This window comes from Variovorax sp. ZS18.2.2 (assembly GCF_024701975.1).
Classification (GTDB): domain Bacteria; phylum Pseudomonadota; class Gammaproteobacteria; order Burkholderiales; family Burkholderiaceae_C; genus Variovorax.
In genome coordinates this window covers 837,138-951,434 of the sequence record NZ_JANLNM010000001.1, presented here as the reverse complement: position 1 = coordinate 951,434, position 114,297 = coordinate 837,138, and the positions used below count along the sequence as shown (strand labels likewise).

Genomic DNA, 114,297 nt, shown 5'->3' with positions numbered 1-114,297 from the left:
CACCTGCGGCAGCACCGCGAAGCGCATCACCTTGAGCTTGTTCGCGCCGATGGCGCGCAGCGCTTCCTGCGGCTTGTCGTCGGCGGTCTCGATGTCTTCCGCGTAGAACTTGCCGAGAAAACCCGCCGAGTGCAGCGCGAGGGCCAGCACGCCGGCAATGGGGCCGAAGCCGTAGGCCAGCACCAGGAAGAGCGCGCTCACCAGCTCGGGCACCGCGCGGAACATGCCCACCACGCTGCGCGCCAGCGTGTAGACGGCGCGGTTGGGCGTGTAGTTCTTCGCGCTGCACCAGGCCAGCGGCGCACTCAGCACGATGGCCAGCAGCGTGGCCCAGATGGCGATCTCGAAGGTCTCGAGCATCTTCACCGCCACATGCCAGAGATAGCCGAAGGGTTCGACGAGCACCTCGCGCTGGTCGACCACCTCCTCCATCTGCAGCGTCTGCGGGTTGAGCTTGGGCTGGCGCGATTCCTCGGTTTCGACATGCGAGAACCAGGGCAGCTGGTTGCGGTCGAAGCCTTCGATGCGCGCGACCTCGGTGCGCTCGGAGACCTGCGGCGGAAAGAGCGAGCGAGCGATGGTGCCCAGGCCCGAGAGCACTTGTGACTGGTCGCGCAGGCCCACGGCGGCGAGCACGCCTTCGCCGGTGAGCGAGAGCATGCGGCCCATCTCCACGCGCTGGCCGGCGAAGAAGCCGACGACGATCACGAGAAACAGCACGACGAGGCTGCGGGTGCCGAAGGGGCGCGGCAGTTCCCAGGCGGAGGAAGGACGGTCAGGACGTGTCATTGCGCCATCTCCAGCAAACCCGCATGGCCGGTGTGCAGCGGCAGCACCGCTTCGGGTTCGGTCAGCGGACCTTGTGGTTGCGAAGCAGTCGTGGGCCGGCCATAGATCGCATCGAAGACCTTGGGATCGAAAGCTTCAGGTGCCCCGTCGAACACCACCACGCCATGGCGCAGCGCCACGATGCGGTCGGCGAACTCGCAGGCCAGCTCGATCTGGTGCAGGCTGCACAACACCGTGGTGCCGCGCTCGCGCGCCTCGCGCCGCAGCAGCGAGAGCACGTCGTGGCTGGTCTGCGGGTCGAGGCTCGCCACCGGCTCGTCGGCGAGCACCAACGGCGGATCGAGCATGAAGGCGCGCGCGATGCCCACGCGCTGCTGCTGGCCGCCCGAGAGCTCGCTCACGCGGCGCAGCAGGTGCTGCTCCTGCAGCCCGACCGATTCGATCAGCGCGCAGGCCTTGCTGCGCTGCGCATCGGTGAACAGGCCCAGCAGCGCGCGCCACGTCGGCATCGCGGGCAGCGCGCCGGCCAGCACGTTCTCGGCCACCGTGGAGCGCAGCACGAGGTTGAACTGCTGGTGGATCATGCCGATGCGCGGCCGGATACGGGCGAGCGCGGCGGCCACGATCGGCACGCCCTCGACCTGCACCGCGCCTTCGGTCGGCCGCACCAGCCCGTTCGCCATGCGCAGCAGCGTCGACTTGCCCGCGCCCGAGGAGCCCAGCACCACGCAGAACTGGCCGGCCGGCACCTGCAGCGAGACGCCGTCGAGCGCGCGCGTGCCGTCGGCATAGCGCATGGCGACCGAATCGAAGTTCAGCATGGCCGTGCTCAACGCTCCGCGGCCTTGGCGAGGATGCGGCCCTTGAGTTCGTCGGTCAGCAGGCCGAGCTTTTCGGCAGCGACGTTGAACTCGTCTTCCGAGAACTTGGTGTCGTAGCCGTCGATCTTGCCGCCGCCGTAGCCGCGGATCATGTCGGGCGTGATGCCGGGGGCCTTGTTGACCGTCTGGAAGGCGTCCTTCAGCTTGGTCTTCAGCGGCTCGGGCAGCTTGGAGTTGAGCGCGAGCGGCGGATACGGAATGGCAATGCTCCTGGCGATGACCTTCATGGTCTTCGGATCGACCGCGCCCTGCTTCACGGCCTTCTCGTAGGAGTCGAACGAGAGCGAGGCCACGTCGACCTGGTCCTGCACCAGCGCGGCCAGGCTGCTGGCGTGGCTGCCAGTCATGCGGATGGCCGAGAGGTCCTTGGCGGGGTCCATGCCCGCGTCCATCAGCATCGCGACCTGGAAGGTGAAGCTCGAGGCCGAGTTCACGTCACCGAAGGCCACGCGCTTGCCCTTCACGTCCTTGATGGCGGCGATGGGCGCATTGGCCTTGGCGAACATGCCGGCGTAGTACACCGAGGCGCCCTTCTCCACGCCCACGGCCAGCAGTTGCGCGCAGCCGCGCTTGTGCGCCTGCACATAGGAGACCGGGCCGAAGAAGGCGATGTCGGCAAGCTGGTTGCACATGCCCTCGACCACGGCACCGTACGACTGGCCGACCTTCAGGTCGAAGTTCAGGCCGGTGGTGCGGGTGATGGCGTTGAAGACGGGCGCGTAGTCGGCCTTGGTGCCCGACTCGGTGCCGCCGTCGGCGGGAATCAGCAGCACGCGCAGCGGGTGCTCGCGCGAGCCGTCGGCCACGGATTGCGCATGCACCGGAAGGGAAAGCGCTGCGGACAGCGAGAGTGCGGCGGCCGCGACGGCCAGGAGCTTGTTCATGATCGGTTCCTTGGTTTCGGATCGGGGTGGCGAGCGGGTTCAGCGCTCGGATGCCGGTGAGCTTAGAAACCAAAGATGACAAGAAAATGAAATTAGCTCAATACAAAATCACAAATCAGTTGAGCAATGTTCAATACAATCCGCCGCCATGGCCGAGATACCGGTCGGCCGACACCGGAGATCCATGAGCACGAATTTCAAGACAGCGACAGTGAATGGCAGCAGCAACCCAGGCGGCAGCACCGCGGCGAACGGCGAATGGCTCACCCAGGCCCGCCACCTGCTCGTCGACCTCGACGGCACGCTGGTGCGCCAGCAGGAGGCGATCGACGGCGCGGCCGAACTGCTCGCGCACTTTCACGACCGCTACGCCATCGTTTCGAACAACTCCACGCACACTGCGCAGGGCCTCGCGCTGCGGCTGCGCCGGCTGGGGCTGCGCGTGCCGCCCGGGCGCATCGTGCTGGCCGGCGAACTGGCGGTGCGGCAGCTGGCACAGCAGCACCCCGGCGCGCGCGTGCTGCTGATCGGGAGCAACGCGCTGCAGCGCTTTGCGCGGGCCGAAGGCTGCGACCTGGTGCAGGCAAATGCCGACTTCGTGCTGCTCGCGCTCGACATGCATTTCAGCCACGCACGGCTCGCGCTCGCCGCGAACGAGCTCTTGCGCGGCGCCAAGCTGATGGTGACCAATGCCGACGCCACGCACCCGGGCCCGCAAGGCCGCGTGGTGCCCGAGACCGGCTCGCTGCTCGCGGCCGTGATCGCCGCGAGCGGCGTGCAGCCGTGGCGCGTGATCGGCAAGCCCGCGCCGTTGCTGTTCGAGGAAGGATTGCGCCGGCTGGGCGCGGAGCCCGCAAGCACCGTGGTCGTCGGCGACAACCCGCTCACCGACGCCGAGGGCGCCGCGCGGCTCGGGATGGCGTGCCTGCTGGTGGGCCATGCACCCGGTGCAGTCGCACTCACGGTGGCCGGGCTGCTGCAGCCTCCAGCGCCCGCGACCGAAGAAGCGCCTCAGTACCGCTTGAGCGAGAGCACGTCGAAGGTCTGGCGCAATGTGCGCACCGAGGTATCGTAGTCCGAGAGCGCGAGGCAGGCGATCAGCACGTCGATGATCGCCAGCTGCGCGAGCCGGCTGGTCATCGCCTCGGTGCGAAAGCTGGTCTCGCGCGCCATGGTGAACAGCACCACGTCGGCAAAGGACTGGATCGGCGACTTGCCGAAGTTGGTGATGCACACCGTCGAGGCGCCCGCCTCCTTGGCCAGCCGCGTGGCCAGCACCGTCTCGTGCGTGCTGCCCGAGTGCGAGATGGTGAGCACCGCCACCTTCGGATCGGTGAGCGAGGCGCTGATGGCCTGCACGTGCGAATCGACCACCACCTTCGCGTTCAGGCCGATGCGCAGCATGCGGTAGTGGGCGTCTTCCGCAATCGTTGCCGAGCTGCCGATGCCGTAGATCTCGATGCGCCCGGCGGCGCGGAAGAGCTTGACCGCGCGCTCCATCGCCTTCGCGTCGAGCGTGGCCTGCGTGTCGCGCAGCGTCTGCACATTGCTCTGGAAGATCTTGCGGATCACCGCCTCGGCCTTGTCCTGTGGATCGAGGTCTTCATGGATGAACTGCACCGGCTGCACGATCTCCTGCGCGAGTGCGATCTTGATCTGCTGGAAGCCGGTGGCGCCCAGGTTCTTGCACAGGCCCACGATGCTGCCTTCGCTGGAGCCGGTGCGCTCGGCCACCTCGCTCACCGACATGTGGACCACCTCGCGCGGGTTCTTCACGATGAAGTCGGCGATGCGCTGGCCCACCGGGCCGAGCGACGACCACAGCGTCTCGATGCGTGCCAGCACCGCCGAGACCTGGCCGTCCGGCAACACGGGCGGCGGCATGCCGGTGGCTTTGGGGCTGGCAGATCGGGGGGTGCTGTTGCTGCTGTTGCGCTTCATGGGCCGCGAGCTTACCCGGCCCCGATGGCGGTTTCATGCGCTGGCGAGGCCGGCGCGCATACTGGGCCTCCTTTGCTGCTTCGAGGCCTCGCCCGCGAGGCCCCGCACCCCTTCCGATGCCGGGCTACCGAATCAAGCTGGAACGCATCGCCATCGCGGGTGCCGATGACCTGGTCATCCGGTCGCTGTTCGACCGCCAGCAGTACGCCGACCCGCAGGGCGACGCGGCCGCGCAAGGCATCTCTTCGGCGGCGTGGCCGATGTTCGGGCTGCTCTGGCCCTCGGGCGCGCAACTGGCCGCGCGCATGGCCACGCACGCCGTGGTGAGCGGCGCGCGCGTGCTGGAGATCGGCTGCGGCCTCGCGCTCGCAAGCCTGGTCGGCCACCGCCGCGGCAACGACATGACCGCGAGCGACTGCCATCCGCTGACGGCAGGCTTCCTGCTGGAGAACCTGCGGCTGAACGCGCTGCCGCCGATGAAGTACCGGCGCGGCCACTGGGGCATGCGCGAGACCGGCGCCGAGGGCGACGTGCAGGGTGCGTTCGACCTCATCATCGGCAGCGACCTGCTGTACGAGCGCGATGCCGGTGGCCTGCTGGCCGCCTTCATCGGACGCCACGCGAGCCCGGCCGCGCAGGTGTGGATCGTGGACCCCGACCGCGGCAACCGCCCCGCCTTCAACCGGCAGATGGCCGATGAGGGCTTCGGCATGTGCGAGGAGCGGCTCGATCAGCGCGCCTCGCAGAACCGCGTGGCGTATCGGGGCCGGCTGCTGACTTACAGACGAGTGAACAGCTGAAACGGTGACATCCTGCGCGCCGAGTGCGACGGAACACCCAAGATATTCAGGATCGAGTAACGAGGCGGCAGCAGAAACACAAACGAAAAAACGGGTCCGAGGACCCGTTCTTCATGGTGCCGATCAAAACGATCGGATCAGAGGCCGGCTTGGCGCGTGAACGACACGCTGGGCTTCTTGTAGGCCTGCGGCACTTCGTCGCGGTAGAAGGCGCGGCGATCGAGGCTCGCGAACGGATCGTGGGCCTTGGCAACGGCTTCGGCCTGGATGGTCGCGCGGTTCGCGGTCGAGGTGAAGGGTTGCGCACCGGCGGTGGCACCGTCGCCGTATTCGTTGCCGGCGCGAGCGGCGACAACGGCTTGCGAAGCGACTTCTGCACGCGACACCGACGAGTTCACGGTGTGCACGCCGTCATAGGTTTCTGCTTGCGCACCGGCGGCAGCCAGGAGCGAGAGAGCAGCAGCAGCGAGGATCTTCGAGGCATTCATTTCAATCTCCTTCAAACGGTTGGTTGGTGAGGAGAAGTTTGATCCTGAAGGCCTTCAAAAAACCGCCGCAAAATGAATCGCGGCGTTCACAAGATTGAAACAATCGTGAATTGCTCCAACTTGGCTACACGACCGCGACCTGGCGTGCAGCATCAATGCGAAATCATCCACGGCCGCTTCGATGGCGCTGCCTTCGCGCCATTCGGTGCGGTCACCGTCGCGCTGCGCCGGGACGACCCCGAGCAGCACCCGCAGCCTGCCGGATGCTTGAAGCGCGCGTAGTCCCGCGAGCTGCCCGGCTCGTGCCGCGCGCGCTCGTTGGTTTCCATGGCACTGCGTGTGCCCGAAGCCATCAACGCGAGCCGCGGTGCGGCCGAAAGTACACGCGGCGAGGCGCATCCGCAGTCGGGGCACGCAGCCGGTTCATCACGCTGGCCCGAAGGCCGCAGCGCATCGAAACCGCCGCACTGCCCGCAGGCGTAGTCGTAGGTCGGCATGTCTTTTTTTCTTCAGCGCAGGTCGTGCGACAGCGGCATGTCGATGCTGCCGTCGATCATCTTCACCGGGCCCGAGGCGTTCGGGTTGATGTCGAAGTCGAAGATGCCCGTGGGCAGCCACAGCGTGGCGCACGAGTTCGGCACGTCGACCACACCGCTGATGTGGCCTTGCACGGGCGCCGTACCGAGGATCGAATAAGCCTGCGCGCCCGAGTAGCCGAACTTCTTCAGGTACTCGATGGCGTTGAGGCAGGCCTGGCGATAAGCCACGTTCACGTCGAGGTAATGCTGCTTGCCGCTCTCGTCGACCGAGATGCCTTCGAAGATCAGGTAGTCGTTGTACTGCGGGGTGATCGGGCTGGGCTTGAAGATCGGGTTCTTGATGCCGTACTTGGCCATGCCGCCCTTGATGAGCGTGACCTTCATGTGTACCCAGCCCGCCATCTCGATGGCGCCGCAGAAAGTGATTTCGCCGTCGCCCTGGCTGAAGTGCAGGTCGCCCACGCTCAGGCCCGCGCCATCGACGTACACGGGGAAAAACACCTTCGAGCCGCGCGACAAGTCCTTGATGTCGCAGTTGCCGCCGTGCTCGCGCGGCGGCACGGTGCGCGCGCCCTCGGCGGCGGCCTTGGCGCGTGCTTCGCCGGTCATCTTGCCCATGTGGGCGGTGCCGGCGAACGGCGGGTTCGCCAGGCCCGGCACGCGGTCCGGGTCGGTGGCGATGAGCTTGCCCTCGCGCTCGTTCCACATGTCGAGCATCGGCTTGTCGGGCAGGCAGCCGATCAGGCCCGGGTGGATCAGCCCGGCGAAGTTGACGCCCGGAATGTGGCGCGAACTCGTGAACATGCCCTTGAAGTCCCAGATCGATTTCTGTGCTTCGGGAAAGTGATCGGTGAGGAAGCCACCGCCGTTCTTCTTCGAGAAGAAACCGTTGAAGCCCCAGAGGCTGTCCTGCTTCGCGCCGATGTCCAGCAGGTCGACCACCAAGAGGTCGCCGGGCTCCGCACCCTTCACACCCACCGGGCCCGAGAGGTAGTGCACCGTGCTCAGGTCGATGTCGCGCACGTCGTCGGCGCTGTCGTTGTTCTTGATGAAGCCGCCGGTCCAGTCGAAGGTCTCGAGGATGAAGTCGTCGCCCGGGTTGACCCAGCAGGCCATCGGAATGTCCGGGTGCCAGCGGTTGTGGATGTTCTCGTTCTCCGTGGGCGACTTGGTCAGATCGACCTTGATCAGCGTGTCCGTCATTTGCAGTGGCTCCTGGTTGGTTGGTGGTTAAACGGAAAGGTCAAACGGAGAGATAAGCCTTGATGTGGTCCACATCGGTCTTGTCGCGCGCGGTCTCGTGCACGAGGCGGCCGCCTTCGATGACGAAGAGCCGGTCGGCCACGTCCATCGCGAAACTCAGCACCTGCTCGGACACGACGATGGTGATGCCGCGCAGCTTCCTGATCTCGTTGAGCGCCTTGGCGATGTCCTTGATGATCGAAGGCTGTATGCCTTCGGTGGGCTCGTCGAGCAGCAGCACCTTGGGGTCGGTGACGAGCGCACGTGCAATCGCAAGCTGCTGCTGCTGGCCGCCCGAGAGGTTGCCGCCCTTGCGGCGCTTCATGTCCCACAGCACGGGGAACAGCGCATAGATCTCCTCGGGAATGCGTCTGGTCTTCGAGTTCTCCAGGCCCGTCTGGATGTTCTCTTCCACCGTCAGCGTCGGGAAGATCATCCGGCCCTGGGGCACGTAGGCGATGCCCTTGGCCACGCGCCTGAAGCTCTCGTCGCGCGATACGTCCTGTCCCGCCACCTCGATGCGCCCGCTCTTGATCGGCAGCACGCCCATCAGGCTCTTGAACAGCGTGGTCTTGCCCATGCCGTTGCGGCCCATGATCGCGACGGTTTCGTTGGCATGGCCCACGAACGAAATGCCATGCAGTGCCTCGCTCTGGCCGTAGGCGGTGTGCAGGTCGTCGACCTTCAGCATGATGTTGCTCATGGTTCAGTGCCCCAGGTAGACGTCGATGACCTTCGGGTCGGCCTGCACCTTCTCCATCGGCCCTTCGGCGAGGATCTTTCCCTGGTGCATCACGGTGACCTTGTGCGCGATCTGTTTGACGAAGGCCATGTCGTGCTCGATGACGATCACCGCGCGGTTCTGGCAGATGCGCTTGAGCAGGTCGGCGGTGAGTTCGCGTTCGCGCGCGCTCATGCCGGCGATGGGCTCGTCGAGCATCAGGAGCTCGGGCTCCTGCATCAGCAGCATGCCAATCTCCAGCCACTGCTTCTGGCCGTGGCTCAAAAGGCCTGCCTCGGTGCGCAGCTTGTCCGCGAGGCCGATGTCTTCGGCCACCGCCTGCACCTTGGCCTTGACCTCGTCGTCGCACTTGAACGCCAGCGCGCCGAACACCGAGCGCCCTTTCGGAAAGGACACCTCCAGGTTCTGGAACACGCTCAGGTTCTCGTAGATCGACGGCGTCTGGAACTTGCGGCCGATGCCCAGCCGCACGCGCTTGTGCTCGGCCATCTTCGTGAGCTCGGTGTTCTTGAACTTGATGCTGCCGGCGCTGGCCTTGGTCTTGCCGCAGATCAGGTCGAGCAACGTGGTCTTGCCGGCGCCGTTGGGGCCGATGATCACGCGCAGCTCGTTCTTGTCGATGTAGAGCGTCAGGTCGTCGATGGCCTTGAAGCCGTCGAAGGAGACGGTGAGGTCTTCCACGGCGAGCGCGAAGTCGGTGTTGCTCATGAAGGTGTTCCAGGTTCAGGCGCGTTGGCTGCCGACACCTTCGGGCAGATGGGGTTCGGGTGATGCGGTCGATGCAGCCTGGGCCGGCGGCGTCATCGGCATGGCGGGCGGCGGCTGTACCGCGGCCTGGCGCAGCGCCTCGCGGCGACCCTTCCACCAGGGGCGGATCTTTTCGTCCCACAGGCCCGCGAGCCCCATCGGGAAGGCCATGGTCACGCCGATGAAAAGCCCCGCCATCAGGAATAGCCACAGGTCCGGAAAGCTCTCCGAGAACAGCGTCTTGCCCGCATTCACCAGCAGCGCGCCATACACCGCGCCCACCAGGCTCATGCGTCCGCCGACCGCGCAGAAAATCACCATCTCGATGGAAGGAACGATGCCCACGAAGCTCGGCGACATGAAGCCCACCTGCAGCGCGAACATCGCGCCGCCGATGCCCGAGAGACCGGCCGCGAGGCAGAAGATGAAGACCTTGAAGTTCGACACGTCGTAGCCCGAGAAACGCACCCGGTCTTCCTTGTCGCGCATCGCGAGCAGCAGCGTGCCGAGCTTGCTGGTCTGGATGAAGCGGCACAGGAGGATGCTCGCGACCAGGAGACCGACGCAGACGTAGTACAGGATGTACTTGGCGCCATCCGTGCGCGTGTCCCAGCCCAGCATGGTCTTGAGGTCGGTCATGCCATTCACGCCGCCCGTGTAGCCCTGCTGGCCGATGATGAGCACCGTGCAGATCAGCGCCACCGCCTGCGTGATGATCGCGAAGTACACACCGCCCACGCGGCGCTTGAACATCGCGAAGCTCACGAGCCAGGCCAGCGCCATCGGTGCGAGCACCACCAGCGCGAGGCTCAGCGGCAGGCTCTTGAACGGCAGCCACAGCGTGGGCAGCTCGGTGATCTGGTTCCAGTCCATGAAGTCCGGGATGCCGGGCGTCGACTGGATCTTGGTGGTGATCGGGTCGGAGGCTTCGAGCTTCAGGAACATCGCCATCGCATAGCCACCGATGCCGAAGAACACGCCCTGCCCCAAGCTCAGCACGCCGCCGTAGCCCCACACCATCACGAGCCCCACCGCGACGAAGGCGTAGGTGAGGTACTTGCCCACGAGGTTGAGGCGGAAGATGTCGAGCGAGAGCGGCAGCACGACCGCCAGCAGCAGCACCAGCAGCAAGAGGCTGCCCAGCTGGTAGCGCAGGATCGAGGCCTTGATGAAATTCATCGATGACTCCAAAGCAAAAAGAGGGAGTTGAAGGCGCGCAGGAACCGTAGCGAGCGGCCCGAGGTCGCATCGAGGACCGCAGCCGCACTCTCGTGCGGCGAGGACCGCAGATGCGAGATCGGGTCGCGCAGTAGGTTCATGCGTGCCTTCAACGGCGGACCTTGACTGCGAAGAGGCCTTGCGGCCGCATCATCAAAATCAGCACGATCAGCGAAAGCGTCAGCACCTTGGCCATCGAGCCGGTCATGAAGAACTCGGAGATCGACTGCGTCTGCGCAATGCCGAAGGCCGAGACCACGGTGCCCAGCAGGCTCGCGGCGCCGCCGAAGGTCACGACCAGGAAGGCGTCGACGATGTAGAGCGAGCCCGAGGTCGGCCCGGTCGAGCCGATGGTGGTGAAGGCCGCGCCCGCCATGCCGGCGATGCCGCAGCCGATGGCGAAGGTCAGGCGGTCGGTCTTCATGGTGTCGATGCCGGTCGCGTTGGCCATCGTTCGGTTGGCCACGGTGGCACGCACTCGCAGGCCCCAGCGGCTCTTGTGCAGCGCGATGAGCACGCCTGCCGTGACCAACCCGGTGAGCGCAAGCACGAAGAGGCCGTTGATCGGAATATCGAGGCCTTCATGCGGCGTCCATGAGCCCATGATCCATTCGGGCAGCGTGGGGCTCACTTCCTTCGGGCCGATGAAGGTGCGAAAGATCTGCTGCAGCCCCAGGCTCACGCCCCAGGTGGCCAGCAGCGTGTCGAGCGGGCGCTTGTAGAGGTGGCGAATCAACACCCACTCCACGATCCAGCCGACGATGAAGGCGAACACGAAGGCCAGGCCGATGGCGATCGGAAAGTAATACGGCATGAACGCGGGCGCCATGCTTTCGGTGACCCGCGCGGCCAGGTAGATCGAGTAGGCGCCGATGGTCATGAACTCGCCATGCGCCATGTTGATGACGCCCATCTGGCCGAAGATGATCGCGAGGCCCAAGCCCATGAGCAGCAGCACCGCGAAGAGGCTCAGCCCCGCGAAGCCCTGCATGAGGCCGATGTTCATCATGTCCGACAGAGTCATGGCAACGATTCCGGTGTTTGGGTGTTGGCCCCTTCCCCCTCTGGGGGAAGGTTGGGATGGGGGCAGGCAGAGCCTGCCCAGTGGTGACGCTGCTTGCCCCCACCCCGCCCTCCCCCAGAGGGGGAGGGAGAAAGGCAAGACTTACTGGTAGCCCTTGGGGAACGGATCAGGCTTGATCAATTCGGCCGACTCGGCGACGACCTTGAACGTGCCGTCCAACTGCCCCTGCCCGATGCGCGCCTTGCTCCACAGATGATGGTTTGCATCCAGCTTCACGTAGCCCTCGGGCGCCGTCTTCAACTCGATGCCCGGCGAACCCGCCACGACCTTGTCCACGTCGAAGCTGCCGGCCTTCTCCACCGCCGCCTTCCACAGCCACGGGCCGAGGTAGCCCGCCTGCGTCACGTCGCCGATCACCGCGTCCTTGCCGTACTTGGCCTTGAAGGCGGCCACGAACTTCTTGTTGTTCTCGTTGTCGAGCGACTGGAAGTACTTCATCGACGAATAGAAGCCCGCGAAGTTCTCGCCGCCCACGCCGGTCATCTCATCCTCGGTCACGGCCAGCGTCAAGAGGAACTGCTTGTCGCCCGTGATGCCCGCGGCCTTGAGCTGCTTGTAGAAGGCCACGTTCGAACCACCCACCACGGCCGCGAAGATGCAGTCGGGCTTGGCCACCTTGATCTTGTTGATCAGCGAGTTGAAGTTGGTGTGGCCCAGCGGGTAGTACTCCTCGCCCTTGACCGACCCCTTCTGGAAATTCTCGATGTGCTTGCGCGCGATCTTCATCGAGGTGCGCGGCCAGATGTAGTCGGAGCCAACGAGGAAGAAGGTCTTGGCCTTCTTCTCCTTCGCGCCCCAGTCCAGGCCCCAGATGATCTGCTGCGTGGCCTCTTGCCCCGTGTAGATCACGTTCTTGCTCTGCTCCAGGCCTTCGTAGAAGGTCGGGTAGTACAAGAGGCCGTTCTCCTTCTCGAACACCGGCAGCACGGCCTTGCGCGAGGCGCTGGTCCAGCAGCCGAAGACGGCGGCGCAGTGGTCGTTGACCAGGAGCTTCTTCGACTTCTCGGCGAAGGTGGGCCAGTCGGAGGCGCCGTCTTCCTTGATGACCTTGATCTTGCGGCCGAGGATGCCGCCCATCGCGTTGATCTGGTCGATGGCGAGCTGCTCGGCCTGGATGGAGCCGGTCTCCGAGATGGCCATGGTGCCGGTGGACGAATGCAGCTGGCCGACCGTGACTTCGGTGTCGGTCACCGCGAGCTTGGTGGTGTTGACCTTGGCGGTGGGAAATTGCGACTGGCCGAAGCTCAGGCCGCTCAAACCCATCACGGGCAAGGCGGCGGCGCCCTGCAGAAGGCGGCGGCGGCGCAATGCCAGGGCATCGAGAGAAAGATCGGAATCACGCGACATCAGGAACTCCAGGCAGGTTGAAAGAAGAGTGAGCCGCGCACCATCGCAGTGCATCGGACGGTGCCCCGAGCACCATGGCTGGTACTTTAGAAATCAGTTCCATTCCCGCGAATACGTCATTCAACGTAGCGGCGAGCACCCGCCCTGCCCGCAGACTCCCGAGCCAGACATCGGTGGAACACAGCGCAGGGAGCGCTTCTTGCTGTACCTGCTTCATGCCACCGCCGCCGCCGCGAGAACCCGCCATGCAATCCGTCTCCGGACAGAAGATCTTTCGCATCCGCCGCGACTACAACGCCTGGGTCGCGAACGAAACGCTGGAGGACTACGCACTGCGCTACACGCCGCGCAGCTTTCGCAAGTGGTCGGAGTTCCGGGTGGCCAACGCGGCGTTCGGCGCCACCTCGTTCCTGGCGCTGGAGGCCATCGGTGGCGCCATCGCGCTGAGCTACGGCTTCTCGAACGCGCTGTGGGCCATCCTGGTGGTGGGGCTCATCACCTTCCTCACCGGCCTGCCGATCTCGTACTACGCGGCCCGGCACGGCGTGGACATGGACCTGCTCACGCGCGGCGCAGGCTTCGGCTACCTTGGCTCCACGCTCACCTCGCTGATCTACGCGAGCTTCACCTTCATCTTCTTCGCGCTGGAGGCGGCCATCCTCGCGCTGGCGCTGCAGATGTACCTGGACTGGCCGCTGTGGCTGCTGTACCTGGTGTCGTCCATCGTGATCATTCCGCTGGTGGCGCGCGGCATCACGCTCATCTCGGGGCTGCAGCTGTGGACGCAGCCGATCTGGATCGTGCTTTTCATCTGCCCTTTCACCGCCGTGCTGCTGAAGAAGCCCGAGCTGTACGCCGACTTCACCGGCCTCGTGGGCCGCACCTCCGACAGCAGCGGCTTCGATCCGCTGATGTTCGGCGCGGCGGCCACGGTGGCCTTCTCGCTCGTGGTGCAGATCGGCGAGCAGGTCGACTACCTGCGCTTCCTGCCCGAGAAGACTGCTGCCAACCGAGGCCGCTGGTGGACCGCGGTGCTGGTCGCAGGGCCGGGCTGGATCGTGCCGGGCATGCTCAAGATGATGGGCGGCGCGTTTCTCGCGTTCCTCGCGCTGCAGCACGAGATACCGGCCGCGCATGCGATCGAGCCGACGCAGATGTACCTCACGGGCTTCTCTTACGTGCTGCGCGATCCGGCATGGATCCTCGGCGTGACGGTGCTCTTTGTCGTCGTCTCGCAGATGAAGATCAACCTCACGAACGCCTATGCGGGGTCGCTCGCATGGTCGAACTTCTTCGCGCGGCTCACGCACAGCCATCCGGGGCGCGTGGTCTGGCTGGTGTTCAATGTGGCCATCGCGATCCTGCTGATGGCGCTCGGCGTCTTCGCCGCGCTGGAGCATGTGCTGGGCTTCTACAGCAACATCGCCATTGCCTGGGTCGGCGCGCTGGTGGCCGACCTCGTCATCAACAAGCCGCTGGGCTGGAGCCCGAAGACCATCGAGTTCAAGCGGGCGCACCTGTACGACATCAACCCCGTGGGCCTCGTCGCGATGCTGGTGGCCGCGGCGCTCGCGATGCTCGCGTACTCGGGCGCGATGGGCCAGTGGGCCAAGGCGTTCTCGCCGTTCATCGCGCTGGCCACGGCCATGGCGGTTTCCCCGCTGCTCGCGTGGAAGACGCGTGGCCGCTACTACCTCGCGCGCACCGACATCGACCGATGGGCGCCCGGCCAGAGCGTGATGTGCTCGGTGTGCGACAACAGCTTCGAGTCGGAAGACATGGCGCACTGCCCGGCCTACAGCGCGCCGATCTGCTCGCTGTGCTGCACGCTCGAATCGCGCTGCCACGACCGCTGCAAGACCGACTCGCGCGCCGCCGAGCAGATGAGCGGCTGGCTGCAGGCGCTGCTGCCGCCGGCGCTGTCGGCGCGGCTCAACTTCCGCGTGGCGCACTACCTGCTGATCGCCACCTCGCTGATCGCGCTGCTGGCCACGGTGGTCGGCGTGGTCTACGCGCAGGAGGCCATCGCGGGCACCAGCGACCCGACCCTGGCCACGGCCTTCCTGAAAGTGTTCGCGCTGCTCTCGGTCGTGGCCGCGGTGGCCGCCTGGTGGGTGGTACTGGGCAGCGAGAGCCGGCAGATGGCGCAAGAGGAATCGAACCGCCACAACAACCTGCTCGCACTCGAGATCGAAGCCCACCGCCGCACCGACGCCGCGCTGCAGACCGCCAAGGAAGCCGCCGAGTCCGCCAACCAGGCCAAGACGCGCTACGTCGCCGGCATGACCCACGAGCTGCGCACGCCGCTCAACAGCATCCTGGGCTACTCGCAGATCCTGCTCAAGGGCGATGCCGTCGCACCGCCGCGCGAAGCCGTGCAGACCATCCACCGCAGCGGCGAGCACATGCTCGGGCTGATCGATGGCCTGCTCGACCTCGCCCGCATCGAGGCCGGCCGCCTGCAGCTGGAGCCGGCGCCGCTCGCGCTGCCCGCCTTTCTCGACCAGCTCGTGCACATGGTGCGCCCGCAGGCGGAGAGCAAGGGCCTGGCGTTCGTCTACACGCACGCGGGGCAACTGCCGTCCTGGGTGCATGCCGATGCCAAGTGGCTGCGGCAGATCCTCATCAACCTGCTGACGAACGCGGTGCGCTTCACCGACAGCGGCACCGTCACGCTGCATGTGGACGCGCGGCGCGAGGTGCTGCGCTTCGACGTGGTCGACACCGGCATCGGCGTCGCGCCGCAGGACCACCTGCGCATCTTCGAGCCCTTCGAGCGCGGGGCCGCCGGGCGCCGGCGCGGCGAGCCGGGCACGGGGCTGGGCCTCACGATCACCGCGCTGCTGACCTCGCTGATGGGCGGCGAGCTTGTGCTGGCGCAGACCTCGCCCGCGGGCAGCACCTTCAGCGTGCGCGTGTACCTGCGCGAAGTGGCCGACCCCGGCCCCCAAGCCAAGGGTGGTGCCTTGCGCCAGCCGGTGTCGGGCTACATCGGCGCGCGCCGCACGCTGCTGGTGGTGGACGACCAGCCCGTGCAGCGCCAGATGCTCGCCGGCATGCTGATGCCGCTGGGCTTCGAGGTGCGCGAGGCCGCGAGCGGCACCGAGTGCCTGGACAGCCTGCGCGAAGAGCTGCCCTCGGCCATCCTGCTCGACCTGACGATGGACGACATGGACGGCTGGCAAACCGCCACCTCGGTGCGCGCCGCGGGCTTCAGCGACGTTCCGATCATCATCGTCTCGGCCAACATGTTCGAGAACCAGGCCGAGCGCCTGCACGCCGCGGGGTGCCAGGCCTTTGTCGGCAAGCCGGTGATCGAGTCGGTGCTCATCGCCACGCTGGAGCGGCACCTGGGCCTCGAATGGCTGACGGCCAGCGACGCGATGCCGCCTGCGAGCGAAGATGAAAGCGCGCTGCGCCCGCCGCAGCTCGTGCTCTCGGAAGACGACCGCGCCGAGCTGATGCGCCTCGTGCAGATGGGCCATGTGCGCGGCCTGCAGACCGCGCTCGACCGGTTGGCGGCCGCGTCGCCCGCCGCGGCCGCCACCTGCACCTGGCTGCGCGGCATGGTCACCCGATTCGAACTCGACAACCTCCGCAACGCACTGGCAGAAGATGCAGACACTCCCCTCGCCCAGCCATGAGTCCGAACGCCCCGTGGTGCTGGTGGTGGACGACGCCCCCAGCAGCCTCGGCATGCTGTGCGACACGCTGGAGGCCAGTGGCTACACCGTGCTCGTGGCGGCCGACGGCGAGGCCGCGCTGCAGCGGCTCGAACTCGTGGTGCCCGATGCGATATTGCTCGACGGCCTGATGCCCGGCCTCTCGGGCTTCGAGACCTGCAGGCGCATCAAGGCCAACCCGGCGTGGGCGCACATTCCTGTGCTGTTCATGACGGGCCTTTCGGAAACCTCGCATGTCGTCGAAGGCTTCGAATGCGGCGGCGTTGACTACGTGGTGAAGCCGATCCGTGCACAAGAGGTTCTGGCGCGCCTGCACACGCACGCGCGCAATGCGCGCATCACCCGCATGGCGCGCGATGCGGTGGACGTGGCCGGCATGGGCGTGGTGTTCGTCGACACGCGCGGGCGCATCGCGTGGCGTTCGCCGCAAGCGGCGCTGTGGCTGCACGCGCTCGAAGACCCGGTGGCGCCGGGGCTGCTGCCGCAGTCGCTCGAGGCGGCGCTCGTGCCTGGCGCTGCGATCGTCATCGGCACGGCGACGGGCATGCGCCTGTCGGTACGCAACCTGGGCGCGGCGGCGCTCGGAGAGACGATGCTGCTGTTCGCGATGCAGCGCGACGGCGTTGGCGGTGCTGGGGGCGCTTCGTCAGCACGGCTGGCTGAAGCGGCCCTCACGCCGCGCGAGACCGAGGTGCTGTCGTGGCTCGCCAAGGGCAAGACCAACCGCGACATCGGCGAGATCCTGGGCACCAGCCCGCGCACGGTGAACAAGCACCTGGAGCACATCTTCGAGAAGCTGGGGGTGGAAACGCGCGCGGCGGCGGCGGCACTGGCGAGCGGTCAACTCGCCTGATCGTTCGGTCGGGCGCCCCCTGCCGACACGAAAACCGTATCGATACACTGTTGCGGTTTCCATGTTCAGGGAGTTAAAAAAATGCCCATTGCCAGCAGACGCCTGGTATGTCTCGCCGCGCTTTGTCTCGTGGGATCCTGCACCGTCTTTGCAGCCGAGCCGCCAGACTCACCACCACCACCACCACCACCACCACCACCACCCTCCGCAGCAATTCCCCTGCAGGCCTTCGCGGAACTGCCCGCCATCGCGATGCTGCGCATGTCCCCCGACGGACGCGGCGCCGCCATGGTCCAGAACGTGGACGGCAAGAGCTACGTGGTGGTGAGCGGTTTCGGCAACAAGCCGAAGGTCATCCTTCAGACCGACAACGACAAATACATCTTCTCGTCGCTGCGCTGGGCCGGCAGCAAGCGCCTGCTGGTCGGCGCCTTCTTTCCCGACCACCGGCGCGGCGTGGCCACGGGCGAGACCCGACTGATCGCTGTCGATCCCGACGGTGGCAATCTGAAGGCGGACCTCGCCAGCGCGCTGCAGAACGGCAGCTTCTTCGAACGGCAACGGAACGTGCCGCAGTACCAGGACCGCATCATCGGCGCCCTGCGCGACGAGCCGGAAACCGTGCTGATCGCCTTCGACGCGCAATCGGCCGGACAGCCCGACGTCTATCGCCTCGACACGCGCACCGGGCGATCGCGCCTGCTGCAACGCAACCTCGGCGGCACCTACCACTGGATGACCGACACCCAGGGCGTGGTGCGCCTGGGCAGCGGCTCGGCGCGCACCACCATGCGCGTGATGGTCAAGCCGCCGGAATCGCAAGGGCGCTCGTCCGAATGGGCAACCCTTGCCAAGTACGACGGCACCGATCCCGCGGAGGCCCGCCAACATGCGCTCAGGCCGCTGGGCTTCGACGCCGATCCGCGCTTTCTCTACGCCCTTGCCCCCGTCGACGGCCGCAACGCGCTGGTGCGCATCGACCTGCAGGACTCCGCATTCCCGCGCGAGACGCTGCTGGCCGACGCCCGCTTCGACATACGCGGTGATCTGATCCGGGACCCGGCAACGCAGCGCGTCGTCGGCATCTCATACCGCACCGACGTGCCCCGCCTGTTGTACTGGGACGATGCGGCCCGGCAGCGACAGGAAGCGCTGGACCGTGCGCTACCGAAGCGCGGCAACCACATCGTGAGCGACGACGAAACGGGGCAGCGCAGCATCGTCCTGTCGGTCCAGGGTTCGCGGCCGACGAAGTACTACACGATGGACTGGGCGAGCGGCAAGCTCGGGCTCATCAGTGACACGCACCCTGCCCTGGAGAAGCAGCCGCTGGCCACGCCGAAGCGCGTTGCGCTGCGCAGCCGCGACGGCCTGCAACTGGAAGGCTACCTGACCCTGCCGCCTGCACGCGAGGCCGAAACGGCTGGCGCTCCGTCCGTCCGCCGCTTGCCCACCATCATGCTGCCGCACGGTGGCCCGGCGTCCATCGACACCGGCAGCTACGACTACTGGGCGCAGTTTTTCGCCAGCCGCGGCTGGGCCGTGCTGCAGATCAACTTCCGCGGATCGATCGGCTACGGCCAGGACTTCCGCGAAGCCGGCCGCCGCCGCTGGGGCCTGGAGATGCAGGACGATCTCGCCGACGGCCTGCGCTGGCTGGTCGAGCAGGGCATTGCCGATCCGCAGCGCGCCTGCATCGTGGGCGGCAGCTATGGCGGCTATGCAGCACTCATGGGGGCGGTGAAGGACCCCGCGCTCTACCGCTGCGCCATCAGCTTTGCCGGTCCCTCGGACCTGCGCGACCTGCTCAGCCACTCGCAGAGCTACATCGGCTACGAGCTGGGCGCCGAAGCCGAAATCGGCACCTGGTGGGGCGATCGCGAAAAGCTGCGCCAGACCTCGCCGGCCCTGCGCGCCGCGGAGATCCGCGTGCCGGTGCTGCTGATCCACGGTGCCAACGACCTCATCGTGCCGGTCGAGCAATCGCGCGACATGGCCGAGGCGCTGAAGAAGGCGAACCGCGCCGATGCGCGCTATGTCGAACTGCCGCTCGGCGACCACAGCCTGAGCCGCGAGGAAGACCGGGTGCGGGTGTTGACGGAGATGGAGCGCTTTCTCCAGAAGAACCTGCAGTAGCGGACCATCCCACACCGCGGCCGGGACACGGATCGATCAGGGAATCACGGCCGCAAGATTCCGGTCCGCCACATTCCGCTGGTCGGCCGAGAGCGCTTCATAGAGCGTCGCAAGCGCATCGCTCACCGTCTGCATGCGCCGGGCACGGTCTTGCGCTTGCGCCGCGCGCTGCTGCAGGAGCTGTGCCACGGTCTGCCCTTCCGGCGGAGGCATGCCGGGCAAGCCGCCGCGTGTCGACAGGTCCCACACGGCATCCGAGAAACGGTCCCAAAGTGCGGACTGTTCGGGCGTGATCATCAGCTGGAGGCGCATGTCATAGAGCTTGTCGCGGATCTGGCTCGCCGCAGTCGCGGGTGTGGCCAGTCCGTCGCCCGTGCGCGGGCTCGCAGAGGCGTCCGGCCGTGCGCCGCGCCGTCCTCCTCCGCCCATGCCGCTTCCACCGAATTGCGCAAAGCTGTGGCTGCTCACCGCGAACAGGGCCGCGGCCAGTGCGAACCTTTGAAGGGGTGCTTTCGTCATCCTGAATCCTTTGATCGTCCGGCCCTCGCAGGGCCATCGGACATTTCAGGAGCCCCGACTGTCCGGTGCGTTGCGAGGCCGTAAACCCAAGGTAAAGCAGGCTGTCTTTACCTGCTTCGCCGTTCGCGTTTTTCAGACCGCGAACAGCGAATCCAGGTTCGCGAACGACTTCATCTCGATCGCGTTGCCCGAGGGGTCGAGAAAAAACATCGTCGCCTGTTCGCCCGGCTCGCCCTTGAAGCGGATGTAGGGCTCGATCACGAATTTCGTGCCGCGGGCGACGAGCTTGTCGGCCATGGCCTGCCACTTGTCCATCGGAAGAATGGCGCCGAAGTGGCGCACGGGCACGTCGTGGCCATCCACCGCGCTCAAGGCCTTGTGGCCGCATTCGTCGGGCGCGAGATGGGCCACGATCTGGTGGCCGTAGAAATCGAAATCGACCCACTGGGGCGCGCTGCGGCCCTCCGGACATCCGAGTAGCTCGCCGTAGAACGCGCGAGCCTCGGCAATGTCGCGAACGGGAAAGGCCAGGTGAAAAGGGATGCGTGTGTCGTGGGTGCTCATGGGATTCGCCGCGTTGGCGTTGAGTTGAAGAGGTCGGGATATCCCGACTTTAGGCAACGATTCACATAACCGAAAGCGATATATTTCTTCGCTGAGTCCCAATAATTTTGATGAGTCAGCCATGATCAACGAGCTCCAAACCTTCATCACCGTCTGCCGCCACGGCACCTTTGCCGCGGCGGGTGAGCGCATCGGCCTCACGCAATCGGCGGTCAGCAGCCAGATCAAGCGGCTCGAGGACAGCCTGGGCTTCGCGCTCTTCGACAGAACGGGGCGCTCCGCCACCCTGAATGCCGCAGGAGAGACCACGCTGGCGCGCGCCGAAGAAATCTGCGCCCTCTACGCCAAGCTCGGCGACCTGCCCGACGACACCGCAAACCGCGGGCTGCTGCGCATCGGCGCCATCGCCTCGGCACAGCCGACGCTGGTTGCGCGGGCGCTGGCGCGGCTGCGGCAGAGCCTGCCGTTGCTGCGCGTGCATGTCTCGCCCGGCGTGTCGATGCGCCTGATGGACGACCTCGATGCAGGCAGCATCGATGCGGCGGTGATCATCCGTCCGCCCTTCGGCCTTCTTCCCGACCTGGCGTGGCAGCCGCTGGTGCAGGAGCCTTATGTGCTGATCGTGCCGGCGGACACGCCCGCAAAGAAGGACTGGCGCACCCTGCTGCAGGAGCAGCCGTTCCTGCGCTACGACCGCGCCTCGTTCGGCGGGCGGATGGTCGAGCGATTCCTTCGCCGCGAAGGGCTGCAGGTCAGCGACTCCGTCGAGGTGGACGAGATTCCCGCCCTCATCCATCTGGCCGCGAAGGGGCTGGGCGTCGGCCTCGTTCCCTTGGTCGAAGCGCACCTGCCGCTGCCGCCCGGCGTTCGCGCGCTGTCTCTCGGCGAGCACACATTCCATCGCGAAGTCGGCCTGCTCCAGCGCAAGCCGCGCGCCGGGTCGCCAGTGGTCGCGCAGCTTGCGCAGTGCCTGGAGGAAGCGGCTAGGGCACCGCGCACTCGTGCTGTGCGAGGGGCTCGCCAGGCGGGGGCAAGGAGGCCGGCAAGCCACCTGCTCGGTGATAACCACTAAACCCCTGAAGGCTGATTGACAGCCCCGGCCTCTACGATGGCAACGGCAGGCGGCGCCCACGCCGCCGCCCTCTTCCTCCAGGAGACATCGTGAAGCCCCATTTCTCTCTCTTTTCTCTCACCCGCCGCGCCGTGCTTCCCCTCGTCGCGGCCCTCGTTCTCGCCGGCTGCGGCAGCCTCGGCAACAGCAACAACAGCCAGCCGACCACCGGCGACATCCACGTCATGACCTCGGGCGGCTTCACCGCCGCGTACAACGACCTGCGCCCCGAGTTCGAACGCAGCAGCGGCCGCTCGGTGAAGACGGCCTACGGCGCCTCGATGGGCAACGCGCAGGACTCGATCCCGAGCCGCCTCGCACGCAACGAGCCGGCCGACGTGGTGATCCTCGCGCGCCCGGCGCTCGATGACCTCGTCGCCAAGGGCAAGGTGGTCGCGGGAAGCCAGGTCGACCTCGTGCGCTCGGCCATCGGGTTCGCGGTGCGCAAGGGCGCGCCGCGGCCCGACATCGGCACCGTCGATGCGCTCAAGCGCACGCTGATCGCGGCACCGTCCATCGCCTATTCGGCGAGCGCGAGCGGCACCTACTACGAGACCGAGCTGCTCAAGAAGCTCGGCATCGAAGACCAGGTGAAGCCCAAGAGCAAGCGCATCCTGAGCGAGCGCGTCGGCACCGTCGTCGCGCGCGGCGATGCGGCACTCGGCCTGCAGCAGGTGAGCGAGCTGCTGCCGGTCGCGGGCATCGACTACATCGGGCCGCTGCCCGCCGAGGTGCAGCAGAACACGGTGTTCTCGGCCGGCATCGCCACCGCGTCGACGCAGCCCGATGCGGCGCGGCAGCTGATCCGCTATCTCAACTCGCCGGCCGCCGCGCCCACCATCGCGAAGACCGGGCTGGAGCCGCTGACGGCGCGTTGACCGGCTGAAGACCCGTCGCATGCCGGCACTCGTAAACTGATGCCCATCCCTCCTTCCTCCCTCGACGAACGGACGCCATGACCCAGCCGCAGCCCTCCCCCGCCCTCGTTTCCGCCTTCGCGCCCAGCGGCACGCTGCGCGCTTCCATCAACCTCGGCAATCCGATCCTCGCCAACAAGGATGCCGCAAGCGGCGAGCCGGTGGGCGTGTCGATCGACCTCGCGCGCGAATTCGCGCGGCGTCTTGGCGTGGGCATCGAACTCGTCGTGTTCGAGAAGGCCGCGGCCTCGGTCGATGCGGTGAAGAACGAGAAGGCCGACATCGGCTTCTTCGCCATCGACCCCGCACGCAGCGAAGGCCTGCGTTTCACCGCGCCCTACGTGCTGATCGAAGGCAGCTACCTCGTGCCCGCATCGTCGGCGCTCACCGACAACGCGCAGGTCGATGCGCAAGGCCATCGCATCTCGGTCGGATCGGGCAGCGCCTACGACCTGTTCCTCACGCGCGAAATCAAACACGCCGAGATCGTCCGGCTGCAAGGCGCCGGCCCCGCGCTGGCCGCGCTGCGCTCGGGCGAGGTCGAAGTGGCAGCCGGCATCCGCCAGCTGCTCGAAGGCGAGGCGCAGCGCGCACCGGGCATGCGCGTGCTGCCGGGCCGCTTCATGCTGATCCAGCAGGCCATGGGCACGCCGGCCAGCCGCGGCGCCGAAGCGCAGACGTTGCTCGCGGCCTTCGTCGAAGAGATGAAGGCCAGCGGCTTCGTCGCCAACGCGTTGAAGCGCCACCGCATCGAAGGCGCGATCGTCGCTCCCTCGGCCTGACTCAGAGCTTGAAGGCTTCCACCGGCCCCTGCGAATAGAACAGGAAGTAGCCGGTCTCCGTCTTGAAGCTGTTCTTCTGCCAGCCCGGCGGCACCTTGAAGATCGCGAGCTGGTCGCTCGACACACCGACGAACTTCGTGTTCTCGCTGTCGGTGGTGATCTTGGTCCAGCGCTCGCGCGTCACCGGCTGCATCTGCATCTTGGGTTCGCTCCACTCGGGCGTGCGCACCTTGTCGCGCATGACGTAGCGGTCGCCCTGGCGCTCGATCTTCACGACCTCCTTGAGCGCGCCGTTCTTCTTGATGGCGTAGACGCCGACCAGTTCGGCCTCGGGTCCACCACCCGCACCGCCCGCGCCGCAGCCGGCCAGCAGCGCGGCGCAGGCGCCCGCCACGATGTACTTGAATAGGTTTTTCATGATGGTCATGGTGTGAGGCATGAGCCGCCGGACGCACCCGAAGGCGCGCCCGGCCGGCATCACGCACAGGTCACAAGGCTCAGCGCTTGTCGTTCTCGCGCAGCTTCAGGCTGCCCTGGAAGCGCAGCGCGTGCGGGTACTCCTCCTTCTCGCCCGCATCCACCGCAGCCATCTTCTGCTGGCTCAGCTGCGTCTTCGCGAGCAGTGGCGCCGGCAGGTTCAGCACGCCCCTGATCTGGTCGTACTGCGCCTGCGTGATGCGGCCCACGCTCAACAGGCGGAACGCGTCGCGCTCGATGTTCAGCAGGAGCGGCTTGTTGGCCGCCAGGTTCTGCACCTTGGACAGCAGGTCGCTCCACGACTGCGCGCTGTAGTTGCTCACGTAGTAGTCCTGCCCGGTCGGCCCGGCCAGCACCGCCGTGCAACCCGGCAGCTCCAGCTGCACCGCGTTGTTCGACATCACGAAGGTCTTGCGCTGCTCCAGCGAGTTGCCATACGCCAGCGTGACGGGGATGGTCCACGTCGAGGCCGGGAACTGGTTCTGGTTGGGGAACGACTCCTGGCTGATGTTCACGTACGTGCGGTCGCCGGCGCATTGCGCGTCCACCGTCAGGAGCGGAATCCCCGTCTGGCGGATGAGGCTGTCGCCGATGTCGCTCACCTTCTTGTCGGTGACCTTCTCCAGCGAACTCCACAGCCGCGATGGCGTGACGTTGCCGTACGCATAGTCCTTCAGGTAGATCTGCAGGCCCTTCTGCATCGCCTCTTCGCCGATGTAGTTCTGGATCGTCTCCAGCACATGGCTGCCCTTGTTGTAGACGAAGATCGACGGGCTGATGAAGCCGAACGAACCCGCGTCGTTCAGGTTGCGCTGCACCGGCACGGCGGTGCTCTTCAGGTCGGCCACGATCACGTTGTGCTTGTCCAGCACGTAGTCCGAGAAGCTGTAGTACTCGGGGTGGAACTTGATCGTGGTTCGGCGTTCGAACCAGCGCGCGAACGACTCGTTGAGCCACACGTTGTCCCACCAGTCGAGCGTGACCAAGTCACCGAACCACTGGTGCGCCACTTCGTGCGTCACCACCGTCACCGAGTACAGCGTGGGCGTGGTGCCCGGCTTGGTCAGCACCGAATCGGCGAACTCGAAGATCGAGCCCCAGTTCTCCATGCCGCCGAAGCCGGTGTTGGGCTTGTTGTTGTAGCTGTCGTTGGCCGCGACGGTGTCGAACTTCTTGAAGGGCAGCGGGATGCCGGTGTACTTGTAGTAGTAGTCCATCGACACCTTGGTCCACTCCATCGCGAACTTGGCCCAGTCGGAGCGGCCCGGCGGCGTGAACCAGCGCAGCGGCAAGTCGCTGCCGTCCAGCGGGTTCTTGAAGGTGTCCGCGAGGATGTCGAACTTGCCGCCTCCGAAGAAGGTCAGGTACATCGGCATCGAAGGCGTCTTCTCGAACGCCACGCGCTGGTAGCCGTCGGGCAGCTTCGTCGCCTCGGTCTGCGCGCCGTTGGACACCGTCTTCCAGTCGCCCGGCACCTCGGCCGAGATCTCGAAGGTGTGGCGGAAGGCCGGCTCGTCCCAGCCCGGGAACCACTGCCGCGCGTAATTGGTTTCGCCCTGCGTCACGATGGCATCGCTGCTCACGCCTTCGGGCGTGGAGAGGCCCACCTTGAAGATGCCGGTGGCAGCCGAGCAGAACGGGTTGCGCGCCATCTCCGCGGGCGGGCAGTACTCCGCATCGGAGAACTGGATCTTGCCGTCCCATTCCATGTGCAGCAGGTACTTGCCCTTGGCGATCTGGCCGTCGTTCAAACGCAGTTGCACGAAGTCGCCGAGCGTCTGCGGCGTCGGGATCAGCGGGATCGCTTCGCCCGGGTTCGACACCTTGCGCAGCGTGGTGCGGCCCTTGGCGAAGTTCAGGTTGTGCGCGGCCACGACGATGGCATCGACCGGCTTGAGCACTTCGATCTCCACATCGCCGCGGCCCACGAAGGTCTTGAGCGCCGCATCGGGTCGGAACCACAGCTTGTAGTTGCTCGGCCAGACGGTGTCGGGCAGTTCCATCGGCTTGGCGGACTTGTCGACCGCGGCCACGGCGGCCGGTGCGGGCACGCCGTCCTCCGGTGTCTTGCCTGTGCTGTCGGATGCGGGGCCGGAGGTGATCGGTTCCGAAAGGCCGACACCGGTGCCGCCGCCGAACGAAGGGCCACTGTCGCCGCCGCCACCGCAAGCCGTGATGACGGCAAGGGTCACTGCGGTGATGACAAGATGATTCACGAGGGAGTAATTGAGCTTTTTCATGATCGCCTTTTGGTAAGGACATTGCGCTGCCGTTGCATGCACCGGCGGGTAGCCGGCGATGCGCGAACGCGCGCGGTGATGGAAGAACAACTGACGCTGCAAACAGGCAGCACCGCACCCTCCCGGCGAACGACACGTTCGTCAGGACAAAACGGAACCGCCGGAATTTTTCTTAAGTCGATATGCCACGTACAAGTGAATGCACGTGCGACACCAAGCCACGCTGCAAGCTATGCAGGCGGCCCCAGGATGCGGGGGGTGATGGCGTCCATTCCCGTCGATGCGCGGGTGAATGGGATGCGAGGGGATCGGGCCTTGAGGCGGCTGTATGCCTTAGTACCCGCGCATCGGCGCCGGCCGTTCATGCGCGGCAGGAACGACACACGCTGTGCGCGCCAGGATCAGAATTCTTGCGGCTCTTTTCGTTGATATCACGCGCATTCCCTCGTCCATTGAATGCGCTCAGTTGTAGCTGATCGAATGCGACATCTCAACGAATCGCGGAACTTTTCGCTCTCAAAATGTTCGCGTGCCATACGACGAATGGAGTCATCGCATTCAATGCATGTCGTGCGATACGAAGATGGTTCCGTGGACCAGGGCGCATGCGCTGCGTCACTACGAAAACTCGTAGTCATCGAGTGTGACGATGCAGCCACACTCCACACCTCAAAGCGATACAGGCGCTACAAAACCTGTGAATGCGCGACGCTTGAAGCCACGCGCGTGCGTTCGCGCAACCACAGCATGAAGCCGCAGCCGAACACCACGACCTGCGTGCCGATCAATAGTGCGAAGCCCGCGAAGAAGCCCGATGCGGATGCGGCCGATGCAGTGGCCGCGCCCGATGCCGACGAACCGTGCGACACCGCGCTGATCACGCCGCCCATCAATGCCGGCATGAAGCCCGCGACGAGACTCCCTGCCCCATTGGTCACGCCGAATGCGCTCGCGGTGTGCTCGGGCCGGGAGCAATACTGGATCGTGCTCGGGATCGCAGGGCTCTGCAGTCCCCAGAAGAAATTGGCCGCGACGAGGCAGCCCGCCGCGGCATACGGATCGTGCGCGTTGATGGCCATCAGCACCGACAGCGCCACGCCCACGCTCGCACCCATGAAGATGAAGGGCACGTGCTCGCGTTCGATCTTGTCGATGAGCACGCCGCTCACGAGCACGGCGAGCACCGTGGCGTACTGCGGCAACGAAGCGAGCCATCCCATCTCGCGCAGCGAGAAGCCACGCGCTTCATGCAGGTAGGTCGGCAACCAGTTGCTGCTGCCCCAGAGATAGGCGAGCGCCGCCGATGTGAGCAAGGTGATGAGGAACAGGTGCCGCGTCTGCAGCGCGCCCTTCACGATCGCGCCCACACGCGCCATCGCTTCTCCGATCGACGAAGGCCGGGCCGTGTCTTCCTTGCCGGGTGGCATGCGCACGAACGCGAGCACCAGCGGAATGCCGAGCGCGATGTTCATGATGCCGAGCACGTGGAACGAGGTGTCCCACTGGAACTGCGCGAGCAGATAGCCCACCAGCGGATAGCCGATGGCCAGGCCCAGGCCCGTGCCCATGTTCACGAGCGCGTTGGGCTTGCCGTTCTCGTGGCTCTGGAAGTGCGCCTTGATGTACGACGAGGCCAGCGAGAACAAAGGCCCTTCCGACACGCCTAGAAGAACGCGCGAAGCCAGCAGCAGGCCGTAGCTGTTGAACATCGGCGAGGCCCACGTCACCACGCCCCACAGCACCAGCCCGTAGATCAGGCTGCGCCGCACGCCGAACAGCGCGGAACAGAACGGCGTGAGCACGAAGGCCGACACGCCATAGCCGAGCATGAACGCCGTCGCCAGCAAGCCCTGGCTCACGCGGTCGTTCGCCGCGAGGCCCACGTGGTTCAGAAACGCGGCATCGGTGATCAGCACCGCAATGTTGATGCGGTCCACGTACGAGATCGCGACAATCACGAACAGGGTGACGACGCCGTACCAACGAAAGTGCTTGCTCTGCATGGATGTGTGTTCTGGTTGCTGGGACGACGGCGCGTGCGCCTAGAACATGTGCCGCATGCCGAACTCGGTGCCGCTGGAGGCACGGTTCGGCGCGGTGATCGCGCCCGAGAGCACCTGCGCGGCACCGTTGCGGTTGCTGATGCGTGCGATGGTTGCGTACAGCGCGGTGCGCTTCGAAAGGTTGTGCACGTAGCCGATGGCCAGCTTCGACGAGGTCGGCTTCAGCGCCGCACCCGCGGGCTCCAGCCGGTAGCGCGCATACGAACCCTTGATCTCGCCGACGCCGATGGGCAGCTGGAAGCCGATGAGCGCGCCCTTGGCGTCGGTCGTGCCCTTCGACTCCGTGTACAGCTCGCTCGTGAGCTTGAGGTTCATCAGCGACGGACCGAAGGTGTAGGCCGCACCGAGGTTGGTCACGCGCAGATCGCCGCTCGCATAGCGCGTCTTGCCGGTGGCAATGGCGATATTGAGGCCGCCGCTCTGGTAGCCGAACCGCAGGCCCGTGTGGTTGCCATCGCGCTTGTTCGACACCAGCGTGCCCGGCAGCACCGAGTTCGAATCGTTCTCGCCCATCGCGTACATCACCTGCCCGTAGAAACCGCCGAGCGAGGCCGGCAGCAGGTAGCCGACGCTGTTCGATGCGCGCGTGCCCGTCGGTGCGACCAGGCCGCCGAGGCCCGAGAAATAGATCTGGTTGGCGCCGATGCCGCCGCCCGTGCCGAAGGGGTCGAAGATGGCGGTGTTCCAGAACGCGGGCACGTAGTCGCGGCCCAAGCGCAGCTCGCCGAACGGGCCGGCGAGGCTCACCGTCGAGCGACGGTTGAAGCTCAGCACGCCCGCGGCGCCGTTGCCGCTGGCCTGATTGTTCGAGTTCGAGGGGAAGCCCATCGCGCTGTCGTTCTGCAGGCCCATCTCGAGCCAGAAGTTGGCCGAGTAGCCGCCGCCCAGATCCTCGGTGCCGCGAAAGCCGAGGCGGCTGAACATGTTGCCGCTGTTGGACAGCTGCGTCTTGTGGGCCGATCCGTCGCCGCTGCCGCGCGTGTAGGTGACGGCTGCATCGACCACGCCGAAGAGCGTGAGGGAGGATTGGGCCAGCGCTCCGCCAGCCGTGCTGGCCGCAGCCAGCGCGATCAAGTAGTTTTTCAAGGGATGTCTCGGTTGGTTTTTCTCAGATGTCCAGCACCAGCCGCTCGCCCTTGCAGCGAGAGACGCAGATCATCATGGTCTTGTTGGACGCACGTTCGATCTTGGTGAGGATGCCGTCGTGGTGCTCGACTTCGCCTTCGAGAACCGCTGTTTCGCAGGCGCCGCAGACGCCTTCCTTGCAACTGTGGTCGGGGTTGAACCCTGCATCGATCAGGCTGTCGAGAATCGACTTGCCGGGCGGCACCTCGACGCTCTTGCCGCTCTTGGCACACTGCACCACGCAGCCCTGCGTGGCGCTCGGCGCTTCCACATGCACCGCAGCGAAACGCTCAATGTGCGCGTTGGCGTAGCTCAGTTGTTCGCAGCTCTTTTCGAACGCATCGAGCATCGGCGTCGGGCCGCAGCAGTAGTAGTGGCTGGCGGCGCCCTTGCCCGCCAGCAGCTTGGCGAGGTCGGGCGGTGCGCCCTTCTCCTCATCGAAATGCCAGGTGAGCGGGATCGACTTCTCCTTGGCCAGCGCCTCGATGGCATCGCAGAACGCCGCCTCCTTGCGGGTGCGCGCGCAGTACAGCAGTTCCACCGGCTGGCCGATGGCGACGAGCCGCTGCAGCATGCACCAGATGGGCGTCACGCCGATGCCGCCGGCCACCAGCACCGAGCGCTCGGCGCCCTCTTGCAGCTTGAAGTTGTTGCGCGGCGCCGAGATCGGCAGTGTCATTCCCACGCGCAGCTGCTGGTGCACATAGCGCGAGCCGCCGCGGCTCTTGCGGTCGTTGAGCACGCCGACCACATAGCGCTGGCTGTCGCTGGCCGGATTGCACAGCGAGTAGCTGCGCACCAGCCCGTTGGGCAGGTGCAGGTCGATGTGGGAGCCGGCCTCGAAGGCCGGAAAGTCCACGGCGGGCGTGGCCGGCCGGAACTCGACACTGACGATGCCGTCGGCCTCGTAGCGCATCGTGTGCACGAGAGCGTTCAGCGTGGGAGAAGACATGGGCGTGCTCGCTTCCCTGTCAGGCCGTGGCGGTCTCGGCGGCTTCGGTCAGCTGCGCAACTGCGAGGTTGCGCATGTGGCGGCGCAGGCGAACGATGCCCAGGTCGTGCTGGTACAGGTTCTCGTGCTGGTTGGCGTCGGCCTCCATTTCCTCGAGCATCACGCGGTCCTGCTCCAGCACGTGCCAGTGGCGCGCCTCCAGGCGGTTCTTGTAGAGAAAGCGCCAGGTGTCGCGCTCCCAGCCCTTCGGGAGCTTGCGCACGCGCCAGAAAAAGGTGGCCGTCATGCCATTGGCCATCGGCGAGAACGCGCCGATGATGATGAAGTTGCCGCCGGGGCCACCGGTCTTCGGGTACGGGATCTCCAGCCGCATCCAGTGGATGCCGGTGTCGGCCCATTCGGTCCAGTCGAAGTTGACGTTGCGCTGGCCTTCCTTCTCGAACACGAAGCCGATGTCGGTCGCACGGATGCCGAACTTGGCCGACGAATCGCCCTCGGCCATCGAGTGCGACTGCTTGTGCAGGTACGTGCCGTGCATCGGGTCCATCACGTTGTCGAGCACGTAACGGTAGTCGCCCTTCCACTCGGTGTAGCAGAGGAAGGACGAGTACTCGGCCTCGTCGGTGAGCTGCTCCGGCAGCACCAGCGGCGGCGGAATATCGACCGGCTCCTTCGAGTTGTAGAGGAACACCGCACCGGCACGCTCCTGCACATGGAAGTGGCGCGTGGCCTGCGAGCCTTCGAGCTTGCAGCCCGGGCTGCCGGGCACGCGCGTCACGACGCCGTCATGGCGCACCTCGACGCCGTGGTACGGGCACGAGAGCCGGTCGCCCAGGATCACGCCTTGCGACAGCGGTGCGCCGCGGTGCGGGCAGCGGTCTTCCAGCGCATGCAGCACGCCTTCGCCGTCTCGCCACAGCGCAATCTTGCGGCCGAGGCGGCGCAGGGAGATGGGGTTCTCCTTGATGAAGTGCGAGGGGCAGATCGGATACCAGAGATCTTTCAGGCCGATCTCCAGCAGGTGGTTGACCGGGTCTGCGGGAACGGGGGTGATGGCGATGGTCATGGGGGTTCCTCTCACACCTTCTCTGCGGCCAGCGTGGCCATTTCCTTGCGGTACAGCGCTTCGGTCCAGGGCTGGCCGCCGGGCGTGGCGAGGCCGCTGTCGTTCAGGCGCTGCACGAGGCCGCCCAGGTCGTGGATGCCATCGGCAAAGGCGCGTTCGATCACGTCGCCCAGCAGGTCTTCGTAGGTGGTCGCGGGACGCTGGCGCGCCTGGTGCGGTTGGAGATAGCGGTCTTGTTGCATCGTGGGCCTCCGGGGGTGAGGTGAAATGAAATCAGGCGGTGGCTGCAGCGACGACAGGTGCACCGAGCGGCACGGCCCAGGCGTCGTAGCCGTAGACCCAGTCCGCATTGCCGCCTTCGCGCAGCCAGTTGTTGCCGCGCGAGCCGAGCTGCACCTGGCCGGCGCGCGCTATGCGGGCTTTCTCGTAGCTCTTGAGCGCCTCGGCTGCATCGGCCATCGCCACGCCTTCGAGGTGGCGCGACAGCACCACGGCGTCTTCAATCGCCATGCCCGCGCCCTGCGCCATGAACGGCAGCATCGGGTGCGCGGCATCGCCGAGCAGCGCCATGCGGCCCTCGGCCCATGCGGGCATGGGGTCGCGTTCGTAGAGCGCGGTCTTGAGCACCGTGTCGCAGGCATCGAGCAAGGCGCGCGCCTCGGGGTGGTAGGCCACGTACTGCTCGCGAAGTTCATCGACGCTGCCGGGCGCGGTCCACGATTCGAGGTGCCAGGTGTCCTGGGGCGTGGTTGCGAAGATGAAGATGTCCTTGCCGCGATTCAACGGGAAGGTGACGATCTGGCTCTGCGGGTTCGGCCCCCACCACTTGGTGAAGGCGCCGAGGTTGGGCACGCCGGCCACGCGCTCCGCGGGCACCACGGCGCGGTACGCGACGATGCCGGTGAAGCGCGGGCTCTCGGCGCCGAACATCGCGGTGCGCACGCACGAGTGGATGCCATCGGCACCGAGCAGCACGCCGACGCGGGCGCTGGTGCCGTCGGTGAACGAGAGGGTCACGCCCTCTTCGTCGGCGGCGATCTTCTCCGCGCGCTTGCCCAGGGCGACGCGCTCCGCCGGGAACATGTCGGCCAGTGCTGCCAGCAGATCGGCACGGTGGATGGTGAGCTGCGGCGCGCCGTAGCGCTCTTCGGCCGAATCGGCCATCTCAAGCCGCGAGGTTTCTTCGCCGGTGTCGTAGGTGCGGCTGATGCGGTGCGACGGGCGCGCCGCCGTCACGCGGGCCGCTTCACCCACGCCCAAGCCGTCGAGCGCGCGCACCGCGTTGGGCGTGAGGTTGATGTCCGCGCCGACGCGGGCGAACTGCTTGGCCTGCTCGAACACGACCACGTCGTGCCCTGCGCGCCGCAGCGCGATGGCAGCCACCAGGCCGCCGATGCCGGCACCGACGATGCCGATGGTGGATTCGCTTGTCTTCATGGATGTCTCTCTGTTCGTTCGTTCTTGCACGCGGCTCACTCGGCCACGATGTTTCGGGCCTTGATGATTCGGGACCACACGGCTGTTTCTTCGCGGATGTGCGCGGCGAATTCGGAGGGCTTCATCGCCGCATCGGTCATGCCCTGCACCTTCAGGCGCTCGCGCACATCGGGCTGGGCCAGCATCTGCGCCACGTCCTTCGCAAGCTGTTCGACAACGGCAGGCGGCGTGCCCTTCGGCGCGAGGAGGCCGTACCACGAGGTCACGGTCACGCCCTGGATGCCCTGCTCCGCCAGCGTCGGGATGTCGGGCGCCGCTTCGCTGCGCTTGGCCTCGGTCACGCCCAACGCGATGAGCTTGCCGTTCTTGATGAAGGGCATGGTCGCGGGCAGGTTGCTGAACATCAGCGGCACCGAGCCGCCGAGCACGTCGTTGAGTGCGGGCGCCGTGCCCTTGTAGGGCACATGCAGCAGGTCGATGCCGGCCTGCTGCTTGACGAGTTCACCCGCCAAGTGCAGGCCGCTGCCCACGCCAGGCGAGGCATACGACAGCGTGCCGGGCTTGGCCTTGGCCATCGCCACCAGTTCCTTGGCGCTCCTGATGCCCGACGACGGCGAGGCCACCAGCACGTTGGGTGCCTTGGCGAGCATGGTGACGGGCACGAAGTCCTTCGCGATGTCGAACGGAAAGTTCGGCATCAAGGTCGGGTTGATCGTGAGATTGCCGGCCGGCACCACGAGCAGCGTGTGGCCGTCGCCCTTCGCGCGCTTGACCTTGTCGATGCCGATGTTGCCGGCCGCGCCCACGAGGTTCTCGACCACGGCTGCCTGGCCGTAGCGCTTGGCGAGGCCGTCGGAGAGCACACGCGCCAGCGTATCGACCGGGCCGCCGGGCGGGAACGGCGAGACGATGGTGAAGCGGTCGCTGGAGAGTTGCTTCTGCGCGTCGCTCTGCGCGTGCGCAGGCAATGCGATGGCCGCCACGGCTGCGAACAGAAGGGAGATGGAAAGACGTCGTTGCATGGTGATGATCGAGGCCGTCATTTCTTCTCGGTGAGGAAAGCGCCCTTCGGGCCTTCCGCGTTCTTCTGGCGGCGCGTGTGGCCATCGAGGCCGCCATCGACTGCCCACTCGGCGAACACCGTCGGACCGGGCTCGAACTCGCGCGGCTGCCAATCGGCAGTGAGCTGGTCTTCGTCGGCGTAGTACTCGATGAGTCCGCCAGCCGGGTTCTTGAAGTACCAGAAGTACGCGGACGACACCGGATGCCGCCCCGGGCCGAGTTGCGTCTCCCAGCCGCGGCGCGAGAAATGCAGGCCGCCGCCGAACACCTCGTGGATGTCGCGCACAGTGAACGCCACATGGTTCAGGCCGCGCTTGCCCGAGGGAATCTGCAGCAGGAACAGGTCGTGGTGGCCGCCCTCGGCCGCACAGCGCATGAAGGCGCCGCGGTTCGGGTAGCTGTCGGACGAGATGAAGCCGAAGCGATCTGCGTAGAACGCGCTGGTGCTCACCACATCGCTCACGAAGAAGACCACATGGCCGACCTCGATGGGCGTCGCGCGTTCGTAGATCGGCGCGGGCTGGTTGACGCGCAGCTTGGCGTTCCAGGTGTTCATCGCACCGCAGTCGACATCGACCGCGTGCTTTCGGCTGACCTGCAGGCGCACCGCGAGGCCGTTGGGGTCGATGCAGCCGATGCGGCGTGCGCCATCGACTGTCGTGTCGAAGAACGCCGGGTCTTTCGAGATGGCGGCGGCGTAGCGGTCGAGGTCCGCGTCGCTTTCCACGCCCCACACCACTTCGCGCAGCGTCGGTCCTTCTTCCATCGCAGGCGGCAGGTTTGCCTTGTCCAACGCCGCGACGACCACCTTGCAGCCGTTGAGGCACTCGAAGACGAGTTCGTCGGACGCCTCCGACTTCAGTGCGAGCCCCCAGTCCTCGAAGAACTGGCGGCAGGTGGGCAGGTCGTCCGCCCCGTAGGTGATCTGGTCGATGCCTAGAACGCTCATGGTCGTGTCCTCTTCAGTTCGCCCACGGGAGCGGTTGGTCGTTCGTGCCCCAGTACATGCTCTTCTGCTCCATGTACTGGAAGATGCCTTCGCGGCCCTTCTCGCGGCCGAGGCCACTGTCGCGCCAGCCGCCGAACGGCGTCGAGACGGAGAACTGCTTGTAGGTGTTGACCCAGACCGTGCCGGCCTGCACCGCGCGGCCGAGCTTCCAGGCGCGCTTGAAGTCGCGGCTCCACACGCCCGCGGCCAGTGCGTAGACGCTGTCGTTGGCCTGTTCGATCAGCGAGGCTTCGTCGTCAAAGGGCATCGCGACGAGCACCGGGCCAAAGATCTCTTCCTGGCTGATGCGCGCGCTGTTGTCCAGGCCTTCGATGATGGTCGGCTTGTAGAAGTAGCCGTTGTCGTAGCCGGCGCCATGCGGACGCACGCCGCCCGTGCGGATGCGGCCGCCTTCGGACACGCCCAGGTCCACATAGCGCTCGATGCCTTCGCGGTGCTTGGCCGTGATGAGCGGGCCCATCTGCGTTTGCTCCGAAGCCGGATCGCCCACGCGCAGCGCATTGGCGCTTTCGGCCAGCCGCGTAAGGAACTCGTCGTAGATGCTGCGCGCGACAAACAGGCGCGAGCCCGCGATGCACGACTCGCCCGACGAACTGAAGATGCCGTACAGCACGCCGTTCACCGCATGGTCGAGGTCCGCGTCGTCGAGCACCATGGTGGGCGACTTGCCGCCCAGCTCCAGCGACACCGGCATCATCTTGTCGGCCGCGATGTGGGCGATGTGCTTGCCGGTGGTGGTGCCGCCGGTGAACGACACGCGCTTGACCAATGGATGCTTCGTGATCGCATCGCCGATGACCGAGCCCTTGCCCGGCAGCACGCTCACGATGCCTCTGGGCACGCCGGCCTGCTCGCAGATGCGCGCGAGTTCCAGCGCCATCAGCGGCGTGACTTCGGCGGGCTTCACGACCACCGCGTTGCCGGCGGCGAGCGCGGGCGCGAGCTTCTGCGCTTCGCTCGCAATCGGCGAGTTCCACGGCGTGATGGCCGCGACCACGCCCATGGGCTCGTGCACGCTCATCGTGACGAAGGCGCCGCGCGACGGGGTGATGGTCTCTTCGAGTGTCTCGAGTGCGGCTGCGAAAAATTGAAAGGTGCCTGCGGCGCTCGCCACGAGGTTGCGGGTTTCGTTGATCGGCTTGCCGTTGTCCAGGCGTTGTTTCTGCGCGAGCGATTCGCTCTCTTCGCGGATCAGTTGCGCCACACGATGCAACACGGCGGCACGCTCGTGCGGCAGGCGCTGCGCCCAGCCGCTGGTGCGGAAGGCGTGGTCGGCACGGGTGATGGCCTCCTCCACGTCGGCGAGGCTCGCAGCCTTCAGGCGCGCGATCGGTTCGCCGGTGGCGGGGTACAGGCTTTCATACACGTCGCCGCCGCCCAGGCGCCATTCGCCGGCAATGCAGATCGGGAGAAGTTCGGAAGAGATCATGTGGGGAAAATCAGATGGCAAGAGGCGCGACGCGGTTGCGCAGCGCACGCACCGCGCTGTACACGGTCAACGCCGAGGTCTTGGGATTGGCCGCGAGCGGCTTGTTGCGCATGGTCAGCTCGAAGCTGCCGAAGGCGCCCTCGGCTTCGACGGTGTGCACGTTCTCGGCGGTGGCGGGGTCGGCGATCAGGCGCACCTGCGTCTTGTCGAGCCCGAGCCCCGCGAGCGAGACGGTGGCCGCGACGTTGGCGTTCTTCGGATAGAGCAGTGCCGCTTCGCGCGCGCTGCCCTCGAAGATCACGGTGGCTTCGGCCAGCGCGTCGAGGTCGCGGCCCTGTTCGGCCGGCGTGCCCTTCCAGGCCTTCGGGGGCTTCCGGCCGGTGTAGCGCACGCTGTCGAGGCCACCGATGCGGGCCGCGGCGAGCGCATCGATCCCGCCGATGGCGCCGGGGATCAGCTGCACCTGCGTGCGGCCGGCGATGGCGGCGGCTTCGAGCTTTTCAGCAAGACCCGCGGCCGACAGCGCACCGACCGAGGCGACCACGCAGGGCGTGCCGCGCGCGAGCGCCGGCAGCACATGCTCTTCGATGGCTGCGTGTCCGGCCGTCTCGACCACGAGGTCGATGCCCGCGACAGGCACCGCACTCAGCACCTGTGCGCCCGGCACCGCCTTCTGTGCGGCGGCCACGCCTTCGATGGGCACGACGATGACCGTCACCCGCAGGGCCTGGTCGCCCCGCAGCAGTTCGAGCACCGCGGTGCCGATGGCGCCGCAGCCGATGAGAGCGATGCGTGTGATGGCGGTCATGGAAGTAGCTCCGTTCGCTCTCACTGCGCCGTGCCGAGCGCGGGAATCTGCGTGACCGTGTTGGTCGGCGGGCCGGCGAAGCTGGTCTTGAAGCCGCCGATCGACAGCATGTCGATCTCCAACAGGAACGGGCCGTCGGTGGACAGCGCTTGGTCCAGACGCGCCGGCAGGTCGGCCAGGTCCTTCACTCGGGCGTGCGGCAGCGCGATCGACTTGCACAGCAGGTCGTAGTCGGGCGTGTGCAGCTCGGCGTAGCACTGGCGGCCGCCGTACTGCGCATCCTGGATGTTCTTGATGACGCCGTAGCTCTTGTCGTTCATGAGCACGATCACCATCGGCGCCTTCTCCTGCACCATGCAGGCCAGTTCGCCCAGGTTCAGGATGAAGCCGCCGTCGCCGGCCAGGCAGAAGGTCTTGCGGCCCGAGCCGGTCACAGCCGCGCCGATGGCTGCACCAATCGCCATCGGCATGCCCTGCCCGATGCCGCCGCCCGTGGCATGCACGCCGGCGCTGGGCTCGAAGACGCGCAGCTCGCGGTTGCCCCAGGTGCTGTTGGAGACGGTCACGTCGCGCACCCAGTTGAACTGGCGGCCCGCCACCGACTGGAGCCGTCGCACGAGTTCGGCATACGGGCCGAGGCCGTCGCGCAGCGTGGCCACCGCCTGGTCGTGCGCGGCGCGCAGGTCGACCAGCAGTTGCGCATCGGCCTTGTAGCCGGCGGCTTCGAGGCGATCGGCCAGGCCTTCGAGGGCCAGCGCCGAATCGCCGCAGACGAAAGCCTCGGAGGCATAGCAGCGGCCTTCGGCTGCGGCATCGGCGTCGATGCGGTACAGCGGGCGCGGCAGCTTCAGTTCGTACTTGAGCGTTTCGTTGCCGCGCAGGCGCGAGCCGACCACGAGCATCGCGTCACAGGTCTGATAGAAGGCCTCGACCGGCTTCTGGATGTTGTAGGCGCCGAGCGAGCCGGCGTCGTCCTCGGGCACGGTGCCGCGGCCCTGCGTGGTGGTGACCACGCCGAAGCCCAGCTTCTGCAGGCGCTGGATCGCCGAACGGGCGTGGCGGGCACCGCCGCCGATCCACAGCAACGGGCGCTTCGCTGACTTGAGGCGCGCGGCCAGCGCATCGAGACCGGCGGCCGAGGGCACGGGGCGCTCGATGGGCAGCGGCGACAGGTCGGCCGGCATAGTGGTGAGCGCCGACTGGATGTCGATCGGAATCTCCACGCTCACGGGGCCGGTCGGCGCCGTCAGCGCGAGCTGCACCGCGCGCTTGAGCGTGCCCAGCACCGTCTCGACGCTGCGCACGCGCAGGGCCGCCTTCGACACCGCCTTGAGCATGGTGAGCTGGTCGGGCGCCTCATGGATGTACGACATGCCCTTGTCGAGGTACGGCGTCTCGATCTGCCCGGTGATGTGCAGCACCGGCGCACCGGCCGTCAGCGCCTCGACCAGGCTGCCCGCGATGTTGCCCGCGGCCGGGCCGGTGCTGGTGATGCACACGCCCAGGCTGGCGGTGGAGCGCGCATAGGCGTCGGCCATGTTGCCCGCGCCCGCCTCGCCGCGCGAGGAGACAAAGCGGATGGTGCCGCGCTGCGCGAACGCATCGAGGATCGGCATGTTGTGGATCGAGATCACACCGAAGGCTGCCTTGACGCCGCACTGTTCGAGAAAGGCCGCGACGACCGCGCCGACCGTGACCATGTTGTTGTTGGGTTTATGCATGGCGCGAGTGGCCTCCGGAGATATCGATGTGACTGCCCGTCGTGTACGACGCGAGGGGCGAAGCGAGGAAAAGGATCGCGCGCGCGGCTTCGGTCGGAAGCCCCAGGCGACCCAGCGGGATGTGTTTGGTCTTCGCGAGCTGGGTGCTCCAGGCGGCCCAGTCCTGCGACTTGTCTTCGCGCGCCTCGAAGCGGCGGCGCCACTGGTCGGACTCGACCAATCCGATCAGGATGCCGTTGACGCGCACGCCCTGCGGCGCGAACTCGGTGGCCATCGAGCGCACGAGGTTCAGCAGGCCCGCGCGCGCGGCCGAGGTGGCGACCATGTGCGGCTCGGGCTGTCGTGCGAGCAGCGAGTTGGCGCAGACGATGGCGGCATCGCCGAGCACGCCGCGTTGAGCCGCGAGCTGCGGCAGGAAGGCGCGCGTGGGATGGATGACGGAGAAGAACTTCAGGTGGAGTTCTTCCATCCACGCTGCGTCGTCGGTATCGGCGAAGGTGGAGACACGGCCCTGCCCCGCGTTGTTGACGAGCATCGAGGCCGGGCCGAGCGCTGCTTCGCTGGCGACGGCGAAGGCTTTGACCGCGGCGCCATCGAGCACGTCGCAAGGCTGAGCGAAGAGCTTCGCGTTGGGGAACTGCGCGCGCAGCCCGGCCACCGCACGGTCCAGGCGCTCGGCGTTGCGGCCGCACAGCGCGACCGCAGCGCCGCTCGCGAGCAGCAGCTCGACGGTCGCGAGGCCGATGCCCGAGGAACCGCCCGTGACCACCGCCACACGGCCTGCCAGTGCATCGGCGGCAAAGAAATGAGAAGGTGCCTGCATCGTCATATCCGTCACTTCTTCATGCGCTGCGAAGCGGCACCACCTTGTTGCTGCGCGCGGGCGAATAGTTCAAGAGACCCGATATCTCTTCCGCGGTGCTGCGCACGCGCAGCACCATCTCGTCCATGCGGTTCTCCTCGATGTGGCCCGAGGTGATGGTCGCGCCCAGCGCCGCCACGATGTGGCCGCTGTGGTCGCGCACCGGCGCTGCGATGGTGGAGATGTTCGATTCGAAAAATCCCTCGCCCAGCACGTAGCCACGCGAGCGGTCGGCCTGCACCATGTCGAAGAGTTCGTTCACGGTCTTGGGTGTGCTCGGGGAGAAGGTCTCCAGCTTGTCTTCAGGGTAGAGCGCGCGCAGTTGCGGCAGCGTGAGGTCTTCCAGCAGCACGCGGCCGAGCACCGTGGCATGGGCCGGCAGGCGCGTGCCCACGGTCACCGAACTGGCGAAGGGCGTCGGCGGCGCGACCTTGGCGACATAGACGATCGAACGACCGTCGCGCACCACCAGGTTGCAGGGCGTGCGCAGCTCGTCGCACAGGCGGTTGAGCAGCGGCGTGCCCAGCTGCGTGAGTTCCAGCGAGGCGAGGTATTCGAAGCCCAGGCGCAGCACCGCGAGGCCGAGACGGTAGTCGCGCCCGCCCTCGGCGCGCTCCAGAAAGCCCATGTTCTCCAGCGTGGTGAGCAGGCGGAACACGGTCGAGCGCGGCAGGTCGAAGCGGCGCGCCAGCTCGGGCGCGGAAAGCGTGCGGTTCTCGCGGCTGAACTCGCACAGCACGCGCAGGCCGCGCTCCAGCGCGGGCACGTTGTAGCGGTCGGCGCCCTCTTCCATCACTTCGTTGTCGTTGGTGGCCATGGTGATTCGTTGTTCCCTTTGGTTGTTCTTTGGTGGTCCGGCTCAGGCAGCGAGGGCTTCGCGCAGCAGCGCAGCGACAGGCTCGGGCCGCTCCACATAGCTGGCGTGCCCGGCGCCTTCGATGGGTTCGAGCGTCACCCCGCAGCCGCGCGCGACATCGGCGCAGGCCTCGGGTGTGGTGACGACATCGAGCGTGCCACAGGCAACGCGCGCCGGCATCGCGGGCGGCAGGTCGGCGATGAGGTCGCCGTGGCACAGCAGCTCGACGGCCTGGCGGTAGCCGCCCTCGTTCAGCCGCGCCATGTTCCAGCGCACCCACTGACGCGCGAGTTCGCTGGCGGTATCGGAGACGAGGCGGCCCGCGCGCTTCGCTGCCATCCCGGCGATGCCTAGTTCGTCGAGCGTGGCAAGGCGTTCGGTGCGCACCTTGGCGCGGGCTTCGGCGCGCGACGGTGCGCCGTAGCCGGCAGCCGGGCTGATGAGCACGAGGCGGCGGATGCGCGAAGCCAGGGCCGAGCCGTCGCGCGCGGCCGATGCGGCGGTGAGCGCGCCGAGTGAATGACCCACAAGTACGCACGACTGAATGTCGAGTGCGTCGAGCAAGGCGTGCAGGCGTTCTGCGTAATCTGCGGCGGATGGCGCGACGGGCGCGAGCGGCGTCGACGCACCGTAGCCCGGCGCATCCCACGCGATCACGCGGGCCTGCGGCGCGAGCAGCATCGCGACCTTGAGCCACGAGGCCGCACCCGAGCCGATGCCATGCAGGCACACGATGGCCGGGCCCGCGCCGCATTCGCGCACCGACACCACCGCACCGCCGCCGACCGGCACGTCGCGTGCAGGGAAACGGGCGTCCAGCAGCGCCAGCTCGGAAGCGGGCAGCGCCAATGCGTCGGTAGCCATCGCGTCGCTCATCCGGTCCTCAGCGCTTGATCTTCGCGAGCGGGTGATCGGCCGGGTACGTCGGCGTGATCGGCTTCTTCGCACCGAGCATCACGCACATCAGCGCGTCTTCATCACCGACGTTGATCTCCTCGCGGTACACGCCGGGCGGCACCGAGATGAGGTCGCGGTCGGTCATGATGGTCTCGAAGCGCTCGCCGTCTTTCTCGATCACGACCTTGAGCTTGCCGCGGATGAGGAAGAACACTTCCTCCACATCGGTGTGCAGGTGCGGCGGGCCTTCGTGGCCGGCCGGGATCACCATGGTCGAGAAGGTGAAGTGCTCCGAAGGCACGGTGTTCACGTCCTTCGCGACGCCGGTGCCGCCGGTGCCCACGTAGCGCATCTGCGCGCGGCGGAACTTGGGGTCGAAGTCGGCCTGGAACTTCAGCGCATCCCAGTCGTACTTGCGGGTTTCATAACGCGCGATGCGGGTGTTCATCCACTCGGCCAGGCTCGTGCCTTCGGGCTGCGCCAGCGTCGTGCCAGCGGCCTCGTTGATCTTCTGTTGTTCGGACAAATCGCTCATGGGTTTACTCCTTCGTCGGAAAAATTCAGTCAGTGCATCGCGAAGCCGCCGTTGACGGCCAACAGCTGGCCCGTCACGAACCGCGAGAGGCCGGACAAGAGGTACAGCGTGGCGCCGCAGACATCGGCCGCCTGCTGCTCGCGCGGGATGGCGCGGCCTTCGAGGTATTTCTGGTGGCGCGCCATCGGCACGTACTCGGTCGCCTCGACCAGCGTGAGGCCCGGCGCCACGGCGTTGACGGTGATGTTGTCGCCGCCCCATTCGCGCGCCAGCGAGCGCGTCATGGCAATGACGGCGCCCTTGCTCGATGCGTAGGCCAGCAGGTTGGGGGCGCCCCAGAGCGCGGTGTCGGAGGCGAGGTTGACGACCGCGCCGCGGCCGCTCTCGGCCAGTGCGTTGCGGCAGGCGCGGCCCATGAGCCAGGTGCCGCGCACATTGACGTTCATCACGCGGTCCCACATCTCGATCTCGAGCTGGTGCGCATCGCGGCCACCCGAGTTGGTGATGGCGGCGTTGTTGACCAGGCCGTCGAGCCCGCCGAGCAAACGGATCGCTTCGCCAGCGCAGGCGTCGATGGAAGCCGGGTCCGACAGGTCGACGGTGAGCGCATGCGCCTTGCGGCCTGCATCGCGCAGAACCTTCGCTTCGGTTTCGGCCAGTTCGCCGAGGATGTCGGCCAGCACCACGCTCGCGCCCGCCGCGGCGATGCACTGCGCGAACGCGAGGCCCAGGCCCCGAGCGCCGCCGGTCACGAGCACGCGGCGTCCCGTCAGCAGGTTCGCGGGCAGTTCGGCCAAGAGTGACTGCAGGCTCGACGGATCGGGAATGGCTTTGAGTTCAGACATGGCGTGTTCAGTCGTTCAGTCGGCCTGGATGCCGAGCTCCTTGATGACCTTGCCGAAGCGCGCGTAGTCGGCCGCATTGGTCTTGCCGAGCACGTCGGCGTCGCCCCCCACCGGCGTGGTGCCGAGCACGGCCATGCGCGCGGCGATGTCGGGCATCTTGAGGATTTCGTTGAAGTGGCTGTTGAGCGTCTTCACGATCTCGGGGGGCAGATTGCGCGGGCCCCAGAGGCCGTTCCAGGCGACCACCTCGACGTCCTTGTAGCCAAGCTCGGCGAGCGTTGGCACGTTGGGCGCGAGGGGCGAGCGCTGGGCCGATGCCACGGCCAGCGGCTTCAACTTGCCGTTGGCGAAGTACGGCGCCACCGGGCCGAGCGTGATGAAGGTGACGGGCACATGGCCGCCCAGCACGTCGTTGACCGCGGGCGCCACGCCCTTGTAGGGTACGTGCGCGAGGTTCGCGCCGGATGCGCGGGCGAACATCTCGCCCAGGATGTGCATCGGCGAGCCGCTGCCCGGGCTCGCGTACGAGAGCGACTTGCCGGCGCCCTTGGCCGCGGCGACCGCGTCCTTCAGGCTGGCGAAACCGCTGCCGGCGCTCGCCACCAGGAACAGCGGCTGGCTGCCGGTCTGCACGATCGGCGTGAAGCCGGCGAGCACGTCGTAGCCCGAGGCGCCGTTGGTCTTGAGCACCAGCTGCGCAATCGAGAAGGTGCTGGGCGCGAGCAGCAGCGTGTAGCCATCGGGCGCCGCCTTCGACACGTAGCCGCTGCCGATGATGCCGCTGGCGCCCGGGCGGTTGTCGACCACCACCGGCTGCGCCACCCGCGCCGAGAGCTTCTCGGCGAAGAGCCGCGCCAGCGCGTCGGTGTCGCCGCCCGCCGGATAGGCGACGACCAGCGTGATCGGCTTGGCGGGGTAGCCCTCGGCCCAGGCAAGGCTGGTGGCGCAAACGCCGGCCACGGAAATGGCGGCTGCGATGGCAAGGCGGCGTGTGTGTTTCATGGGTCCGTCGTGGTTCGCGTTTTGTTTCATTAGAGAAACAATGATTTATTAATGGAACGCACGAAGGATAGTCACGAAGACAACTTCGTGACTAAGTAGAAACCCTATCTATCGCAACCCAACGTAAACAGGGCGGACCTTTCGGACCGCCCTGCTTCGGGGAGTCGGTGTCGCGCTGCTAGCCGCCGTAGCGCGCCACGGTCAGGCCTTCCATGTCGATCTCGGGCGCCTTGCCGGCGATGAGGTCGGCCATCACGCGGCCGGTGCCGGCCGCCATGGTCCAGCCGAGCGTGCCATGGCCGGTGCTCAGCATCAGGTTGGGAATGCGCGTGGCGCCGATCACCGGCGTGCCGTCGGGCGTCATTGGGCGGAGGCCCGTCCAGAAGGAGGCGTCGCGCACATTGCCGCCCTTCGGAAAGAGATCGGTCACGACGTGTTCGAGCGTGTCGCGCCGGCGCGGGTTGAGCGCCAGATCAAAGCCCGAGAGCTGCGCCGTGCCGCCCACGCGGATGCGGTCGCCCAGGCGGGTGACGGCCACCTTGAAGGTCTCGTCCATCACGGTGGATTCGGGTGCGCCGCCCGCATCGGTGATCGGCACGGTGATCGAGAAGCCCTTGACCGGGTACACCGGCAGGTCGATGCCCAGCGGCTTGACCAGCGCGGGCGAGTAGCTACCGAGCGCGACCACATAGCGGTCGGCGGTGAAGCTACCCTGGTCGGTGCGCACCGCGGTCACGCCCTTGGCGGCATCGTGCTCGATGGCCTGGATGTTCACGCCGAACTTGAAAGTGACGCCCGCGGCTTCCGCCAGCTTGGCCAGCGCCTGCGTGAACTTGAAGCAGTCGCCGGTCTCGTCGCCCGGCAGGCGCAGGCCGCCGACGAACTTCTCCTTCACCGCCGCGAGCGCGGGCTCGTACGGCAGACAGCCGTCACGGTCGAGCACCTGGTAGGGCACGCCGGAAGCCTTGAGCACTTCGACGTCTTTCGCGGTGCCGTCGAGCTGCTGCTGCGTGCGAAAAAGCTGTAGCGTGCCCTGCATGCGCTCGTCGTACTGGATGCCCGTGTCGGCGCGCAAAGCCTTCAGGCAATCGCGGCTGTATTCGGCAAGGCGCACCATGCGGCTCTTGTTGAGTTCGTAGCGCGCCTGGGTGCAGTTGCGCAGCATCGAGAGGCCCCAGCGCCACATCGCCGGATCGAGCATGGGCTTGACGACCAGCGGGCTGTGCTGCATCAGCATCCACTTGATCGCCTTCACCGGAACGCCGGGGCCGGCCCAGGGCGCCGAGTAGCCGGGCGAGACCTCGCCCGCGTTGCCGAAGCTGGTTTCGAGCGCGGGGGCCGGTTGGCGCTCCAGCACCGTCACCTCATGGCCGGCGCGTGCCAGGTAGTACGCCACCGAGGTGCCGATGACACCGCTGCCGAGAATCAGGACCTGCATGAAAACTCCCTCTTTCGTGATGGCCGCAACGGCCCGAGGGTACAGGCTAAGCGCTACAGGCCGAGAGCGTCCTGCAATTGGCGTGCCGGCCAACGCTCCGGCCGCTGCGGCCAAGCTTCGAGCAGCGCGACCATGCGCGCATTGCGCGGCGCGCTCAGCCCGTGTTCCTGCGCGAGGCGCACGACCTCGCCGCTGAGCGCATCGATCTCCGTGCGGCGGCCGAGCGCGAGGTCGTCGGCCATGCTGGAGCGCGCCTTGGCATCGATGCGCAGCATGCGCGCCGCGACGATGCGAAAGAGCCAGTCGGGCAAGCGCAGCAGGCCGGGCAGTCGCTGCGCCGGCACGGCCGCCACCTGCGCGGGCACGATGCCGCTCACACCGAGCACGCCAAGCGTTTCGTCGATGAGCGCCGCGAAGCACTGGCGGTAGCCGCGATGCATCAGCTCCTCGCGCAGCGGCAGGCCCGAGAGCGCGTTGACCGGGTTGTTGAGGTTCAGCAGCAGCTTGCCCCACTGCACCGGCAGCAGGTCGGCATGCACATCGAGCGGCACGCCGGCGCGTTCGAACACGGGCAGCCAGGGGCGCAGCGCCGCATCGTCCTTCGCGGCGAGCCGGCCGGGCGTGCCGCGATGGAAGGCGCCCTCGCCGATCTCGGCGACGTTGTAGGGCACCATGCCCGGCAGCACGTTGAGCGACGGGCCGGCCTGCGATGCGGCGGCGCTGTTGGAGATGCCGTTCTGCAGCGAGACGACCGTGGTGCCCGCGGGCAGCGAGAACGCCAGTTCGCGCGCAGCTTCGGCGGTGGCGCCGCTCTTCACGCAAAGCAGCACCAGCGCAGGCTTTGCACCGGCGGGCACCTGCTCGCACAGGCGCAGCGCCGAAGGCAGGATGTGATGCTTCGCGCCGTCGAGGTCGCTGAGCGAGAGGCCGTGGTCCGCGAGCTTCTTGAGCACGCGGGGCCGTCCGACGAAAGTGACGGGCACGCCCGCCGCGGCGAGCCGGCCGCCGATGTAGCAGCCGATGGTGCCCGCGCCCATCACGAGCACTTCGCCTCGCAATGCGTCTGTCATCTCAGTTTTCCATCACGCTGCGCGTGAGCCACGACGCATGAAACTGCCGTGATTCAGTCGGGAGACACCGCGGAACCGGCTTTGCCGGGCCGCCAGTGTCGCCCCCTGAAAGGGGGTTGGCGAAGCGACACGAAGTGCGCGAAGACTGGGGGTAAGTTTCATCCTAGACGCGTTCCGCGACCCAGCCCTGAACCGACTTCAGCGCGGCAGGCACGCCCGCCGCATCGGTGCCGCCGGCCATGGCCATGTCGGCCTTGCCGCCGCCCTTGCCGCCGACCTGCTGCGCCACGAAGTTGACCAGCTCGCCGGCCTTGGCCTTGCCCACGGTGTCGGCGGTGACGCCGGCCGCGATCTGCACCTTGTCGCCGTCGACGGCGGCCAGCACGATGATGGCGGTCTTGAGCTTGTCCTTGAGCTTGTCCATGGTGTCGCGCAGCGTCTTGGCGTCGGCGCCGTCCAGCTTGGCGGCGAGCACCTTGATGCCGTTGATATCCACGGCCTGAGCAATGAGCTCGTCGCCCTTGGACGATGCGAGCTTGCCCTTGAGCGAACCCACTTCGCGCTCCAGCGCCCTCACCTGTTCGAGCACCTGCGTGAGCCGGCCCTGCAGCTCGGCGGTCGGCGACTTGAGCGTGGCGGCCACGCTCTGCACGGTCGATTCGAGGTCCTGCAGGTAGGTGAGCGCGTTGGCGCCCGTGACGGCCTCGATGCGACGCACGCCGGCGGCCACGCCGCCTTCGCTGACAATCTTGAAGAGGCCGATGTCGCCGGTGCGGCCGACATGCGTGCCGCCGCACAGTTCGCGGCTGGTGCCGATGTCGAGCACGCGCACGGTCTCGCCGTACTTCTCGCCGAACAGCATCATCGCGCCGGTCTTCTGGGCCGATTCCATGTCCATCACACGCGCCTGCGTGGCGACGTTGGCCAGCACTTCGGCGTTCACGCGCTTCTCGATCTCCAGGATCTGGTCACGCGTGACGGGTGCGTTGTGCGCGAAGTCGAAGCGCGTCTTGTCGGCATCGACCAGCGAGCCCTTCTGCTGCACGTGGTCGCCGAGCACTTCGCGCAGGGCCTTGTGCATCAGGTGGGTGACCGAGTGATTGCGCATGGTCGCGTTGCGGCGCTCGCCGTCGACCGCGGCCTTGACCGCGTCGCCGACCTTGAGCGTGCCCTGGGTCTGCGTGCCGTGGTGGCCGAACACGTCGGCCTTGATTTTTTGCGTGTCGTCGACGCCGAACTGCACGCCTTCGGCGCTGAGCACGCCCTGGTCGCCGACCTGGCCGCCGCTCTCTGCATAGAAAGGCGTGGTGTCGAGCACGACGATGCCGGGCTGGCCTTCCTTCAGCTCGTTGACAGCAGCGCCTTCGAAGTACAGCGCGACGACCTTGGCGCTTTCTTCGAGGTGTTCGTAGCCGGTGAAGGTGTTGCCTGCGCCGGTGTATTCGACCTTGCGCTTCTGCTGGAAATTACTTCCACCCCGGCCCTTCTCCTTCTGCGCCTCCATTTCCGCCCAGAAGCCGGCCTCGTCGACCGCAACTCCGCGTTCACGACAAACGTCTTGCGTCAGATCAAGCGGAAAACCGAAGGTGTCATGCAGTGTGAAAGCCACCTTACCCGACAACGTTTTCACGCCTTCGTGCAACTCGCCTTCGAGGATAGCCATGCCGTTGGCAATGGTTCGGAAGAAGCCTTCTTCTTCGACCTTCAAAGTCTCGGTGATCTTTTTCTCGTCGGCCACGAGCTTGGGATACGCGTCGCCCATCAGCTTCACGAGGTCGGGCACCAGCTTGTGGAAGAAGGGTTTCTTCTGGCCCAGCTTGTAGCCGTGGCGGATCGCGCGGCGAATGATGCGGCGCTGCACGTAGCCGCGGCCTTCGTTGGACGGGATCACACCGTCGGCCACCAGGAACGAAGTGGCGCGGATGTGGTCGGCGATCACACGCAGCGAGTTGTTGCCCAGGTCTTTCTCGCCCGTCTCGCGTGCTGCGGCCTTGATGAGCGCATCGAAGATGTCGATTTCGTAGTTGCTGTGCACGTGCTGCAGGATCGCGGCCAGGCGCTCCAGGCCCATGCCGGTGTCGACGCAAGGTGCGGGCAGCTTCTTGACCGAGCCGTCGGGCTGCATGTCGAACTGCATGAACACGTTGTTCCAGATCTCGATGTAGCGGTCGCCGTCTTCATCGGGGCTGCCGGGCGGGCCGCCGGGGATCTCGGGGCCGTGGTCGTAGAAGATCTCGGAGCACGGGCCGCAGGGGCCCGTGTCGGCCATCATCCAGAAGTTGTCGGACATGTAGCGGCCGCCCTTGTTGTCGCCGATGCGCACGACGCGCTCGGGCGGCAGGCCGATTTCCTTGGTCCAGATGTCGTAGGCCTCGTCATCCTCGATGTAGACGGTGGCCCAGAGTTTTTCGGCCGGGAGCTTGTAGACCTTGGTCAGGAGTTCGAAGGCCCAGGTGAGCGATTCGCGCTTGAAGTAGTCGCCGAAGCTCCAGTTGCCCAGCATCTCGAAGAAGGTGTGATGGCGGGCGGTGTAGCCCACGTTCTCGAGGTCGTTGTGCTTGCCGCCGGCGCGAAGGCACGCCTGGACCGAGGCGGCGCGCACGTAGTTGCGCTTGTCTTCGCCGAGGAACACGTCCTTGAACTGGACCATGCCCGAGTTGGTGAACATGAGGGTCGGGTCGTTGCCCGGCACCAGCGAGCTGGAGGGCACCACCGTGTGGCCCTTGGAGGCAAAGAAATCGAGAAAGGTCTTGCGGATGTCCGCGACCGTGATTGTGGGCTGGCTCATCTTTGGATTTCGTCTTCTGTCGAGGGCGGCCTGGCGATGGCGACCTCTCGTCGAAACCACTGCGTCGAGCCGACCTAACTGCTTGATTTGCTTGAACAAACGATTATAGGTTTGCCCATGGCGCCCGGGCCGCCCCGGGGCCAACGGCGCGATCGGGGCGCCGCGGCTAATATGCACCCTGGCGCCCGCGCGGCCGAACCAAACGCGGCGAGCCCCGTCCTATTCATATGCACAACATGAATCAAGGAGTCCGCATGGCAGGTCTTGAGGCCGAACACTGGAAGATCGAGGACCTCGATTTCTCGCGCATCGCGCTCGACAAGGTGCGTCCGGACGAGAACCTTTTCTATCTCGTGACCTCCGCCTCGTTCATCGAAAGCGGCTCGGACCTGTACACGCACAACCTGGTCGATTTCTTCCGCGGCGACGACGAAGTCACCGAATGGCTCTCCAACCACTGGGAGCCCGAGGAGCTTCAGCACGGCCAGGCCCTGCGCTCCTATGTGCGCCACGTGTGGCCCGAATTCGAGTGGGACACGGCCTACCGCGGCTTTCTGGAGGAATACGCGACCTACTGCAAGGTCGAGCTGCTGGCCCCGACCCGTGCCCTGGAGATGACCGCGCGCTGCGTGGTCGAGACCGGCACCGCCACCTACTACCGCGCCATGGCCCGCGCCACCGACGAGCCCGTGCTCCACGACCTGGCCACCCGCATCGCGACCGACGAGGTCAACCACTACAAGCACTTCTACCGGTTCTTTCGCCGCTATCGCGAGCAGGAAAAACTCAGCCGCTTCCGCGTGGTCGGCACCATCGGCCGGCGCACGCTGGAACTCAAGAGCGAGGACGCGGACTGCGCGATCCGCCACGTCGTGAAGGCCCGGGCGCCCCATCGCGCCGACGACACGGCCTATGTGCAGCAGCTGAGCGCGCGCATGAACAGCACCATCCGCACCAACCTGAGCGCCGGCAGCACGCTCAAGATGCTGATGCGGCCGCTGGAGCTGCCGGCCCGGGTGCAGACGGTGATCCAGTACCCGATCAAGCAGTTCATGCAGCACGTGTTCCTGCGCTAGCTGCGATGCCTCACGGTTTCAAGCGCCGCTGAAGCGGCGCAGCGCGCGGTGACCGAGCCGGGTGAGTTCGGTGACTGTTGCCACCGGCACGCCGGGGCCTGCGGAGCGTGTCTGTGGAAGCACAGCCTTTACGCAGCCCTCCTGCAGCAGGGCCTGCACAGCGGCAATGCCCTGCGCGCCTGCGACAGTGGCGGGCAATCGCTGCGTGGAGAGGTAGTGCAACAACGTGTGGCGCATCTTCTTGAATCCTGGACGCTTGATGAGATGCGTGGGCGCGGAAAAAGAAATCTTGACGACCTTCAGCCTCGAGGAACCACTCGATGAGCGGGTGCAAAAGCGGATGCAGAAGCGACCTCTACCAACGCCGGAAGACCGTCAAGATTCAGTATCGTTCTCCAACCTTAAGCCGGGCTGAAAACCGGTTGCCCGCCCCGCAATCAAGGTAACAAGATTAGTGAGACGCCGGGTCGCTCGCCAGTGCCGAAAGTCATCCGCAATCGACTTTCTCGACGGGTTCTTCCAGGCTCCTCACAAGTGCTGCGCGACGATCACCACGGCACCGGCCAGCGAGATGGCCCCACCAATGATTTTTCTCAACGTCTTCATGCGACTCTCCAACAGTGAGTCCTGATGGTGCCGCGTCTGCGTGTGCCGCGGGTTTGACAATATTCATGCCCGGGATAGGGACGGCCATCAGGTCGCGGAGGTCAAGCCCGGCTTGCGGTTGCCATCCAGCGAATACAGCTGGGGCCGGTCGTCCGCAAGGACATCGGCAGGCCCGTGCTCCGCACCCCGCGGGGGCCTATAGAGCTCGTTCTCGAGCCGCCTGACACGCTCGGCATACATCCGCGCCAGTGCGCTGTGATGCTCCGCGGCCGCCTGGTGTTCGATGCGCGCCATCTGCGCTTCCTCGAGCAATGCCGAAGCCCTTTTGAGGTACGCGGTATGGCTGGGACGAAACAAGAAGTCGAAGGTCATTTCATGCTCCTTGCCGCAAGAGTGCGGTCAGGAGATGTTCCTCCTGAGGGCCCCATGAAGTCTGTCAGCGCGCGCCTACCCCGGTTTCTGCAACAACTGTTTTTACCTAGCACATGACCATGTCAGGTTTTCCATTTTCAATGGGGACAATGTTGTGGAAAACCATGTGTGAAGCGTTCAGGATCGTTGCCTGGCGTGGCCTGCAACACGGTGCCTGCAAAAGCAGCAGCAGACGAAAAATATCTGGACCCACCTCGAATTTCGTTCTTTGCCGGGCACAAAAACGCCATCTGGTACAATCCGCCCTCGCCCAGACTTGCTCCGGGTGTTGCCTGGCCAGGCAAGCCGAATCTCACACCGGCGCGTCGAAGTCACTACGACGAGAAAAACAACAGGTGGCTTCCGCAATTGAACATTTGCCGTAACCGTGGACCGCGTGAGAGTCCACGACCACATTCCAAAGCCCGCCTTGTGCGGGCTTTTTCATTGGACCCGACCAGCCCGGTCTAGCCCGCGAGTTCGCTCTCGAACTCCCGCTCCGCTCCGCGCGGAAGCTCGGCCAGGAACGTTGCCACGATGATGGCCGCAGCCCGAGCCACTTCGAGCACATCGGTGATACCGAACTTGAGCGAGGCCGTCTTGCCCGTGGAGCCGAGTGGCCGGCGCAACTCGAGAAGAACCTCGGCCGCCAATTCGCGATCGGTGCGCGCACGGCCGTCCGGCCGCATCACCCATCGATCGACCTGGTCGAACGGCATGCTGCGAAAAACCCCCACGACGGGGAAATACTGGAACCGATCTTCATCAAGCCGGATCGGGATGCTGAAGCGGCACACGAATGTGTCCACCTCAGGTGACAGTTCATTCATAACTCCCATGGGACACCTCTTTTTGTTGCGAAGAGTGTGCGGCAGCGATCTGTACATTGGGAATGGTTGATCTGCGACATAAGGCACAACAAGACACATTTACACAAACTTGATGGCTTGAAGTTGCATTAGTTCACAACCGCCCGGAACGTCAGGCGCAAAAAAAACCCAGCGCAAGGCTGGGTTGAATCTCTTTAGGTGCTGTCACACACAGAGAACTCGCACTTCGAAGCGAGTTCGCAAAATCTAGGGCTTCGCACAAGCCACCTCTGTAAGACGAGACCGACACTTCAGGCTCACCCGCTGCGCAGTAGCCATCGGGGCCTGCCAAATACTTCACGTTTTTAAGTGTGTCCTACGCCAACAGCCTATTTTTGGCTTACAGCCGATCACAACCACTCCACCGACGATCGAGGGGCTGTCACGCAACAGGGCCGCATACAAGAAGAGCTCTCTGTTTCGTCCTTAGAGCGCCCACCAGGGCTCCTCGAACCCGCTTCGGCGGGTATTTTTTTGCCCGGACGGTTCTGGCTTGCCGGCGCTGCGACCACAATGCCCGCGGCGGCGACAAGCACCTGCCCCGCCCATCCGCTCCCCTGTTGCGAGGAATGACGATGAGCTTCCACTTCTATCTTTACCGCGCGCCGGCAGGCAGCGGGCCGATGACGCGTTGGGAACGCATGCTCGCCGAGCCGCTCGGGACGGTCGGCGAAGTGAAGGAACAGCTGGCGGCACTGTTTCCGCAAGCGAGCTGGACGCGGCACCAGTCGCCACTCGACGCGACCAGTGACGAACGTCAAACGTGGTTCGGAATGGGCCCGCACGGTGCCGACCTGCCCTATATCGACATCCTGCTCAATGAAGACGAGTCCGGGCAGGTTCGTTTCGTCGTTCTGAACAAGGCACCGCCGTCCGTCATGCGCCAGATCGTTTCTGCACTGTCGCTCAGCGATGTCAGCGCGCCCGAATCCGGTGATCTGGTCGACCTCGACGGGTACACGGACGAGGATCACTATTTCGCGAAGAAGCAATGGCCCTGAAAGGAAGGAATCGAAGCTTCAGGCCGATTCCTCCCAGAAGTCTCCCAATTCGGCGGCCATGATGACCCTGCCCGTCGCTTCCTCCCTGCGACGGGTTCCTCCCTCCGGCCCCACGCAAGTACGGGCCATTCAGCCCGCCTCGTTGCGGGCTTCTTTTTTGCGCGCCGGGCGCAGCCAGGTCCTGGATCGGACTGTGCTGTGTCGCGCTTGAGAAAGGGGGGATTGCGTCCGGGGATCGATGAGATGGAGCGGGTGAAGGGAATCGAACCCTCGTATGAAGCTTGGGAAGCTGCCGTTCTGCCATTGAACTACACCCGCATTTGCAACCCGTTGATTTCAAACGAGTTGTCGACCCAGCCGCCGGATTCTACAGAGGAACGAAGGGCGCTCGACGCTCAAGCCAGCGCGACGAGCACGCGCCCTTCCTGCACACGCACCGCATGGGCTCGCACCGAGTACTCGGGCGCTTCCAGGCATTCGCCGCTGCGCAGGTCGAAGTGGTTCTTGTAGAGCGGCGAGGCGACGACGATGCGGTCGCCCAGGCTCCCCACCAGCCCGCGCGACAGCACGCTGGCACCAGCCTTCGGGTCCACGTTGTCGATCGCGTACAGGGCCTGCTCCCGGCCCACGCTGAAGATCGCGACATGCACGCCTTCGACCAGCGCGCAGACGCCGGTGTCGGGGAGGATGTCGCCGGCCGCGCACACGGCGGTCCATTGAAGGGTGTCGGTGGTCATCGTGGAGATCCTCGGTTTTCGTCAGACGGTTTCGGCGTCGGCTTCGGTGCTGCGCTCTTCGGCGCGGGCCGGGCGGATCTGGCCGCGCTCCTTCACGAACACGATGTGCTCGTCAGGCTTCTCGCTGTTGACGAAGGAGCGGAAGCGCTGGCGCGTGGCGGGGTCGTTCACGGCGGTCTTCCACTCGCACTGGTAGGTGTCGACCACGCTCTGCATCTGCGCCTCGAGCTCGCCGGTGATGCCCAGGGTGTCCTGCAGCAGCACGCCCTTGAGGTAGTCGAGCCCGCCTTCGAGGTTCTCGCGCCAGGTGCTGGTGCGCTGCAGGCGGTCGGCCGTGCGCACGTAGAACATCAGGAAGCGATCGATCAGCTGGATGAGCTGCGCCTTGGTGAGGTCGGAGGCGAACAGCTCGGCGTGACGCGGCTTCATGCCGCCGTTGCCGCAGACGTAGAGGTTCCAGCCCTTCTCGGTGGCGATGATGCCGACGTCCTTGCCCTGCGCCTCGGCGCATTCGCGGGTGCAGCCCGACACGCCGAACTTGATCTTGTGCGGCGCGCGCAGGCCCTTGTAGCGGTTCTCCAGCTCCACGGCCAGGCCCACGCTGTCGTCCACGCCGTAGCGGCACCACGTCGAACCCACGCAACTCTTCACCGTGCGCAGCGACTTGCCGTAAGCGTGGCCCGACTCGAAGCCCGCGGCGATGAGTTCTTCCCAGATCGACGGCAACTGCTCGACGCGCGCGCCGAACATGTCCACGCGGGCGCCGCCGGTGATCTTGGTGTAGAGGCCGTACTTCTTCGCGACCTGTCCCACGGCGATGAGCCCGTCGGGCGTGACCTCGCCGCCCGGCATGCGCGGCACGACCGAGTAGGTGCCGTCCTTCTGGATGTTGCCGAGGAAATAGTCGTTGCTGTCTTGCAGGCTCGCGAGGTTCTTCTTCAGCACGAACTCGTTCCAGCACGAGGCGAAGATGCTCGCCGCCGTGGGCTTGCAGATGTCGCAGCCCAGGCCCTTGCCGTGTTTGGCGAGCAGATCGTCGAAGCTGCGGATCTCGCCCACGCGGATCAGGTGGTAGAGCTCCTGGCGCGAGTACGCGAAGTGCTCGCACAGGTGGTTGTTCACGGCCATGCCGCGCTTGGCCATCTCCACCTTCATCACCTGCCCCACCAGCGCCACGCAGCCGCCGCAGGTGGCGCCGGCCTTGGTGCAAGCCGTCATCTCGGCGACGGTGCAGGCGCCCTCGCCCACGGCCGCGCAGATCTGGCCCTTGGTCACGTTGTTGCAGGAGCAGATCTGCGCCGTGTCGGGCAGCGCATCCACCCCGAGGCCGGGGCGCGCCTTGCCGTCGCTCGAGGGCAGGATCAGAAACTCCGGGTCCGCCGGCAGCGCGATGCCGTTGAGCGCCATCTGCAGCAGCGTGCCGTATTCGGCCGCATCGCCGACCAGCACCGCGCCCAGCAACTGCTTGCCGTCTTCGCTCACCACGATCTTCTTGTAGATCTGCTTGTGCTCGTTGATGTACTGGTAGGCGCGCGAGTGCGGCGTCTTGCCATGCGCGTCGCCGATGCTGGCGACGTCCACGCCCATGAGCTTGAGCTTGGTGCTCATGTCCGCGCCGATGAAGGCGGCGTCCTGCTGGCCGGCGATGTGCTTCGCTGCAACGCGCGCCATGTCGTAGCCGGGCGCGACAAGGCCGAAGGTCTGCTCGTTCCACGAGGCGCACTCGCCGATGGCGTAGACGTCGTGGTCGCTGGTGCGGCAGTGGCTGTCGATCGCCACGCCGCCGCGCGGGCCGATGGCCAGCACCGACTGCCGCGCCAGTTCGTCGCGCGGGCGGATGCCGGCGGAGAACACGATCATGTCGGTCTCCAGGTACGTGCCGTCGGCGAACACCATGCGGTGGCGCGCGGTGGCGCCGTCGATGATCTCCACCGTGTTGCGGCCCGTGTGCACATGCAGGCCCAGCGCCTCGATGCTGCTGCGCAGCGCGCGGCCGCCGCCCTCGTCGACCTGCACGGCCATGAGACGCGGTGCGAACTCGACCACGTGCGTCTCCAGGCCCATGTCGCGCAGCGCCTTGGCGCATTCCAGGCCCAGCAGGCCGCCGCCGACCACCACGCCGCTCTTGGAGCGCGCGCCGCATTCCTTCATCGCCTCCAGGTCTTCGATGGTGCGGTAGACGAAGCAGTTGGGGCGGTCGCGGCCGGGCACGGCCGGCACGAAGGGCGAGGAGCCGGTGGCCAGCACGAGCTTGTCGTAGGGCACCACTTCGCCGTCGGCGGTGGTGAGGGTGTTGTTGCGGCGTTCGATGGCCACCGCCTTCGCCGCAAGACGCAGCGTGAAGCCGCTGCGCTCGAAGAAGCCGGGCTCCACCAGCGAGAGGTCTTCGGCGGTCTTGCCCGCGAAGAATTCGGAAAGATGCACCCGGTCGTAGGCCGCACGGGGCTCTTCGCAGAACACCGTGACCTCTGCATCGGCAACGCCGAGTTCGTGGAGTTGCTCTAGAAACTTGTGGCCCACCATGCCGTGGCCAATGACTGCGATTTTCATGTCGGATCCTGCGTGCAGCCGGCCATGCGTCAGTCCGCCGCAGACCCCGTCGGAAAGACGGCAGTCAGGGCGAGCCCCCGCAAGGGACGGATGCGAATCGGGTTGGAACGGACGTACTGCCGGCCTTGGTTGAACAAAGGCTTGCAGTGCGCTCGGGTCCGCCGTCGTTAGCGGAGGCACTGTGAGTGCCGCGGCGGCGTTGCCGCGGAACAGTGCAAGACCCTGCGCAACATCCGTGCCAGGCGATTGGGCCGTCTGCGGGAGCGCATCGCACCAAATGCGGCGCTCGACGGGTCGCAGGGCGCGGCGGCGTGCGCCGTTGTGGCGCATGCGTCGTCCCGTTTGGTGCAGGGAGGTGCGGGCGCTCAGCGCAGGTAGCGCTCGCCCGGCGCCACCATCACCAGCTCGACGAAGTGCACCATCGACGGCCCGAAGGACATGAAGATCAGCGCCCGCGGCTTGGCCGCCGCCAGCGTGGCGGCGTGCCGGGGTTGTCCGTGCCCAGTTCGCGCCAGGCGAACCGCACGCCGCCTGAAGTGACCGTGCGCGTCGGCACGCTCCTTCAGGTCACAGGCGGCCTTGCTTCATGACGCCACCATGCCCCGCTTGACCTGCTGCGTGAGCTCGTCCGCAAGCACTTCGTCCTGGCCGGCTTCGAGCCCGTCGAGCGCACGCCGGACGATGTCCTCGGGGCTGGTCTTGGGCACGTCGAAGCTGCTGGTCATGTCGGTGTCGACATAGGCCATGTGCAGACCCAGCACCTGGGTCTTCTGCGGCGCGAGTTCGCTGCGCAGCGCGTTGGTGAGGGACCAGGCCGCGGACTTGCTCGCCGAGTAAGCAGCCAGCTCGCCGCCGTTCACCCACGAGGCGACCGACAGCCCATTGAGCAGCGCGCCGCCGCCATTGGCCGCGAGCGCCGGCGCAAAGGCCTTGCTCATGCGCAGTACGGCAAAGAAGTTGGTCTCGAAGATGCGGCGCGCGACCTCTTCGCTGTCCGGCGCCAGGAAGCCTCCGGCCTGCGCGATGCCGGCGTTGTTGATGACCAGCGTCACGTCGGAAGCCAGCGCCGCGGCGGCCGCCACCTCATCGGGCTTGTTGACGTCGAGCCGCAGCGGCTCGACGCCGGCCTGCGTGATGGTGGCGGGGTCGCGTGCACCGGCGTAGACCTTGCGAGCGCCGCGGGCAAGCAGTTCGCGCGTGAATGCGAGGCCGATGCCGCGGTTGGCACCGGTGACGAGGACGACGGCGTTTTCGATCTTCATGAAATATCTCCAGAGGGTTGCAGGTTGAAAAACAGGTTCACTTGAGCTTGATGACGACCTTGCCCTTGGCACGGCCGGCTTCGACATAGGCGAGGGCCTCGTTGGTCGACGCGAACGGAAAGACGCGATCGATCACGGGGCGGATGGCGCCGGCCTCGATGAGCCGGGTGATCTCGCGCAACTGGCCGCCGTTCGCCCGCATGAAGAGGAACGAATAGCCCACGCCGCGGACGCGCGCCCGGCGCCGGATGCCGGCGCTCAGCAGCCGCATGACCAGCCGCACGAAACCGGGCGCCGCGATGGTCTTGCCGAATTCGGGATCGGGCGGTCCGGAGATGGAGATGAGCTTTCCGCCGCTCTTGAGCACGCGCAGGGACTTCTCGAGCGTCTTGCCGTCCTGGCTGTTCAGGACGACGTCGCAGCCGCTGAGGATGTCTTCGAAATCCTGCTTGCGATAGTCGACGACGATGTTCGCGCCAAGGCGCTTGACGAACTCGACGTTGGACGTGCCCGTCGTCGTGGCGACGGTGGCGCCCAGGTGCCTCGCGAGCTGGATCGCAAAGGTTCCCACGCCGCCGGAGCCCGCCTGGATGAAGACCTGCTGCCCCTTCTTGAGCCCTGCCTTTTCCACGAGCGCCTGCCACGCGGTGAGGCCGACCAGCGGGATGGAAGCGGTCTCCTCCATCGTGAGGTTCCCGGGCTTGAGCGCGAGCGAGACCTCCTTCACCGGCACGAACTCCGCGAAGGTGCCGATGCGGAAATCGTCGGTGCGCGCATAGACCTCGTCGCCCACCTTGAACTGCCGCACCTGCGGCCCGGTCTTGACCACGACGCCGGCCACGTCGTGCCCCAGCACGAGCGGCAGGCGGTACGGCAGGATGAGCTTGAACTCGCCGTCCCTGATCTTGGCGTCCAGCAGGTTCACACCCGCGGCGTGGACCTCGACCAGGACCTCGTCGTCGTGCAGGCTCGGCATCGGCATGTCTGCCGATCGCAGCGCGCCTTTCTTGCCGTATCGATCGAGAACAAACGCCTTCATGGCGTTTCCTTGGGGTTGGCTGGGGTAAAAATCGAATTTGGCATGACGCTCATCATATTCAAGGGCGAGCGAATGGGCGGCATTCTTCGGGGGTGAAATCAGGCCTCGGCGGGGAGCAGCCGATGGAGGGCCGTTTCCAGCAGGCGCTCGGACAGCGCGGGCTCGTCGACCGCACGGGCCAGCGTCAAGGCGCCGACCATGGTGGCGATCGTCACGAGTGCCTGCTCGTGGGCGCCGGGCTGTCCCCAATCGGGCAATTGGCGCGCGACCAGGTCGACCATCGCCTTGATGTGCCGGGTCGTCGCGCTGCGCACTTCGGGCGCCTGCCGCGGGGTTTCCGAGCCCAGCGCGGCCAAGGGGCAGCCAATGTCTGCGTGGGCCAGGTGCTCTTTCGAGAGATAGGCGCGAAGCATGCGTTCGAGGGCTTCGCCGGTGGGAACGCTGGCTGCGGCATCTGCCGCTGCTGCGGCGGCCTCCGCGCACGCACGGACGGACGCTTCCGCCAGCATGGCCTCGCGCGACGGGAAATGCGCGTAGAACGCGCCGTGCGTCAGGCCCGCCTCTTTCATGATGTCGGCGACGCCGGTGCCGTCGTAGCCGCTGCGGCGAATGGCCTTGGCAGCAACGGCCACGATGCGTTCGTGCGAAGCCTCCTTGGCGGCACTCCTGGCGTTGATTTTTGCATTTGGCATGACACTCATCATATTCAAATAGCCAAACGCGCGCAAGGCAGCCGCCGGTTGCCGCTTCTCACCCCAGTGCGTCGTTCACCTGCTCGTTGAACTCCGTCTGGCTGAGCGCCGTGCCGATTTCCCGCGGCAGCGCATCGCGCACCGAGAACACGCCCAGGATCTTCGCCCCCGACACCAGCGGCAGGTGGCGAAACCCGCGCTCCAGCATCAGCACGACCGCGTCGGACACCAGCGTCTCGGGCGGCACGCAGATCGGGTTGGGCGTCATCACCTCGCGCACCGGCGTGCGGTCGGGGTCGAGCCCCTTGGCGAGCACGCGGGTCATCAGGTCGCGCTCGGTGAGGATGCCGAGCAGCGTGTCGGGCAACTCCATGACGAGCACGCTGCCGCAGTTGGCACGCGTCATCACGCAGGCGGCATCGCGCACGCTGGCCTGCGGGCCCAGGCTGATCACGTGCTTGCGCGAGACGGATTGGAAAACGGTGCGCTCGGCCATGGTGCGCCCTCCGGAAGTGAGGTCAATGGTGCCGCCGGCGCCTGCTCAGCGCAAGGAGGCGTTCAGCTTTTCGAGTGCGCTCACGCCGGGGCACAGCTGGTCTGCCTCCAGCGTGTTGAGCGGCCGGTCGCAGGTGTTGAGCGCCGTGTGCAGGTCGGTGGCCAGCGGGTCGACGTAGAGCAGCCCCGTCACCACCTCCCCCATCTCGTGGTGGCGCTGCATGTAGGCCATCGCGGCGTAGCGGTCGCCGGGGTTGTAGTCGGGGTGGAGGCTGCGCAGCCGCAGCAGCGTGCCGTCGTGCTGGCGCACGTCCATCACCTCGCCGGGGCCGATGTCGGCGGTGATTTCTTCCCGCCCGCTGATGAAGTCGATGCGGCTCACCGCCTCGTTGTGCTCGCGCACGTAGTCGTAGCTCTTGGTGCTGCCCGGGTGGTTGTTGAAGGCCACGCAGGGGCTGATGACATCGATGAAGGCCGAGCCGCCGTGGCTGATCGCACCCTTGATCAGCGGCACCAGCTGCGCCTTGTTGCCCGAGAAGCCGCGCCCCACATAGCTCGCGCCGAGTTGCAGCGCGAGCGCGACCAGGTCCACCGGGCTGTCGGTGTTGACCACGCCCTTCTTGCTCTTGGAGCCCTGGTCGGCCGTGGCCGAGAACTGGCCCTTGGTGAGGCCGTAGACGCCGTTGTTCTCCACGATGTAGGCCATGCGCACGCCGCGCCGCATGGCGTGCGCGAACTGGCCGAGGCCGATGGAAGCCGAATCGCCGTCGCCCGAGACGCCCAGGTACAGCAGGTCGCGGTTGGCCAGGTTGGCGCCGGTCAGCACGCTGGGCATGCGGCCGTGCACGGTGTTGAAGCCGTGCGAGGCGCCGAGGAAGTAGTCGGGCGTCTTCGAGCTGCAGCCGATGCCCGAGAGCTTGGCCACGCGGTGCGGCTCGATGTCCAGCTCCCAGCAGGCTTCGATGATGGCGGCGGAAATCGAGTCGTGGCCGCAGCCCGCGCACAGCGTGGAGATCTTGCCCTCGTAGTCGCGCCGCTTGTAGCCGACCTTGTTGGTGGCCAGCGTCGGGTGGTGCAGCCTTGGCTTGGCGAGGTAGGTCATGCGGACTCCTTCCATTCCTTCGTGTGGGCGACGGGCGCCATCTTCCGCACATGCGCGGCGATCGCCTCGCCGATGAAGCGCGCCGTGATCGGCGTGCCGTCGAAATGCAGCACGCGCACCAGCCGGGCCGGATCGAAGTCCAGCTCGTTGACCAACAGGCTGCGCATCTGCGCATCGCGGTTCTGCTCGACCACGAACACCTGCCGGTGCGCGGCGAGGAACTGCGCCACGCTGTCCGGGAACGGAAACGCGCGAAGCCGCAGCGCATCGAGGTGGATGCCCTCTTCTTCCAGCGCCTCCAGCGCCTCGTGCATCGAGGGGCTGGTCGATCCGAAATAGATCACGCCCAGGTCGGTCTTCTCTGCCGCGGGCCGCAGCACCGGCTGGGGCACCAGCGTGGCCGCGGTCGCGAACTTCTTCAGCAGCCGCTCGACGTTGTAGATGTAGTCCGGCCCCCGCTCCGAATACCGCGCGTAGGCATCGCGTGTGGTGCCGCGGGTGAAATAGCTGCCCTTGGTCGGGTGCGTGCCCGGCAGCGTGCGCCAGGGGATGCCGTCGCCGTCCACATCCTTGTAGCGGCCGAAGTCGCGGCCGGCCTCCAGCTCTTCGGCAGTCATGACCTTGCCGCGGTCGTAGGCCTTGGCGTCGTCCCACGCAAAGGGCTCGCATAGGCGCTGGTTCATGCCGATGTCCAGGTCGGTCATGAGGAACACCGGCGTCTGCAGCCGGTCGGCCAGGTCGAGCGCCGCGGCCGCGTGCTCGAAGCACTCGTGCGGGTCTTCGGGGAACAGCAGCACGTGCTTGGTATCGCCGTGCGAAGCATAGGCACACGAGAGGATGTCGGCCTGCTGCGTGCGCGTCGGCATGCCTGTCGAGGGGCCACCGCGCTGCACGTTGATGAGCGTGACCGGAATCTCCGCGAAGTACGCGAGGCCGATGAACTCGGTCATCAGCGAGATGCCCGGCCCCGAGGTCGGCGTGAAGGCGCGTGCGCCGTTCCATCCGGCGCCGACCACCATGCCGATGGAGGCGAGCTCGTCTTCCGCCTGCACGATGGCGAAGCGGTGCTGGCCGGTGGCGGGGTCCACGCGGAACTTGGTGCAGTACTTCTGGAAGGCCTCGGCCACCGAGGACGAAGGCGTGATCGGATACCAGGCCGCGACCGTCGCGCCGCCGTACACGCAGCCCAGCGCCGCGGCGCTGTTGCCGTCCACGAAGATGCGGTTGCCCACGCGATCGGCGCGCCGCACCTTGATGCCCAGCGGTTCACGCAAATGCTCGCGCGCGAAGTCGCAGCCCAGGTGCAGCGCCTGCACGTTGGAGGCCAGCAGTTTTTCCTTGCCCTTGTACTGCTCGCCGAAGAGCTTCTCGACCACTTCCGGCTCGATGCCCAGCAGGATGGCCAGCGCGCCGACGTACACGATGTTCTTGAACAACTGCCGCTGGCGCGGGTCCTGATAGACCGCGTTGCAGATCTCGGTGAGCGGCATGCCGATCACGCGGATGTCGTCGCGGAACTTCGAGGGCGGCAACGGCCGCGTGCTGTCGTAGAAGAGGTAGCCGCCGGGTGCCAGCTCGGCCAGGTCGGCATCCCAGGTCTGCGGGTTCATCGCCACCATCATGTCGGTGCCGCCGCGCCGCCCGAGGTGGCCGGCTTCGGTCACGCGCACCTCGTACCAGGTCGGCAGGCCCTGGATGTTGCTCGGGAAGATGTTGCGCGGGCTCACCGGCACGCCCATGCGGAGGATCGCCTTGGCGAACAGCTCGTTGGCCGAGGCCGAGCCGGAGCCGTTGACGTTGGCGAACTTGATGACGAAGTCGTTGATGCCTTCGATCTGCGGAACGGTAGCGCTCATGCTGTCACCCCCTGCCCCTGCCCCGCCGGCGTCATCTTCAGCAGGAACTTCTGCATGTCCCAGGCGCCCGTCGGGCAGCGCTCGGCGCACAGGCCGCAGTGCAGGCATACGTCTTCGTCCTTGATCATCACGCGGCCGGTCTTCAGGCCGCCGGACACGTACAGGTCCTGCGTCAGGTTCAGCGCCGGCGCCTTGAGATGGGGCCGCAGCTCGGCCTCCTCGCCGTTGTCGACGAAGTTGATGCAGTCCATCGGGCAGATGTCCACGCAGGCATCGCATTCGATGCAGGCGGCCTCGGTGAACACGGTCTGCACGTCGCAGTTGAGGCAGCGCTCGGCCTCCTTGAAGGCGGTGGCGGCGTCGAAGCCCAGTTCGACCTCCACGCGGATGCTCGCCAGCGCCGTCTCGGCCTTGGCCCACGGCACCTTGTAGCGCAGGTCGTTGGAGGTGTCGTTGTCGTAGCTCCACTCGTGGATGCCCATCTTCTGCGACACCAGGTTGGTCATGGGCGCGGGGCGCACGTACACCGGCTCTGCACGCAACAGCTTGTCGATCGACACCGCCGCCTCATGGCCGTGGGCCACGGCCGTGATGATGTTCTTCGGGCCGAAGGCCGCATCGCCGCCGAAGAACACGTTGGGCACCGTCGACTGAAAGGTGTTCTTGTCGAGCGTGGGCAGGCCCCACTTGCCGAAGGCGATGCCGCTGTCACGCTCGATCCACGGGAAGGCGTTTTCCTGGCCGACCGCGACCAGCACCTCGTCGCATTCGAAGAAGGCGTCCGGCTCACCGGTGGGCACCAGCGAGCGGTGGCCCTTGTCGTCGTATTCGGCGCGGACCACCTCGAAGGTCATGCCCTGCAGTTGGCCCTGGTCATGCACGAAGGCCTTGGGCACGTGGAAGTTGACAATCGGAATGCCCTCGTGCTGCGCGTCTTCTTTTTCCCAGGGCGAGGCCTTCATTTCGTCGAAGCCGCTACGCACGATGACCTTCACGTCGGTGCCGCCCAGGCGCCGCGCCGAGCGGCAGCAGTCCATCGCCGTGTTGCCGCCGCCCAGCACGATCACGCGCCGGCCGATGCTGCTGATGTGGCCGAAGGACACGGAGTTGAGCCAGTCGATGCCGATGTGGATGCTGGCCGCTGCTTCCTTTCGGCCGGGCACATCGAGGTCGCGCCCGCGCGGTGCGCCGCAGCCGACGAAGATCGCGTCCCACCCCTGGCCCATCAGCGCCTTCATCGAGTCGATGCGCTCGCCGCCGCGGAACTCGACGCCCAGGTCGAGCACGTAGCCGGTCTCCTCGTCGATCACCGATTCCGGCAGCCGAAAGCGCGGGATCTGCGTGCGGATGAATCCGCCGGCCTTGGCCTCGCCGTCGAACACGGTCACCTCGTAGCCGAGCGGCGCCAGGTCGCGCGCCACGGTGAGCGAGGCCGGCCCCGCGCCGATGCAGGCGACGCGCTTGCCGTTCTTCGCAGCGCTCTTGGGCATGCGCGCGCGCACGTCCTCCTTCATGTCGGCGGCCACGCGCTTGAGCCGGCAGATGGCCACCGGCTCAGGCGCGCTGGCGTTGCTTTCCTCCACCCGCCCGCGCCGGCAAGCCGGCTCGCAGGGCCTGTCGCACGTCCGTCCGAGGATGCCCGGGAAGACGTTGGAGGCCCAGTTGATCATGTACGCATCGCCGTAGCGGCGCTGCGCGATCATGCGGATGTATTCAGGGACGGGGGTGTGCGCCGGACAGGCGTACTGGCAATCGACGACCTTGTGGAAATAGGCCGGGTTGGCAATGTCGGTTCGCTGCAAAGCGTGTCTCCTGACAGTCGCCCTGGCCCCGAAGGGGCCGTCATGTGGGTTTGGCGCAGTATGCGCCGCAGTGGCGGCTGCACCACCTTGGTGAAATCCCGCAGGCGCCCGCCCCTGCGCGGGGGCGACGCGATCAGCCGCAAAACGGTGGACCGTTCAATCGGCGGCGTCCTGCGCGTCGGCGACGACCCGGAACATGGTCCGCTTCGTGTTCGTGAAGTGCGGCCGCGCGATATCGCTCCAGGCGGTGGCGCGCGCTGCGCGCCAGGGCGGCGAGCCCAGCACGTCTTCGCGCAGCAGGTCGTAGCAGGCCAGCGACAGCGGCCCGGCGCCGCGGTTGAGAAAACGCATCGCCCGCACGCACCCAGGCACCGCCGCGAGGCCGGGCATGTGCTCGGTGTCGTACCAACGCGAGATCTCGTCGAGCCAGCCCGTCTCGGGATCGGTTTCGACGACGTAGTGGAGGCCTGGGCGCTCGCCGGTGCGCTGGCGTGGCCTCCACGCCCCGGCCGTGTCGGCGCAGGAGGCGCGTGCCCAGTTGGCGCTCCAGTTCGGTGATGCGCTTGCTCGCGGCGGAGGTGACGACATGCACCCGGTCGGCCGCACGCGAAAGGCTTTTCTCCTCAATGGCGGCCACGAGGATTTCGAGTGAGGCGATGTCCATCGCGCGATCTTCAGTCATCGGGTGGACGCGGGTGGCGGCCTTCAATTGAACATTACTTAATCAAAAACAAATAATTCGTTGAGTATTTTTCACAATCGTGTAACGCGCAAACAGCATCCTTTGGTTCCCATTTCCGGTGGGATCACCCAGCAGGCAGCCCTGCGGAGTCCCGCCTTCATTCCAGAGGTTTCACGGTGTCGGCGACTCAAACTTTCTCAAAACGCTTCCTGGTGGTGGCCTGTGCGGTCTTCCTCGCTTCATGCGGGGGAGGCTCGGGCAACGGCGGAGGCTCCTTCTTCCCCCTTCTCCCTGGCCAGGGCTCCGGCAACCCCGATAGCCCGGGCACCCCTGACAACCCGCCCCCTCCCGGCGATGCAGGCGCCAAGCACACCGCGTCCGTGAGCGTGCAAGGCGACGGCAGCGGCGACGTGGAGTCGCTGGACACCGCCATCGCCTGCGACACGCAGTGCAGCGCCGACTACGCCGAGGGCGCGAGCGTCAAGCTCATCGCCACCGCCGCGCACGGCTCCGTCTTCGCCGGCTGGCAAGGCGCTTGCGAAGGCAGCACCGATGTCTGCGAGCTGACGATGGGCGAGGCCCGCAACGTCGTCGCCAAGTTCTCGCTCGCCGACAAGGCCGCGCCCACGGGTACCTGGTTCAAGGGCGACACGCATGTGCACGACGACCACTCCGACGACGGCAGCGCGCCGCGCCAGCTGAACCACGACATGGCCAAGGGCAACCTCTCGCTGGCCGACCAGATCGGCCAGGCCGGGCGCACCGGCCTGGACTTCATGCCCTTCACCGATCACCGCACCTACGACCAGCACTACGACCCGCTGTGGGAATCGTCGTCGCTGCTGCTCCTGCGCGGCGAAGAGGCCAACGGCAAGCCGCACGCCATTTCACTGGGCGGCGTGGACTCGGTCGTGCAAGGCGCGATGCATCCGGACCGCGCGCAGTTCGCGCTGGTGCAGCAATCGATTTGGGACGCGCACGCACAAGGCGCCATCTGGTCGGTCGCGCATGCCGACGACGGCGAGATGAATCCCGACGGCTCGCCCAACGTGAATGCCAACGTGCAGGGCGTGAACCTGGTCGAAGTCTGGAACCGCTCCAAGAGCCCCGACAAGCAGATGGACTACGCCGAGAACCGCTGGAACGCGGGCTTCCGATTCGGCGTGGCCGGCGCGAGCGACAACCACTTCCGCGAATACTGGGGCGCGCCCTACCTCAACAGCCCCGGCATGCCCGTGACCAAGGTGCTGGCCAAGGCCTACAACGAGCGCGGCATTCTCGAAGCCATGCGCGCCGGCTACACCAGCCTGTCGATCAACCCCACCGGCCCCGCCGTCTCGATGACCTCCGACCTCAAGGGCGGCGGCTACACCGCCATGAGCGGCGACGAGGTCTTCGTTCCCGCGGGCACCGCCGGGCACCTGCGCATCAGCGTGCAGCGCGCGGCGGGCATGGACGTGCTGGTGTTCCGCATGCCCGGCAAGAGCGCCGGCCCATTCAAGACCTTCAAGCCGACGCGCGACGACGAGACCTTCAGCGTGGACGTCACCGCCGGTTCGCAGCCCGACTGGTACCGCGTCGAAGTGCGCGGCCTCAATGTGCCGATTCCGCCGGCCGCGCAGGCGATGGAGCTGAAGGCCGCCGTGTCGCCGATCTTCGTTTCGCCCGCACCGGTCGATCCGAAGCCGGAGGTCGCTCTGCCGAAGGAAGACAGCGTGGCCGACGGGGCTCTGCGCGTCGCCGGTGCACGCGGCGATTTCGCGGGCTTCCCCGACATCGTGACCGACGCGGGCGTGGTGCATGCCGTCACCGAGATGCATGACGACGCGACCAGCACCGTCGTCTACCGCCGCCGCGATGCCAAGGGCGTCTGGAACGATGCCGGCCGCACCTTGAGCGGCAAGGGCATCGCGCGCTTTCCGCGCGTGGCCGTGCGCGGCAACGACGTGTGGGTGGCGTGGGAAGAAGACACCGTGCAGGTGCCGCATCGCCCGGTCATCAACCTGCGCCATTCGGCCGATGGCGGCACGACCTGGGCATCGACCGACACGGTGCGCTCGCTCGAAGGCCGCGCCGAGCATCCGGACCTCGCCCTCGCGGCCAGCGGCAAGCCGGTGGTCGCGTGGCAGGAAATCCAGAGCGGCCAGCCCTTCGACATCATGGTGCAGGAGGTCGGCACCGACGCGCAGCCGCGCAACCTCTCGCGTGCCGGCAAGTCGGTCGATGCCGGCACGCCCGACGACACGCGCTCGCCGCACTACCCCGCTTCGGTGCTGCCGAACGTGACGGTCGCGGCCGATGGCCGCGTGGCCGTCGCATGGCAGGACAACCGCAACGACCAGGACCCGCTGTGGACCGGCGCGGCCGCCTATGGCGACGGCTCCAACCCCGACGACTGGCAGATCCAGGTCGCGGTGCGCGGCGCCGCCGGTGCATGGGCCACGCCCGTGAGCCTGGGCGCGACGGACCGCGCCGATCGCCACCCCGATGTGGCCTTCGCTGGCAACGGCGACCTCGTCGTCGCCTGGGAAAGCAAGGAGCAGGAGCCGGCCGGCAAGAACCTCGCGGTGCTCGCGGCGGTGTCGGGCGACGGCGGCGCGACCTTCTCGGCACCCGCCGTGCTGGCCGCCGAGCCCACCACCATGAGCCAGCGTCCGCGCCTGGGCGTGGATGCGGACGGCTCGGTGCGCGTGGTCTGGTTCGACTCGCGTTCGGCCGACTGGCGCTGGCGCGTGATGACGGCTGTCTACAAGAAGCCCGCGGGCTGGGATGCGGGGACGCTGCTGAAGGGTTCGGGCATCAACACCTGGCCCGTGACTTCGGGTGGCGTGATCGCGTTCGCCAGCACGCGCAATGCGACGCGGCTGCAGCGGGACCAGACGCAGCAGGTGTTCCTGCTGTCTGCAAAGTAAGCTGCGCCCCGCCAATGAGAAAGCCCCGCGATGCGGGGCTTTTTTCATGGGGCCAGGCGACACGCGCCTTCGGTCATTCAGCCTTGATCTTCGCGGCCTCCACCACCTTGCCCCAGCGCACGAACTCGGCCTTGCTGAAGTCGTCGAGTTGCTTGGCGTTCATGTAGTCCGCCGTCGCGCCCAGTTCGGCCGCCTTCTGCTGGAACGCAGGCGTCGCCACGATCTTCGAGATCTCGGCGTTGAGCCGATCGATCACGGGCTGCGGCGTCTTCGCCGGCGCAAACACCGCGAACCACGAGGTCGCATCGAGGTTCGGCAGCCCCACCTCCGCGGCCGTCGGCACGCCCGGCAGCGACGCCACGCGCGTCTTGCCGGTCACGGCGATGGCGCGCAGCTTGCCCGACTGGATGAACGGCATGAAGGGCGGCGGCGTGCCGAAGGTCATGTCGACCTGGCCGCCGAGCAGGTCCTGCAGCGCCGGCCCCGTGCCCTTGTAGGGAATGTGCGTGATGCGGATGCCGGCCTGCTGCTCCAGCATGGCGCCGGTCACGTGCTGCAGCGAGCCGGGGCCCGACGATGCGAAGGTGAGCTTGCCCGGGTGCGCCTTGGCGTAGGCGATCAGCTCGGTCATGTTCTTGACCGGCACGTCCGCACGCACCACCACCACCTGCGGCGCGCTCAGCACGTTGGCCACCGCGCGCAGGTCTTCGGGCGCCCACTGCTTCTGCTTGAGCACATGCGGGGAAATGACGTGGTAGCCCGAGTACTGCATCAGCAGCGTCTGCCCATCGGGCTCGGCGCGCTTGACCTGCACCGCGGCGATCACGCCGCTCGCGCCCGACTTGTTGTCCACGATGACCGACTGGCCCAGCGCCTTACCGAGCGGATCGGCCAGCATGCGCGCCGCGATGTCGGTCGTGCCGCCGGCCGCGGCGCCCACGACCATCGTGATGGGCCGCGTCGGGTAGGTCTGCGCGAAGGCGCCGGTGCCGACCAATGCCGCGAGGGCCGTGAGCGCGCAGAGGCTGCGGCGCCTCGGCGATGAGGGATTCGGTTGCTGTCGCATGTCTTTGTCTCCTGGTTTTCTGTTGAAGTGAAAGTCGATGGGAAATCAGTGTTCGCGCGCAAGGGCCCGCGCCCGCGTGGCCTCGAAGTCGGCCGGCGCCGGATGCAGGTCGAGCCGGCGTCCGGCCTTCGCGATCTGGCTCGGCGTGTCGTGCCCGATGAGGGCCGGCAGGCGGCGCGCGGCCGCCATCAGCGCCTGCACGTCGATGCCGGTGTCGTAGCCCATGAGCTCCAGCGCATGCGCGATGTCCTCGCTGCACACGTTGCCCGAAGCGCCCGGGGCATAGGGGCAGCCGCCGATACCGCCGATCGAGGCATCGAAGCAGCGCGCACCCGCGTCGATGGACGCCAGCACGTTCGCGAGGCCCATGCCGCGCGTGTTGTGGAAATGCAGGGTCAGGTCGGTGGCGGGCCAGCGCGCGATGAATTCACGCACCATGCGCGCGACCTGCCCCGGATAGGCCATGCCGGTGGTGTCGCACAGCGTGATGCCGGTCGCACCGATCTCCTCGACAAAGCGCCCGCACCATGCGAACACATCGCTCTCCGCAAGATCGCCTTCGATCGGACAGCCGAAGCTGCACGACAGCGACACATTCACCGCCACGCCGGCCTGCCGCGCGAGCGACGCCACTTCGGCAAGGCCGCGCAGCGACTGCTCGCGCGTCATGCGCAGGTTGGCGAGGTTGTGGCTCTCGCTGGCCGACATCACGAGGTTCATCTCGTTGGCCTGCGCGTCGATGGCACGCTCGGCGCCGCGCACGTTGGGCACCAGCGCGCTGTAGACCACGCCCGGCACGCGCTCGATCTCGCGCAGCACGATCTCGGCGTCCGACAACGCGGGAATCGCCTTCGGCGACACGAAGGCCGTGACCTCGATCTTCGCCATGCCCGCGCGCGAGAGCGCATTGACCAGTTCGATCTTGTCCTCTGTCGGCACGAAGGCCGCCTCGGCCTGCAGGCCGTCGCGCGTGCCGACCTCGTACATCCTGATGCGCTGCGAGGCGCCGTTCCACACCGCGTTGTTCATGCAACCACCTTTCTGCCGCGCAGGGCGGCGATGTCTTCGGCGGTGAAGCCGAGTTCGTCGAGTACTGAATCGGTGTCGTCGCCGAGGCCGGGTGCCGACGAGCGCACCGTGCCCGGCGTGCCCATGAGCTTGGGCACCACGCCGGGCACCTCGATGTCGTGGCCGTCGCGTGTGCGTTGTTGCAGCAACATGTCGCGCGCGCGGTAGTGCGGGTCTTCGCAGATGTCCTTGGCGGTGTAGACCTTGCCGGCGGGCACGCGCGCCGCGCCGAGCACCTCAAGCACTTCGGCCACCGAACGCGCGAGCGTCCAGGCCTCGATGGCCCGGTCGAGTTCTTCCACGCGCGCCACGCGGCCCGCGTTGTCGGCGAGCGCCGCATCGGCGCCGAGGTCGTCGCGGCCGATGGTCTGCATCAGCCGCTTGAAGATGCTGTCGCCGTTGCCCGCGATCAGCACGAAGCCGTCGCTGCAGCGGTAGGCGTTCGACGGCGCGATGCCGGGCAGCGCGCTGCCCGCGGGCTCGCGCACCGCACCGAAGGCGCTGTACTCGGGCACCAGACTCTCCATGACGTTGAACACCGCCTCGTTGAGCGCGACGTCGATCACCTGGCCTTTGCCGCCATTGACCTTGCGGTGATACAGCGCCGTGAGCACGCCGATGGTGCCGTGCAGCGCGGCCAGCGTGTCGCCGATGGAGATGCCGCAGCGCACCGGCACCTGGCCCGGCTCGCCGGTGAGGTGGCGCAGCCCGCCCATCGCCTCGCCGATGGCGCCGAAGCCCGGCAGGTCGCGGTAGGGGCCTGTCTGCCCGTAGCCCGAGATGCGCAGCATCACCAGCCCGGGGTTCAGCGCCGAGAGCACGTCGTAGCCCATGCCCCAGCCCTCCAGAGTGCCGGGGCGGAAGTTCTCGATCAGCACGTCGGCCTCGGCGATGAGCTTGCGCGCGATGTCCTGGCCTTCGGTGCTGCGCAGGTCCAGCGCGATGGAGCGCTTGTTGCGCGACTGCACCTGCCACCAGACCGAGGTGCCCTCCTGGATCAGCCGCCAGTTGCGCAGCGGGTCTCCGCTGCCGGGCGGCTCGATCTTGACGACGTCGGCGCCGAATTCGCCGAGTGTCTTGCCGGCGAAGGGGCCGGCGATGAGTTGGCCCATTTCGATGACGCGCACGCCTTGCAAGGCGCTGGGGGTGGGTAGCGTGGAAGCCATGTGTTTGAAGTCTCCGGTGGAGTGCAGACGGTGTGCTGCATCCGATGCCCGGATTCTGGGCAGCCGGCATCTCGAAGGGAACGACAAAGGCGCGCACCCAGCTTTCGCGAACCGCGAAAGCTGGAAGGGGTTAACCCGCGCAGAGGTGGTCGATAAGCGTCCGCACGTGGCGCGGCACCGCGCCCGCGTCGCGCAGGCCGATCACGAGGCGCCGGTGGGTCCAGTCATCCTCCAGCGTGATCTCGCGCAGGTTCATCGAGCGCAGGTGCGGCTGGATCGCCTCGCGCGGCAGCACCGCCACGCCCATGCCCGCGGCGACCATCTGGCACATCGCATCGAAGCTGCGCACCTGGATGCGCAGCTTGAGTCGCCGCCCGAGCACCTCGGTGGCGGCCTGCAGGCGCTGCGCGAGCGAGGTGGCCCCAGAGAGGGTCACGAAGTCGAAGTCGCAGGCTTCTTCGAAACGCACGCTCTTGCGGCGCGCGAGCGGGTGGCCGCGCGGCACCACCAGCACCAGGCGGTCTTCGCGATAACTCACGATGTCCAGGCCCAGCGTGGGCGTGCCGTCCGCGAAGATGCCGACGTCGGCGCGGCCGTCGAGCACGGCCAGCACGATCTCGCTGCTGTTCTGCTCTTCGAGCTCGATGCGGATGCGGGGGTTGGCGGCCACGAAGCTTGCGAGCTCGCGCGGCAGGAACTGCGTCACGGCCGAGGTGTTGACCCACAGGCGCACCACGCCCACCACGCCCGAGGCGTAGTCCGACAGGTCGGCCGCGAGCTGGTCGACGTCGTTCAGGATGCGCTGCGCATGCCGGTGCAGCGCGTCGCCCGCGACGGTGAGCGTGACGCCGCGCGAATGGCGCTCGAAGAGTTCGGTGCCCACTGCCGCCTCCAGATCGGAGATGCGCTTGCTGGCCGCGCCCACCGCCAGGTGCGCAAGTTCGGCGCCCTTGCTGATGCTGCCGGTGCGCACCACGAGGTTGAAGAGCGAGAGCGAGACGAGGTCGAGGCGGTGCAGGTTCACGGCGCGGCGGGGCTGGGTCGAAAGGAATGGCCACGATTGTGCGCGCCGACACGGTCATCACGTAGCATCGCGCCCCATGAGCTACACCGTGAAACTGATCGATTTTCCCGACGCCCCCTCCGACGTCATCGCCACCGCCGAGACGCGCTTTCGCCGCGAACTCGACAAGCTGCTGGGCGACGAGGTCGAGCCGGCGCTGAAGGCGTTCGAGAACGCCAGCGAATCCAGCGCGGACGAACTGACCAAGGACGAAATTGCGCTCGCCGCGCGCTGGGCCAAGGCCTACGACGCAGCGAAGACGGCGGGCTTCCGCGCGCTTGGCGAGGCCGACGAGGCGTACTTCGAAGTCCGCGCGGAGTGAGCTGACACCGCTTCAGGCGCATCGCACGGGCGGCGCGCCGGTGTCGATGGCCTTGTAGTTGACCAAGCCGCCGAGGTCGAGCACCGTCAACCCGCGCTTCTCCAAGCGAATGAGCTGCAGTGCCTGCAAGCGCTGCAACGCCACATTCACACGCTGCCGCGACACGTTCGCGAGCAGCCCGATCTCGACCTGCCCCACTTCCAGGAAGCGCGGGGCGTCCGGGTACAGGTCGGGGTTGAAAAGACTCGCCAGACAATTCGCGACGCGCGCATCGGTGTCGAGCAGCCGCTCGTGCGCCAGCGCGCCGATGAAGAGGCTCAGCCGCGCGTTCAGCAGGTCCTGCAGGTAGTGGTTGAACGGCACGCTGGTGCCGCGCAACCATTCGAAGGTGCGGCGCGGCATCAGCGCCACGCGCGTGGGCCGCAGCGCGAACACGTCGTAGCGGCGCGCCTCGTGCTTGAAGAGCGAGCCTTCGCCGAACCACACACCGGCCGAGACGCCGGTGAGCGTGGACACCCGGCCCTCTTCCGAGGCCACCGACATCTTGGCAAAGCCGTCGATGAGCCCCATCCAGTGCTCGACGAGTTGCCCCGCCCGCGCGATGCAGGCGCCGCGCGCGAACTGACGCTCCTGCATGCTGCCCAGCACATGCTCGACGTCGGCGGGCGAAAGGCCCGCTGCCCATCGCGAGTGCCGCACCATGTCTTCCATGGGCTGCGCGGCCGGCGCCGATACGGAATCAGGGATTACCTCTAGCGATTGGCGCCTCATATGTCGTCGCGACGACCGCAGCGTGGAACGTCCATCCTTAATCTTCCAGAACACATAACAGAAGGAGACTTCCATGCTCGCTACACCTCGCCGCCCGCACAAGCGGGTTTCTCCGTGGCCCCGTGTCCAGTTCGCCGCCGCAGGCATCGCGATGGCCGGCGCTTTGCTCGTTGCAGGCTGCGGCGGAGGTTCCGATAGCGGCTCGGTGTTTTCGTTCTTTCCAAACGCCAACCCGCCGCCCACGACGCCAGCGCCGGCCGCGTTCCAGATCAAGACACTCTCTTCGGCGCCCGACATGGTCAGCGGCGGCGACACGCTGATCGAAGTGACCGCACCCGCGGGCGTTGCGCTCGACAAGGTGCGCGTGAGCCTCAACGGCAAGGACGTGACCTCGCAGGTGCCCGTTTTCAACAGCACGAACCGCGTGCTGCGCGGCCTCGTCACCGGCCTCACGACCGATGCGGGCAGCGCCACCGGCAGCGTCAACACGCTGGTGGTGAGCAATGCCGATGTGGCGGCGCAGCGCACCGAGGCCAAGCTGGTCAACTACCCGATCACCGGGCCGATCCTCTCGGGCCCGCACATCTCGCCGTACGAATGCCGCACCGTGCAGAACGGCCTGGGTGCCGCGCTCGATGCCGACTGCTCGGCCGCGACGCAGGTGGTCTGGTACTACCGCACCAACACCAACATCTTCAAGCCGCTGGCGGACCCCACCGGCCCGCGCCCGGCCGACCTGGTGACCACCACCACCAACGACGGCACCACCGTGCCCTACATCGTGCGCGTGGAGTCGGGCACCATCAACCGCGGCGTGTACCGGCTCGCGGTGCTCGACAACCCCGCCAAGAATTCGCCGGCCATGTGGAAGCCCGGTTCCGGCTGGAACAAGAAGCTGGTCGCCTACTTCGACTGCTGCGGCTCGGCCCAGTACAACCAGGGCGTTCACCCCATCGAGACGATCCTCGGCGACGTCGGCCACATCCAGCTCTCGCGCGGCTTCGCCTTCATGAACTCGACCGAGCTCTGGAACAACCAGCACGCCAACCCGCACCTGCAGGGCGAGACGCTGATGATGATGAAGGAGCACGTCATCGAGGAATTCGGCGAGGTGCCCAAGTGGACCGTTGGCTTCGGCGGCTCGGGCGGCGCGATCCAGCAGTACCTGATCGCGCAGCTCTACCCGGGCCTGCTCGACGGCATCCAGCCCATCGTGTCGTTCCCCGAGACGCTGATGCCCGAGGTGATGGAGTGCCGGCTGCTCAACAACGTCTACAAGCTGGATGCTGCCTGGACGCCCGCCAAGCAGAACGCGGTGAACGGCTTCAACACGAACACCTGCCTGTCATGGGACGCGGCCTTCGCGAGCATCATCAAGTCGGACAACGCGGCGGGCTGCGGCCTGACCGACCCGGCCAACGTGGCGAACATCTTCAACCGGGCGACCAATCCGACCGGCATCCGCTGCGATCTGTTTCAGACCAACGTGAACCTGCTGGGCAAGCGCCCGGGCACGCAGGAAGCCCGCCGGCCGCTCGACAACATCGGCCTGCAGTACGGCCTGGCGGCGCTGAACAGCGGCGCGATCTCGGTGAAGGAATTCCTCGACCTGAACGAGAAGGTCGGCGGCTTCGACGGCGACGGCAACACGCAGGCCGCGCGCTCCGAAGCCGACCCCGATGCGCTCAAGCTCACCTACGCGGGCGGCTTCAAGAACAGCTTCAGGGGCCCGGGCCTTGCGAACATCCCGATCATCACGCAGCGCGGCAATGCCGATGCGGTGGGCGACATCCATGACACGACGCAGGACCTGATCATCCGGGCCCGCCTGCAGCGTGCCAACGGCCGCACCGACAACCAGATCATCTGGACGCTGGGCTCCACCTCGGGCTACGACTACATGAGCGGCTCGATCGATGTGATGAACAAGTGGCTGGACAACATGGCGGCCGACCCGGCGCCCGCCTCGACCGACAAGGTGGTGCGCAACAAGCCCGCCGGCGCCAACGACGCCTGCTGGAACAAGACCGGCACGCGCATCGACGAGGCCGCATCGATGGACCCTGCAGCCAGCTGCAATACGGTGTACCCGCGCTTCACCACGCCGCGCCTCGTGGCCGGCTCGCCGATGGTGAACGACGTGCTCAAGTGCCAGCTCAAGCCGGTCAACGCCGCCGACTACTCGGTGACGATTGCCGGCGCCGACCTCGCTCGGCTGCAGACGATCTTCCCGAGCGGCGTGTGCGACTGGAGCAAGCCCGGCGCGGGCCAGGAGCCGCTGCGCGGCACCTACCTGCGCTTGCCGCTCAACTGACGATCCGCGCCTGGCAGTTGCGCCACCCGCTCTGCCAGGAAATCCACCAGCACGCGCACGCGCAGCGGCTGGTGGCGGCGCGGGGCGTAGAGCAGGTACACCTCCTGCGCCGGCCCCGTGTGGCGCGCGAGCACGCGCACCAGGCTGCCATCGGCCAGATGGTCGGCCACCATCCAGGTGGGTTGCAGCGAGATGCCGGCACCGCCGAGCACGCTGTCGAGCATGGCGACCGCGTTGTTCACGCGGTAGCGGCTGCGCACCGGCACGGTCACTGGGCCTTCCGGGCCCTGCAGCAGGACGCCGTCGTCGCCTGCGGCGTAGCGGATGTAGTCGTGCAAAAGCAGGTCCTTCGGGTTGCGAGGCTTGCCGCGTGCAGCGATGTAGTCCGGTGAGGCGACGAGCACGCGCGGCCACGAGCCGAGGTGCTTCGCGACGAGATCCGGCGGCAACGCACCGCCTACGCGCAGCGAGACATCGATGCGCTCCTCGCGCGGATCGACGAAGCGGTCGTCGAGCACCAGCTCGAGTTCGATGTCGGGGTAGAGCCGCAGGAACTCCACCGCCATCGCGTTGAGGTGCCGCTGGCCCATGGTGACCGGCGCGCTCACACGCAGCAGGCCTTGCGGCTGCTGCACCTGCTCGCGCGCATCGGCGACCGCATCGCCGTAGTCCTCCAGCACACGGCGGGCGCGCTCGTGGAAGCGCTGCCCTTCCTCGGTGAGGCTGAGACCGGTGGCGGCGCGGCGCAACAGCCGGACACCCAGCGACCGCTCCAGCCCCGCGACCAGCTTGCTGATGGTGGGCTGCGTGGTGTCGAGCGCGCGGGCCGCGCCCGAGAGGCTTCCGAGTTCGACGCTGTGCACGAAGGCCGAGAGCGCGCGCAAGGTGTCCATGGTGTATTCGATTCGGGAATGTGTTGGATGCAATTTTGCCATCTACCCATCCGGGTGCGCATGGAAGAAAGTCGAGCCATCGCTTCACTTTCAAGGACATGAACATGACTGCATCCACCTTCGGATCGATCCTCAGACACGGTGCCGCGGCGCTGACCCTCGCAGGCATCACCGCCGTATCTGCAGCGCAAACCCCGCCTCCCACCCCCACGTACTGGAGCCCCAGCTGGATGGCCAGCACCCAGCCGATCTGGGGCGGCGACTTCGTGCTGCCCAGCGGCCTCCCCTTCCAGTTCAACCGGCAGACCATTCGCCAGGTGGCGCGCCTGAGCATCGGCGGCGCGAAGCTGCGCGTGGTGATCAGCAACGAAGGCGGCACGGCGCCGCTGTACATCGGCGCGGCCCGCGTGGCGCGGCATGCCGAAGGCTCGGCCATCGTCGACGGCACGGACCGCGCGCTGCGCTTCGGCGGGCAGGCCGACGTGACCGTGCCGCCGGGCGCGCGGCTGGTCAGCGACGCGGTCGACCTGCCGCTGCCCGCGCTCAGCGAAGTCGCGGTGTCGCTCTATTTGCCGAAGCCCAGTCAGCCCGCGGGCTTTCATTTCGATGCGCGCGAGACGGCGTATGTCGCCAGTGGCGACCTGACCGGCGCTGCGCGAATGCCGGCCGCTGCCTCGCAATGGAGCACGCGCGTCTACGTCAGCGGCCTCGTCGTCGAAACACCCACGCCGCCGACCACCGTCGTCGCGCTGGGCGACTCGATCACCGACGGCAACGGTTCCACGCCCGGCGCCAATACCCGCTGGCCCGATGCGCTGGCCGAGCGCCTGGCGCCGCGCGGCGTCGGCGTGCTGAACGCCGGCATCTCCGGCGGCCGCCTGCTGAAAGACGGCATGGGCCGCGCCGGCCTCGAACGCGCGGGCCGCGACGTGTTCGCGCAGCCGGGCGTGCGCGCCGTGATCGTGCTGCTGGGCACCAACGACATCGGCTGGCCCGGCGGTCCCTTCGCGCCGCAGGAGCCGGCGATGCGCGCAGAAGAACTGATCCAGGGATTCCGCCAGCTGATCGCGATGGCCCGCGCCCACAACGTGCGCATCGTGGCCGGCACGATCACGCCCAACGAGCGCGGGCTGGAAGGCACGGCACTCGAAGGCCATCACTCGCCAGAGAAGGACAAGGTGCGCCAAGCCGTGAACCGCTGGATTCGCGAAAGCGGCGCGTTCGACGCGGTGGTCGACTTCGATGCGCTGCTGCGCGATCCGGCGCGGCCGATCCGCCTGAAGACGGCGATGGATTCGGGTGACCATTTGCATCCGGGCGATGCTGGCTACAAAGCGATGGCGGCTGCAATCGACCTCGATGCCCTGCTCGGCAACGATCCAAAATAGGCTGCAAATATACTGTACATAAATACAGTATTTTCTCTAGAATCGATCGTCTCCAAGAACAACTTCGAGGCGACCCCATGACCACCGCCAATCCGCCTGCGCCCTCGGCGCAGGTTCTTTTTTTCTCCTCTTCTCTCGCCCGGCTGCACCCGATTCAGCCGCGCCAACGCGCAGGCCGCATCTCGACCTGGCCCTTCCGCGTGGTCCGGGAACACGGCCACGGCGACGGCAGCAATGAAATGGATGACGTCCGCGTTCAGGCGGCGCGCGTCATCCGGACGACGGCCGAGCACTGGTGGCCGTCGGAATCCTGAACCCGCCTTTCATCTTTTTCCAGGAGAACTGAAATGGACGATTTCAACCGTGGCGACCGTCTTCCGGACGACCCGGAACCCGACTGGGATTCCCCCGCTTTCGAGCGGCAGCGGCATCTGCTCATCGCGCTGTTTCCCGAGCCCGACGTGCAAGCGGCCATCGAAACGCACCGCAAGGACTGGATCTGGCCCAAGGGCCATTACTTTCCTCGCAGCCCGCGACTGCACCTGACGCTCCACTGTTTCGGCGACCAGCCGAAGGCTGTCGAAGAACGCCTGCGCGAAGCGCTCGCCCAGGTCCGGGTGCAGCCCATGAATCTCGTGCTGGACAGCTCACGCACATGGCGCAACGACATCGCGGTGCTGCAGCCCGCCGAGCACGGCGCCTTGCGCACCCTGCATGCCGACATCGGCCGTGCGGTCCGGAATGCGGGCATCTCCACGGAAACGCCGACCTTCACGCCGCACATCACCATCGCCCGGCGAACCGAAGGCGCGGCCTACCCGATGAGCCTGCCGCCGATCCCGTGGCGCGTGAGGAAATTCATGCTCGTGCGCTCGTTCACTTCGCACCCCGTCGAGCACCAGTTGCTGGGCACCTACGAGGCCGACGAAGAAGCCGAAGAAGACGGCGTCTGACACGGGGCAGTCAGCTTTCGTGGCCTTATCGGGTGAGACAATTTTCGGCGCCTATCGCCTATCTTTCGAACGAACGCCACCACCCGCATGCTGACACCACCCGATATCGCCCACGACGCCATTCACAAGTGCCTCGCCGAAACCTACGGCCTCCAGGCAACACGCGCTGAATTCCTCCCGCTGGGCGCAGACGTCCACTCCGCGGTCTTCCGCATCGAGGCGAACGACGGCACGGCGTACTTCCTCAAGCTGCGCAGCGGCGATTTCGACAAGACCGCGGTTGCCGTGCCGGCCTTTCTCCATCACGACAACGGCATCGCCGCGGTGATGGCGCCGTTGCCGACAACGGACCGTCAACTCAGCGTGCAACTCCACGGCTTCGACTGGATGCTCTATCCCTTCTTCGAAGGCCAGAACGGATTCGAGCGCGCCCTGACAGCCGCGCAATGGACCGCTCTCGGCACGGCACTGGGCGCCATCCATCGCACCGAGCTGCCGCCCGCCCTGCTCGCAGGCATCCCCAAGGAAAGCTACGCGCACCGCTGGCGCGAAGGCGTCAGGCGCTACCAGCGCCGCTTCATCAACGGCTTCGTGGGCGACGCCATCGTCCAGCGGTTCCACGCCTTCTGGGCGCAGCACGACGAGGAGATCGACACGCTTGTCTATCGCAGCGAGCAGCTGGCGTCGATCCTGCTGGAGAAGGCACTGCCGCAGGTGGTTTGCCATGCCGACATCCACGCGGGCAATGTGCTCCTGGGCAATGGCGACCGGCTGGCCATCGTCGACTGGGACACGCTCGTCCTCGCGCCGAAGGAGCGCGACCTGATGTTCATCGGCGGCGGTGTCGGCCACGTCTGGAACCAGCCGCAGGAAGAGGCGCAGTTCTACCAAGGCTACGGCGCCGTGGAGATCGATGCGGTCGCCCTCGCCTACTACCGCCACGAACGCATCGTGCGCGACATCCTCGAGATCAGCGACCAGGTCTTCGATGCGTCCGCAAGCAGCGAAGACCGCGAAGAAGCCATGCGTCAGATGGCGAGCCAGTTCCAGCCCGGCGACGTCGTCGCCATTGCGCACCAGAGCTACGAAGCCGTCACCTGATCGACAACGGGTTGGCTGATCCGCTAGATCAGCATGTCCTGCACATCCTCGTCGAAGCCCGCAATCGGCTGCGCCTTGGCCAGCGCCAGCCAGACCGCGAACGGAATGCGCTCGATCGGGCGATGCACCGCGGCGCGCGCCACCACAAGGCGTTCGCCTTCGAGCACCAGCACGCCGCACTCGGCCGGAACTTCCTCGGGCGTGGCGATGCAGCGGCCGCGCGCATCGTTGCCCAGCACGTACCAGCACTCGCCGCCCAGGTCGAGGTAGGCCGCGCGCTTGTCGGGCTTGCGCAGGTCGCCCAGCAGGTCGGCGCGGCTGACCTTCACCTCGTGGACGATGGGGTGCGCGTAGGCCTCGACGCTGGTGTTGCGGATCGAAAACACATCGGGCCGCGCCATGCACCAGCGCGGCTTGCCGTCCCCTCCCTTTCCATCTTCCAGCGGCGGCAGGCGCGCGCGCAGGCCGAGGCCGCGCCATGCGATGCGGCCGCCGCGCGTCATCTCGCGTGCCACGCGTTCGACCAGCGCCTCGTGCGGCGTCAGCGCCGCGCGGTTGATGGTGAGCGTGGTCGCGATGCGGGCGATGCCGGCATCGGTCACGCGCAAGGTCTCGTGGCCGTGCGTGGTGCGCACGCGTTCGAGAAAGCCGCCGGCCAGCAGCTCGACCTCGATGGCGTCGCAGCACGGCCAGCCGGCCGAGCGGTAGATCTCGCGCAGGCGCCGCGCGTGCAGCTTGCCGAAGGGCACCGTGGCGGTCGCTGCCTGCATTGGCGGCGGCTCCACCACGGGCGGCGTCGTGCCGGGGTCGGTGATGGGCAGCACGACCGGCGGCGGATCGCCTTCGGGCGGCGGTGGTGGTGGCGGCACCACGGGATTGGGCACATCCGGGGCCGGTGGCGGCGGACCGATCGGCGTGGCGACGAGGGGGTCGAGTGCGAGTGCGGACATGGGGGAACAGGTTAGCGAAAAGTCGTGGGGTGCGCGAGGCGTGGAACGATCGGTTGCATCCATCGCCATCGCCGCTCGGTCAATGGAAATCCCGGCTGGTGTTGCTCTGCGCAAGCCGACCCATGAGCGGCGTCAAATCCTTGAAGCCGGTGGCGATCAGGTGCTGCACCTTGCCGCCGCTGTCGTCGTCGCGCTGCCAGGTGCCCTGCACCGCGAGCAGATGCGACTTCAGCAAGGGCTCGCGCCACGCATCGATGACATGGCTCCAGACGATCACGTTGACGTTGCCGGTCTCGTCCTCCAGCGTGACGAAGATGGTGCCGTTGGCCGTTCCGGGCCGCTGCCGGCCCTTGACGATGCCGCAGGCGCGCACGGTGCGGCCGGTGGGCTGCGCGCGCAGTTCCTCCGCGCTCATGAGCTTCATGCGCGCCAGGCGCGGGCGCAGCAGCGCAAGCGGATGGCGGCGCAGCGTGAGGCGCAGCGCGGCGTAATCGCCCACGATTTCCTCGCCCTCGGACGCCGCGGGCAGCAGCAGCACCTGCTCGTGGATCGGCACACCCTTGAGCAAGGCCGGCGAACGTCGCTGCGCGGTGGCGTCCCACACCTGCTGGCGGCGATGGCCCGAGAGCGACATCAGCGCATCGGCCGCGGCGAGCGCGGCCATGTCCTTGCCGTCGAGTTCGGCGCGCAGGGCAAGGTCTTCGGTGCTGGTGAAGGGCGATTGAGCGCGCGCTTTCAGCAGGCGTTCGACGCCTTCTTTGGAGAGGCCTGAAATGCGGTTCAGCCCGAGCCGCACCGCGGGTTGGTTCTCGTTGCCCAGGCGCTCGGCGTAGCGCGCGTCGGTGCCTGTCGGCATGCGCGGCGCATCGGGGGCGCGGGGTTCGAGCGTGGTGTCGAAATCGCTGTGCGTGACATCGACCGGGCGAACTTCGACCCCGTGCCTGCGCGCGTCCTGCACGAGCTGCGAGGGGCTGTAGAAGCCCATGGGTTGCGAGTCGAGCAATGCGGCGAGGAAGCAGGCGGGCTCGTAGTTCTTGAGCCAGCTGCTGATGGTGACCAGCAACGCGAAACTCGCGGCGTGGCTTTCGGGGAAGCCGTAGTCGCCGAAGCCCATGACCTGCTTGAAGATGGCTTCCGCAAAGCTGGCCTTGTAGCCGTTGTCGGTCATGCCGTTCACGAGCTTGTCGTGGAACTTTCCGAGACCGCCCTTGCGCTTCCATGCGGCCATCGCGCGGCGCAACTGATCGGCCTCGTCGGCGCTGAACTTGGCCGCGATCATGGCGATCTGCATCACCTGCTCCTGGAAGATCGGAATGCCCAGCGTGCGTTCGAGTGCGGGGCGAAGTTCGTCCTTCTCATAGACGATCGGCAGGTTCCTTCGCACCCGCTCACGCTGCTTGAGATATGGATGCACCATGCCACCCTGGATCGGCCCCGGCCGCACGATCGCCACCTCGATCACCAGGTCTTCGTAGGTGCGCGGCTTCAGGCGCGGCAGCATCGACATCTGCGCCCGGCTCTCGATCTGGAACACGCCGATGGTGTCTGCGTCGCAGATCATGTCGAACACCTTCGGGTCGTCGTTGGGGATGTGGTGCATCTGCACCATCGAGTTGCGCCAGCGGTTCATGTGATCCAGCCCGCGGCGGATGGCGCTCAGCATGCCGAGCGCGAGCACGTCGACCTTGAGCATGCCCATGGCTTCGAGGTCGTCTTTTTCCCACTGGATGACCGAGCGGTCTTTCATCGACGCCTTCTCGACCGGCACCAGCCGCGTGAGCTTGGTGTGCGTGAGCACGAAGCCACCGACGTGCTGGCTCAAATGGCGCGGAAAACCCTTGAGCCGCTGCGTCATCTCGATCCACTGGACGAGCTTGAGTTCGTCTTCCTTCACGCCGACGCGTGCGGCCGCCTGGAACAGCTGTTCGCCGAGCACGGTGTCGTCGAACCAGTAGTGGTCCTTCGCGAATTCGTCGATCAACCGCTCATCGATGTCGAGTGCCTTGCCCACGTCGCGCAATGCGCTGCGCGCGCGGTAGCAGATGACGACGGCGGCGATGGCGGCACGTTCGCGGCCGTATTTCTTGTAGATGTACTGGATGACTTCTTCGCGCCGTTGGTGCTCGAAGTCGACGTCGATGTCGGGTGGTTCATTGCGATGGCGGCTCAGAAAGCGCTCGAACAGCAAGGTTCCCTTGTCGGGGTTGACGGCAGTGATGCCGAGGCAGTAGCACACCGCTGAGTTGGCCGAAGAACCGCGTCCCTGGCAGAGGATGTCCTGCGAACGCGCGAAACGCACGATGTCCTCCACCGTGAGAAAGAACATCTCGTACTTGAGTTCGGCGATCAGCACGAGTTCTTTCTCTACCTGCTCGCGCACCTTGTCGGGAATGCCGTCCGGGTAGCGCACCTGTGCCCCTTCCCAGGTCTTGCGCACCAGCGTCTGCAAGGGTGTCTCGCTGCTGCCCACGGTTTCGAGCGGGTACTTGTAGTTGTCGCGGATCACCGCCGGATCGAACCTGCACCGCCCGGCCACCACCAGCGTGTTCGCCAGCATCTCGGGCAGATAAAGCTCGGCCAACCGCACCCGCTGCCGCAGATGCCGCTCCGCATTCGACTGCAACGCAAAGCCGCACTCGGCCACGGTCTTGCCCTCGCGTACCGCCGTCAGCACATCGTGCAGCGGCTTGCGAGCGCGCACATGCATGTGCACATCGCCCGCCGCCACCAGCGGCACGCCCGTCTGCTCGCTCGCTTGCATCAGCGTGACGAACCAGAGGTCGTCATCGAGTTCGTTGAGCATTTCCACCGCCAGCCAGAGGTTGCCCGCATACAGCGCCTTGGCGGCCAGCAGGTCTTCGTGCAGCGTGGCCGTGTCCATCGCGCCGCCCGGGTTGCGCTGCGGCACGAAAAGCACCTGGCAGTCTTGCAGCGAGGCCACGTCGCTGCCCTCCCAGCTCACGCGGTACTCGCCCTTGGGCAATTCAGTATTGCGCGCGGCGGTGATGAACTCGCAGAGATTCCCCCAGCCCTCGGTGTCGTTCGCGATCACCACGAGCTTGAAGCGTTCGAAGTGGAACTCGCTGCCGAACAGCAGGCGAAACGTGAGGTTGCGCGGGATCGACGGCTCGTCGGGATGCTCGCGCTCGTATTCGTCGAGCGTGTGTTCCATGTCGCGCCGGCAAACGTACGCCCGCACGATGCCGGCCACCGAGCACTCATCGGTGATCGCCAATGCCGCATACCCCAGTTGATACGCGCGCTCGACCACCTCCTCCGGCGTCGATGCGCCGCGCTGGAAGCTGAAGTTCGTGAGGCAGTGCAGCTCGGCATAGTCCGGCAACTTCGCCACGGTGTTCCTGCGCAACGGCACCGGCAGCGCATGCACCTTGGCCGGCTGGCGCTTGCGCTCTTCCTTGTTGCTCAGGTCAGGCATAGAACCCCTGCAGGTACCAGCGCACCTCGCCAGAAGAAAACCGCGCCGAGGGCCGCTCGCGAAAGATCCACACCAGCCCGGCTTCGGGGCTTTCCGCCACGTAGTAGTCGCGCATCGCCGGCTGTCCGCCGTCTTCCTTGCCGCCCCACCAGCCGGCCTCGATGCGTTGCGGGCCGATCAGCTTGCTCAGCGGGCCGCGGTAGCAGGGGCGCTCGCCGTCCATCTCGAGCAACAAGGGTTCGGGCAGCAGCCATGGCGGATAGATCGCATCGGGTTGCGAGGCTGCGGCCCTTGCCTGCTTGCGGACCTTGTCCGGCGCGGCCTTCTCTTTCTGCAGCGCGGGCCGCCATGCCTGCTTGCGCTCGGGCCGGTGGTCGGCCTCTGCGCAAGGCACCACCACCTGGTGCGCGCCGAGCCGCACGCTCAGGCGCTCGACCATCTCGTGCAGCTTGTCGCCCTTGCGGTTGTCCTCGGGCAGAAAGCTGGTGCTGGCGCCGGCCCACGGATCGGTTTCGAGCGTGCGCAGCCGGAGCCAGCTCACGGGCGCGGCGAGCGTGGTGAGGGCGAGCTTTTCCGACAGCAGGCGGCGCAGATGTGCGAGGTCTTGCGTCGGCTCGGCCGTGCGCACGGTGACCTGCTGGTGCGGCGGCAGGTTCACGCCGTTGAAGCGCTTGAGGTCGAGCGTCCATTGCAGCTCGAGCGCGCGCGCGCCGCGCTGCCGCGCGCGCAACCAGATCTGCAGGGCCGAGAGCAGGCGGTTGGCTGACCACATGAGTTCGGGCGCGGTCTCGGCGAGCGCGGGCAGCTCCAGCTTCTGCTCGAACACATCGGGCAGCGTGAGCCAGTCGTGGCCCTCGGGACGCAGGCCCCAGGCCGTGTCGAGCGCCGCGCGCAGTTCGGTGCCGAAGCGCCGCGTGAGGCCACCGCGCGGCAAGGCGGCCACCTCGCCCCAGGTGCGGCAGCCCAGGCGCGCGAGCAGGTCGAGGTGGGGATGCGCGGCGGTCAGCGTTTCCAGCGGCAGGCCAGCTGGCACGTCCTTGGGCCGTGGCTCGTTGATCTCGAACAGGCGCAACCGCGCGAGCGCGATCAGGCTCGTGGCGCCTTGTGCGCCGAGCATGCGCACATCGGGCGCAGGGTTCGCGGCGACCAGTTGCCGCATCAGTTGCAGCCGCCCACCCCACAGGCGCTCGCAGGCCGAGACTTCGAGCATGAGCGCTTCGTCCTGCCAGGCGACGTGCGGCGTGTATTCCAGGGCCCACCAGCCGAGGGCTTCGGGCGTGGGCAGTTGCGGTGCGTCGGGCGCGTCGTCTTCAAGCGACCACCGCAATGCGATCCAGTGCATTGGGGCCTCCTTTCCACGCGTCGATGCGGACCACGGTCGCGGACGTTGCCGTGTCGCCGACCGGCACCGTGCCCTGCTGCTGCAGGCGCAGCTTGCGGCGCAACCGGGCGGCGGCGAGCAACGCAGTCATGCGCTCGTTGCGCGCCGGCAGCATCACCGGCGAAGCCAATGGCGGACCTCGGCGCTTGAGGATGTGCAGCTCGATCTGCGATGAATCCGCCGCGCAGCTTTCCACCTGAAGACGAAGCCGCGCGGGCGACGCGCCCCGCGCGGTCGACTCGGGCCGGCACACGAAGAGCATCACGTCGTGCTGCGCGGCCGCCAGTTGCAGCCGCCGCAATTCGCCCACCCGCGCCTGCGGCAGCCACGCCAGCACGGCGGCCACGTCCGCGCAGCGCAGCGCCTGCTCGCAGGCCCAGAGCCGCGCGGCGGGCGCATCGCTCTTGATCCACATCAGCGCTTCCACCGGCAGCCCCTGCGCCGCAAGCGACGGCCCGCAGGGCTCGTAAGGCGCGCCGACCAGCACGACCGGCCCGCCGCGCGTCTCCACCGCCTGCGCCAGCGCGGGGAGCAGCAGCCGCCAGACGTGCGCCTCGGGCGCGCTTTGCAGCAGTTCCGTCATCGCGCCGACCGGCCATCCGCCGCCGGGCAGCTCGGCGTCGAGCGCGGCGTGGCCGGTCGCGACGACCTGCGCGTCGGCCAGGCCGAGTTCGTCGGCATGCCAGACGCCACGGCCCGCGGCGGCGGAAAAGGAGTCGAGGAAAGGGAGGCCCATGATTGAACTGTTAACTGTATTTTTATACAGTATTTCATGACCCGCAAGAAGGAAGAAGGCTTTCTTCGCGGCAGGCCTTTTCATATTCCTTTGGCTCATGCCAAGGCGCGCAGAAGTCGTTTGAGCCGGCGCCACGCTTTCGCTCCAATGCCTCCCAGACCAAGGAGCCCCGCATGAACCACCCCACCGTCACCGCCGGCCTGAACTACCTGCAGCCTTCCGCGCTGCGACCCTTCAGCTACACCTTTGCGCCGCCGCTCGGCACGCCCTGGGAAAGCGGCAGCTACGAGCTGCGCCCCATGCCGATCGCGGATGCCCGCGCAGCCGCCGTGCCACCCCACATCGAGCGCGAAGGCTTCGTGCTGCGCGATGCGCCCACGGCCGTCTCCGATTTCCTCGACGACGCCGAGGTCACCGCCATCTACCACCGCGAGGTGGCCGAGCTGGCGCTCGCGGTCACGGGCGGCACGCGGGCCCATGTGTTCGATCACCTGGTGCGCCAGCGCGAGGCCGACCGCACCGCCTTGAGCTTCGGCCGGCGCGCCACCAACGGCAAGGCCGCCGCCAATGGCCGCATTCACAACGACTACACCGAAGACTCCGGCCGCCGCCGGCTCGGCATGGTGCTGACAGACCCCGACGAAGCCGCGGCCGTGCGGCGCTACTGCATCGTCAACATCTGGCGCTCGATCAAGGGGCCGGTGCTCGACACGCCGCTGGCCGTCTGCGATGCGCGCTCGGTGATGGCGAAGGACCTGGTGAATGCCGAGGTCCGCTATCCGCGCCGCACCGGCGAGATCTACCTGGCCACGCATTCGCCCGCGCACCGCTGGTCTTACTTTTCGGCGATGGACCGGCACGAGGCGCTGGTCTTCAAGCAGTACGACTCGCAGCTGGGCGGCGTCTCGCGCTTCACGCCGCACGCGGCCTTCGACCACCCGGATGCACCCGCCGATGCGCCGCTGCGCGAGAGCATCGAGGCCCGCTGCCTGGTGGTGTTCGAATGACGCCGTGCGCCCTCCCCGTGCTGGACTTCTGGTTCGATTTCGGCAGCAACTACAGCTACCTGAGCGCGATGCGCATCGAGGACGAAGCGGCCCGCCACCATGTCCGCATCCGCTGGCAGCCCTTTCTGCTCGGGCCGATCTTCCGGTCCTTCGGCTGGTCGTCGTCGCCCTTCGTGCTGCAGAAGGAAAAGGGCGACTACACCTGGAAGGACATGGCCCGCCAGTGCCGCAGATACGGCCTGCCGTGGCAGCAGCCCACGCAGTTTCCGAGGTCCGCCGTGCTGCCGCTTCGCATCGCGCTCGTCGGCGCGGCGCAGCCCTGGATGGGCGAGTTCTGCCGGCGCACGATGGCCATGAACTTCGCCGAAGACCGCGACATCGATTCGCCGCAAGCCATGCGCGACCTGCTGGCCTCGCTCGATCTTCCGGCGCACCGGATCATCGAGGAGGCGCTGTCCGATGCGAACAAGGCGCGGCTGCGGCGCCAGACGGAGATCGCGGTCGAGAAAGGCATCTTCGGCGCGCCCACCTTCCTTGCCGGCGACGAGATGTTCTGGGGCAACGACCGCCTCGACGAAGCGATGGCCCTCAGCTCAGGAAACAGCGCCCACGGCCTCGCGTGACTGCCGGGCCTCGGCCACCAGCCAGGCGGCCACATGGCGCACCTCTTCGCGCGGTTCGTCCTCGGCCTGGATCAGCCAGTACGCATGCCCCGAGGCCTGCGCGGGCACCGGCGAATCCACGCGCACCAGGCGCCTTTCGTCGAGCAGCGGCTGGATCAGCTCGAGCCGCCCCAACGCCACGCCCTGCCCGGCCAGCGCGGCCTGGATCAACTGGTCGTACTGGTTGAAGTGCAGCACGGCCTGCGGTTTCGCATCGGCCCAGCCGACCGAGGCCAGCCACCCATTCCATTGCAGCCACGGATGCTGCGGATCGTCGAAGTCGAGCAGGCAAAGGCGCGACATGGCCCCGGCCGCGCGCAGCGTCTTCAGGCCGAGCGAGGGATGCGCCACCGGCGCCACCGTTTCCCCGAAAAGCCGCAACGCCCCCGCCGGTGCCAGCGCAGGCGTGGTGTAGCGGATCGCGAGGTCGATGCCCTCGTTGCGCAGGTCGGCGAGCCGGTTGTTGGCCGAGACGCGAACGTCCACGCCCGGATGCAGCTTCTGCACCCGGCTGAGCCGCGGCAGCAGCCAGAGGCCGGTCATGCCGATGCTGGCGCTGAGCGTCACGGGGCGCTGCTCGCCGGTCTTGCGGATGCCGCCCATCACGTCCTGCAGTTGCTGCACCGCGCCGTCCGCGCTGCGAAAGAGCCGCTCGCCCTCGGCGGTGAAGGAAATCGAACGGTGGCCGCGCACCAGCAGCTTCACGCCGAGCTGCTCTTCGAGCGCATGGATCTGCTTGCTGACCGCCGACTGCGTGAGGCACAGGTCCTCGGCCGCGAGCGAGATGCTCATGCGCCGCCCCACCGCGACAAAACCGCGCACCAGGTCCAGCGAGGACAGTCGGAGGAGCGAGAGTGGCATTCCCATGGTGAATATGAAGACGAATTCTGATCCCGCGCGTGCTGCACCGCAACCAAAGAGCGATTTACCCGAAAGGCCTAGCGCCTTAAGATAACTTTCATTAACAGTTGTGACCATGAAACACAAAAAGATTCATCTGCCGGCTTCTGCCCTGGCCGCCCTCGTCGCCTTCGTACTGGGCCTGTCGCCCGCGGCGCAGGCACAGACCAGACCGATCCTGATCGGCCAGACCTACGTGCAGACCGGCCCGCTCGCGTCGCTGTCGACCGAGCCGCTGGTTGGCATCCGTGCCATGTTCACCACGCTGAACGCGAACGGCGGCATCAACGGCCGGCCGGTCGAACTGCGCCAGCTCGACGACGCCTACGACCCCGCCAAGGGCGCCGAGAACGTCAAGACTTTCGCCAAAGACGGCGCCATCGGCGTGCTGATGCCCATCGGCACCTCGTCGTCGGTCGGCGCGATCAAGGCGGCCAACGAACTGAAGATTCCCGTGGTCGGCCCGTACACGGGCGCGGGCCCGGTGGTGAAGTTCAGCGAGTACGGCTTTCCGGTGCGCATCAGCTTCGACGAGGAGTACAGCCGCATCGTGAACCACCTGTTCACCATCGGCCTCTCGCGCATCGCCTTCGCGCACAACGACAACCCCGGCGCGCGCTCGGCGATGGAGAGCACGCAGAAGTTCATTGCCGAACGCGGCGAAAAAATGGTCGGCAGCGTTGCCATCAAGAACGACGGCTCCGACGCCGCCGAGCGTGCCGCCGAGCTGGCCAAGCTCAAGCCCAAGGCGGTGGTGCTGTCGGCCACCAACGACGTGGCGGCCAAGTTCATCACGGCCTACCGCGCGGCGGGCGGCGAGACGGCCTTCTATTCGTTCTCTTTCCTCAACGGGCAGAAGCTCTTCCAGGACATCAAGAAGGACGCGGCCGGCGTGGTCATCTCGCAGGTCGTGCCCTATCCGTGGAACAGCGCGATGCCCGTCATCGCCGAGTACCAGGCCGCGATGAAGAAGATCGGCGTGACCGAGTTCAGCTATGCGAGCCTGGAGGGCTACGTCACGGCCAAGGTCATGGTCGAGGGCCTGAAGCGCGCGGGCGCGAACCCGACGCCCGAATCGCTGCAGAAGGGCCTGGAGTCGTTCAAGACGCTCGACATCGGCGGCATCGCCGTGTCGTACCGGCCGGGCGAGCACCGCGGGCTGACCTTCTCCGAGCTGTCGATGCTCAAGGCCGACGGGCGCTACCTGCGCTGAGGCCTTCCGCCCGATGGCCTCCCGGGCGCAGAATTTCGTTCGTGACACCTCCCACGAACGCACCACAGCTTCCTGCTCTTACGCGCGCCCGACTGCTTCGCCTGGGCGCCGTACTCTGCGCCGGTGCCGCGCTCCCCTCCTTCGCCCAGCAACCAGGCAGGCCCGCGATGCAGATGACCACCCGCCCCATTCCCTCCACGAAGGAAGCCCTGCCGGTCGTCGGCTGCGGCACCTGGATCGGCTTCGACCAGCGCCCCGGCACCGACGAGTACAAGCGCCTGCCCGGCGTGCTCGATGCGCTCTTCGCAGCGGGCGGCACGGTGATCGACAGCTCGCCGATGTATGGCCGCTCCGAGGAGACCACCGGCGAACTGCTGGCCGCTGCGAAGCCGCCCACCAAGCCCTTTCTCGCGACCAAGGTCTGGACCTCGGGCCGCGAGACCGGCATCGCGCAGATGGAGCAGTCGTTCACGCGGCTGCGCACGAAAGAGATCGACCTGATGCAGGTGCACAACCTCGTCGACTGGCGCACCCACCTCGCCACCCTGCGCGGCTGGAAGGAGCAAGGCCGCGTGCGCTACATCGGCATCACGCACTACACCGCCTCGGCCTACGACGAGGTCGAGGCCGTGCTGCGCGCCGAGAAGCTCGACTTCCTGCAGATCAACTATTCGCTCGACGCACGCGATGCCGAACAACGCCTGCTGCCGCTCGCGGCCGAGCGCGGCGTGGCGGTGATCGTCAACATGCCGTTCGGCGGCGGCGGCTTGCTGCGGCGCCTGCGCGACAAGCCGCTGCCCGCCTGGGCCGGCGAGATCGGCTGCACGAGCTGGGCGCAGGTGCTGCTGAAGTTCGTGCTGAGCCACCCGGCCGTGACCTGCACGATCCCCGGCACGAGCCGCGCCGAGCACATGGCCGACAACGCCGCGGCCGGCGCAGGCACCTTCCCCGATGCGGCCTTCTGGCGCCGCGAAGCCGCCGCTATTCGAACTTGACGTTGTGCTCCCGCACCGTCGCGCCGAAGGCGTCGTACTGCGTGCGGAAGAACTCGGCGAACTTCGCGGGGCTCATGCCGTAGCCCTCGAAGCCCTGCTGCACCAGCTGCGCATGCACATCGGGCCGCTTGAGCGTGTTCTGCAGTTCCAGCGAGAGCCTGTCGGTGATCGCCTGCGGCAGCCCCGGCGGCCCGAAGAAGCCCGCCCACGGCGTGATGGTGAGCTTGCCCAGACCCAGCTCGCCGCCCGTCGGCACATCGGGCAACAGGCCACTGCGCTGCGGCAGCAGCGTGACCAGCGCGCGGATGCGCCCCTCCTTCACGAAGCCCGGCGCCAGCGTGCCGGTGGTGAACATCATGTGGATCTGCCCGCCCAGCAGGTCGGTCATGGCCTGCATGTCGCCCTTGTAGCGCGCGTTGACCACCTTGCGATCGCCCAGCAGCTGCAGCATTGCCAGCTCCGAGGCGCTGTTGCTCGATGCGGAGTTGTAGGCGCCGGGCTTGGCCGCCACCATCGCAAGCAGCTCGTTCACGCTTTTGGCGGGCAGGCTCGACGGCACCACGAGGAACATCGAGAACTGCCCGGCCGAGCTGATCGGCGTGAAGGCCTTGAACGGATCGTAGGGCGAGGTCGGCCGCAGCGTGGGCGCCGCCACCATCGCGGTGTTGGTGCCCATCAGCAGCGTGTAGCCATCGGGCTTGGCCGATGAAGTGGCCTGCGCCGCGAGCACGCCGTCGGCGCCCGGGCGGTTCTCCACGATCACCTGCTGGCCGAGCTGCTTCGACAAGCCCTCCGCGATGATCCGCGTGAGCGAATCGGCGCCGCCGCCGGGCGCGAAGCCGACGATCAGCCGCAGTGGCTTGTTCGGATAAGCGTCGGCGCTCCATGCCGCCGCACCGGGCAACACAGTGGCTGCGAAAGCGGCCAGGTTCAGGTCTCTGCGTCGCATGAAAGGCTCCTTGTTCAGAAGAGGTGCCGCACGCCAAACTCCCACCCCGACGAGCGCATCCCGCCCGCCGGCGCCACGCCGCCGCTCACCACGTAGCGCGCCTGCCCGCTGTTCATCAGCCGCGCGTAGGTGCCGTAGAGCGCGGTGCGCTTGGAGAGGTTGTGCACATAGCCGATGCCGAACTGGCGCGCGTCGTCGCGGTTGCGCGGCATGCCGTTGGCGTTGCGCAGGCTCTCGTCGCTGCGGTCGTCCAGGTACGCGTAGCTCACGCGGATGCGACCGACCTCGAAGGCCGGGATGTGCGCGCCGATCTCGGCGGTGTTCTTGCGCACCGTGCCGGCCGCGAGCTTCACCGTCACCTTGTTGTAGAGCGCGAAGAACTTCGCGAAGCCCGCGTCCCACGTGCCGCCGATGTTGGCGTGCGTGTAGTTGCCGATGGTGGAGGTGGCGTTGAAGTGCGAGCGCGTCACCGCCGCCGCGATGTCGAACGCGCCCGAGGCGAAACCGAAGCGCGCGCCGCCGAAGTTGCCGTCGTCGCGGTTCGGCGCGGTGGAGTCGTTCTCGCCCGTGCCGACCATCGCCATGCCGTAGAAACCGCCCAGCTTGGCCGGCAACCAGTAGCTCACCGTGTTGCTGCCGGTGATGGCGGTGGGCAGCGGCCCGGTGCCCGCGCCCGCGAAGGTGAGGTTGCCCGCGCGCGCCACGCCGTTGGCGTTGAAGGGGTCGAAGTAGATGCTGTTGTAGTGCGTGGGAATGAAGTCGTGGCCCAGCCGCACCTCGCCCAGCGAATCGTGCGAGAGGCTCACGAAGGACATGCGGTCGAAGCTGATCGGCCCCGCCGTGCCTGCGCCGCTCGTCTGGTTGTTGGTGTTGCTCGGCCTGCCCGTGCCGAGGTCGGGGTTCAGGCTGCCTTCGAGCCAGAAGCCTGCGCGCAGGCCCCCGCCCAGGTCCTCGGTGCCGCGAAAGCCGATGCGGCTGGTCGAGAGCCCGCCGTTCGACAGCGCCTTGACCGAGCCGCCGCCCTCGCCTTTCGTGTACTGCACGCCCAGGTCCATCACGCCGAACAGCGTGACGCTGGATTGCGCCTGCGCCGCGCCGCTGCTGGCGAGGCCGATGGCCGACCACATCAAAAGTCTCTTCATGGTTTCTTGTCTCCTGCTCTTTTCTTGGTTGAAAACTTGGATCGCGCGCAGGGCTGCGCCACCGGGTACGCACGGGGGTGCGCACCGGCTGGCGAAGCCGGGGGTGAAAAGGGTCTAGCTGGCGGGCAGAGGGCGCTCGGTGCGCACGAGCACCGCCCCCTTGGACAGCGGGCTCACGTTGCGCCGGTACTGCTGCAGCCAGCCGGTGTCGAAGGCCGGCGGCGGTGCCTGCCAGTCGGCGCGTCGGGCGGCGAGTTCGGCGTCGGTCAATGCGATGTCGAGGCGGCGCGCGTCCAGGTCGATGGTGATCACGTCGCCGTCGCGCACCAGGCCGAGCGGCCCGCCGAGCGCGGCTTCGGGCGACACCTCGGCCACCACGAGCCCCTTGCAGACCAGGCCCGAGAGATGCCCGTCGGTCAGCAGCGCGACCTGGTCGCCCAGGCCCGCGCCATCGACCGCGAAGACCACGCGCGATGCGCCGCCGCCCATGGCCGGGCCGCCGCACGCACCGGCGCCGCGCATCACGACCACCTGGCCGGGGACGATCTCGTGGTTCTTCAGCGCGGCGATGGCGGCGTCCGAAGTCCAGAAGCACACGGCCGGTCCGGTGAAGCGCCGCACCTTGCGTTCGGCGATGCCGGTCTTGATGAGGCCTGACTCGGGTGCGAGGTTGCCGCGCAGGAGCACGATGGCCGGCAGCGGCGCGACCGGGCGGTCGATGGGGCGGATCACCTCGGCGTTCATCACTTCGGCATGGCGCAGGTTGTCTGCGACGGTGCCGCCTGTGACCGTGAGCGCGCCCGTGTCGAGCAGCGGCGCGAGTTGCTTCATCAGCGCACGACACCCGCCCGCCGCCTCGAAGGCCTCGATCGAATGCTCGCCGATGGGCCGCACGCCGGCCAGCACCGGGGTCGTCGGGCCCAGGCTTTCGAAGAGGCCGTACACGTCGACGCCGCACTCGCCTTCGGTCGATATCGCCTGCAGGTGCTTGGCCGTGTTGAGCGAGCCGCCGACCGACAGCACCGCGCGCACCGCGTTGGCGAAGGCGCCGGGCGAGAGGATGTCGCGCGGCTTCAGGTCGTCCAGCACCATCTGCACGATGCGCGTGCCGGCCGCGCGCACGTCGGCCATCATCTTCGGGCTCAGCGCGGCCACCGGCGCGCTGCCGGGCAAGGCCATGCCGAGCGCCTCGCAGACGATGTGCATCGAGTTGGCCGTGCCCAGGCCCGAGCACACGCCCGGCCCGCGGATCGCCTCGCGGCTCATGCCCACGAGCTCTTCGATGGGCAGGTTGCCGGTGACCGCGTGCATCGCACCGATGAACACCTCCTCGATGTCCATATGCTTGCCGCGGTACTCGCCGCTCGGCTGGTAACCGCAGGGCACGAGCAGCGTCGGGATGTTGAGCCGCGCGGCCGCCATGAGCTGCCCCGGCACCGTCTTGTCGCACGAGGTGAGACAGACCATGCCGTCCAGCTGTGCGCCTTCGACGGCCACCTCGATGTCGTTGGTCACGAGGTCCCGCGCGCCGAGCATGTAGGCGCCGCGCGCGCCCGCGCCGGTGATGAAGTCGCTGGGCGCCGCGGTGCGGATCTCGAACGGCACGCCGCCCGCCGCGCGGATCGCGGTCTTGATCTCCGCCGCCACCTTGTCCAGGTGGCTGAAGCACGCGGCCAGCTCCGAGGAACTGTTGACGATGGCGATCTTGGGCTTCTCGCAATCCTCTTCCGGAATGCCGAGCGCGCGCCAGTGCGCATTGCGCACCGACCAGAGGTAGGAGCCGCGCGGGAAGTTGCTGCGCAGGGGTCGGGTCATGAGTGGTCTCCGATGTCTTTTTTCTTGGTGATCTCGATCACGCCACGGTCGGCGTCCACGCGCACCCAGTCACCGGTCTCGATGCAGGCGAGCGGGTCGCGCTCGAAATCGGTCATCGAGGGCGAGTGCGTGACCACGGCGCCCAGCGCCATCTTGGTCGTCATCTCGTTGAAGAGGAACGCGGCGGGCGCCGAGTTCATGAGCCGTGTCATGTGGAACATCGCGGACCAGCCCGACGAGCCCTTGGCACCCGGGAACACCAGCACCTTGCCCGCGAAGCTCTGGCCGCGCAGCTCGTGGCGCGTTTCGATGACGGTGCCGGTGCGCGGATCGATGCCGCCCCAGCCCGAGATGCGGTCGCGCGTGACCAGCGCCTCGCCTTCCGCGACGCCGCCCACGACCTTGCGGCCGCGGATGACGATGGTGTTTTCTTCAGTCATGACTGCGGCGCTCATGCGTAGCCCCCGTTCCATCGACCCGTGCAGGCCGCATCGACGCATTCGGCCGTGCTGCCGAACCAGGCCTGCACGCCGAGGATGGCGGGCAGGTAGTGCGCCTGCTTGGCCGAATCGAGCGCCACCGTCTTCGTGCCCTTGGGCACGGCGCGGCTCATGGCCGAGCAGCTGTCGGTCATGAGGATGCCGCCCGCGTCCTCGATGATCTTCGTGTAGCCGTTGCGATCGGCCAGCGACTTGATGGCGCGCGGCGTGAAGATCCACAGCTCGCAATCGGCGTGGACCTTGCGCCCTTCGATGAGCTGCGCGGCCTCCCAGATCTGCTCGATGGTGTAGTGCGGGCAGCCCAGCATCACGTACTGCACTTCCGCGTCCTTGCCGGTGACGTTGATCTTCTCGTAGGTGGCGCGGCGCTCGGCCTCGCCGTAGCGCAGCACCTCGACAGGCGCCTTGCCGCCGAGCGCCTGCTCCAGCGTCAGCGCCTCGGGCGTGATGCCGGCGATGTGATACATCTCCACGCCGCCCGAGGACGACGCGGCCGCGCCGAAATGCTTGAGCCGCGGCAGGTTCGGCACGCGGCCGATGCCGCGCCTGCTGTGCACCACCGGCACGCGCTCCTGCACGTGCTCGCCGATGTAGTAGCCGAGCAGGCCCCAGTCCTGCACCGACTCCACTTCGATGTCGAGCTCGATCACATGCGTGGCGCGGCGGTTCTCGTCGAGGTGATAGCCCCAGTACGGAATGCGCCCGGTGAGCATCGCCGCGCCCGTGCTCTCGCGGCCCTCGGTGTTGGTGCGCGCGCCGAGCACCGAGTTGCAATACACCACCGCCGACGACTCCATCCACGCGCAGTGCTCGCCGCGCGTCGGGATGTTGCCGACCTGGTAGGGCGTGCAGGTGTTCATGATCTGCGCGCCCAGGCCAGCCGCGTGGCGCTCGCTTCGGTTGTAGAACTGCACGATCTCCTCGCTCACGCCCATGCGCTCGGGCTGGCCCGGGTCGAAGCCCAGCTGCAGGTGGCTGGTGAAGACCTTGAACTTGGGGATCTCGACCGTCTCCTGGCTGTCGAGGCTGAATTCGGAGAACACCGCGTCCATGCCGCCGCCCTTGGCGAGCGCGAAGTCGCGCTGGAAGGGCGTGGTCGAGGTGATGGTGGCGCAGACGTTGCGCGTCTCGACCAGTCGCTCGGCGCCGAGGGCTTCGCCGTAGCGCATCAGCAAATCCATCGCCTTCTGCACGGCCGGTCCGTCGCGGCCGTCGTACATGGCTTTTTCTTCGTTGCTCAGGTGCATGACCTGTGTCTCCGTTCTTCTATGTCGTGGGGGATCGAACCCCGGCCGGGTTGCTAACCCGGCAAGGGCGAAGGCACGTGCCCGCCGATGTCGCGCGCGATCGTGAGCGCGATGTCGTGCAGGCGCGGTGCGAGTTCGTTGCGCAATCTGTCTTCAGTGAACACGAAGGCGGCGCCGCCGCCGTTGAGCGCCATCACCTCGCCGTCGGGGCCGATGAGCGGCACCGACACCGAGTTGATCTCGCGGTGGAATTCGCCGAGCGAGAGGCAGTAGCCCAGCCGCCGGGCCTCGCCGATGGCGCGCGTCATCGGCGCGGCGATGCCGTCCCACTCGGGGCCGCGCAGGAGACGCATCGAATCGACCAGCTGGTTGCGCTGCACATCGGGCAAGGCCGAGAGGTACGCGCGGCCGAGCGCCGAGTTCGGCAGCGGTGCGCGCGAACCCACGTCCAGCCGCGCAGAAAGCATCGACGAGCGCGGGCGGCAGGCTTCGATCAACACCATCTCCATGCCGTCGCGCACCGCGAGGTAGACGGACGCGCCCACCTCCTCCGCCATCGCCTGCATGCTGGGCCGCGCGGCGGCGCGCACATCGAGGCTGCCGAGGAACACGCGCGAGAGCGACACCACGCCCGGCCCGAGCATGAAGCGGTCGGGCGCCTGCGCGGGCTTGAGCATGCCCAGCGAAAGCAGCGTCGCGACCAGCCGGTTGACCGTGGGGCGCGGAATGCCGGTGATGCGCGCCACGTCGGCATGGCCGAGCACCGGGCGCTCTTCGCTGAAGCAGCGCAGCACCGAGATGCCGCGCTCCAGCGCGCTCACGGTGTCGGAGCGCTCGCCGCGCGAATCGGAGGCGTCGGCCGCAGAAAGAGAGCTGTCGTTTTTGTCGGTGGACATGGAGGGACCCTTTGAACGCTTTGCAAGACTCTGCAATGTAGAGGCTCGCGAAAGGAGGTCGGCCGGGTTCATGGCGAAGAGGGCTGAGGTCAGGCGCTGGCTTCGGCCGCGACGGATGCCGCACCCTGCCCCGCCTGGTCTCCCGCACGCAGGTACACGCCCTGCGCCAGCAACGCGGACTGCAGCGCGCCGACATCGACGAAGCGCGGCGCGATGCCGCCGCGCGACGCCAGTGCCGCAGCCACGCCCGCGGCCTGGCCGGTGATCCAGCACTGCGGAATCTCGCGCATGAAGCCGTGCGAGTTGCGGTCGCACGAGATGTGGCGCCCGCAGGCCAGAAGGCCGTCGAGCTGCTGCGGCACCAGCGCGCCGTAGGGGATGGAGATGTTCGGGAATTTCGGCGACACCGCGGGCGACACGCCGATCTCGTCCGCGAGCGCCACGCCGTCGGGCCACTGGCTGCGCAGCACCGCACCCACGCCGGTGAGCCGCCGCGCATGGCGCACGCCGATCTGCGGCGCGCTCAGCATCAGGTAGGCGTCCTCGAAGCCGGGCGCGTGCGCCTTGAAGTAATCCAGGTGCGCGGCCATCGCGCGGTGCGAGCGAACCTCGACGGCCGTGAGGTCGTCCACGTCGAGCGCCGAGTAGCCCGACTGGCGCGGCCCCATGAAGAGCGCCACATCGTTGCGCCAAGAGACGAAGGGCCGCTCGAAGAGGCCCAGCTGCTCGCGCCCGCGCGCCATGAAGCCCGCGAAGGCCTCGGGCTGGCCGGCCTTGAATTCGATCCAGCGGTTCATGTCCACGCCGCCGAAGAGCCACGAGGTGTTCATGCAGTGGTGCACGTCGGCCTCCTCGATGTCGTTCACGTAGGCGGCGCCGGCGCGGGCGAACAGGTCGCCGTCGCCGGTGGCGTCCACCACCACGTCGGCCATGATGGCCATGCGGCCTTCCTTGCTCTCGAAGACCACGCCCTTCACCGCGCCGTCCTGCACGATCGGGATCGCGGCCCACGAGTGGTAGATGAGCTTGACCTTGCGCTCCAGCACGATCTCCTGCGAGAGCAGCTTCAGGCGCTCGGGGTCGATGGTGGGCGACCAGGTGACGACGCCGTGATACGCGGCGGTGCGCTGCGACCAGTGCGCGGCCTTGGCCGTGTCCTGCGAGCCCCAGTCCTCGCGCTGCGGGCCGGCGATGGCGTCGGCGGGGAGACGGTCGAAGAGCTCTTCGGCGAAACCGCGGATCACCAGCTTGCCTTCCCAGTCGGTCATGCGGTCGATCCAGATCACGAGGCCGCCGGTCGACAAGCCACCCAGGTGGTTGTAGCGCTCGAGCAGCGCCACATCGGCACCCGCGCGGGCCGCGGCTGCAGCGGCCGCAGTGCCCGAAGGCCCGCCGCCGACCACCAGCACGCCGCAGCGGTGATAGACCGGAATGTTCTTGCCGGGCTCGGCCCAGCTGCCGTGGTCAGGGCGCTTGACGCGGCTGTCGCGGTCGAAGATGTCGGAGGACAGGATGCGCTCGTCGGTGCGGACGACAGTTTTCATGGATGATTATCTTGGATGGGCTGTTTCGTCTTATTTTGATTTCAATGTTCATTTTGTCAAACACAAAAGATCATAAAAGCCATTTCTTCGGGGTATTCCCTAGTCAAGATGGATTTTTATGATTTTCTAAATCAATATAAGAAGAACATTCCAACGGAGACATCGATGAAGAAACACAACGGCACCCGCCGTGCATTCGGCTCGGCCCTCAGTGCCGCGGCCCTGCTGGGCCTGGCGCCGCTCGCGTTCGCGCAGGACTTTCCATCGCGCAACAAACCGATCCGCATCGTCGTGGGCTTCACCGCCGGCGGCGGCACCGACGCGCAGGCGCGCATCGTGGCGCAGAAGCTCGGCGAGGTGCTGGGCACCAGCGTGATCGTGGACAACCGCCCCGGCGCGAGCACCATGCTCGCGGCCAACGAGGTGTCGCGCGCGCTGCCCGACGGCTACACGCTGCTCTACGCGCCCTCTTCCACGATGGCGCAGAACCCGCACACCTTCGCGCAGGTGCCCTACGACCCGTTCAAGGACTTCACCGCCATCTCGATGGGCGGGCGCGGGCCGCTGGTGCTGTCGGTGAGCACCACGGTGCCCGCCAACAACGTGAAGGAGCTCGTGGCGTATGTGAAGGCCAACCCCGGCAAGGTGAGCTACGCCTCGTTCGGCGCGGGCACCTCGTCGCACATCTACGGCGAGGCCTTCGTGAAGAAGACCGGCGTCGATGCGGTGCACATCCCCTACAAGGGCGGCTCGGACGCGGCGAAAGACCTGATCGGCGGGCGCGTGCAGTACATGTTCGATTCGGCCTCGTCGGCCGTCATCACCTCGGCCTCGGGCAAGGTGAAGATCCTCGCGATCGCGGCGAACGCGCGCATCTCGGCGCTGCCCGACGTGCCCACCTTCGCCGAGCAGGGCATCGCGGGCCTGGACCTGCCGAGCTGGCTTGGCTTCTACGGGCCGGCGCACATGCCCGCGCCGGTGGTGGCCAAGCTCAACGCGGCGCTCACGCAGGTGCTGGCGATGCCGCAGGTGCGCGAGTTCTATCGCACGGGCGGCTACGAAGCGGGCGCGACGACGCCGGAAGAATTCGCCGGCATCACGCGCACGACCTACGAGCGATGGGGCGCGATGGTGCAGCAGGTAGGCTTGGCCAAGCAATGAGCCCTTCTTCTTTCTTCATCACCCGCCGCACCCTGGCTGCGTGGCTCGCGCTGGGTGCGGTTGCCTTGCCGCTGTCTTCGCTCGCAGCCTCCCCCGCATCCTTTCCGGAAAAGGGCCGCAGCATCCGCATCGTGCTCGGCCTCGCGGCGGGCGGCGCCTCCGACTCGCAGGCGCGCTTCGTCGCCAACAAGCTCGGCGAGGTGCTGCAGACGCCGGTCATCGTCGAGAACCGGCCGGGCGCGAGCTTCATCCTGGCAACAGAAGAAGTGATCCGCGCGGCACCCGACGGCTACACCTTCATGTACGCGCCCTCTTCCGTGGTGGCGCAGAACCCGCAGACGCTGGCGCAGGTGCGCTACGACCCGTTCAAGGACTTGACGCCCATCTCTCTCGGCGCCCGCGGCCCGCTGGTCCTGACGGTGCACACCAGCGTGCCGGCGCGCAACGTGCAAGAGCTGATCGCCTACATCAAGGCCAACCCGGGGAAGATGAGCTACGCCTCGTTCGGCACCGGCACCTCGTCGCACATCTACGGCGAGGCCTTCGCGCGGCAGGCCGGGCTGGATGTGGTGCACGTGCCCTACAAGGGCGGCACCGATGCGGCGAAGGACTTTCTCGCGGGCCGCGTGCAGTACTACTTCGACGCAGCGCCCAACGCCATCCAGAACACAGCCACCGGCAAGGTGCGCATGCTGGCGGTAGCGGCACCCAAGCGCAGCCCGATGCTGCCCGACGTGCCCACGATGACCGAGCAAGGCGTGAGCGGCGTCGACATGGCGAGCTGGCTCGGCTTCTACGGCCCGGCGCGCATGCCTGCGCCGGTGGTCGCGAAGCTCAACGCTGCGTTGGCGCAAGTGCTCGCGATGCCGGCCACGCGCGACTTCTTCCGCCAGGGTGCGTACGAAGCCGAATCGTCGACCCCGCAGCAACTGGCCGACCTGACGCGCACGACCTACGACCAGTGGGCCGAGACCATCCGCAAGCTCGGCCTCACGAAGCAGTAGCTCGCGCGAAGTTCAGCCGAAGAACTTCGAGAGCCGCGCGTTGGTCTCTGCGGCGCGCTCGTACTGCACCCAGTGTCCCGCGCCGTCGATCACCACGCCTTCGCGGTTCGGCCCTTCGCTTGCGAGCTGCGCCACCAGCGGACGCGGATCGGCCGTGACGTCGTACTCGCCCCAGAGCAGCAGCGTCGGCACGCCCAGCGTGTCGATCGCCTTGCGAAGGCCGCCTGCCTGCGACACCTCCTTGCTGCGAAAGCGCGTGCCGTGGCACGAGATGTCGTGGATCTCGAAGGCCAGCGGGTCGATGGCGGCGGTGTCGTGCAGCATCAGCGCGCCGAGGTTGTGCAGCAGCGCAGCGCGCTCGGCCTCGCGGTCGGGGGCGGCGCGCCAGTTGATCATCTGGGCCGTCATGCGGCGCAGCGTGCCGTGGCCGCCGCTGCCCAGGAGCGCGAGCCTGCGCACCGCGCCGCGCTGCACCGCAAAGCGCGCGGCCGTGAGGCCGCCGAAGGAGAAGCCGCCCAGGTCGATGGGCGCGCCCACGCCGACGAGCGCATCGAGCGTGCCGCCGAGCGCCTTCAGCAAAGGCGGCAGCGAGTCTTCGCCGGGCGCCACGCGCGGCAGCGCATCGGAATCGTGGAAGCCCGGCATGTCGGGAAGCAGCAGCGTGCGTTCGGTCGAGAGCGCTTCGGCGTTGCGCAGCCAGTGCATCCAGCTGCCGTGGCCGCCGTGCAGCAGCACGATGGGCGGTTTCGTCGTGTCGGTGCCGAAGCGGCGCCAGCGCACGCGCACGCCTTCGTGAACGGGGTCGTGGTGGGTGGAGAGCGCGTCGATGCGCGCGATTTCGCTGCGCGCTGCGGCGTCGTCAGCGATGGCCGGCGTGGCCCGGGATATGGAAGTGTCGGAACGATCGGGGGTCGAAGGCATGGGCCGATTTTGCCGCGCGGCCTTCCGCGCCGCAGGGGGTGGCTGTCATACCCTGCATAGAATCCGCCGCGGTGCCCGTCGAACAGGTCGCCCGCCCTTCAAAACAACAAGCAGAGAGGCCACCGGCCCGCCCACGATGCCGTGGTGCAGGTCGCTCCATCCATGACCCTGTTGAACCGCCGTCAGCTTGCGCTGCTCGCCCTGTCCCAGCCCCTCGTCCAGCCGTTCGCCGCCTGGGCACAGGACAGCACCGATCTCGCCACCGCACTCGAACAGCCGGACGGCGCCGAGGCGCTGGCCTGGGTGCAGGCGCGCACGGCCGAGGCCCGGCAGCTGATCACCGGCCTGCCCGACTACACGCGCCGCTACGAGGACACGCTGTCGGCCGTATCCGCACGCGACAGCAACATCCAGTTCGTGCGGCCGCACCGCGGCCACCTCTACAACTTCTACAGCACCGCCAGCCAGCCGAGCGGCGTCTGGCGTCGCACCACGCTCGAGGAATACCGCAAGGAGCGTCCCTCCTGGCAAGTGCTGATCGACCTCGACAAGCTCGGACAGCAGGAAGGCCGCACCTGGACCTTCGCCTCTTACGTGCTGAGCCCGAACGGCGAACGCGCGCTGGTCTACCTGTCGCCCGGTGGCGCGGACCGCACCGAGATGCGCGAGTTCGACCTGCCCTCCCGGCAGTTCGTCGCGGCCGGGTTCCGCCTGCCGCTGGCCAAGCAATGGGCCGACTGGTATGGCGACGACGAAGTGCTGGTCGCCACCGAGTCCGGAGGCGGTGCGCTCAGCCGCAGCGGCTACCCCCTGACGATCCGCCGCTGGCGCCGCGGCAGCGCACTGGCCGAAGCGCCCGAGCTGGTGCGCGGCGAGGCGGCCGACATGAGCATGTCGATCGACACCCTCGACCCCAAGGACGGGCGGCCCGCCGCCGCGCTGGTCGGGCGCCGCATCAGCTTCTTCCAGAACCGCTACCAGCTGCTGCAGGGCGACACGCTGTCGCCGCTGCTCGACCTCCCGCTGGATGCGACCACCTGGCTGAGCGAAGGCTGGCTCGTGCTCTGGCTGCGCAGCGACTTCGACGACGGCACCGCGCGCCACCCCGCGGGCAGCGTGCTCGCAACACCCATCGCCACCGCGACAGAAACGCAGCGCCGCTTCCACGTGCTGCTATCGACGGCACCGCGCCAGCGCCTGATCCGATGGGAACGCGTGCGCGACGGTTTCGCCATGGCCTGGTCCGACAACCTGCAGCCGCGCCTGGTGTTCCAGCGCTGGACCGGAGAGACCTTCGAGTCCCGCGAAGTGGCGTTGCCCGACACCGGCGTGGTCGGCATCCGCGCCGACCGCTCCGACCAGAACGACCTGGTGTGGCTCACCACGCAGGCACCGCTCGTGCCGCAGACCTTCGGGCTGCTGGATGTCGCCGAGCCCAAGCCCTGGGCACCGCTCAAGCGGCAGGCCACCTTTTTCAACGCCGCCGGCCTGAAGGCGCAGCGGCTCGAGGCGCGCTCGGCCGATGGAACGCTCATTCCCTACACGGTGATCGCGCCCGCCGCGCTGGCCATGGACGGCCATGCGCCGACGCTCCTCTACGGATACGGCGGCTTCGGCATCGCGCTCGAACTCGACTACCAGCGCCTGCCCGGCATCAACTGGCTGCGCTACGGCGGCGTCTACGTGCTGGCGCACATCCGCGGCGGTGGCGAGTTCGGCTCCGGCTGGTACGAGGCGGCGAAGGGAACGCGCCGGCAGGCCGCGTTCGACGACTTCATCGCGGTCGCCGAAGACCTGGTACGTCGTGGCATCACGCGTCCCCGGCGGCTGGGCATCTACGGCGCGAGCAACGGCGGCGCGCTGGTGTCGGCCGTGCTGGTGCAGCGGCCCGAACTCTTCGGCGCCGCGGTCGCGCGCGTGCCGCTGACCGACATGCTCGAGTTCACGCGCTTCACGGCGGGGCCGTCGTGGATCGAGGAGTACGGTGACCCGGCGGTGGCGGCGGACCGCGCGGTGCTCGCGCGCTGGTCGCCGTTGCAGAATTTGCGCGAAGGGGTGGCCTATCCGCCCACGCTGTTCATCGGCAACCGCAACGACGACCGCGTGCATCCTTCGCACGCGCGCAAGATGGTGGCGCGCATGCGCACGCTGGGCCATGCAGAGGCGTGGCTGTACGAGGAAACCAGCGGCGGCCACCTGGGCCGTGCGACGCCGCAGTTGCTCGCCACGCGCGAGGCGCTGCTGCACACCTTCCTGATGGGGATGCTGCAACGCAAGGCGGACGAGCCGGCCGCCTGAGCCGCCTCGCTCAGCCTCTCAGACGCCGCCGAAGCGGTAGCTCGACACCACGAGCCCGCCCATGAAGGTGTCCTCGTGGTACACGCGCTCGCCGGCATCCGCCTCGGCCGCGCCGACCGCGACCATCAGCGGAATCAGGTGCTCCTCACGCGGATGCGCGATGCGCGCGGCGGGCGCTGCTTCCCAGTTCTGCAGGTGCGCGGCGCGCTCGGCCGGTGCGCCCTTCACCACCGCCGCGTCGAGCCAATCGTCGAAGGCCTTCGACACGCCATGCGCCTGCGGCCCGAAGTTGCGCAGGTTGTGATAGCTCAACCCGCTGCCGACGATCAGCACATCCTCGTCACGCAACGGTGCGAGCGCGCGGCCCAGCGCCAGGTGCTCCGCCGGATCGAGCCCGCGCCGCAGCGACAGCTGCACCACCGGCACATCGGCCTTCGGGTAGATCGCGGCCATCGGCGCGAACATGCCGTGGTCGTAGCCGCGCTCGGGGTCGATCTGCACCGGCAGGCCGGCGGCCGCGATGAGCGACTGCACGCGCTGCGCGAGTTCAGGCGAGCCGGGCGCGTCGTAGTGCACCTCGTAGGTGTGGGCCGGGAAGCCGCCGTAGTCGTAAATCATCGGCGGCTTCGGGTTGCCCTGCACCGTGAAAGCCGGAGCCTCCCAGTGCGCGGACACCATGAGGATGGCCTTGGGCGTGCGGCCGATCTGGCGTGGCATGTCGGCGAGCGAGGCCGCGAGCTGGTCGTAGGTGGCGCCCATCTCCTTCTTCATCCAGGGCCACGGGCCGCCGCCGTGGGAGATGAAATAGGTCGGGAGACGTGATGTGTTGTCGTGGTTCAAGTCGATGCTCCTTGATAGCGTTGGATCGACTGTAGACATTTCCTGAAAAGAAATCGACAGGCTACGATGCATAGAATCATTTCTCCACAGGAAACCATCGATGGACCGCATGACCAGCCTGCGCGTGTTCCGCGAGGTCGTCGAGGCCGGCAGTTTCACGGCCGCGGCCGGGCGGCTCGCGATGTCGCCGCCCATGGCGAGCAAACACGTGGCGCAGCTTGAGAAGTCGCTCGGCGCGCGCCTCCTGCACCGCTCGAGCCGCCACCTGAGCCTGACCGAGGCCGGCACCGCCTGGTACGAGCAGAGCCGCCGCGCGCTCGACCTGCTCGATGCGGCCGAGGCCGCCATCGGCCAGACGAGCGAGGCGCCGCGCGGCCAGCTCAAGGTGAGCGCGCCGGTGTGGTGTGCCACGCCTCGCTTTGCGCGCGTGCTCGCCGATTACCGCGAGCGCTTTCCCGAAGTGCTGGTCGACATGCACCTGGAGAACCGCAAGGTCGATCTCGCGGCCGACGGCTACGACCTCGCATTGCGCGCCACGCAGGACCCTTCGCCCGCGCTGATCGCGCGGCCGCTGTGCCGCGTGCCCTTTCACCTCGCGGGCACGCCCGATTACCTCAAGCGCATGGGCGGCTGCCCCGCACTGCCCGCCGACCTGTCGCGGCTCGGCGCGATCGTGCCGAGCTATGTGAACCTGGACAACCTCGCGCTCAAGGGGCCGGGCGGGCGAATGCTCCCGCTGCGCCTCACACCGGCCATGCGCTCGGACGACACGACGCTCACGCTGCACGCGGTGCATGCGGGCATGGGCATCGCGTTCATGCCGCTGTGGCTCATCGACGACGACCTCGCGGAGGGGCGCCTGGTGCGGCTGCTGCCGGACTACGAGGCCGAGCCCGTCACGCTCTTCGCCGTGTACACCAGCCGGCAGTACATGGCGCCCAAGCTGCGTACTTTCATCGATTTCTTGAGCGAGCGGCTCGACGCGCTGGAACCAAAGGCAACGGCAAAGACAGCGACGCATGTCACGGCGAAGCCACGCAGAAGGTAGAAGAACGCACCTTTTAGGGGCAAGGTCATGCGAGCGCGGCTAAAGTCCAAGGCTCTCTGGGAGACCGTGTCCTTGTTCCGCTTCTTCGAAAAACTCCTTACCCCCTACCCCGCCGCCGAACCGCCACTGCCGCCGCAAGGCTTCTTCGCCTTCCTGTGGGCCTGCACGCACGGCGTGCGCGGCAAGATCGCCGTCATGGCGGTGCTCACGGCCATCATGTCGATCTTCGAGGCGGCGCTGTTCGCCATCCTCGGGCGCATCGTCGACTGGCTCGGCGGCCAGGTGCCGTCGCGGCTGTGGGCCGAGCGCGGCGACATGCTGCTGTGGATGGCGGCGGTGCTGGTGATCAGCATCCTCGTGGTGGCGCTGCAGACCATCGTCAAGCACCAGACGCTGGCGGTGAACCTGCCGATGCGCCTGCGCTGGAACTTCCACCGGCTGATGCTGGGCCAGAGCATGGCCTTCTACCAGGACGAGTTCGCGGGCCGCATCACGGCCAAGGTGATGCAGACCGCGCTCGCGGTGCGCGACACCATCTTCGTGCTGGCCGACGTGCTGGTGGCCATGGGCGTGTATGTCGCGACCATGATCATCCTGGTGGGCGTGCTCGATGCGCAACTGGTGTGGCCTTTCGTCATCTGGCTGGCGCTCTACATCGGCTCGCTCGCGTACTTCGTGCCGCGCCTGGGCAAGGTCGGCAAGGCGCAGGCCGATGCACGCGCGCTCATGACCGGCCGCGTGACCGACGCCTACACCAACATCGCGACCGTCAAGCTCTTCTCGCACACGCAGCGCGAGGCGGGTTTTGCACGCGATGCGATGCGCGAGTTCATGCACACCGGCTACGGCCAGATGCGCCTGGTGAGCGCCTTCGAAATCGTCAACCACACGCTGAGCATGGGCCTCACGGCCGGCATGGCGGGCACTGCGCTGTGGCTCTGGTCGAACGGCACGGTCGGCGTGGGCGCGGTGGCGGCTGCCACCGCGATGGCGCTGCGGCTGCAGGGCATGTCGCACTGGATCATGTGGGAGATGACCAGCCTGTTCGAGAACATCGGCACGGTGCAGGACGGCATGAAGACGCTGTCGCGCCCGCGCACCGTGCTCGATGCAACCGACGCCTCGGTGCTCGACGTGCCGCGCGGCGAGGTGCGCTTCGACCACGCGAGCTTCCGCTACGCCGATGCGGGCCGCCGCGTCATCGACGGCCTGAACCTCACGGTGAAGCCCGGCGAGAAGATCGGCCTGGTCGGCCGTTCAGGCGCGGGCAAGTCGACGCTGGTGAACCTGCTGCTGCGCTTTCACGACCTGGAGAGCGGCCGCATCCTCATCGACGGACAAGACATTGCGCATGTCACGCAGGATTCGCTGCGCACACACATCGGCATGGTCACGCAGGACACCTCGCTGATGCACCGCTCGGTGGCCGACAACATCGCCTACGGCCGGCCCGACGCGACGCATGCGCAGATCGAGGCAGCGGCCCGGCGCGCCGAGGCGCACGACTTCATCCAGACCCTGGGCGATGCGAGCGGCCGACGCGGCTACGAGGCGCATGTGGGCGAACGCGGCGTGAAGCTCTCGGGCGGCCAGCGCCAGCGCGTGGCCATCGCGCGCGTGATGCTGAAAGACGCGCCGATCCTCTTGCTCGACGAAGCGACCAGCGCGCTCGACTCCGAAGTCGAGGCCGCGATCCAGCAGAGCCTTTACACGCTGATGGAAGGCAAGACCGTGATCGCGATCGCGCACCGGCTCTCGACCATCGCGGCGATGGACCGGCTGATCGTGCTCGACGAAGGCCGCGTGGTGGAAGAAGGCGACCACCGCACGCTGATGGCGCAGGGGGGTTTGTATGCGCGGCTGTGGGCGCACCAGAGCGGCGGCTTCCTGGGCGACAGCCTGGAAGACGAGGCGCTCAGGGCCTGACGAAAGTCAGGTCGATCAGCCAGGCAAGGCTCCCGCCTCGTACTGCGCCGCAAACTCCCCGCTCGGCGGAATCGGCTTGATGATGTCGATCAGCACCCCGTTCGGGTCGCGCGTGATGAAGTGGCGCTGGCCGAAGGCCTCGTCGCGCAACGGCAGAAGAATCGGCAGGCCCGCCGCCTTCAGCCGGTCATGCACGGCGTCGGGGTCGTCCACCTCGAAGTTCAGCAGCAGCCCGCCCACCACCTGGCCGCGCGCCGGCGCGGGAATGGTCTCGTGGTGGCCGTCGAGCACGGCCAGGTTCACCGAAGGCTCGCCCTCCAGCTGCAGGTGCACATACCAGTCGCTGGTGAAGAGCGGCACGAAGCCAAAGTGCGATTGGTAGAAGGCGGCGGTGCCAGCCACGTCCCCGGTCATGACGACGGGGTAATAGCTCGTGACTTTCATGGGAAGCATGGGACAGGTCCTTTCATAAACATACAGACTGTACGTACGTTAAATACTAACCTACAGACAGCCTGCATGTAAATTACCTTCCATGGCCACCAACCGCGAACGCACCGAAAGCACCCAGCTCGCACTGATCGAAGCCGCCCGCGCGCTCTTCGTCAGCAAGGGCTACGGCGACACCTCCACCCCCGAAATCGCGCTGGCCGCGGGCATCACACGCGGCGCGCTGTACCACCACTTCGCGGACAAGCGCGACCTGTTCCGGCAGGTGCTGGCGCGCGAGGCGATGGCGGTCGCGGCCGACATCGAAGCCGCCGCCCCCGAGCAACTGGGCCCGCGCGAGGCGCTGCTCCAGGGCAGCGAGGCTTACCTGGACGCCATGACCGTGCCCGGCCGCACGCGGCTCTTGCTGGTCGACGGCCCGGCCGTGCTGGGCATGGCCGAGGCCATGGCGATCGACGATGCCAACGCCGCGCAGTCGCTGCGCGAGGGCCTGAAGCGCGCCGGCATGGGGCGCGGCGAAGTCTCCGTCGATGCGCTGTCGCAGTTGCTGTCTGCCGCCTTCGACCGCGCGGCGCTGGAGATCGACGCGGGCGCCGACGCCAGGGAGGTCCGCGCCGCCATGCGCTGGCTGGTCGAGCAGGCGCTGGGGCCCGCGAGGAAACGCTGATCGGTCCTCAGACGATCCCGCGCCCGCCCATGCGCACGGGCCACTTGGCCACCGTGCCGCGCTGCATCGATTCGAGCGTCGTCTGCGTGAAAACGTTGATGCTCACGTGCCGCGTGAGGTAGTGCTCCAGCACCAGGCCCAGCAGGTACGGGCTCGTGCCCGAGAAGCCTTCTTCATCCACGCTCAGGGTGCACTGCACGCCCCGCCCGTAGATCAACGGCCCCGAGCCCGGCAGGCGCCGCGTCACCGGCTCGATGCGCGAACCCACCAGGCTGTCGATCTGCCGGCGCAGCACGTCGCTGTCGGCCGACACGAACAGCCGCAGCATGTCGCGCAGCGCCTGCGCGCCCTCGCGGTGCGGCATGTCGGCCAGCGGCAGGTGGTTGAAGCCCAGTTGGCGAATCAGCCGCCATGCGATTTCGCGCTGCGCGAACGGCGACTTGGGCGTGCTCGGCGGGCGAATCAGGCCCACGGCCGACACCGGGATCGAATCGGACACGGCCAGATCGGAATGCCCATTGCGCGGCACCAGGCACGGCAGGTCGCGGTTCGTGAGCATCGCCTTCACCGACAGGTAGCGAAGGCTCTCCGGATACGGCGCCTCGTGCTGGTCGACCAGCGAGAGAAACACCTCGGTGCCGATGTAAGGCGTGCGCGTGCCGTACTTGCGCGATGTGTCGGAGGCAAGCCGCTGCTCGCGGCGCACCGAGAAGTAGCGGCCGTGGTTGCCCTCGTCTTCATTGAGCGTCTGGTAGAGCGGGCGGAACTCCAGCTCGGCCGTGGTCTGCGCCTGCTGGCCCGCGATGCGCTGGACCGAATAGACCTCGAAGTCGAGCGGGCGTGAACGATCAGGCACCAGATGGAATTCGGGCTGCGCCGCGTTGAGCTCGATGCGGTCGGTGCGCCGCTCGAAGAGGTTGACCACCGGCGTGCTGAAGAGTGCGAACTGCCCCGCATCGACCAGCGCACCCAGCGCCCCCGGCGGCTTGCTCAACAAGACAAGGATTTCGACCTCCTTGCCCTGCGCCCGTGCTAGGCCCGGCGCCAGCTGGGTCAGCGTGAAGAAGTAGAAGCGCTCGGGGCACGCGAAGTATTCGTGCAGCAGGTTGTGGCCATGGAAGGTGTTCCACGCGAGCGGCAGCAGCCCCTGCCCTGGCGCCAGCCCTTCGTGCACCAGCGCGCCGTCGGTCACCACGTGCGGGCGCTCCATCAGCTTGCCGGGCTCGCCGACGAAGGTGGCGACCGCCGAGGTGTGCAGCAGCTCGAACAAATGCGAGGCCACATGCTCGTTGCCGCGCAGATAGATGGGCAGCCGGTCGAGCCCGACCAGCGCGCCGAAGCCCATCTCGCCCACGGTGCGCAGCCGCAGCCGCAATGCGCCCGTCACCTGCACATGCGGCGGCAGGTAGCGCTCCAGCGCGGGAATGTCGGGCGGCGCGCCGGTGAGCTTGGCATCGACGATCTCGATGGGCCACAGCGTCACGTCCTGGCTGGAGCGAAACTCGCACGGGGTTTCCTCGCCCGCCGGCACGCGCGCATGAAAGGCCGTGCCACGCGGCACCACGAAGCCGCGCGTGAAGTCGCCCTCCTTCACGCTCGGGTGCAGTTGCGCCACCGCCATCGACGGCGTGGGGCTCAGGTAGTTGGGGTACAGCACTTCGAGCAGCCGCTGCGTGAAGCGCGGGAACTCCGCATCCAGCTTGATCTGCATGCGCGCCGAGAGAAAACTGAACGATTCGATCAGCCGCTCCACATACGGGTCGGCCACCTCGATGCCGTGCATGCCCAGGCGCCGCGCGATCTTCGGGTGCGAGGCAGCAAACTCGCTCGCGGCCTCGCGCATGTAGACCAGTTCCTTGTTGTAGTAGTCGAGCAGTTGCGGGTCCATGTCGATGTGTTCTCCCTGAATGAAATTGTTGGTGATGCGGGTGATGAAGGCTCAGCGCGCCGAGGAGATCACGCGCATGCGGTTGGTCTCCAGATCGACCGCGCTCTGCACGGTGAAGGCCAGCGGATAAGGCCGAAGGTGAATCAGCGCGCGAATCTCGAACAGCAGCACGTTGTATTCACCCGCCGCGCCGCCCTCCTTCATCAGCGGCACGACCGTCACCGTCTCGGGAATCAAGCGCGGTTCGTAGTCCTGGATGGCGCGGCGGATGATGCGTTCGATGTCCGCCCACCGGCGCTCCGACAGGTAGCTGCCCGCCAGCGGCGGCACACCGAAGTTGATGGTCGAGGACGCCGCTTCGGCATGGCGCGTGCGGTCGATCAGGTCTTCGGCGTTGGTGGTGTTGAGCAGATAGGCCAGGTCGCGCTGCACGATGTCGCGCATCTGCGCGGGCGTTACCGCGTACTCGGAAGGCAGCTCGCTGGTGCGGCTCGGGGCTTCGTCGCGCAGGCGGTCGAACAGCGTGGGGAGCAATTGCGCGTTGGGATGCGCCGCCGGGGCATCGGCTGGGCGGAGCGAGCGGGCTCCGGGGTGCGCGGGATGGGAGCCGGTGAAGGGAGACTGCTCGGCAGATCGCATGGCTGGGCCTTTCTGGAAGGGCCAGAGTCTTGCGTGGATGCGGACGGCGCATTGCAAACAATGGTCACATCCAGCGGCGCGCGCCGACAAAGCCGCGCAAAGCGGGGATTTGTCATGGGCACAGCGCTTCGCAAGTCCTACAGCACCGGCCGCCCCTCGCCGACATCACCCTCTCCAGCGAAGTCCCATTCTTGATTCATCCCAATCAACGAGGAGTCCTCGCGTGAATTCCATCATCTACATCGTCGGTCTGGTCGTGGTTGTTGTCGCCGTGCTGTCGTTCTTCGGCCTGCGCTGAGAACGCACCACGCCATCGACCCGACATCCCTTCGAGAATGGGGCCGCTTGCGGCCCCCGTTTCTCATGGGCGCACGCAGGGCGCCGGGCATAATTCCGGCGCCCCGGCACTCCGCAGGGCACCACCAGCGAAGGGACCCTGTTGATCAACACCGCGTTGCGCGAACCAGCCTTTCCGGATGCAGTGATCACCGAGGCGATCCGATGGACCGAAGAGACCGGTCCGCTCGATGACGCGCAGGCCCTGCGCACCGCCGCCTCGCGTGCGAACGACGGCCACGCCCGCATCACCGAACGCGCCCTTCACCTCGGCGAACGCATCGGGCTTCAATCTGAATTGACACGCGCCCGCCAATGGGCGCCCTGGGTGCTGCTCGGGCTCGTGGCGCTGATCGTCATGGCGGGGCTGGGCCTCGCGGGCAACGTGGTTGGCGGTGGCGAGCGCCACATCAACGTGATCGTCGCGCTCGTGAGCCTCTTGGGCCTGCATGCGCTCACGCTGCTGCTTTGGCTCGTCGGCCTGTGGTTGCCGGCGGGATCGTTCGGCACCGCGTCGCTGGGCTGGATCTGGCTGTCGCTCACCGCGCGTGTGGCGGGCGGCAAACGCGGCCAGGCGCCGCTGCTGGTGCGCGCGACCACCGGGCTGCTGACCCGCGCCCGGCTGCTGCCCTGGGCCTTCGGGCTGGTGAGCCACGGCATCTGGTCGCTGTCGTTCGCGGTGGTGCTGGCTGCGATGCTGTTCGCGCTGGCCTTTCGCAGCTACACGCTGAGCTGGGAGACGACGATCCTCGATCCGGCCTTCTTCGTTCGCGCCGTGCAAGTGCTGGGCTGGGCGCCTTCGCAACTCGGCTTTCCGGTGCCCGATGCGGCCACGGTTCTCTCGGCGGCACCGGGCGCCGCGGGCCAGCGCACCTGGGCGATGTGGCTGACCGGCTGCATCGTGGTCTACGGCCTGCTGCCGCGCCTGGCGCTCGTGCTGTTGAGCGCCGCCATCTGGCGCAGCCGCCGCAAGGCACTGCAGCCCGACTGGAGCGAGCCCTACTACCGCAAGCTGCTCGCGCGCTTCGCCGCGCTGGCGCCGGCCGCCATCGTCGATGCCGACCCGGGGCGCACGCGCGGCGCCGCGCCCGCCCGGCTGGCGCCTTCCGAACTGCAGGACGCTCTCTTCGTCATCGGCTTCGAGTTGCCGCCCGACATGCCGTGGCCGCCCGCCGGCCTGCCCGTCGATCTGCTCGCCCGTGCCGCACAGGTGCTGCGCATCGACGGCAGCGCCCCCGCCCGCCGCACGTTGCTCGACCAGCTAGCGCAGGCCCGCCCGCGCGCCGTGCTGCTGGTGTGCCACGCCGCATCGAGCCCCGACCGCGGCACCGAACGGTTCCTGCGCGAAGTGCTCGCGCATTGCGGCGAATGCCGCCTCTGGCTGGCCGATGCAAACGGCGAAGGCGCGGCCGCCCGCTGGATCGACTGGCTGCGCGACACCGGCCTCGAACGCATCGCGGCCAGCGACCGGCTCGACATCGCCTTGCAGGGACTGGACCCCACACCATGACGCAGCAAGCCACCATCCGCATTGCCGTCGTCGGCCACACCAACGCGGGCAAGACCTCGCTGCTGCGCACGCTCACGCGGCGCATCAACT

100 protein-coding genes, 1 tRNA gene and 1 pseudogene (2 of these 102 running past the window's edge) are annotated in these 114,297 nt (G+C 67.3%); 29 read left to right on the top strand and 73 right to left on the bottom strand.

From position 1 onward, the window contains the following. The 3 genes in view from phnE to NU688_RS04570 are tightly spaced (at most 8 nt apart) and all read right to left on the bottom strand, a layout consistent with a single transcriptional unit that may run on beyond the window. Nucleotides 1–789, bottom strand: the 5' portion of a protein-coding gene (gene phnE, locus NU688_RS04580; RefSeq protein ID WP_257859347.1) for a phosphonate ABC transporter, permease protein PhnE. 219 nt of this gene lie to the left of the window's left edge; only the first 789 of its 1,008 coding nucleotides appear in the window; the start codon lies at nt 787–789; the stop codon falls past the left edge of the window. After that, nucleotides 786–1,610 carry a phosphonate ABC transporter ATP-binding protein gene (gene phnC / locus NU688_RS04575; protein WP_257859346.1) on the bottom strand — a complete coding sequence of 275 codons (825 nt, stop codon included), beginning with the start codon at nt 1,608–1,610 and terminating at the stop codon, nt 786–788. Before phnC ends, phnE begins: the two co-directional genes overlap by 4 nt. 8 nt (nt 1,611–1,618) lie before the next feature. Then, the gene (locus tag NU688_RS04570; RefSeq protein WP_257859345.1) at nt 1,619–2,554 is read right to left on the bottom strand and encodes a phosphate/phosphite/phosphonate ABC transporter substrate-binding protein; all 936 of its coding nucleotides are present in this window, start codon (nt 2,552–2,554) and stop codon (nt 1,619–1,621) included. Between the two features lie 184 nt (nt 2,555–2,738). On the opposite strand from NU688_RS04570, the gene NU688_RS04565 reads away from it, so the two are divergent. After that, a complete protein-coding gene (locus tag NU688_RS04565; RefSeq protein WP_257859344.1) occupies nt 2,739–3,629 on the top strand; it encodes an HAD-IIA family hydrolase in 891 nt (296 codons plus the stop codon). Here the strand turns inward: NU688_RS04565 and NU688_RS04560 are convergent. After that, nucleotides 3,566–4,495 carry a MurR/RpiR family transcriptional regulator gene (locus NU688_RS04560; RefSeq protein ID WP_257859343.1) on the bottom strand — a complete coding sequence of 310 codons (930 nt, stop codon included), beginning with the start codon at nt 4,493–4,495 and terminating at the stop codon, nt 3,566–3,568. The genes NU688_RS04565 and NU688_RS04560 overlap by 64 nt on opposite strands. A gap of 116 nt (nt 4,496–4,611) precedes the next feature. Here NU688_RS04560 and NU688_RS04555 point away from each other — a divergent pair, with 116 nt between their 5' ends. Continuing rightward, on the top strand, nt 4,612–5,295 hold the full coding sequence (locus tag NU688_RS04555; protein ID WP_257859342.1) for a methyltransferase: 684 nt from the start codon (nt 4,612–4,614) through the stop codon (nt 5,293–5,295). A 137-nt stretch (nt 5,296–5,432) separates the two neighbouring features. Here the strand turns inward: NU688_RS04555 and NU688_RS04550 are convergent, their stop codons facing one another. The 8 genes from NU688_RS04550 to urtA form a co-directional block, all read right to left on the bottom strand. Then, the gene (locus tag NU688_RS04550; RefSeq protein ID WP_257859341.1) at nt 5,433–5,783 is read right to left on the bottom strand and encodes an alpha/beta hydrolase; all 351 of its coding nucleotides are present in this window, start codon (nt 5,781–5,783) and stop codon (nt 5,433–5,435) included. Between the two features lie 152 nt (nt 5,784–5,935). Beyond that, a complete protein-coding gene (locus tag NU688_RS04545) occupies nt 5,936–6,280 on the bottom strand; it encodes a zinc ribbon domain-containing protein (protein ID WP_013541971.1) in 345 nt (114 codons plus the stop codon). A gap of 12 nt (nt 6,281–6,292) precedes the next feature. Further along, nucleotides 6,293–7,525, bottom strand: a complete 1,233-nt coding sequence (gene fmdA, locus NU688_RS04540) for a formamidase (RefSeq protein WP_257859340.1) — start codon at nt 7,523–7,525, stop codon at nt 6,293–6,295. Between the two features lie 40 nt (nt 7,526–7,565). After that, nucleotides 7,566–8,255 (bottom strand): urea ABC transporter ATP-binding subunit UrtE, encoded by a 690-nt coding sequence (urtE, locus tag NU688_RS04535; RefSeq protein WP_257860511.1) that lies wholly within the window; start codon nt 8,253–8,255, stop codon nt 7,566–7,568. Between the two features lie 15 nt (nt 8,256–8,270). Next, entirely contained in the window at nt 8,271–9,014 is a 744-nt protein-coding gene (gene urtD, locus NU688_RS04530; protein ID WP_257859339.1) for an urea ABC transporter ATP-binding protein UrtD, read from the bottom strand. Nucleotides 9,015–9,029: 15 nt separating this feature from the next. Beyond that, the gene (urtC, locus tag NU688_RS04525; protein WP_257859338.1) at nt 9,030–10,232 is read right to left on the bottom strand and encodes an urea ABC transporter permease subunit UrtC; all 1,203 of its coding nucleotides are present in this window, start codon (nt 10,230–10,232) and stop codon (nt 9,030–9,032) included. Nucleotides 10,233–10,380: 148 nt separating this feature from the next. Next, a complete protein-coding gene (urtB, locus tag NU688_RS04520) occupies nt 10,381–11,295 on the bottom strand; it encodes an urea ABC transporter permease subunit UrtB (RefSeq protein ID WP_198789575.1) in 915 nt (304 codons plus the stop codon). Nucleotides 11,296–11,436: 141 nt separating this feature from the next. Next, nucleotides 11,437–12,702, bottom strand: a complete 1,266-nt coding sequence (urtA, locus tag NU688_RS04515) for an urea ABC transporter substrate-binding protein (RefSeq protein WP_257859337.1) — start codon at nt 12,700–12,702, stop codon at nt 11,437–11,439. 245 nt (nt 12,703–12,947) lie between these two features. On the opposite strand from urtA, the gene NU688_RS04510 reads away from it, so the two are divergent. The 3 genes from NU688_RS04510 to NU688_RS04500 all read left to right on the top strand — a co-directional run bounded on the left by NU688_RS04510 (nt 12,948) and on the right by NU688_RS04500 (nt 19,374). Further along, nucleotides 12,948–16,346, top strand: coding sequence for an ATP-binding protein (locus NU688_RS04510; protein WP_257859336.1), 3,399 nt, complete (start codon nt 12,948–12,950; stop codon nt 16,344–16,346). Next, entirely contained in the window at nt 16,318–17,238 is a 921-nt protein-coding gene (locus NU688_RS04505) for a response regulator (RefSeq protein ID WP_257859335.1), read from the top strand. The genes NU688_RS04510 and NU688_RS04505 overlap by 29 nt, the downstream gene beginning before the upstream one ends. A 129-nt stretch (nt 17,239–17,367) precedes the next feature. Continuing rightward, entirely contained in the window at nt 17,368–19,374 is a 2,007-nt protein-coding gene (locus NU688_RS04500) for a S9 family peptidase (protein ID WP_257859333.1), read from the top strand. Between the two features lie 36 nt (nt 19,375–19,410). Here the strand turns inward: NU688_RS04500 and NU688_RS04495 are convergent, their stop codons facing one another. Together NU688_RS04495 and NU688_RS04490 are read right to left on the bottom strand one after the other, a co-directional pair. Beyond that, complete coding sequence (locus NU688_RS04495) at nt 19,411–19,893, bottom strand: hypothetical protein (protein WP_257859332.1); 483 nt, start codon at nt 19,891–19,893, stop codon at nt 19,411–19,413. 132 nt (nt 19,894–20,025) lie between these two features. Next, on the bottom strand, nt 20,026–20,457 hold the full coding sequence (locus tag NU688_RS04490) for a VOC family protein (protein WP_257859331.1): 432 nt from the start codon (nt 20,455–20,457) through the stop codon (nt 20,026–20,028). A gap of 121 nt (nt 20,458–20,578) precedes the next feature. On the opposite strand from NU688_RS04490, the gene NU688_RS04485 reads away from it, so the two are divergent. The 3 genes from NU688_RS04485 (at nt 20,579) to NU688_RS04475 (ending at nt 23,267) form a co-directional block, all read left to right on the top strand. After that, nucleotides 20,579–21,529 carry a LysR family transcriptional regulator gene (locus NU688_RS04485; protein WP_257859330.1) on the top strand — a complete coding sequence of 317 codons (951 nt, stop codon included), beginning with the start codon at nt 20,579–20,581 and terminating at the stop codon, nt 21,527–21,529. An 89-nt stretch (nt 21,530–21,618) separates the two neighbouring features. Beyond that, nucleotides 21,619–22,446, top strand: a complete 828-nt coding sequence (locus NU688_RS04480) for a substrate-binding domain-containing protein (RefSeq protein ID WP_257859329.1) — start codon at nt 21,619–21,621, stop codon at nt 22,444–22,446. Nucleotides 22,447–22,523: 77 nt separating this feature from the next. Then, the gene (locus NU688_RS04475) at nt 22,524–23,267 is read left to right on the top strand and encodes an ABC transporter substrate-binding protein (protein WP_257859328.1); all 744 of its coding nucleotides are present in this window, start codon (nt 22,524–22,526) and stop codon (nt 23,265–23,267) included. 1 nt (nt 23,268) lies between these two features. Here the strand turns inward: NU688_RS04475 and NU688_RS04470 are convergent, their stop codons facing one another. The 22 genes from NU688_RS04470 to alaS form a co-directional block, all read right to left on the bottom strand. Next, nucleotides 23,269–23,685, bottom strand: coding sequence for a hypothetical protein (locus tag NU688_RS04470; protein WP_257859327.1), 417 nt, complete (start codon nt 23,683–23,685; stop codon nt 23,269–23,271). A 79-nt stretch (nt 23,686–23,764) separates the two neighbouring features. Continuing rightward, on the bottom strand, nt 23,765–25,984 hold the full coding sequence (locus NU688_RS04465; protein ID WP_257859326.1) for a M1 family metallopeptidase: 2,220 nt from the start codon (nt 25,982–25,984) through the stop codon (nt 23,765–23,767). Nucleotides 25,985–26,670: 686 nt separating this feature from the next. After that, nucleotides 26,671–27,987: an MFS transporter gene (locus NU688_RS04460; RefSeq protein ID WP_257859325.1), complete on the bottom strand. Its 1,317-nt coding sequence runs from the start codon at nt 27,985–27,987 to the stop codon at nt 26,671–26,673. Between the two features lie 39 nt (nt 27,988–28,026). Then, nucleotides 28,027–29,133, bottom strand: a complete 1,107-nt coding sequence (locus NU688_RS04455) for a porin (RefSeq protein WP_257859324.1) — start codon at nt 29,131–29,133, stop codon at nt 28,027–28,029. 22 nt (nt 29,134–29,155) lie between these two features. Next, on the bottom strand, nt 29,156–30,124 hold the full coding sequence (locus NU688_RS04450; RefSeq protein ID WP_257859323.1) for a PDR/VanB family oxidoreductase: 969 nt from the start codon (nt 30,122–30,124) through the stop codon (nt 29,156–29,158). 19 nt (nt 30,125–30,143) lie between these two features. Next, the gene (locus NU688_RS04445) at nt 30,144–31,190 is read right to left on the bottom strand and encodes an aromatic ring-hydroxylating dioxygenase subunit alpha (RefSeq protein ID WP_257859322.1); all 1,047 of its coding nucleotides are present in this window, start codon (nt 31,188–31,190) and stop codon (nt 30,144–30,146) included. Nucleotides 31,191–31,201: 11 nt separating this feature from the next. Beyond that, nucleotides 31,202–31,432 (bottom strand): recombinase-like helix-turn-helix domain-containing protein, encoded by a 231-nt coding sequence (locus NU688_RS04440; protein WP_257859321.1) that lies wholly within the window; start codon nt 31,430–31,432, stop codon nt 31,202–31,204. A gap of 31 nt (nt 31,433–31,463) precedes the next feature. Continuing rightward, nucleotides 31,464–32,627, bottom strand: a complete 1,164-nt coding sequence (locus NU688_RS04435) for an FAD-dependent monooxygenase (RefSeq protein ID WP_257859320.1) — start codon at nt 32,625–32,627, stop codon at nt 31,464–31,466. Between the two features lie 35 nt (nt 32,628–32,662). Next, a complete protein-coding gene (locus NU688_RS04430; protein WP_374684631.1) occupies nt 32,663–33,649 on the bottom strand; it encodes a Bug family tripartite tricarboxylate transporter substrate binding protein in 987 nt (328 codons plus the stop codon). Nucleotides 33,650–33,666: 17 nt separating this feature from the next. Continuing rightward, the gene (locus NU688_RS04425) at nt 33,667–34,638 is read right to left on the bottom strand and encodes a VOC family protein (RefSeq protein WP_257859318.1); all 972 of its coding nucleotides are present in this window, start codon (nt 34,636–34,638) and stop codon (nt 33,667–33,669) included. Between the two features lie 13 nt (nt 34,639–34,651). Then, nucleotides 34,652–36,127, bottom strand: a complete 1,476-nt coding sequence (locus NU688_RS04420) for an aldehyde dehydrogenase (protein ID WP_257859317.1) — start codon at nt 36,125–36,127, stop codon at nt 34,652–34,654. A gap of 10 nt (nt 36,128–36,137) precedes the next feature. After that, entirely contained in the window at nt 36,138–36,935 is a 798-nt protein-coding gene (locus tag NU688_RS04415) for an aspartate dehydrogenase (protein ID WP_374684614.1), read from the bottom strand. A 20-nt stretch (nt 36,936–36,955) separates the two neighbouring features. Next, nucleotides 36,956–38,656: a thiamine pyrophosphate-binding protein gene (locus NU688_RS04410; protein ID WP_257859316.1), complete on the bottom strand. Its 1,701-nt coding sequence runs from the start codon at nt 38,654–38,656 to the stop codon at nt 36,956–36,958. Then, complete coding sequence (locus tag NU688_RS04405) at nt 38,649–39,485, bottom strand: SDR family oxidoreductase (protein ID WP_257859315.1); 837 nt, start codon at nt 39,483–39,485, stop codon at nt 38,649–38,651. The genes NU688_RS04410 and NU688_RS04405 overlap by 8 nt, the downstream gene beginning before the upstream one ends. A gap of 13 nt (nt 39,486–39,498) precedes the next feature. Then, on the bottom strand, nt 39,499–40,335 hold the full coding sequence (locus NU688_RS04400; RefSeq protein WP_257859314.1) for an IclR family transcriptional regulator: 837 nt from the start codon (nt 40,333–40,335) through the stop codon (nt 39,499–39,501). 42 nt (nt 40,336–40,377) lie between these two features. Continuing rightward, on the bottom strand, nt 40,378–41,250 hold the full coding sequence (locus NU688_RS04395) for an alpha/beta fold hydrolase (protein WP_257859313.1): 873 nt from the start codon (nt 41,248–41,250) through the stop codon (nt 40,378–40,380). A gap of 7 nt (nt 41,251–41,257) precedes the next feature. Next, a complete protein-coding gene (locus NU688_RS04390; protein WP_257859312.1) occupies nt 41,258–41,806 on the bottom strand; it encodes a cupin domain-containing protein in 549 nt (182 codons plus the stop codon). 29 nt (nt 41,807–41,835) lie between these two features. After that, complete coding sequence (locus tag NU688_RS04385; RefSeq protein WP_257859311.1) at nt 41,836–42,651, bottom strand: SDR family oxidoreductase; 816 nt, start codon at nt 42,649–42,651, stop codon at nt 41,836–41,838. Between the two features lie 15 nt (nt 42,652–42,666). After that, nucleotides 42,667–43,653, bottom strand: a complete 987-nt coding sequence (locus NU688_RS04380; RefSeq protein WP_257859310.1) for a tripartite tricarboxylate transporter substrate binding protein — start codon at nt 43,651–43,653, stop codon at nt 42,667–42,669. Nucleotides 43,654–43,831: 178 nt separating this feature from the next. Then, nucleotides 43,832–45,091: a D-amino acid dehydrogenase gene (locus NU688_RS04375; RefSeq protein ID WP_257859309.1), complete on the bottom strand. Its 1,260-nt coding sequence runs from the start codon at nt 45,089–45,091 to the stop codon at nt 43,832–43,834. A 53-nt stretch (nt 45,092–45,144) separates the two neighbouring features. Next, the gene (locus NU688_RS04370; protein ID WP_257859308.1) at nt 45,145–46,161 is read right to left on the bottom strand and encodes a 2-dehydropantoate 2-reductase; all 1,017 of its coding nucleotides are present in this window, start codon (nt 46,159–46,161) and stop codon (nt 45,145–45,147) included. A gap of 163 nt (nt 46,162–46,324) precedes the next feature. Then, complete coding sequence (gene alaS / locus NU688_RS04365) at nt 46,325–48,949, bottom strand: alanine--tRNA ligase (RefSeq protein WP_257859307.1); 2,625 nt, start codon at nt 48,947–48,949, stop codon at nt 46,325–46,327. Between the two features lie 254 nt (nt 48,950–49,203). Between alaS and NU688_RS04360 the strand changes: the two genes are divergently transcribed. Then, nucleotides 49,204–50,025 carry a ferritin-like domain-containing protein gene (locus tag NU688_RS04360; protein WP_257859306.1) on the top strand — a complete coding sequence of 274 codons (822 nt, stop codon included), beginning with the start codon at nt 49,204–49,206 and terminating at the stop codon, nt 50,023–50,025. Nucleotides 50,026–50,043: 18 nt separating this feature from the next. On the opposite strand, the gene NU688_RS04355 is transcribed toward NU688_RS04360, so the two are convergent. From NU688_RS04355 to NU688_RS04345, 3 genes are all read right to left on the bottom strand, one after another. Then, nucleotides 50,044–50,262 (bottom strand): hypothetical protein, encoded by a 219-nt coding sequence (locus NU688_RS04355; protein WP_257859305.1) that lies wholly within the window; start codon nt 50,260–50,262, stop codon nt 50,044–50,046. Nucleotides 50,263–50,718: 456 nt separating this feature from the next. Then, on the bottom strand, nt 50,719–51,003 hold the full coding sequence (locus tag NU688_RS04350) for a hypothetical protein (RefSeq protein WP_257859303.1): 285 nt from the start codon (nt 51,001–51,003) through the stop codon (nt 50,719–50,721). Between the two features lie 506 nt (nt 51,004–51,509). Further along, nucleotides 51,510–51,839: a hypothetical protein gene (locus NU688_RS04345; RefSeq protein ID WP_257859302.1), complete on the bottom strand. Its 330-nt coding sequence runs from the start codon at nt 51,837–51,839 to the stop codon at nt 51,510–51,512. Nucleotides 51,840–52,486: 647 nt separating this feature from the next. Here NU688_RS04345 and NU688_RS04340 point away from each other — a divergent pair. Continuing rightward, complete coding sequence (locus NU688_RS04340; RefSeq protein WP_257859301.1) at nt 52,487–52,912, top strand: hypothetical protein; 426 nt, start codon at nt 52,487–52,489, stop codon at nt 52,910–52,912. A 244-nt stretch (nt 52,913–53,156) separates the two neighbouring features. On the opposite strand, the gene NU688_RS04335 is transcribed toward NU688_RS04340, so the two are convergent. The 11 genes and pseudogenes from NU688_RS04335 to NU688_RS04285 form a co-directional block, all read right to left on the bottom strand. Then, nucleotides 53,157–53,230, bottom strand: a tRNA-Gly gene (locus NU688_RS04335). A gap of 77 nt (nt 53,231–53,307) precedes the next feature. Beyond that, nucleotides 53,308–53,649 (bottom strand): nitrite reductase small subunit NirD, encoded by a 342-nt coding sequence (gene nirD / locus NU688_RS04330; RefSeq protein ID WP_257859300.1) that lies wholly within the window; start codon nt 53,647–53,649, stop codon nt 53,308–53,310. 21 nt (nt 53,650–53,670) lie between these two features. Next, a complete protein-coding gene (gene nirB / locus NU688_RS04325) occupies nt 53,671–56,199 on the bottom strand; it encodes a nitrite reductase large subunit NirB (RefSeq protein WP_257859299.1) in 2,529 nt (842 codons plus the stop codon). Between the two features lie 584 nt (nt 56,200–56,783). Next, complete coding sequence (locus tag NU688_RS04320) at nt 56,784–57,461, bottom strand: SDR family oxidoreductase (RefSeq protein ID WP_257859298.1); 678 nt, start codon at nt 57,459–57,461, stop codon at nt 56,784–56,786. Nucleotides 57,462–57,498: 37 nt separating this feature from the next. Continuing rightward, entirely contained in the window at nt 57,499–58,500 is a 1,002-nt protein-coding gene (locus NU688_RS04315; protein WP_257859297.1) for an NADP-dependent oxidoreductase, read from the bottom strand. Between the two features lie 98 nt (nt 58,501–58,598). Next, a complete protein-coding gene (locus tag NU688_RS04310) occupies nt 58,599–59,204 on the bottom strand; it encodes a TetR/AcrR family transcriptional regulator (protein ID WP_257860508.1) in 606 nt (201 codons plus the stop codon). 46 nt (nt 59,205–59,250) lie between these two features. Next, nucleotides 59,251–59,688, bottom strand: coding sequence for a CBS domain-containing protein (locus NU688_RS04305; protein ID WP_042579206.1), 438 nt, complete (start codon nt 59,686–59,688; stop codon nt 59,251–59,253). Nucleotides 59,689–59,733: 45 nt separating this feature from the next. Then, nucleotides 59,734–60,789, bottom strand: a complete 1,056-nt coding sequence (locus NU688_RS04300) for a 2-oxoacid:ferredoxin oxidoreductase subunit beta (RefSeq protein ID WP_257859296.1) — start codon at nt 60,787–60,789, stop codon at nt 59,734–59,736. Next, nucleotides 60,786–62,645: a 2-oxoacid:acceptor oxidoreductase subunit alpha gene (locus NU688_RS04295; RefSeq protein ID WP_257859295.1), complete on the bottom strand. Its 1,860-nt coding sequence runs from the start codon at nt 62,643–62,645 to the stop codon at nt 60,786–60,788. Before NU688_RS04295 ends, NU688_RS04300 begins: the two co-directional genes overlap by 4 nt. Continuing rightward, nucleotides 62,642–64,447 (bottom strand): FAD-dependent oxidoreductase, encoded by a 1,806-nt coding sequence (locus NU688_RS04290; protein ID WP_257859294.1) that lies wholly within the window; start codon nt 64,445–64,447, stop codon nt 62,642–62,644. The genes NU688_RS04295 and NU688_RS04290 overlap by 4 nt, the downstream gene beginning before the upstream one ends. Before the next feature lie 484 nt (nt 64,448–64,931). After that, nucleotides 64,932–65,111, bottom strand: a pseudogene (locus NU688_RS04285) (LysR family transcriptional regulator); the annotation flags it as partial. 398 nt (nt 65,112–65,509) lie between these two features. On the opposite strand from NU688_RS04285, the gene NU688_RS04280 reads away from it, so the two are divergent. After that, nucleotides 65,510–68,041, top strand: a complete 2,532-nt coding sequence (locus NU688_RS04280; protein ID WP_257859293.1) for a CehA/McbA family metallohydrolase — start codon at nt 65,510–65,512, stop codon at nt 68,039–68,041. A gap of 73 nt (nt 68,042–68,114) precedes the next feature. Here NU688_RS04280 and NU688_RS04275 read toward each other — a convergent pair whose 3' ends face one another. The 4 genes from NU688_RS04275 to NU688_RS04260 form a co-directional block, all read right to left on the bottom strand. After that, complete coding sequence (locus NU688_RS04275) at nt 68,115–69,107, bottom strand: tripartite tricarboxylate transporter substrate binding protein (protein ID WP_257859292.1); 993 nt, start codon at nt 69,105–69,107, stop codon at nt 68,115–68,117. Nucleotides 69,108–69,152: 45 nt separating this feature from the next. Beyond that, a complete protein-coding gene (locus tag NU688_RS04270) occupies nt 69,153–70,136 on the bottom strand; it encodes a hydroxymethylglutaryl-CoA lyase (RefSeq protein ID WP_257859291.1) in 984 nt (327 codons plus the stop codon). Next, nucleotides 70,133–71,341, bottom strand: coding sequence for a CaiB/BaiF CoA-transferase family protein (locus tag NU688_RS04265; RefSeq protein ID WP_257859290.1), 1,209 nt, complete (start codon nt 71,339–71,341; stop codon nt 70,133–70,135). The genes NU688_RS04270 and NU688_RS04265 overlap by 4 nt, the downstream gene beginning before the upstream one ends. A gap of 130 nt (nt 71,342–71,471) precedes the next feature. After that, nucleotides 71,472–72,365, bottom strand: coding sequence for a LysR substrate-binding domain-containing protein (locus tag NU688_RS04260; RefSeq protein WP_257859289.1), 894 nt, complete (start codon nt 72,363–72,365; stop codon nt 71,472–71,474). 76 nt (nt 72,366–72,441) lie between these two features. Between NU688_RS04260 and NU688_RS04255 the strand changes: the two genes are divergently transcribed. Continuing rightward, nucleotides 72,442–72,726 (top strand): hypothetical protein, encoded by a 285-nt coding sequence (locus NU688_RS04255; protein ID WP_176658121.1) that lies wholly within the window; start codon nt 72,442–72,444, stop codon nt 72,724–72,726. A gap of 12 nt (nt 72,727–72,738) precedes the next feature. Here the strand turns inward: NU688_RS04255 and NU688_RS04250 are convergent, their stop codons facing one another. Then, a complete protein-coding gene (locus tag NU688_RS04250; protein ID WP_257859288.1) occupies nt 72,739–73,437 on the bottom strand; it encodes a Crp/Fnr family transcriptional regulator in 699 nt (232 codons plus the stop codon). Between the two features lie 133 nt (nt 73,438–73,570). Between NU688_RS04250 and NU688_RS04245 the strand changes: the two genes are divergently transcribed. Then, nucleotides 73,571–75,811, top strand: coding sequence for a DUF6351 family protein (locus NU688_RS04245; RefSeq protein ID WP_257859287.1), 2,241 nt, complete (start codon nt 73,571–73,573; stop codon nt 75,809–75,811). On the opposite strand, the gene NU688_RS04240 is transcribed toward NU688_RS04245, so the two are convergent. Then, a complete protein-coding gene (locus tag NU688_RS04240; protein ID WP_257859286.1) occupies nt 75,787–76,704 on the bottom strand; it encodes a LysR family transcriptional regulator in 918 nt (305 codons plus the stop codon). The genes NU688_RS04245 and NU688_RS04240 overlap by 25 nt on opposite strands. Before the next feature lie 104 nt (nt 76,705–76,808). Here NU688_RS04240 and NU688_RS04235 point away from each other — a divergent pair, with 104 nt between their 5' ends. The 4 genes from NU688_RS04235 (at nt 76,809) to NU688_RS04220 (ending at nt 80,146) form a co-directional block, all read left to right on the top strand. Then, the gene (locus NU688_RS04235) at nt 76,809–78,092 is read left to right on the top strand and encodes an SGNH/GDSL hydrolase family protein (RefSeq protein WP_257859285.1); all 1,284 of its coding nucleotides are present in this window, start codon (nt 76,809–76,811) and stop codon (nt 78,090–78,092) included. Between the two features lie 77 nt (nt 78,093–78,169). Then, on the top strand, nt 78,170–78,406 hold the full coding sequence (locus NU688_RS04230; RefSeq protein ID WP_257859284.1) for a hypothetical protein: 237 nt from the start codon (nt 78,170–78,172) through the stop codon (nt 78,404–78,406). A gap of 33 nt (nt 78,407–78,439) precedes the next feature. Then, nucleotides 78,440–79,045, top strand: coding sequence for an RNA 2',3'-cyclic phosphodiesterase (gene thpR, locus NU688_RS04225; protein ID WP_257859283.1), 606 nt, complete (start codon nt 78,440–78,442; stop codon nt 79,043–79,045). Between the two features lie 87 nt (nt 79,046–79,132). After that, complete coding sequence (locus tag NU688_RS04220) at nt 79,133–80,146, top strand: phosphotransferase enzyme family protein (protein ID WP_257859282.1); 1,014 nt, start codon at nt 79,133–79,135, stop codon at nt 80,144–80,146. A 23-nt stretch (nt 80,147–80,169) separates the two neighbouring features. Here the strand turns inward: NU688_RS04220 and NU688_RS04215 are convergent, their stop codons facing one another. From NU688_RS04215 to imuA, 4 genes are all read right to left on the bottom strand, one after another. Next, nucleotides 80,170–81,096, bottom strand: coding sequence for a hypothetical protein (locus tag NU688_RS04215; protein WP_257859281.1), 927 nt, complete (start codon nt 81,094–81,096; stop codon nt 80,170–80,172). Nucleotides 81,097–81,175: 79 nt separating this feature from the next. Continuing rightward, nucleotides 81,176–84,532 carry an error-prone DNA polymerase gene (locus NU688_RS04210; protein WP_257859280.1) on the bottom strand — a complete coding sequence of 1,119 codons (3,357 nt, stop codon included), beginning with the start codon at nt 84,530–84,532 and terminating at the stop codon, nt 81,176–81,178. Then, a complete protein-coding gene (locus NU688_RS04205; RefSeq protein WP_257859279.1) occupies nt 84,525–85,874 on the bottom strand; it encodes a DNA polymerase Y family protein in 1,350 nt (449 codons plus the stop codon). Before NU688_RS04205 ends, NU688_RS04210 begins: the two co-directional genes overlap by 8 nt. Then, nucleotides 85,843–86,649 carry a translesion DNA synthesis-associated protein ImuA gene (imuA, locus tag NU688_RS04200; RefSeq protein WP_257859278.1) on the bottom strand — a complete coding sequence of 269 codons (807 nt, stop codon included), beginning with the start codon at nt 86,647–86,649 and terminating at the stop codon, nt 85,843–85,845. Before imuA ends, NU688_RS04205 begins: the two co-directional genes overlap by 32 nt. A 173-nt stretch (nt 86,650–86,822) precedes the next feature. Here imuA and NU688_RS04195 point away from each other — a divergent pair, with 173 nt between their 5' ends. Both NU688_RS04195 and NU688_RS04190 read left to right on the top strand, forming a co-directional pair. Further along, complete coding sequence (locus tag NU688_RS04195) at nt 86,823–87,656, top strand: CmcJ/NvfI family oxidoreductase (protein WP_257859277.1); 834 nt, start codon at nt 86,823–86,825, stop codon at nt 87,654–87,656. Further along, entirely contained in the window at nt 87,653–88,279 is a 627-nt protein-coding gene (locus NU688_RS04190) for a 2-hydroxychromene-2-carboxylate isomerase (RefSeq protein WP_257859276.1), read from the top strand. Before NU688_RS04195 ends, NU688_RS04190 begins: the two co-directional genes overlap by 4 nt. Here the strand turns inward: NU688_RS04190 and NU688_RS04185 are convergent. Further along, nucleotides 88,250–89,179: a LysR substrate-binding domain-containing protein gene (locus NU688_RS04185; protein WP_257859275.1), complete on the bottom strand. Its 930-nt coding sequence runs from the start codon at nt 89,177–89,179 to the stop codon at nt 88,250–88,252. The two genes, NU688_RS04190 and NU688_RS04185, sit on opposite strands and share 30 nt — an antisense overlap. A 115-nt stretch (nt 89,180–89,294) precedes the next feature. Between NU688_RS04185 and NU688_RS04180 the strand changes: the two genes are divergently transcribed. Then, entirely contained in the window at nt 89,295–90,431 is a 1,137-nt protein-coding gene (locus NU688_RS04180) for an ABC transporter substrate-binding protein (protein WP_257859274.1), read from the top strand. 167 nt (nt 90,432–90,598) lie between these two features. Continuing rightward, on the top strand, nt 90,599–91,426 hold the full coding sequence (locus tag NU688_RS04175; RefSeq protein ID WP_374684613.1) for an aldo/keto reductase: 828 nt from the start codon (nt 90,599–90,601) through the stop codon (nt 91,424–91,426). Here the strand turns inward: NU688_RS04175 and NU688_RS04170 are convergent. The 7 genes from NU688_RS04170 to NU688_RS04140 all read right to left on the bottom strand — a co-directional run bounded on the left by NU688_RS04170 (nt 91,413) and on the right by NU688_RS04140 (nt 99,519). Continuing rightward, entirely contained in the window at nt 91,413–92,375 is a 963-nt protein-coding gene (locus tag NU688_RS04170; protein WP_257859273.1) for a tripartite tricarboxylate transporter substrate binding protein, read from the bottom strand. The two genes, NU688_RS04175 and NU688_RS04170, sit on opposite strands and share 14 nt — an antisense overlap. A gap of 14 nt (nt 92,376–92,389) precedes the next feature. Next, entirely contained in the window at nt 92,390–93,517 is a 1,128-nt protein-coding gene (locus tag NU688_RS04165) for a porin (protein ID WP_257859272.1), read from the bottom strand. Between the two features lie 114 nt (nt 93,518–93,631). Beyond that, the gene (locus tag NU688_RS04160) at nt 93,632–95,332 is read right to left on the bottom strand and encodes a dihydroxy-acid dehydratase (protein ID WP_257859271.1); all 1,701 of its coding nucleotides are present in this window, start codon (nt 95,330–95,332) and stop codon (nt 93,632–93,634) included. Next, nucleotides 95,329–95,787: an aconitase X swivel domain-containing protein gene (locus NU688_RS04155; protein ID WP_257859270.1), complete on the bottom strand. Its 459-nt coding sequence runs from the start codon at nt 95,785–95,787 to the stop codon at nt 95,329–95,331. Before NU688_RS04155 ends, NU688_RS04160 begins: the two co-directional genes overlap by 4 nt. Further along, a complete protein-coding gene (locus NU688_RS04150) occupies nt 95,784–97,079 on the bottom strand; it encodes an aconitase X catalytic domain-containing protein (RefSeq protein WP_257859269.1) in 1,296 nt (431 codons plus the stop codon). The genes NU688_RS04155 and NU688_RS04150 overlap by 4 nt, the downstream gene beginning before the upstream one ends. Before the next feature lie 53 nt (nt 97,080–97,132). Beyond that, on the bottom strand, nt 97,133–97,975 hold the full coding sequence (locus tag NU688_RS04145; RefSeq protein ID WP_257859268.1) for an IclR family transcriptional regulator: 843 nt from the start codon (nt 97,973–97,975) through the stop codon (nt 97,133–97,135). Nucleotides 97,976–98,064: 89 nt separating this feature from the next. After that, complete coding sequence (locus NU688_RS04140) at nt 98,065–99,519, bottom strand: FAD-dependent oxidoreductase (RefSeq protein WP_257859267.1); 1,455 nt, start codon at nt 99,517–99,519, stop codon at nt 98,065–98,067. A 165-nt stretch (nt 99,520–99,684) separates the two neighbouring features. Here NU688_RS04140 and NU688_RS04135 point away from each other — a divergent pair, with 165 nt between their 5' ends. Together NU688_RS04135 and NU688_RS04130 are read left to right on the top strand one after the other, a co-directional pair. Then, on the top strand, nt 99,685–100,680 hold the full coding sequence (locus tag NU688_RS04135) for a tripartite tricarboxylate transporter substrate binding protein (protein WP_257859266.1): 996 nt from the start codon (nt 99,685–99,687) through the stop codon (nt 100,678–100,680). Then, nucleotides 100,677–101,684 carry a tripartite tricarboxylate transporter substrate binding protein gene (locus NU688_RS04130; protein WP_257859265.1) on the top strand — a complete coding sequence of 336 codons (1,008 nt, stop codon included), beginning with the start codon at nt 100,677–100,679 and terminating at the stop codon, nt 101,682–101,684. Before NU688_RS04135 ends, NU688_RS04130 begins: the two co-directional genes overlap by 4 nt. Nucleotides 101,685–101,696: 12 nt before the next feature. Here NU688_RS04130 and NU688_RS04125 read toward each other — a convergent pair whose 3' ends face one another. Beyond that, the gene (locus NU688_RS04125; RefSeq protein ID WP_257859264.1) at nt 101,697–102,605 is read right to left on the bottom strand and encodes an alpha/beta fold hydrolase; all 909 of its coding nucleotides are present in this window, start codon (nt 102,603–102,605) and stop codon (nt 101,697–101,699) included. A gap of 162 nt (nt 102,606–102,767) precedes the next feature. Here NU688_RS04125 and NU688_RS04120 point away from each other — a divergent pair, with 162 nt between their 5' ends. Then, nucleotides 102,768–104,903, top strand: coding sequence for a prolyl oligopeptidase family protein (locus tag NU688_RS04120; RefSeq protein ID WP_257859263.1), 2,136 nt, complete (start codon nt 102,768–102,770; stop codon nt 104,901–104,903). A gap of 18 nt (nt 104,904–104,921) precedes the next feature. On the opposite strand, the gene NU688_RS04115 is transcribed toward NU688_RS04120, so the two are convergent. Next, nucleotides 104,922–105,743: a class III extradiol ring-cleavage dioxygenase gene (locus tag NU688_RS04115; RefSeq protein ID WP_257859262.1), complete on the bottom strand. Its 822-nt coding sequence runs from the start codon at nt 105,741–105,743 to the stop codon at nt 104,922–104,924. Nucleotides 105,744–105,843: 100 nt separating this feature from the next. On the opposite strand from NU688_RS04115, the gene NU688_RS04110 reads away from it, so the two are divergent. Continuing rightward, a complete protein-coding gene (locus tag NU688_RS04110) occupies nt 105,844–106,791 on the top strand; it encodes a LysR family transcriptional regulator (RefSeq protein ID WP_257859261.1) in 948 nt (315 codons plus the stop codon). A 72-nt stretch (nt 106,792–106,863) separates the two neighbouring features. Next, nucleotides 106,864–108,717, top strand: coding sequence for an ABC transporter ATP-binding protein (locus NU688_RS04105; RefSeq protein ID WP_257859260.1), 1,854 nt, complete (start codon nt 106,864–106,866; stop codon nt 108,715–108,717). Nucleotides 108,718–108,732: 15 nt separating this feature from the next. Here NU688_RS04105 and NU688_RS04100 read toward each other — a convergent pair whose 3' ends face one another. Next, nucleotides 108,733–109,161, bottom strand: a complete 429-nt coding sequence (locus NU688_RS04100) for a VOC family protein (protein ID WP_257860505.1) — start codon at nt 109,159–109,161, stop codon at nt 108,733–108,735. Between the two features lie 91 nt (nt 109,162–109,252). On the opposite strand from NU688_RS04100, the gene NU688_RS04095 reads away from it, so the two are divergent. Next, on the top strand, nt 109,253–109,834 hold the full coding sequence (locus tag NU688_RS04095) for a TetR/AcrR family transcriptional regulator (RefSeq protein WP_257859259.1): 582 nt from the start codon (nt 109,253–109,255) through the stop codon (nt 109,832–109,834). A gap of 7 nt (nt 109,835–109,841) precedes the next feature. Here NU688_RS04095 and tssF read toward each other — a convergent pair whose 3' ends face one another. Both tssF and tssE read right to left on the bottom strand, forming a co-directional pair. Continuing rightward, on the bottom strand, nt 109,842–111,722 hold the full coding sequence (tssF, locus tag NU688_RS04090) for a type VI secretion system baseplate subunit TssF (RefSeq protein WP_257859258.1): 1,881 nt from the start codon (nt 111,720–111,722) through the stop codon (nt 109,842–109,844). Nucleotides 111,723–111,773: 51 nt separating this feature from the next. After that, nucleotides 111,774–112,361, bottom strand: coding sequence for a type VI secretion system baseplate subunit TssE (gene tssE / locus NU688_RS04085; RefSeq protein WP_257859257.1), 588 nt, complete (start codon nt 112,359–112,361; stop codon nt 111,774–111,776). A 439-nt stretch (nt 112,362–112,800) separates the two neighbouring features. Here tssE and NU688_RS04080 point away from each other — a divergent pair, with 439 nt between their 5' ends. Continuing rightward, the gene (locus NU688_RS04080; RefSeq protein ID WP_257859256.1) at nt 112,801–114,207 is read left to right on the top strand and encodes a DUF2868 domain-containing protein; all 1,407 of its coding nucleotides are present in this window, start codon (nt 112,801–112,803) and stop codon (nt 114,205–114,207) included. Next, a protein-coding gene (locus tag NU688_RS04075; protein ID WP_257859255.1) for a GTPase/DUF3482 domain-containing protein crosses the window boundary here: on the top strand, nt 114,204–114,297 show its 5' portion. It continues 1,319 nt past the right edge of the window; the window shows 94 of its 1,413 coding nt (coding positions 1–94); its start codon is at nt 114,204–114,206; the stop codon falls past the right edge of the window. The genes NU688_RS04080 and NU688_RS04075 overlap by 4 nt, the downstream gene beginning before the upstream one ends.

Coding starts and splice junctions, on each gene's coding strand:
- NU688_RS04180 (WP_257859274.1), top strand. CDS start 89,295: ATGAAACACAAAAAGATTCATCTGCCGGCTTCTGCCCTGGCCGCCCTC.
- NU688_RS04125 (WP_257859264.1), bottom strand. CDS start 102,605: ATGCCTTCGACCCCCGATCGTTCCGACACTTCCATATCCCGGGCCACG.
- NU688_RS04570 (WP_257859345.1), bottom strand. CDS start 2,554: ATGAACAAGCTCCTGGCCGTCGCGGCCGCCGCACTCTCGCTGTCCGCA.
- NU688_RS04430 (WP_374684631.1), bottom strand. CDS start 33,649: ATGCAACGACGTCTTTCCATCTCCCTTCTGTTCGCAGCCGTGGCGGCC.
- NU688_RS04465 (WP_257859326.1), bottom strand. CDS start 25,984: ATGAAAAAGCTCAATTACTCCCTCGTGAATCATCTTGTCATCACCGCA.
- NU688_RS04205 (WP_257859279.1), bottom strand. CDS start 85,874: ATGCACTGGATCGCATTGCGGTGGTCGCTTGAAGACGACGCGCCCGAC.
- NU688_RS04305 (WP_042579206.1), bottom strand. CDS start 59,688: ATGGCCGAGCGCACCGTTTTCCAATCCGTCTCGCGCAAGCACGTGATC.
- NU688_RS04490 (WP_257859331.1), bottom strand. CDS start 20,457: ATGAGCACCCACGACACACGCATCCCTTTTCACCTGGCCTTTCCCGTT.
- NU688_RS04145 (WP_257859268.1), bottom strand. CDS start 97,975: ATGTCCACCGACAAAAACGACAGCTCTCTTTCTGCGGCCGACGCCTCC.
- NU688_RS04150 (WP_257859269.1), bottom strand. CDS start 97,079: ATGCACCTGAGCAACGAAGAAAAAGCCATGTACGACGGCCGCGACGGA.
- NU688_RS04250 (WP_257859288.1), bottom strand. CDS start 73,437: ATGGAAGACATGGTGCGGCACTCGCGATGGGCAGCGGGCCTTTCGCCC.
- NU688_RS04460 (WP_257859325.1), bottom strand. CDS start 27,987: ATGCAGAGCAAGCACTTTCGTTGGTACGGCGTCGTCACCCTGTTCGTG.
- NU688_RS04255 (WP_176658121.1), top strand. CDS start 72,442: ATGAGCTACACCGTGAAACTGATCGATTTTCCCGACGCCCCCTCCGAC.
- NU688_RS04235 (WP_257859285.1), top strand. CDS start 76,809: ATGACTGCATCCACCTTCGGATCGATCCTCAGACACGGTGCCGCGGCG.
- NU688_RS04155 (WP_257859270.1), bottom strand. CDS start 95,787: ATGAGCGCCGCAGTCATGACTGAAGAAAACACCATCGTCATCCGCGGC.
- NU688_RS04270 (WP_257859291.1), bottom strand. CDS start 70,136: ATGAACAACGCGGTGTGGAACGGCGCCTCGCAGCGCATCAGGATGTAC.
- NU688_RS04450 (WP_257859323.1), bottom strand. CDS start 30,124: ATGTCTTCTCCCACGCTGAACGCTCTCGTGCACACGATGCGCTACGAG.
- NU688_RS04340 (WP_257859301.1), top strand. CDS start 52,487: ATGAGCTTCCACTTCTATCTTTACCGCGCGCCGGCAGGCAGCGGGCCG.
- NU688_RS04120 (WP_257859263.1), top strand. CDS start 102,768: ATGACCCTGTTGAACCGCCGTCAGCTTGCGCTGCTCGCCCTGTCCCAG.
- thpR (WP_257859283.1), top strand. CDS start 78,440: ATGGACGATTTCAACCGTGGCGACCGTCTTCCGGACGACCCGGAACCC.
- NU688_RS04295 (WP_257859295.1), bottom strand. CDS start 62,645: ATGAGCGCTACCGTTCCGCAGATCGAAGGCATCAACGACTTCGTCATC.
- NU688_RS04170 (WP_257859273.1), bottom strand. CDS start 92,375: ATGCGACGCAGAGACCTGAACCTGGCCGCTTTCGCAGCCACTGTGTTG.
- NU688_RS04175 (WP_374684613.1), top strand. CDS start 90,599: ATGCAGATGACCACCCGCCCCATTCCCTCCACGAAGGAAGCCCTGCCG.
- phnC (WP_257859346.1), bottom strand. CDS start 1,610: ATGCTGAACTTCGATTCGGTCGCCATGCGCTATGCCGACGGCACGCGC.
- NU688_RS04195 (WP_257859277.1), top strand. CDS start 86,823: ATGAACCACCCCACCGTCACCGCCGGCCTGAACTACCTGCAGCCTTCC.
- NU688_RS04190 (WP_257859276.1), top strand. CDS start 87,653: ATGACGCCGTGCGCCCTCCCCGTGCTGGACTTCTGGTTCGATTTCGGC.
- NU688_RS04135 (WP_257859266.1), top strand. CDS start 99,685: ATGAAGAAACACAACGGCACCCGCCGTGCATTCGGCTCGGCCCTCAGT.
- nirD (WP_257859300.1), bottom strand. CDS start 53,649: ATGACCACCGACACCCTTCAATGGACCGCCGTGTGCGCGGCCGGCGAC.
- NU688_RS04400 (WP_257859314.1), bottom strand. CDS start 40,335: ATGGCCACCAACGACAACGAAGTGATGGAAGAGGGCGCCGACCGCTAC.
- NU688_RS04360 (WP_257859306.1), top strand. CDS start 49,204: ATGGCAGGTCTTGAGGCCGAACACTGGAAGATCGAGGACCTCGATTTC.
- NU688_RS04320 (WP_257859298.1), bottom strand. CDS start 57,461: ATGAAGATCGAAAACGCCGTCGTCCTCGTCACCGGTGCCAACCGCGGC.
- tssF (WP_257859258.1), bottom strand. CDS start 111,722: ATGGACCCGCAACTGCTCGACTACTACAACAAGGAACTGGTCTACATG.
- NU688_RS04475 (WP_257859328.1), top strand. CDS start 22,524: ATGACCCAGCCGCAGCCCTCCCCCGCCCTCGTTTCCGCCTTCGCGCCC.
- urtE (WP_257860511.1), bottom strand. CDS start 8,255: ATGCTGAAGGTCGACGACCTGCACACCGCCTACGGCCAGAGCGAGGCA.
- NU688_RS04440 (WP_257859321.1), bottom strand. CDS start 31,432: ATGCAACAAGACCGCTATCTCCAACCGCACCAGGCGCGCCAGCGTCCC.
- NU688_RS04370 (WP_257859308.1), bottom strand. CDS start 46,161: ATGACAGACGCATTGCGAGGCGAAGTGCTCGTGATGGGCGCGGGCACC.
- NU688_RS04210 (WP_257859280.1), bottom strand. CDS start 84,532: ATGCCTGACCTGAGCAACAAGGAAGAGCGCAAGCGCCAGCCGGCCAAG.
- NU688_RS04550 (WP_257859341.1), bottom strand. CDS start 5,783: ATGAATGCCTCGAAGATCCTCGCTGCTGCTGCTCTCTCGCTCCTGGCT.
- NU688_RS04230 (WP_257859284.1), top strand. CDS start 78,170: ATGACCACCGCCAATCCGCCTGCGCCCTCGGCGCAGGTTCTTTTTTTC.
- NU688_RS04350 (WP_257859303.1), bottom strand. CDS start 51,003: ATGACCTTCGACTTCTTGTTTCGTCCCAGCCATACCGCGTACCTCAAA.
- nirB (WP_257859299.1), bottom strand. CDS start 56,199: ATGAAAATCGCAGTCATTGGCCACGGCATGGTGGGCCACAAGTTTCTA.
- NU688_RS04110 (WP_257859261.1), top strand. CDS start 105,844: ATGGACCGCATGACCAGCCTGCGCGTGTTCCGCGAGGTCGTCGAGGCC.
- fmdA (WP_257859340.1), bottom strand. CDS start 7,525: ATGACGGACACGCTGATCAAGGTCGATCTGACCAAGTCGCCCACGGAG.
- NU688_RS04555 (WP_257859342.1), top strand. CDS start 4,612: ATGCCGGGCTACCGAATCAAGCTGGAACGCATCGCCATCGCGGGTGCC.
- urtC (WP_257859338.1), bottom strand. CDS start 10,232: ATGAATTTCATCAAGGCCTCGATCCTGCGCTACCAGCTGGGCAGCCTC.
- NU688_RS04395 (WP_257859313.1), bottom strand. CDS start 41,250: ATGAGCGACGCGATGGCTACCGACGCATTGGCGCTGCCCGCTTCCGAG.
- urtD (WP_257859339.1), bottom strand. CDS start 9,014: ATGAGCAACACCGACTTCGCGCTCGCCGTGGAAGACCTCACCGTCTCC.
- alaS (WP_257859307.1), bottom strand. CDS start 48,949: ATGAGCCAGCCCACAATCACGGTCGCGGACATCCGCAAGACCTTTCTC.
- NU688_RS04415 (WP_374684614.1), bottom strand. CDS start 36,935: ATGACCGCCATCACACGCATCGCTCTCATCGGCTGCGGCGCCATCGGC.
- NU688_RS04265 (WP_257859290.1), bottom strand. CDS start 71,341: ATGGCTTCCACGCTACCCACCCCCAGCGCCTTGCAAGGCGTGCGCGTC.
- NU688_RS04405 (WP_257859315.1), bottom strand. CDS start 39,485: ATGACGATGCAGGCACCTTCTCATTTCTTTGCCGCCGATGCACTGGCA.
- urtA (WP_257859337.1), bottom strand. CDS start 12,702: ATGTCGCGTGATTCCGATCTTTCTCTCGATGCCCTGGCATTGCGCCGC.
- NU688_RS04445 (WP_257859322.1), bottom strand. CDS start 31,190: ATGACCATCGCCATCACCCCCGTTCCCGCAGACCCGGTCAACCACCTG.
- NU688_RS04420 (WP_257859317.1), bottom strand. CDS start 36,127: ATGATCTCTTCCGAACTTCTCCCGATCTGCATTGCCGGCGAATGGCGC.
- NU688_RS04425 (WP_257859318.1), bottom strand. CDS start 34,638: ATGAGCGTTCTAGGCATCGACCAGATCACCTACGGGGCGGACGACCTG.
- NU688_RS04160 (WP_257859271.1), bottom strand. CDS start 95,332: ATGACCCGACCCCTGCGCAGCAACTTCCCGCGCGGCTCCTACCTCTGG.
- NU688_RS04300 (WP_257859296.1), bottom strand. CDS start 60,789: ATGACCTACCTCGCCAAGCCAAGGCTGCACCACCCGACGCTGGCCACC.
- tssE (WP_257859257.1), bottom strand. CDS start 112,361: ATGCGATCTGCCGAGCAGTCTCCCTTCACCGGCTCCCATCCCGCGCAC.
- imuA (WP_257859278.1), bottom strand. CDS start 86,649: ATGGGCCTCCCTTTCCTCGACTCCTTTTCCGCCGCCGCGGGCCGTGGC.
- NU688_RS04165 (WP_257859272.1), bottom strand. CDS start 93,517: ATGAAGAGACTTTTGATGTGGTCGGCCATCGGCCTCGCCAGCAGCGGC.
- NU688_RS04505 (WP_257859335.1), top strand. CDS start 16,318: ATGCAGACACTCCCCTCGCCCAGCCATGAGTCCGAACGCCCCGTGGTG.
- NU688_RS04375 (WP_257859309.1), bottom strand. CDS start 45,091: ATGCAGGTCCTGATTCTCGGCAGCGGTGTCATCGGCACCTCGGTGGCG.
- NU688_RS04130 (WP_257859265.1), top strand. CDS start 100,677: ATGAGCCCTTCTTCTTTCTTCATCACCCGCCGCACCCTGGCTGCGTGG.
- NU688_RS04380 (WP_257859310.1), bottom strand. CDS start 43,653: ATGAAACACACACGCCGCCTTGCCATCGCAGCCGCCATTTCCGTGGCC.
- NU688_RS04385 (WP_257859311.1), bottom strand. CDS start 42,651: ATGTCTGAACTCAAAGCCATTCCCGATCCGTCGAGCCTGCAGTCACTC.
- NU688_RS04410 (WP_257859316.1), bottom strand. CDS start 38,656: ATGCATAAACCCAACAACAACATGGTCACGGTCGGCGCGGTCGTCGCG.
- NU688_RS04355 (WP_257859305.1), bottom strand. CDS start 50,262: ATGCGCCACACGTTGTTGCACTACCTCTCCACGCAGCGATTGCCCGCC.
- NU688_RS04310 (WP_257860508.1), bottom strand. CDS start 59,204: ATGATGAGTGTCATGCCAAATGCAAAAATCAACGCCAGGAGTGCCGCC.
- NU688_RS04185 (WP_257859275.1), bottom strand. CDS start 89,179: ATGCCACTCTCGCTCCTCCGACTGTCCTCGCTGGACCTGGTGCGCGGT.
- NU688_RS04390 (WP_257859312.1), bottom strand. CDS start 41,806: ATGAGCGATTTGTCCGAACAACAGAAGATCAACGAGGCCGCTGGCACG.
- NU688_RS04560 (WP_257859343.1), bottom strand. CDS start 4,495: ATGAAGCGCAACAGCAGCAACAGCACCCCCCGATCTGCCAGCCCCAAA.
- NU688_RS04510 (WP_257859336.1), top strand. CDS start 12,948: ATGCAATCCGTCTCCGGACAGAAGATCTTTCGCATCCGCCGCGACTAC.
- NU688_RS04220 (WP_257859282.1), top strand. CDS start 79,133: ATGCTGACACCACCCGATATCGCCCACGACGCCATTCACAAGTGCCTC.
- NU688_RS04245 (WP_257859287.1), top strand. CDS start 73,571: ATGCTCGCTACACCTCGCCGCCCGCACAAGCGGGTTTCTCCGTGGCCC.
- urtB (WP_198789575.1), bottom strand. CDS start 11,295: ATGACTCTGTCGGACATGATGAACATCGGCCTCATGCAGGGCTTCGCG.
- NU688_RS04495 (WP_257859332.1), bottom strand. CDS start 19,893: ATGACGAAAGCACCCCTTCAAAGGTTCGCACTGGCCGCGGCCCTGTTC.
- NU688_RS04240 (WP_257859286.1), bottom strand. CDS start 76,704: ATGGACACCTTGCGCGCGCTCTCGGCCTTCGTGCACAGCGTCGAACTC.
- NU688_RS04470 (WP_257859327.1), bottom strand. CDS start 23,685: ATGAAAAACCTATTCAAGTACATCGTGGCGGGCGCCTGCGCCGCGCTG.
- NU688_RS04275 (WP_257859292.1), bottom strand. CDS start 69,107: ATGCGACAGCAACCGAATCCCTCATCGCCGAGGCGCCGCAGCCTCTGC.
- NU688_RS04565 (WP_257859344.1), top strand. CDS start 2,739: ATGAGCACGAATTTCAAGACAGCGACAGTGAATGGCAGCAGCAACCCA.
- NU688_RS04095 (WP_257859259.1), top strand. CDS start 109,253: ATGGCCACCAACCGCGAACGCACCGAAAGCACCCAGCTCGCACTGATC.
- NU688_RS04315 (WP_257859297.1), bottom strand. CDS start 58,500: ATGAAGGCGTTTGTTCTCGATCGATACGGCAAGAAAGGCGCGCTGCGA.
- NU688_RS04485 (WP_257859330.1), top strand. CDS start 20,579: ATGATCAACGAGCTCCAAACCTTCATCACCGTCTGCCGCCACGGCACC.
- NU688_RS04100 (WP_257860505.1), bottom strand. CDS start 109,161: ATGAAAGTCACGAGCTATTACCCCGTCGTCATGACCGGGGACGTGGCT.
- NU688_RS04140 (WP_257859267.1), bottom strand. CDS start 99,519: ATGAAAACTGTCGTCCGCACCGACGAGCGCATCCTGTCCTCCGACATC.
- NU688_RS04215 (WP_257859281.1), bottom strand. CDS start 81,096: ATGTCCGCACTCGCACTCGACCCCCTCGTCGCCACGCCGATCGGTCCG.
- NU688_RS04545 (WP_013541971.1), bottom strand. CDS start 6,280: ATGCCGACCTACGACTACGCCTGCGGGCAGTGCGGCGGTTTCGATGCG.
- NU688_RS04435 (WP_257859320.1), bottom strand. CDS start 32,627: ATGAAGACAAGCGAATCCACCATCGGCATCGTCGGTGCCGGCATCGGC.